At 43.6% G+C, this 115,343-nt stretch carries 106 protein-coding genes and 2 pseudogenes (2 of these 108 only partly in view); 73 read left to right on the top strand and 35 right to left on the bottom strand.

All coding sequences use genetic code 11. From position 1 onward, the window contains the following. Together AC2CGA_RS02400 and AC2CGA_RS02395 are read left to right on the top strand one after the other, a co-directional pair. Window positions 1-299, top strand: the 3' portion of a protein-coding gene (locus AC2CGA_RS02400) for a NucA/NucB deoxyribonuclease domain-containing protein (protein WP_003154085.1). The gene continues 136 nt to the left of window position 1, outside the view; 299 of the gene's 435 nt are visible here — the last part of the coding sequence; its start codon lies off the left edge, out of view; it ends in the stop codon at window positions 297-299. Between the two features lie 59 nt (window positions 300-358). Next, on the top strand, window positions 359-1,126 hold the full coding sequence (locus AC2CGA_RS02395) for a YoaK family protein (RefSeq protein WP_025851167.1): 768 nt from the start codon (window positions 359-361) through the stop codon (window positions 1,124-1,126). A 20-nt stretch (window positions 1,127-1,146) separates the two neighbouring features. Here AC2CGA_RS02395 and ymzB read toward each other — a convergent pair whose 3' ends face one another. Further along, a complete protein-coding gene (ymzB, locus tag AC2CGA_RS02390; protein ID WP_003154082.1) occupies window positions 1,147-1,509 on the bottom strand; it encodes a protein YmzB in 363 nt (120 codons plus the stop codon). Between the two features lie 191 nt (window positions 1,510-1,700). Then, complete coding sequence (aprX, locus tag AC2CGA_RS02385; protein ID WP_043867149.1) at window positions 1,701-3,029, bottom strand: serine protease AprX; 1,329 nt, start codon at window positions 3,027-3,029, stop codon at window positions 1,701-1,703. Between the two features lie 179 nt (window positions 3,030-3,208). On the opposite strand from aprX, the gene AC2CGA_RS02380 reads away from it, so the two are divergent. The 3 genes from AC2CGA_RS02380 to AC2CGA_RS02370 all read left to right on the top strand — a co-directional run bounded on the left by AC2CGA_RS02380 (window position 3,209) and on the right by AC2CGA_RS02370 (window position 4,918). Further along, the gene (locus tag AC2CGA_RS02380) at window positions 3,209-3,442 is read left to right on the top strand and encodes a hypothetical protein (protein ID WP_024085328.1); all 234 of its coding nucleotides are present in this window, start codon (window positions 3,209-3,211) and stop codon (window positions 3,440-3,442) included. Between the two features lie 255 nt (window positions 3,443-3,697). Further along, entirely contained in the window at window positions 3,698-4,405 is a 708-nt protein-coding gene (locus AC2CGA_RS02375) for a poly-gamma-glutamate hydrolase family protein (RefSeq protein ID WP_003154076.1), read from the top strand. Window positions 4,406-4,465: 60 nt separating this feature from the next. Continuing rightward, entirely contained in the window at window positions 4,466-4,918 is a 453-nt protein-coding gene (locus tag AC2CGA_RS02370) for an OsmC family protein (RefSeq protein WP_043867151.1), read from the top strand. A gap of 13 nt (window positions 4,919-4,931) precedes the next feature. Here the strand turns inward: AC2CGA_RS02370 and erbB are convergent, their stop codons facing one another. The 3 genes from erbB to AC2CGA_RS02355 all read right to left on the bottom strand — a co-directional run bounded on the left by erbB (window position 4,932) and on the right by AC2CGA_RS02355 (window position 6,048). After that, a complete protein-coding gene (erbB, locus tag AC2CGA_RS02365) occupies window positions 4,932-5,285 on the bottom strand; it encodes an SMR family multidrug efflux transporter EbrB (RefSeq protein WP_003154073.1) in 354 nt (117 codons plus the stop codon). Window positions 5,286-5,301: 16 nt separating this feature from the next. Continuing rightward, a complete protein-coding gene (gene erbA, locus AC2CGA_RS02360; protein ID WP_003154071.1) occupies window positions 5,302-5,616 on the bottom strand; it encodes an SMR family multidrug efflux transporter EbrA in 315 nt (104 codons plus the stop codon). A gap of 138 nt (window positions 5,617-5,754) precedes the next feature. Then, window positions 5,755-6,048 (bottom strand): hypothetical protein, encoded by a 294-nt coding sequence (locus AC2CGA_RS02355; RefSeq protein ID WP_003154069.1) that lies wholly within the window; start codon window positions 6,046-6,048, stop codon window positions 5,755-5,757. Window positions 6,049-6,149: 101 nt separating this feature from the next. Between AC2CGA_RS02355 and AC2CGA_RS02350 the strand changes: the two genes are divergently transcribed. From AC2CGA_RS02350 to AC2CGA_RS02310, 9 genes are all read left to right on the top strand, one after another. Further along, window positions 6,150-6,554 (top strand): YmaF family protein, encoded by a 405-nt coding sequence (locus tag AC2CGA_RS02350; protein ID WP_014305042.1) that lies wholly within the window; start codon window positions 6,150-6,152, stop codon window positions 6,552-6,554. 98 nt (window positions 6,555-6,652) lie between these two features. After that, on the top strand, window positions 6,653-7,597 hold the full coding sequence (gene miaA, locus AC2CGA_RS02345; RefSeq protein WP_015388203.1) for a tRNA (adenosine(37)-N6)-dimethylallyltransferase MiaA: 945 nt from the start codon (window positions 6,653-6,655) through the stop codon (window positions 7,595-7,597). A 39-nt stretch (window positions 7,598-7,636) separates the two neighbouring features. Further along, window positions 7,637-7,858 (top strand): RNA chaperone Hfq, encoded by a 222-nt coding sequence (gene hfq, locus AC2CGA_RS02340; RefSeq protein ID WP_003154064.1) that lies wholly within the window; start codon window positions 7,637-7,639, stop codon window positions 7,856-7,858. A gap of 96 nt (window positions 7,859-7,954) precedes the next feature. After that, window positions 7,955-8,230 carry a YmzC family protein gene (locus tag AC2CGA_RS02335; protein ID WP_003154063.1) on the top strand — a complete coding sequence of 92 codons (276 nt, stop codon included), beginning with the start codon at window positions 7,955-7,957 and terminating at the stop codon, window positions 8,228-8,230. 82 nt (window positions 8,231-8,312) lie between these two features. Beyond that, the gene (locus AC2CGA_RS02330) at window positions 8,313-8,528 is read left to right on the top strand and encodes a hypothetical protein (RefSeq protein WP_003154062.1); all 216 of its coding nucleotides are present in this window, start codon (window positions 8,313-8,315) and stop codon (window positions 8,526-8,528) included. 259 nt (window positions 8,529-8,787) lie between these two features. Continuing rightward, window positions 8,788-9,180, top strand: a complete 393-nt coding sequence (gene nrdI / locus AC2CGA_RS02325; RefSeq protein ID WP_014305044.1) for a class Ib ribonucleoside-diphosphate reductase assembly flavoprotein NrdI — start codon at window positions 8,788-8,790, stop codon at window positions 9,178-9,180. Continuing rightward, window positions 9,140-11,242 (top strand): class 1b ribonucleoside-diphosphate reductase subunit alpha, encoded by a 2,103-nt coding sequence (gene nrdE, locus AC2CGA_RS02320; RefSeq protein ID WP_003154060.1) that lies wholly within the window; start codon window positions 9,140-9,142, stop codon window positions 11,240-11,242. Before nrdI ends, nrdE begins: the two co-directional genes overlap by 41 nt. Before the next feature lie 17 nt (window positions 11,243-11,259). Continuing rightward, window positions 11,260-12,249: a class 1b ribonucleoside-diphosphate reductase subunit beta gene (gene nrdF / locus AC2CGA_RS02315; RefSeq protein WP_003154059.1), complete on the top strand. Its 990-nt coding sequence runs from the start codon at window positions 11,260-11,262 to the stop codon at window positions 12,247-12,249. A gap of 48 nt (window positions 12,250-12,297) precedes the next feature. Then, window positions 12,298-12,918 (top strand): hypothetical protein, encoded by a 621-nt coding sequence (locus AC2CGA_RS02310; RefSeq protein ID WP_015388202.1) that lies wholly within the window; start codon window positions 12,298-12,300, stop codon window positions 12,916-12,918. Window positions 12,919-12,967: 49 nt separating this feature from the next. Here AC2CGA_RS02310 and AC2CGA_RS02305 read toward each other — a convergent pair. Next, a pseudogene (locus AC2CGA_RS02305) lies at window positions 12,968-13,725 on the bottom strand (N-acetylmuramoyl-L-alanine amidase). Window positions 13,726-14,031: 306 nt separating this feature from the next. Between AC2CGA_RS02305 and spoVK the strand changes: the two are divergent. From spoVK to glnA, 5 genes are all read left to right on the top strand, one after another. After that, window positions 14,032-15,000, top strand: coding sequence for a stage V sporulation protein K (spoVK, locus tag AC2CGA_RS02300; protein ID WP_015417523.1), 969 nt, complete (start codon window positions 14,032-14,034; stop codon window positions 14,998-15,000). A 129-nt stretch (window positions 15,001-15,129) separates the two neighbouring features. After that, window positions 15,130-16,392: a GTPase HflX gene (hflX, locus tag AC2CGA_RS02295; protein ID WP_015239904.1), complete on the top strand. Its 1,263-nt coding sequence runs from the start codon at window positions 15,130-15,132 to the stop codon at window positions 16,390-16,392. A 16-nt stretch (window positions 16,393-16,408) separates the two neighbouring features. Further along, window positions 16,409-17,674 (top strand): methionine gamma-lyase family protein, encoded by a 1,266-nt coding sequence (locus AC2CGA_RS02290; RefSeq protein WP_043867152.1) that lies wholly within the window; start codon window positions 16,409-16,411, stop codon window positions 17,672-17,674. 109 nt (window positions 17,675-17,783) lie between these two features. Further along, entirely contained in the window at window positions 17,784-18,188 is a 405-nt protein-coding gene (locus AC2CGA_RS02285; RefSeq protein WP_007410366.1) for a MerR family transcriptional regulator, read from the top strand. A 57-nt stretch (window positions 18,189-18,245) separates the two neighbouring features. Further along, window positions 18,246-19,580 carry a type I glutamate--ammonia ligase gene (gene glnA, locus AC2CGA_RS02280; RefSeq protein ID WP_003154048.1) on the top strand — a complete coding sequence of 445 codons (1,335 nt, stop codon included), beginning with the start codon at window positions 18,246-18,248 and terminating at the stop codon, window positions 19,578-19,580. A 216-nt stretch (window positions 19,581-19,796) separates the two neighbouring features. On the opposite strand, the gene AC2CGA_RS02275 is transcribed toward glnA, so the two are convergent. Next, a complete protein-coding gene (locus tag AC2CGA_RS02275; RefSeq protein ID WP_043867153.1) occupies window positions 19,797-20,891 on the bottom strand; it encodes an L-dopachrome tautomerase-related protein in 1,095 nt (364 codons plus the stop codon). A 544-nt stretch (window positions 20,892-21,435) separates the two neighbouring features. Between AC2CGA_RS02275 and AC2CGA_RS02270 the strand changes: the two genes are divergently transcribed. Continuing rightward, on the top strand, window positions 21,436-22,827 hold the full coding sequence (locus AC2CGA_RS02270; protein ID WP_003154046.1) for an MFS transporter: 1,392 nt from the start codon (window positions 21,436-21,438) through the stop codon (window positions 22,825-22,827). Window positions 22,828-22,868: 41 nt separating this feature from the next. After that, window positions 22,869-24,470 carry a xylan 1,4-beta-xylosidase gene (gene xynB / locus AC2CGA_RS02265; RefSeq protein ID WP_003154045.1) on the top strand — a complete coding sequence of 534 codons (1,602 nt, stop codon included), beginning with the start codon at window positions 22,869-22,871 and terminating at the stop codon, window positions 24,468-24,470. 162 nt (window positions 24,471-24,632) lie between these two features. Here the strand turns inward: xynB and xylR are convergent, their stop codons facing one another. Then, entirely contained in the window at window positions 24,633-25,787 is a 1,155-nt protein-coding gene (gene xylR / locus AC2CGA_RS02260; RefSeq protein WP_024085336.1) for a transcriptional repressor XylR, read from the bottom strand. A 262-nt stretch (window positions 25,788-26,049) separates the two neighbouring features. On the opposite strand from xylR, the gene xylA reads away from it, so the two are divergent. The 4 genes from xylA to ppsA all read left to right on the top strand — a co-directional run bounded on the left by xylA (window position 26,050) and on the right by ppsA (window position 31,846). Further along, the gene (gene xylA, locus AC2CGA_RS02255; protein ID WP_024085337.1) at window positions 26,050-27,387 is read left to right on the top strand and encodes a xylose isomerase; all 1,338 of its coding nucleotides are present in this window, start codon (window positions 26,050-26,052) and stop codon (window positions 27,385-27,387) included. A gap of 4 nt (window positions 27,388-27,391) precedes the next feature. Beyond that, a complete protein-coding gene (locus AC2CGA_RS02250) occupies window positions 27,392-27,526 on the top strand; it encodes a hypothetical protein (RefSeq protein WP_257645406.1) in 135 nt (44 codons plus the stop codon). Continuing rightward, a complete protein-coding gene (xylB, locus tag AC2CGA_RS02245; protein WP_058906040.1) occupies window positions 27,523-29,022 on the top strand; it encodes a xylulokinase in 1,500 nt (499 codons plus the stop codon). The genes AC2CGA_RS02250 and xylB overlap by 4 nt, the downstream gene beginning before the upstream one ends. A 226-nt stretch (window positions 29,023-29,248) precedes the next feature. Then, a complete protein-coding gene (gene ppsA, locus AC2CGA_RS02240; protein ID WP_015388194.1) occupies window positions 29,249-31,846 on the top strand; it encodes a phosphoenolpyruvate synthase in 2,598 nt (865 codons plus the stop codon). 518 nt (window positions 31,847-32,364) lie between these two features. Here ppsA and AC2CGA_RS02235 read toward each other — a convergent pair. Both AC2CGA_RS02235 and AC2CGA_RS02230 read right to left on the bottom strand, forming a co-directional pair. Further along, on the bottom strand, window positions 32,365-32,463 hold the full coding sequence (locus tag AC2CGA_RS02235) for a YjcZ family sporulation protein (protein ID WP_003154037.1): 99 nt from the start codon (window positions 32,461-32,463) through the stop codon (window positions 32,365-32,367). 502 nt (window positions 32,464-32,965) lie between these two features. Next, on the bottom strand, window positions 32,966-33,388 hold the full coding sequence (locus AC2CGA_RS02230; protein WP_003154036.1) for a hypothetical protein: 423 nt from the start codon (window positions 33,386-33,388) through the stop codon (window positions 32,966-32,968). Between the two features lie 359 nt (window positions 33,389-33,747). Here AC2CGA_RS02230 and AC2CGA_RS02225 point away from each other — a divergent pair, with 359 nt between their 5' ends. From AC2CGA_RS02225 to AC2CGA_RS02215, 3 genes are all read left to right on the top strand, one after another. After that, window positions 33,748-33,933 carry a hypothetical protein gene (locus AC2CGA_RS02225; RefSeq protein WP_003154035.1) on the top strand — a complete coding sequence of 62 codons (186 nt, stop codon included), beginning with the start codon at window positions 33,748-33,750 and terminating at the stop codon, window positions 33,931-33,933. 481 nt (window positions 33,934-34,414) lie between these two features. Then, on the top strand, window positions 34,415-35,329 hold the full coding sequence (locus AC2CGA_RS02220; protein ID WP_015388193.1) for a helix-turn-helix transcriptional regulator: 915 nt from the start codon (window positions 34,415-34,417) through the stop codon (window positions 35,327-35,329). A gap of 63 nt (window positions 35,330-35,392) precedes the next feature. Then, window positions 35,393-35,893, top strand: coding sequence for a DinB family protein (locus tag AC2CGA_RS02215; protein WP_014305055.1), 501 nt, complete (start codon window positions 35,393-35,395; stop codon window positions 35,891-35,893). Window positions 35,894-36,043: 150 nt separating this feature from the next. Here the strand turns inward: AC2CGA_RS02215 and adhP are convergent, their stop codons facing one another. Further along, on the bottom strand, window positions 36,044-37,060 hold the full coding sequence (gene adhP, locus AC2CGA_RS02210) for an alcohol dehydrogenase AdhP (RefSeq protein WP_003154034.1): 1,017 nt from the start codon (window positions 37,058-37,060) through the stop codon (window positions 36,044-36,046). Between the two features lie 605 nt (window positions 37,061-37,665). On the opposite strand from adhP, the gene AC2CGA_RS02205 reads away from it, so the two are divergent. From AC2CGA_RS02205 to AC2CGA_RS02170, 8 genes are all read left to right on the top strand, one after another. Continuing rightward, complete coding sequence (locus AC2CGA_RS02205) at window positions 37,666-38,130, top strand: hypothetical protein (protein ID WP_015388192.1); 465 nt, start codon at window positions 37,666-37,668, stop codon at window positions 38,128-38,130. A gap of 32 nt (window positions 38,131-38,162) precedes the next feature. Next, complete coding sequence (locus AC2CGA_RS02200) at window positions 38,163-38,801, top strand: HIRAN domain-containing protein (RefSeq protein ID WP_015388191.1); 639 nt, start codon at window positions 38,163-38,165, stop codon at window positions 38,799-38,801. Between the two features lie 51 nt (window positions 38,802-38,852). After that, window positions 38,853-39,266, top strand: coding sequence for a UPF0715 family protein (locus tag AC2CGA_RS02195; RefSeq protein WP_021734126.1), 414 nt, complete (start codon window positions 38,853-38,855; stop codon window positions 39,264-39,266). 35 nt (window positions 39,267-39,301) lie between these two features. Then, window positions 39,302-40,063 (top strand): N-acetyltransferase, encoded by a 762-nt coding sequence (locus AC2CGA_RS02190; RefSeq protein WP_015388189.1) that lies wholly within the window; start codon window positions 39,302-39,304, stop codon window positions 40,061-40,063. 217 nt (window positions 40,064-40,280) lie between these two features. Then, entirely contained in the window at window positions 40,281-40,823 is a 543-nt protein-coding gene (locus AC2CGA_RS02185; protein WP_003154031.1) for a GNAT family N-acetyltransferase, read from the top strand. A gap of 633 nt (window positions 40,824-41,456) precedes the next feature. Then, entirely contained in the window at window positions 41,457-42,089 is a 633-nt protein-coding gene (locus AC2CGA_RS02180; RefSeq protein ID WP_063174846.1) for a DUF3885 domain-containing protein, read from the top strand. A gap of 227 nt (window positions 42,090-42,316) precedes the next feature. After that, the gene (locus AC2CGA_RS02175) at window positions 42,317-43,390 is read left to right on the top strand and encodes an LLM class flavin-dependent oxidoreductase (RefSeq protein WP_349686173.1); all 1,074 of its coding nucleotides are present in this window, start codon (window positions 42,317-42,319) and stop codon (window positions 43,388-43,390) included. A gap of 214 nt (window positions 43,391-43,604) precedes the next feature. Further along, a complete protein-coding gene (locus AC2CGA_RS02170; RefSeq protein ID WP_003154023.1) occupies window positions 43,605-44,225 on the top strand; it encodes a lytic polysaccharide monooxygenase auxiliary activity family 9 protein in 621 nt (206 codons plus the stop codon). A gap of 160 nt (window positions 44,226-44,385) precedes the next feature. On the opposite strand, the gene AC2CGA_RS02165 is transcribed toward AC2CGA_RS02170, so the two are convergent. The 4 genes from AC2CGA_RS02165 to AC2CGA_RS02150 all read right to left on the bottom strand — a co-directional run bounded on the left by AC2CGA_RS02165 (window position 44,386) and on the right by AC2CGA_RS02150 (window position 48,831). Beyond that, window positions 44,386-44,484, bottom strand: a complete 99-nt coding sequence (locus AC2CGA_RS02165) for a YjcZ family sporulation protein (RefSeq protein ID WP_003154022.1) — start codon at window positions 44,482-44,484, stop codon at window positions 44,386-44,388. 786 nt (window positions 44,485-45,270) lie between these two features. Next, entirely contained in the window at window positions 45,271-45,807 is a 537-nt protein-coding gene (locus AC2CGA_RS02160) for a stress protein (RefSeq protein WP_069448758.1), read from the bottom strand. A 285-nt stretch (window positions 45,808-46,092) separates the two neighbouring features. After that, the gene (locus tag AC2CGA_RS02155) at window positions 46,093-46,245 is read right to left on the bottom strand and encodes a hypothetical protein (RefSeq protein ID WP_015388185.1); all 153 of its coding nucleotides are present in this window, start codon (window positions 46,243-46,245) and stop codon (window positions 46,093-46,095) included. A gap of 168 nt (window positions 46,246-46,413) precedes the next feature. Further along, window positions 46,414-48,831: a peptidase G2 autoproteolytic cleavage domain-containing protein gene (locus tag AC2CGA_RS02150; protein ID WP_024085349.1), complete on the bottom strand. Its 2,418-nt coding sequence runs from the start codon at window positions 48,829-48,831 to the stop codon at window positions 46,414-46,416. A gap of 379 nt (window positions 48,832-49,210) precedes the next feature. Here AC2CGA_RS02150 and AC2CGA_RS02145 point away from each other — a divergent pair, with 379 nt between their 5' ends. From AC2CGA_RS02145 to AC2CGA_RS02130, 4 genes are all read left to right on the top strand, one after another. Next, entirely contained in the window at window positions 49,211-49,645 is a 435-nt protein-coding gene (locus AC2CGA_RS02145; RefSeq protein ID WP_349686174.1) for a dUTP diphosphatase, read from the top strand. A 275-nt stretch (window positions 49,646-49,920) separates the two neighbouring features. Further along, window positions 49,921-50,742: a poly-gamma-glutamate hydrolase family protein gene (locus AC2CGA_RS02140; RefSeq protein ID WP_349686175.1), complete on the top strand. Its 822-nt coding sequence runs from the start codon at window positions 49,921-49,923 to the stop codon at window positions 50,740-50,742. Between the two features lie 108 nt (window positions 50,743-50,850). Further along, window positions 50,851-51,000 carry a hypothetical protein gene (locus AC2CGA_RS02135; RefSeq protein ID WP_003154013.1) on the top strand — a complete coding sequence of 50 codons (150 nt, stop codon included), beginning with the start codon at window positions 50,851-50,853 and terminating at the stop codon, window positions 50,998-51,000. Then, window positions 50,987-51,817 (top strand): prohibitin family protein, encoded by an 831-nt coding sequence (locus tag AC2CGA_RS02130; RefSeq protein ID WP_003154011.1) that lies wholly within the window; start codon window positions 50,987-50,989, stop codon window positions 51,815-51,817. The genes AC2CGA_RS02135 and AC2CGA_RS02130 overlap by 14 nt, the downstream gene beginning before the upstream one ends. A gap of 27 nt (window positions 51,818-51,844) precedes the next feature. On the opposite strand, the gene AC2CGA_RS02125 is transcribed toward AC2CGA_RS02130, so the two are convergent. After that, window positions 51,845-52,294, bottom strand: a complete 450-nt coding sequence (locus AC2CGA_RS02125; protein WP_484480112.1) for a YndM family protein — start codon at window positions 52,292-52,294, stop codon at window positions 51,845-51,847. 141 nt (window positions 52,295-52,435) lie between these two features. Here AC2CGA_RS02125 and AC2CGA_RS02120 point away from each other — a divergent pair, with 141 nt between their 5' ends. After that, window positions 52,436-52,864, top strand: coding sequence for a hypothetical protein (locus AC2CGA_RS02120; protein ID WP_003154006.1), 429 nt, complete (start codon window positions 52,436-52,438; stop codon window positions 52,862-52,864). A 339-nt stretch (window positions 52,865-53,203) separates the two neighbouring features. On the opposite strand, the gene lexA is transcribed toward AC2CGA_RS02120, so the two are convergent. Beyond that, window positions 53,204-53,824, bottom strand: coding sequence for a transcriptional repressor LexA (lexA, locus tag AC2CGA_RS02115; RefSeq protein WP_003154004.1), 621 nt, complete (start codon window positions 53,822-53,824; stop codon window positions 53,204-53,206). A gap of 156 nt (window positions 53,825-53,980) precedes the next feature. Here lexA and yneA point away from each other — a divergent pair, with 156 nt between their 5' ends. From yneA to AC2CGA_RS02085, 6 genes are all read left to right on the top strand, one after another. Further along, window positions 53,981-54,292, top strand: a complete 312-nt coding sequence (yneA, locus tag AC2CGA_RS02110) for a cell division suppressor protein YneA (RefSeq protein WP_003154001.1) — start codon at window positions 53,981-53,983, stop codon at window positions 54,290-54,292. Window positions 54,293-54,307: 15 nt separating this feature from the next. After that, window positions 54,308-54,958, top strand: a complete 651-nt coding sequence (locus AC2CGA_RS02105; protein ID WP_003153998.1) for a YneB family resolvase-like protein — start codon at window positions 54,308-54,310, stop codon at window positions 54,956-54,958. A gap of 68 nt (window positions 54,959-55,026) precedes the next feature. After that, entirely contained in the window at window positions 55,027-55,260 is a 234-nt protein-coding gene (locus AC2CGA_RS02100; protein WP_003153997.1) for a DUF896 domain-containing protein, read from the top strand. A 166-nt stretch (window positions 55,261-55,426) separates the two neighbouring features. After that, window positions 55,427-57,430, top strand: a complete 2,004-nt coding sequence (tkt, locus tag AC2CGA_RS02095; protein ID WP_003153996.1) for a transketolase — start codon at window positions 55,427-55,429, stop codon at window positions 57,428-57,430. A gap of 151 nt (window positions 57,431-57,581) precedes the next feature. Then, window positions 57,582-58,028 (top strand): sporulation inhibitor of replication protein SirA, encoded by a 447-nt coding sequence (sirA, locus tag AC2CGA_RS02090; RefSeq protein ID WP_003153995.1) that lies wholly within the window; start codon window positions 57,582-57,584, stop codon window positions 58,026-58,028. 85 nt (window positions 58,029-58,113) lie between these two features. Next, window positions 58,114-58,332, top strand: a complete 219-nt coding sequence (locus tag AC2CGA_RS02085; RefSeq protein WP_003153994.1) for a YneF family protein — start codon at window positions 58,114-58,116, stop codon at window positions 58,330-58,332. 73 nt (window positions 58,333-58,405) lie between these two features. Here AC2CGA_RS02085 and AC2CGA_RS02080 read toward each other — a convergent pair whose 3' ends face one another. Next, entirely contained in the window at window positions 58,406-58,579 is a 174-nt protein-coding gene (locus AC2CGA_RS02080) for an aspartyl-phosphate phosphatase Spo0E family protein (protein ID WP_012117647.1), read from the bottom strand. 201 nt (window positions 58,580-58,780) lie between these two features. Between AC2CGA_RS02080 and AC2CGA_RS02075 the strand changes: the two genes are divergently transcribed. From AC2CGA_RS02075 to AC2CGA_RS02065, 3 genes are all read left to right on the top strand, one after another. Beyond that, on the top strand, window positions 58,781-59,488 hold the full coding sequence (locus AC2CGA_RS02075) for a cytochrome c biogenesis protein CcdA (protein WP_088037157.1): 708 nt from the start codon (window positions 58,781-58,783) through the stop codon (window positions 59,486-59,488). An 84-nt stretch (window positions 59,489-59,572) separates the two neighbouring features. Next, the gene (locus AC2CGA_RS02070) at window positions 59,573-59,935 is read left to right on the top strand and encodes a response regulator (RefSeq protein WP_007410327.1); all 363 of its coding nucleotides are present in this window, start codon (window positions 59,573-59,575) and stop codon (window positions 59,933-59,935) included. A 79-nt stretch (window positions 59,936-60,014) separates the two neighbouring features. Further along, window positions 60,015-60,506, top strand: coding sequence for a CcdC family protein (locus AC2CGA_RS02065; RefSeq protein WP_088005392.1), 492 nt, complete (start codon window positions 60,015-60,017; stop codon window positions 60,504-60,506). A 27-nt stretch (window positions 60,507-60,533) separates the two neighbouring features. On the opposite strand, the gene AC2CGA_RS02060 is transcribed toward AC2CGA_RS02065, so the two are convergent. From AC2CGA_RS02060 to sspO, 4 genes are all read right to left on the bottom strand, one after another. Continuing rightward, the gene (locus tag AC2CGA_RS02060; RefSeq protein WP_003153987.1) at window positions 60,534-60,962 is read right to left on the bottom strand and encodes a DUF2621 domain-containing protein; all 429 of its coding nucleotides are present in this window, start codon (window positions 60,960-60,962) and stop codon (window positions 60,534-60,536) included. A gap of 233 nt (window positions 60,963-61,195) precedes the next feature. After that, the gene (locus tag AC2CGA_RS02055; protein WP_003153985.1) at window positions 61,196-61,567 is read right to left on the bottom strand and encodes an Hsp20/alpha crystallin family protein; all 372 of its coding nucleotides are present in this window, start codon (window positions 61,565-61,567) and stop codon (window positions 61,196-61,198) included. Between the two features lie 94 nt (window positions 61,568-61,661). Further along, complete coding sequence (locus AC2CGA_RS02050) at window positions 61,662-61,808, bottom strand: small acid-soluble spore protein P (RefSeq protein WP_003153984.1); 147 nt, start codon at window positions 61,806-61,808, stop codon at window positions 61,662-61,664. A gap of 29 nt (window positions 61,809-61,837) precedes the next feature. After that, window positions 61,838-61,984, bottom strand: a complete 147-nt coding sequence (gene sspO / locus AC2CGA_RS02045; RefSeq protein WP_003153982.1) for an acid-soluble spore protein SspO — start codon at window positions 61,982-61,984, stop codon at window positions 61,838-61,840. Between the two features lie 230 nt (window positions 61,985-62,214). Here sspO and acnA point away from each other — a divergent pair, with 230 nt between their 5' ends. From acnA to AC2CGA_RS02010, 7 genes are all read left to right on the top strand, one after another. Further along, window positions 62,215-64,941, top strand: a complete 2,727-nt coding sequence (gene acnA, locus AC2CGA_RS02040; protein WP_014305071.1) for an aconitate hydratase AcnA — start codon at window positions 62,215-62,217, stop codon at window positions 64,939-64,941. A gap of 60 nt (window positions 64,942-65,001) precedes the next feature. Then, entirely contained in the window at window positions 65,002-65,511 is a 510-nt protein-coding gene (locus tag AC2CGA_RS02035; RefSeq protein WP_003153980.1) for a TlpA family protein disulfide reductase, read from the top strand. A 78-nt stretch (window positions 65,512-65,589) separates the two neighbouring features. Continuing rightward, window positions 65,590-65,715, top strand: a complete 126-nt coding sequence (locus tag AC2CGA_RS02030; RefSeq protein WP_012117651.1) for an FbpB family small basic protein — start codon at window positions 65,590-65,592, stop codon at window positions 65,713-65,715. A 63-nt stretch (window positions 65,716-65,778) separates the two neighbouring features. Then, window positions 65,779-65,925 carry an acid-soluble spore protein N gene (locus AC2CGA_RS02025; RefSeq protein WP_003153977.1) on the top strand — a complete coding sequence of 49 codons (147 nt, stop codon included), beginning with the start codon at window positions 65,779-65,781 and terminating at the stop codon, window positions 65,923-65,925. Window positions 65,926-65,949: 24 nt separating this feature from the next. Next, window positions 65,950-66,192, top strand: coding sequence for a small acid-soluble spore protein Tlp (gene tlp, locus AC2CGA_RS02020; RefSeq protein WP_003153975.1), 243 nt, complete (start codon window positions 65,950-65,952; stop codon window positions 66,190-66,192). Between the two features lie 86 nt (window positions 66,193-66,278). Beyond that, window positions 66,279-66,695, top strand: a complete 417-nt coding sequence (locus AC2CGA_RS02015) for a YbgC/FadM family acyl-CoA thioesterase (protein WP_003153973.1) — start codon at window positions 66,279-66,281, stop codon at window positions 66,693-66,695. Between the two features lie 15 nt (window positions 66,696-66,710). Further along, complete coding sequence (locus tag AC2CGA_RS02010) at window positions 66,711-67,010, top strand: hypothetical protein (protein ID WP_003153968.1); 300 nt, start codon at window positions 66,711-66,713, stop codon at window positions 67,008-67,010. A gap of 31 nt (window positions 67,011-67,041) precedes the next feature. On the opposite strand, the gene AC2CGA_RS02005 is transcribed toward AC2CGA_RS02010, so the two are convergent. Next, entirely contained in the window at window positions 67,042-67,329 is a 288-nt protein-coding gene (locus AC2CGA_RS02005; RefSeq protein WP_003153966.1) for a HesB/YadR/YfhF family protein, read from the bottom strand. Window positions 67,330-67,417: 88 nt separating this feature from the next. Next, entirely contained in the window at window positions 67,418-67,999 is a 582-nt protein-coding gene (gene plsY, locus AC2CGA_RS02000) for a glycerol-3-phosphate 1-O-acyltransferase PlsY (RefSeq protein WP_003153964.1), read from the bottom strand. A 151-nt stretch (window positions 68,000-68,150) separates the two neighbouring features. On the opposite strand from plsY, the gene AC2CGA_RS01995 reads away from it, so the two are divergent. The 3 genes from AC2CGA_RS01995 to parC all read left to right on the top strand — a co-directional run bounded on the left by AC2CGA_RS01995 (window position 68,151) and on the right by parC (window position 73,375). After that, entirely contained in the window at window positions 68,151-68,558 is a 408-nt protein-coding gene (locus tag AC2CGA_RS01995) for a CoA-binding protein (protein ID WP_319920966.1), read from the top strand. Between the two features lie 423 nt (window positions 68,559-68,981). Then, the gene (gene parE, locus AC2CGA_RS01990; RefSeq protein ID WP_003153960.1) at window positions 68,982-70,949 is read left to right on the top strand and encodes a DNA topoisomerase IV subunit B; all 1,968 of its coding nucleotides are present in this window, start codon (window positions 68,982-68,984) and stop codon (window positions 70,947-70,949) included. Between the two features lie 2 nt (window positions 70,950-70,951). Then, complete coding sequence (gene parC / locus AC2CGA_RS01985) at window positions 70,952-73,375, top strand: DNA topoisomerase IV subunit A (protein ID WP_003153959.1); 2,424 nt, start codon at window positions 70,952-70,954, stop codon at window positions 73,373-73,375. A 51-nt stretch (window positions 73,376-73,426) separates the two neighbouring features. Here parC and AC2CGA_RS01980 read toward each other — a convergent pair whose 3' ends face one another. Both AC2CGA_RS01980 and AC2CGA_RS01975 read right to left on the bottom strand, forming a co-directional pair. Continuing rightward, a complete protein-coding gene (locus AC2CGA_RS01980) occupies window positions 73,427-73,552 on the bottom strand; it encodes a hypothetical protein (RefSeq protein ID WP_003153957.1) in 126 nt (41 codons plus the stop codon). Window positions 73,553-73,576: 24 nt separating this feature from the next. Continuing rightward, the gene (locus AC2CGA_RS01975; RefSeq protein WP_003153956.1) at window positions 73,577-73,930 is read right to left on the bottom strand and encodes a hypothetical protein; all 354 of its coding nucleotides are present in this window, start codon (window positions 73,928-73,930) and stop codon (window positions 73,577-73,579) included. Window positions 73,931-74,306: 376 nt separating this feature from the next. On the opposite strand from AC2CGA_RS01975, the gene AC2CGA_RS01970 reads away from it, so the two are divergent. The 12 genes and pseudogenes from AC2CGA_RS01970 to AC2CGA_RS01915 all read left to right on the top strand — a co-directional run bounded on the left by AC2CGA_RS01970 (window position 74,307) and on the right by AC2CGA_RS01915 (window position 86,159). Beyond that, the gene (locus tag AC2CGA_RS01970) at window positions 74,307-75,725 is read left to right on the top strand and encodes an alanine/glycine:cation symporter family protein (protein ID WP_003153955.1); all 1,419 of its coding nucleotides are present in this window, start codon (window positions 74,307-74,309) and stop codon (window positions 75,723-75,725) included. Window positions 75,726-75,928: 203 nt separating this feature from the next. Further along, the gene (locus tag AC2CGA_RS01965; protein WP_003153954.1) at window positions 75,929-76,885 is read left to right on the top strand and encodes a sugar kinase; all 957 of its coding nucleotides are present in this window, start codon (window positions 75,929-75,931) and stop codon (window positions 76,883-76,885) included. A gap of 29 nt (window positions 76,886-76,914) precedes the next feature. Next, window positions 76,915-77,631, top strand: coding sequence for an alcohol dehydrogenase catalytic domain-containing protein (locus AC2CGA_RS01960; RefSeq protein ID WP_003153953.1), 717 nt, complete (start codon window positions 76,915-76,917; stop codon window positions 77,629-77,631). A 13-nt stretch (window positions 77,632-77,644) separates the two neighbouring features. Continuing rightward, complete coding sequence (locus AC2CGA_RS01955; RefSeq protein ID WP_003153952.1) at window positions 77,645-78,280, top strand: bifunctional 2-keto-4-hydroxyglutarate aldolase/2-keto-3-deoxy-6-phosphogluconate aldolase; 636 nt, start codon at window positions 77,645-77,647, stop codon at window positions 78,278-78,280. Between the two features lies 1 nt (window position 78,281). Beyond that, window positions 78,282-79,357 (top strand): annotated as a pseudogene (uxuA, locus tag AC2CGA_RS01950) (mannonate dehydratase). After that, a complete protein-coding gene (locus AC2CGA_RS01945; protein WP_003153951.1) occupies window positions 79,354-80,190 on the top strand; it encodes an SDR family oxidoreductase in 837 nt (278 codons plus the stop codon). Before uxuA ends, AC2CGA_RS01945 begins: the two are co-directional and overlap by 4 nt. Window positions 80,191-80,273: 83 nt before the next feature. Next, complete coding sequence (locus tag AC2CGA_RS01940) at window positions 80,274-81,275, top strand: substrate-binding domain-containing protein (RefSeq protein ID WP_052586015.1); 1,002 nt, start codon at window positions 80,274-80,276, stop codon at window positions 81,273-81,275. Between the two features lie 66 nt (window positions 81,276-81,341). Continuing rightward, window positions 81,342-82,613, top strand: coding sequence for an MFS transporter (locus tag AC2CGA_RS01935; RefSeq protein WP_044053244.1), 1,272 nt, complete (start codon window positions 81,342-81,344; stop codon window positions 82,611-82,613). A gap of 118 nt (window positions 82,614-82,731) precedes the next feature. Then, window positions 82,732-83,547 (top strand): hypothetical protein, encoded by an 816-nt coding sequence (locus AC2CGA_RS01930; RefSeq protein WP_003153945.1) that lies wholly within the window; start codon window positions 82,732-82,734, stop codon window positions 83,545-83,547. After that, window positions 83,544-84,152 carry a DUF4166 domain-containing protein gene (locus AC2CGA_RS01925; protein ID WP_032858600.1) on the top strand — a complete coding sequence of 203 codons (609 nt, stop codon included), beginning with the start codon at window positions 83,544-83,546 and terminating at the stop codon, window positions 84,150-84,152. The genes AC2CGA_RS01930 and AC2CGA_RS01925 overlap by 4 nt, the downstream gene beginning before the upstream one ends. After that, window positions 84,146-85,774 (top strand): YndJ family protein, encoded by a 1,629-nt coding sequence (locus AC2CGA_RS01920; RefSeq protein ID WP_072588492.1) that lies wholly within the window; start codon window positions 84,146-84,148, stop codon window positions 85,772-85,774. The genes AC2CGA_RS01925 and AC2CGA_RS01920 overlap by 7 nt, the downstream gene beginning before the upstream one ends. 121 nt (window positions 85,775-85,895) lie before the next feature. Then, window positions 85,896-86,159, top strand: a complete 264-nt coding sequence (locus AC2CGA_RS01915; RefSeq protein WP_060657284.1) for a hypothetical protein — start codon at window positions 85,896-85,898, stop codon at window positions 86,157-86,159. A 480-nt stretch (window positions 86,160-86,639) separates the two neighbouring features. Here the strand turns inward: AC2CGA_RS01915 and thsB are convergent, their stop codons facing one another. The 3 genes from thsB to AC2CGA_RS01900 form a co-directional block, all read right to left on the bottom strand. Next, window positions 86,640-87,212 (bottom strand): Thoeris anti-phage system ThsA activator ThsB, encoded by a 573-nt coding sequence (gene thsB / locus AC2CGA_RS01910; RefSeq protein ID WP_014418038.1) that lies wholly within the window; start codon window positions 87,210-87,212, stop codon window positions 86,640-86,642. Further along, the gene (gene thsA / locus AC2CGA_RS01905; protein WP_060657282.1) at window positions 87,202-88,095 is read right to left on the bottom strand and encodes a Thoeris anti-phage system NAD(+) hydrolase ThsA; all 894 of its coding nucleotides are present in this window, start codon (window positions 88,093-88,095) and stop codon (window positions 87,202-87,204) included. Before thsA ends, thsB begins: the two co-directional genes overlap by 11 nt. Before the next feature lie 295 nt (window positions 88,096-88,390). After that, window positions 88,391-89,890, bottom strand: coding sequence for a cellulase family glycosylhydrolase (locus AC2CGA_RS01900; protein ID WP_060657280.1), 1,500 nt, complete (start codon window positions 89,888-89,890; stop codon window positions 88,391-88,393). A 460-nt stretch (window positions 89,891-90,350) separates the two neighbouring features. Between AC2CGA_RS01900 and AC2CGA_RS01895 the strand changes: the two genes are divergently transcribed. Next, a complete protein-coding gene (locus AC2CGA_RS01895; protein WP_014305088.1) occupies window positions 90,351-90,662 on the top strand; it encodes a magnetosome magnetite crystal formation protein family in 312 nt (103 codons plus the stop codon). A gap of 51 nt (window positions 90,663-90,713) precedes the next feature. On the opposite strand, the gene AC2CGA_RS01890 is transcribed toward AC2CGA_RS01895, so the two are convergent. The 6 genes from AC2CGA_RS01890 to AC2CGA_RS01865 all read right to left on the bottom strand — a co-directional run. Further along, complete coding sequence (locus AC2CGA_RS01890) at window positions 90,714-92,114, bottom strand: sensor histidine kinase (RefSeq protein ID WP_044053247.1); 1,401 nt, start codon at window positions 92,112-92,114, stop codon at window positions 90,714-90,716. A gap of 2 nt (window positions 92,115-92,116) precedes the next feature. Further along, complete coding sequence (locus tag AC2CGA_RS01885; protein ID WP_060657278.1) at window positions 92,117-92,824, bottom strand: response regulator transcription factor; 708 nt, start codon at window positions 92,822-92,824, stop codon at window positions 92,117-92,119. A 141-nt stretch (window positions 92,825-92,965) separates the two neighbouring features. Beyond that, the gene (xynC, locus tag AC2CGA_RS01880) at window positions 92,966-94,237 is read right to left on the bottom strand and encodes a glucuronoarabinoxylan endo-1,4-beta-xylanase XynC (RefSeq protein ID WP_044053249.1); all 1,272 of its coding nucleotides are present in this window, start codon (window positions 94,235-94,237) and stop codon (window positions 92,966-92,968) included. A 51-nt stretch (window positions 94,238-94,288) separates the two neighbouring features. Further along, complete coding sequence (locus AC2CGA_RS01875) at window positions 94,289-95,827, bottom strand: glycoside hydrolase family 43 protein (protein ID WP_484480111.1); 1,539 nt, start codon at window positions 95,825-95,827, stop codon at window positions 94,289-94,291. A gap of 323 nt (window positions 95,828-96,150) precedes the next feature. Further along, the gene (locus AC2CGA_RS01870; protein ID WP_484480110.1) at window positions 96,151-104,004 is read right to left on the bottom strand and encodes an amino acid adenylation domain-containing protein; all 7,854 of its coding nucleotides are present in this window, start codon (window positions 104,002-104,004) and stop codon (window positions 96,151-96,153) included. Window positions 104,005-104,092: 88 nt separating this feature from the next. After that, window positions 104,093-115,343, bottom strand: partial view of a non-ribosomal peptide synthase/polyketide synthase gene (locus tag AC2CGA_RS01865; RefSeq protein ID WP_349686179.1) — the 3' portion only. Its footprint extends 4,838 nt past the window's final position; the window shows 11,251 of its 16,089 coding nt (coding positions 4,839-16,089); its start codon lies off the right edge, out of view; it ends in the stop codon at window positions 104,093-104,095.

Raw genomic sequence — 115,343 nt, 5'->3', positions numbered from 1 at the left:
TGTCAAAATATCCGGAGACGGGAAATCATATAAAAGACGCCATTTCGGCAGGTCATTCTGAGATTTGTACAATTGATCGGGGCGGAGCGGAGAACAGAAGGAAAGAATCATTGAAAGGAATTCCGACAAAGCCCGGGTTTGACCGTGATGAATGGCCCATGGCAGTCTGCACAGAAGGCGGGGCGGGGGCTGATATCAGATATGTAACCCCATCGGATAACCGCGGGGCCGGTTCATGGGTTGGAAATCAAATGAGCGGCTATTCCGACGGCACGAGAGTATTATTTATCGTTCAGTAACTTCTCCGGTTCGCCGGAGTTTTTTTATGCTTTGAAAAAGCGGCACGCCGGCTGGACATATGAAGTGGCAAAGAGTAAACTTATATGTTGGAATCAGCATGAGAAAGGATTGGATCACATTGACAGTGACTACATACCGAAATATTGCACTTTTACTTCTTTGTTTAACAGCGGGAATTGTGGATGTGATCGGTTATTTAAGCCTGGGACATATCTTTACCGCCAATATGACGGGGAATATCGTTCTGTTCGGCCTGGCGATCGGCAACTCATGGCACCTTGCTGTACTCAAATCGTTAACCTCGTTAATCGGATTTATTGCCGGCGTTATTGCCGCGGCCCTGCTTGTGGGCAATAAAAAGAAATCATTCTGGCCCCCTGCGGTAACTGCCGCTTTAGCTATTGAAGGAGCTGTTTTACTGCTGTTTGCTTTGTTCTCCTGCTTTTTTGCAGACGCCATTTCTGTTTATGTGCTGATTATGCTGCTCAGCTTCGCAATGGGAATGCAGACGACAGCCGCGAGAAAACTTGGTGTAGCGGGGATTTCCACGACCGTATTAACGGGAACGCTCGCTAATTTTTTTGAAGATCTCACCGCAAGGTTTTACAAAGCGGACAAGCGGAAGCAGTTTACGAGAGATGCTGTATTGCGCGCGCTTGCCTTGGTTCTGTATTGCTTTGGGGCGGTCATAGGCGCTTTTGCCGAACCGGATTATAAGTTTGCCGTGATCTGGCTCCCGATTATCATTATTTTAGGCATTATGCTTTGCGCATTCACGATGTTCCACGGATATTCTGAAGAAAAAAACAATAAAAAAACGCCCTGAATCAGCGGCGTTTTTTCTTTTTATTGCTCTTTCCGGGTCCCGATTGTATACACGGCCCGATCTGTATGTACCTTTAATCCGTCTTGCTCCTGTTGGATGGTAATGTCGCCGAGCAGAGGAATTTCATACGCATCTTGGGGAAGCGGGACATTTCCTTCCTCCGTATAGGTTGTGCCGTGCCCTTTTAAAACGAGTTCTTCATCCGCTACATAGTCATCGGGATGGTTTGTCCGGCGGACGAGAACGTCATCAAGGTGAAGCATGATCTGATCCATATCAGAAATCTCGTTTCGGCTGTCTGTCAGCTCTCCTTTTCTGATATCAAGCGTTTGTCCGATCTGTTTTTGCAGCCATTCAGACAATTCGGTGTTTGTAAGTGCCATTGTGATTCCTCCTTTTATCTACACCATACTTATTCCCTATTTTTTTAGAAATACACTGCCTTGCATTGATCTTTTTTTCTGACAGCCGGTTCTGAACTGTTCCGAGTTCCTTCATTATAAATGTTTCATCTATTCACCTGAAAAACGGAGTCATCTGCCGTGCAGACGACCCCGTTCTCATGATAAAAAGGTTACTCTTTCGGCACAGCGTTTTCAGCGTTCACTGCGCCCGCTCCGTAAATGTTCGGATCTTCATTTGTCCATTGATCCGGACTTTGTTTGATCAATGTTTTCACTTCGTCAGGCGAAAGCTGCGGGTTTTGCTGAAGGATTAAGGCAGCGATGCCCGCACAGATCGGAGTGGCCATGGACGTGCCCGACAGACTGAAATACAAGGAGCCTACACGGTTTGATTTCTGTAATTTGTCAAGATATGAACGCGGAGAACGTAGAGATACGATATCGACCCCGGGCGCAAGAATGTCAGGCTTCTCTTTTCCGTACACCGTCGGGCCGCGGCTTGAGAAAGAAGCGACCGTATCGTCCTCATTGCTGGCCGTATCATTGTCATCATAGGCGCCTACCGTGATGACCTTCTCGCTGACACCGGGGCTTGAAATCGTTTGAGCTTCCGGACCGGAGTTGCCCGCGGCGACGCAGACGACGATTCCTTCATTCCATGCCTCTTCAACGGCCTTGACGAGCGGGTCGTCCGTTTCTTTATCATATCTGAGCGCATCTCCGCCCAGTGACATGCTGATGATTCTGATCGGATTCTTTGTGTGTTCTTTATTATATTGTATGCACCATTCCACACCTTCAATGATATCAGCCAAGGTTCCTGATCCTGATTTGTTTAAAACCTTGACTCCGATCAGATCGGCTTCCGGCGCCGGCCCCTGATATTTACCCGAAGATGAAGCGCCGCTGCTTGCGATATCACCGGCGCAATGGGTGCCGTGCCCGTTGTCATCATACGGTTCTGTCTTTTGGTTGACAAAGTCCGCAAATCCGATAATCCTGCCTTCTAAATCGGGATGCTGATAGATTCCGGTATCAATAACGGCGACGGTTACGCCTTTTCCTGTTAATACGGTGCCGTTACGGGTCACTTCTTTTGCATGAGACGATTCAGCTGCTGTATCAAGGAGAGCTTTTACTTCACGGTTTAAATAGATTTTACGGATATCCCGGCATTGCGAAAGAAGCATGTGAAGGGCGGACGGCGTGACTTCGGCGCTGCAGCAATTGATTGTTTGAAACTGCTTTTTTATAGTGCAGCGTTTTTCTTTTGATAAGACCTGTCCTGTGCTGTGAAAACCGGATTCATGGCAGCCCTCTTCAAATTCAATGATGACTGACATTTTCTTTCTGTTTTTCACCTTTTTTTCGAAAAAATTGTGTAAAAAGCAAGGTGTCCATTTGAAAGGTTTATATAACTGTAATACGTTTTCTCTGAGCGGCCAGTCCAGCTTATGAGCATTTGACCGCACCATTTGTACCATTGAGTAACCAAACATATATACTTTTCCTCCCATTCTGGCGATTCTCTCTATACCATATGAACAGGCCGTAAGTTCGGTCAGTTTGTTTGTCCTTCAGGAGCGCTGGTTACTTGCGGCTTTTTCAGGAGAAGAAATCGAGTTGAAACAGAACGTTTGTTCGTTTTGTAATGAAGCCGGCGGAAGGTAGTATATACATGAACATCATATTGAGACATTCCTTGGAAAAACAGCTTCCGATTGATATTATATATATGAAAAAAGACGGCTCCGTTTCAAAACGGACCATTATGATAAAAAAAGGGGATGAGCGGGCTGTAATGGCATTTTGCTGTACAAAAAGGCAGATGAGAACTTTTTTGACGGGCTCCATTCTGTCCTGCGCATTTGCTTCGGGAGGCGGATATTCATTTCTAAAAGCGTATTCTTGATGCCGTCCGTTTCCGGCCGTGAATCTCCCGCCCCTGAAAATTCGGGCGTTCCTCCCTTTTTTTTTGCCCTCTCTCAACCTTTTTTCACTGATGCCCGGCATTTGAGCGCTTGAACCGTGACAATCCATTGATTTTTCGAAACCGGGAAGTTTTTCACTGATGATAATGTTAATAGAATGTTAAGATAAGACCTATTGACAAAAATCCATATAATGAATATTTCATTTTTCAGAAAGGAGCAAAGAAGGAGAGCTGATGAAAAGAATTTTACTTAATGTCATCATTATCGTAGCAATGGTCTTACTAATAAGATGTGCTCATTATGCGTCAGACCCTGATCCCTCGAATTCTTCTGATACATACACAGATTTTAAAGATCTGGCTGAACATGAAGACCCCGATGATTATCATATATCGTACAATAAGAGAAAGGGGAGCCCCGTATTGATCATGTCCCCGCACGGAGGGAGAATTGAGGGTGGGGTGAGCGAGATCGTCCGCTCTTTCAGGGATGATTATTCAACCTACCTGTTTGAGGGATTAAAAGCGCATGATAACCAGACTCTTCATATTACGAGCACCAAGTTCGATGAGCCTTCAGCAGTCGAAAGCATTAAGCAGCACCATTATGTTATCGCAGTTCACGGTTATAAAGGCGACGAGAAAAATACTCTTGTCGGAGGAAGCGACCGGAAGCGGGCGAAAAAATTGGTGAGAGCTCTCAAACGAAACGGATTTCCTGCAGAATTGGCAACCTCAAAAACCGGTCTGGCCGGGGTTGACACCGAAAATATCAATAACCAGGCGCAAACCGGGCTGAGTATACAGCTTGAGATCAGCAGAGAACAGCGGGAAGCGTTTTTTGATAATTTTGATTACCGCGAAAGGGAATTCACAAAAACGGAGGAATTTTACCGGTTTGTCCGTACGATAAAAAGAGTGATCAATCAAGAGTATTCGTGAGCTTAAAAAAAGACAAACCTGTGAAAGATGAGTAAACTGAAAAAAAAGGAGGTTTGTCCCTTGGCAAAACATCACTTTTATTTAAAAGCAAATTGGCCCGGAAATCGCAATGACGTCGGCGATATTAAAAGCGGCCGGCTGGAAACTGCTGTGTCCATTCCTAAGGAAATGGACGGACCCGGAGAAGGCACAAATCCTGATGAAATGCTGCTTGGAGCGGCCGCGACCTGTTATATTATAACGCTTGCGGCGATGTTGGAAAGAAGCGGCCTGGATAAAGAAGATCTACATATGGAATCTGAAGGAATTGTAGACGTCACGAACGGTGTGTTCACGTACCAGAAAATCATTCACCGCCCGTTTATATTATTAAAGCCGGATGCAGCCGAAACGGACTTTACGCTCGCCAGGAAGTTAGCGCAAAAAGCGGAGTCCTCATGTATGATTTCACGAGCGGTCCAAGGAAACGTGGAGATGGAGCTTGAGGTTGAAGTAAAAGTTGCCCGCGCTTGACGAGTTCAAACGGTCAGCTCCGGGCCGTTTGATTTTTTTTAGCTTTTTGAGACTTGGAACGGTTCAGCAGGATGACCCCCGTGATGACAAAAATAAGCCCGATCATCATTTTAGCTGTCATGGCTTCCTTAAAAACAAAAAAGCCGACAATTGCCGTTAAAGCCGTGCCGACACCTGACCATGTCGCGTATGCGGCGGATAAATCAAGGCTTTTCAAAGAGAAGCTCAAAAACATAAAAGAGGCTCCGATTCCGGCAATGACGCCGAGAGCGGGCCATAAGTGCGTAAAACCGTCCGACAGCTTCAGCATCGTGCTTCCGAACACTTCTGATACAATGGCTAATGCCAGGCAGAGTAATCCTTTCATATCATGCTTCTCCTTTCTACCAATTCATCAGAATGACACCGGCCAATAAGAATACAAGTCCGATGACGGCCTGCTTGTCCAGTTTTTCATGAAACCATTTCGCTCCGATAATGGATGCGAGCACCGTTCCCGCTCCGCTCCATGTTGCATAGGATAAGCTGAGCGGAATGAGATTCAGTGTAAGTGAAAGCATATAAAAGGCCAATGAATAGCCTGCCACTACAAGCGCGCTCGGCAAAAACCGCGTAAATCCGCGGGAGACCTTCAGCATGGCCGCGCCGATTGACTCTGATAAAATAGCAATTGTGAGGAAGATATAACCCAGAATCATATCAAATCCCCCTCTCATCATAATCCTTATGCCTTTTGTTTAAGGCAGTAAAATAAAATAATATCCGAACTTTGCCCGCCAAGTCAAGACATTAGGCCTATATAAAAAGGCCCCTGAAAGGAGCCCTTTTTGATTGTCTTAGTAGTAATACGGATAGTAAGGGTAGCCGTAACCTCCGTACAAATACGGATTGAACAAAGCGCTTCCGACAAGCCCCCCGACAAGCCCTCCGAAGAACGGTCCGCCGTAAAAACCAAACGGCCGTCCGAATCCATAACCAAACCAAGGCCGGCCAAATCCAAAACCCGGCCGCCCGAAGCCGAAGCCGAATCCGGGACGCCCGAACCCGAAGCCCGGCCGTCCAAACCCAAATCCGGGCCGTCCAAACGGTCTCATATCACTATCTGCTGCATATGTGTATTCTTCATTCATAATTTAGGTACCTCCAAGAATAAATTTGAGATGATAACAGAGTATTCAGCCCACCAATTTTTGATTGGGCATTTATCAAAAAAATAAAGGAGTGAGCTTTTGTGGGCCTGTATCAGTCCGATTGGTCAAAAAAACCTCCGCACACACACGCATACCGGGCTGTTACGGATGTAGTGCAGGGGCACTACCATATGATCGAAGGCTTTTCGCAGCCGGAGAACGGCAGCAATACAGATGAGCATACACATTTCTATACGGGCATCACCTCGTTTGAAAACGGCCATTTTCATAGGTATTACGGCATTTCCGGCCCTGCCATCCCGAGGGATGACGGAACACATTACCATGAGCTTTCAGAGACCACCTTTGCCGCCTACAATGAGCCGATTCGGATCCAGCATGGCGGCGTCGTTTACGATCCGCGGGAGGAAGGACGGAAAACGCACCGCCATACGCTCAAAGGAAAAACGAGAGAGGTTGTCGGAAACGAGCCGATCGGGTGGTAGCGGACGTTTAGCGCTCAGGAAAAAGGGCAAAATGAATAGGTGCCTGAAGAAATGAATGCTATAATTAGGGGGAGATTTATAAAAGAGAGTGATACATATTGAAAAATAAAAAACAGCCTGTCGTCATACTCGTCGGACCGACGGCAGTCGGAAAAACAAAACTAAGCATCGGACTCGCGAAAATGCTGAATGCGGAAATCATCAGCGGAGATTCCATGCAGGTATATAAAGGGATGGACATCGGAACGGCCAAAGTCACCGAAGAAGAGACAGAAGGTGTGCCGCATCACCTGATTGATATTTTGGAGCCGTCCGACACTTTTTCAACGGCGGATTATCAGAAAATGGTGAGGGGAAAAATCACCGAGATTGCCGGTAGAGGAAAGCTGCCGATGATTGTCGGGGGGACGGGTCTGTACATTCAGTCCGTGCTGTATGACTATACGTTCACGGAAAACTCCGGCGACCCTGTATTCCGGGAGCGAATGGAGAAACTGGCGGCTGAAGAAGGGGCGGAAGCGCTTCATGCCAAGCTTGCGGCAGCCGACCCGGAAGCGGCGGCAGCCATTCATCAAAACAATACGCGAAGAGTCATCCGCGCGCTCGAAATCCTGCATGTATCGGGAAAAACAATGTCAGAGCATCTTAAAACCCAAAAACGGGAGCTGCTTTACAATGCGGTTCTTATCGGTCTTACAATGGACAGAGAAGTACTGTACGGCCGGATTAACGAGCGCGTTGACCTGATGCTGGAAACCGGCCTTCTTGACGAAGTAAAGCGGCTGTATGATATGAATATCCGGGACAGCCAATCGATTCAGGCGATCGGCTATAAAGAGCTGTATGAATATCTTGATGGAAAAGTGCCGCTTCCTCAGGCCGTGGAGCAATTAAAACAAAATTCAAGGCGATATGCGAAACGCCAGCTGACCTGGTTTCGCAATAAAATGCCCGTTTCATGGACAGATATGACGCCGCCTGTTGATATTGAGCAGAAAAAAAAGGAAATTTTCGAGTGTATAGCAGGAAAACTGGAAATTTAATCGAAACAGTATTGTATTGAGAACCAAGGAGGACGAAACATGAAACCGATTAATATTCAAGATCAGTTTTTGAATCAAATCCGAAAAGACAATACGTTCGTCACGGTGTTTTTACTCAACGGCTTTCAGCTTCGCGGCCAGGTAAAAGGCTTTGACAACTTTACCGTTTTGCTCGAAACGGAGGGGAAGCAGCAGCTTATTTATAAACATGCCATCTCCACGTTCGCCCCGCAAAAAAACGTCCAGCTTGAGCTTGAATAGACTTTTTGACAAAGACCATGAACAATGGTCTTTTTCTATGCGCGTCTGTATATTGCAGGCCGTATATCGGAAAGATAAAAGGGGGTTCGGAAAATCGTGTTCGAAAGTGAAAATGAACTGAGAAGAATCAGGATTACGCTCGTTTGGATCGCTGTTTTTTTGCTGTTTGGAGCTTGCAGCAATCACGAGACGGTGGTGACGGATGATGACGGCGGCTTGGCGGATGCCGAATCGCAGACAGAAGGCATGGTGCAGCTGGAACATAATCGTTTCGGCATTGTCGAGGACGGTTACTTAAAAATATACCGCTATGATGAAAAAACGAATAAAATCGAACTGAAAAAAGAAACGGCGCTGGATGAGCTTGAATAAATTTCACAAGCGTTCGAATTTACAAAGCGGGCCGCACAAGCTACACTAAGTACTGACATTGATCATGCAGAGGGTGAGACGATTGAAACACAAGGTGATAATCAACCATTGGGAAGAAACTTGTGAAGATGATTCCTGCTATGAATATGGAACCAGCATCATCGTTGACGGCAAAGAACTGATCAGGGAGGCTTCCATCACAAGCGCTCTGAAAGCCGTACTGAAAGAAATCGGTGCTGATGTGGAGATTGAAGAAACCGTTGAAAGCGAAAAAAAATGTGATTCTTACAAAAAATAAGAATAAAAGTCTAGACTACTAAGCAGTTTTTTTTCATGTTATGATAGACATCGGCTTACACATGACACCTTGAGTAGGATGAGAGATGATTCTCGTTCTGCTCTCTTTTTTGGGCGTTAATCGGGCCGGAGCCAAAGTCCGCTCTTTCAAAAATATGAATTTTTTATAAATCGATCTCAATATGTTGTGTTTTTCTGAGAGGTTAGTATACTATATATAGTGTTAAGAGATTCATTATTTTTGATAGGTCGTGATAAGGATGGTTCAAATCATATTTGATTCAAAGACAGGGAATGTTCAGCGTTTTGTGAATAAAACAGACTTTCAGCTGATCCGCAAGGTGGACGAAATGGACCACGTGGACACTCCGTTTGTTTTGGTCACCTACACGACAAACTTCGGTCAGGTACCGGCATCAACACAATCATTTCTCGAAAAATACGCCCATCTCTTATTAGGAGTCGCTGCGAGCGGCAACAAAGTATGGGGCGATAACTTTGCAAAAAGCGCCGATACCATCTCTAGACAATATCAGGTGCCGATCTTGCACAAATTTGAACTCAGCGGCACATCTAAAGACGTTGAATTGTTTACTCAGGAGGTAGAAAGAGTTGTCACAAAATCAAGTGCCAAAATGGATCCAGTTAAATAACGAAATCATGATCCAACAAGATGGAAAATTCCAGTTTGATAAAGATAAAGAGGCTGTACATAGCTATTTTGTAGACTATATCAATCAAAACACAGTTTTCTTTCACGATTTAAAAGAGAAGCTGGATTATTTGATTGAAAACCAATACTACGAAGAGGAATTCTTAAGCCTTTATTCTTTTGAAGACATTAAAGAAGTGTTTAAGACAGCTTACGCTAAGAAGTTTCGTTTTCCTTCCTTCATGAGTGCGTTTAAATTCTATAATGACTATGCTTTGAAAACGAATGACAAGAAAAAAATCCTCGAGCGTTATGAGGACCGGATCTCAATTGTTGCGCTGTTCTTCGCAAACGGCGACACTGAGAAAGCAAAAGAATATGTGAATCTGATGATCAATCAGGAATATCAGCCGAGCACACCGACATTTTTGAATGCCGGCAGAAAACGCCGCGGAGAACTGGTGAGCTGTTTCTTGCTCGAAGTCAATGATTCCTTAAACGATATTTCACGGGCGATCGATATTTCCATGCAGCTTTCTAAACTGGGCGGCGGTGTTTCTCTTAACCTGTCCAAGCTCCGCGCGAAAGGTGAAGCGATTAAAGATGTTGAAAACGCCACAAAAGGTGTTGTAGGCGTCATGAAGCTTCTTGATAACGCGTTCCGTTACGCTGACCAAATGGGCCAAAGACAAGGCTCTGGCGCGGCGTACTTAAACATTTTCCACCGCGATATCAATGACTTTCTTGATACGAAAAAGATTTCTGCGGATGAAGATGTGCGCGTCAAAACGCTTTCTATCGGTGTCGTCATTCCGGATAAGTTCGTTGAGCTTGCACGTGAGGACAAAGCGGCTTATGTATTCTATCCGCACACGATTTATAAAGAATACGGCCAGCATATGGATGAGATGGACATGACGGCGATGTATGAGGAGCTTGTCGACAACCCGCGTGTCAAAAAAGAAAAAGTGAATGCGCGCAAATTGCTTGAAAAGCTTGCCGTTCTCCGTTCTGAGTCAGGTTATCCGTACATTATGTTCCAGGACAACGTAAACAAAGAGCATGCGAATAACCACGTATCAAAAGTGAAATTCTCGAACCTTTGCTCTGAAGTGCTTCAGGCGTCACAGGTTTCGGCTTACACAGATTATGACGAGGAAGACGAAATCGGCCTGGACATTTCCTGCAACCTTGGTTCATTAAATATTTTGAATGTCATGAAACATAAATCGATTGAGCGCACGGTGAAACTCGCGACGGATTCCCTGACTCATGTATCTGAGACGACGGATATCCGCAACGCGCCGGCAGTCAGACGCGCGAACAAAGCGATGAAGTCGATCGGTTTAGGCGCCATGAACCTTCACGGCTACCTGGCCCAAAACGGCATCGCTTATGAAAGCCCGGAAGCAAGAGATTTTGCGAATACGTTCTTTATGATGGTGAACTTTTATTCCATCCAGCGTTCAGCTGAGCTTGCGAAAGAAAAAGGCGAAACGTTTGAGCATTACGAAGGCTCCACTTATGCAACGGGAGAATATTTCAATAAATACATCGAAAAAGAGTTCTCACCGGCATACGAAAAAATCGCTGCGCTCTTTGAAGGCATGCACATCCCGACAATTGAAGACTGGAAAGAGCTGAAGGCGTTTGTCGCCGAAAACGGCATGTACCACAGTTACAGACTGTGCATCGCGCCGACAGGCTCCATTTCCTACGTCCAATCCAGCACGGCGTCCGTTATGCCGATCATGGAACGGATCGAAGAAAGAACATACGGAAATTCAAAAACGTATTACCCGATGCCGGGGTTAGCGTCTAATAACTGGTTCTTCTACAAAGAAGCTTATGATATGGACATGTTCAAAGTGGTGGATATGATCGCGACAATCCAGCAGCATATCGATCAGGGAATCAGCTTTACCCTGTTTTTGAAAGATACGATGACAACTCGTGATCTGAACCGTATTGATCTGTATGCCCACCATAGAGGCATCAAAACCATTTACTATGCAAGAACGAAAGATACCGGGCAGGACAGCTGTCTTTCTTGTGTCGTTTGATTAAAGGAGAGTTAACAGTGACAAAAATTTATGACGCAGCAAACTGGTCAAAGCATGAAGATGATTTCACCCAAATGTTCTACAACCAAAACGTAAAGCAGTTTTGGCTTCCGGAAGAGATCGCATTAAACGGCGATCTTCTTACTTGGAAGTATTTGGGTAAAAATGAGCAGGATACGTACATGAAGGTGCTCGCCGGCCTGACACTGCTTGATACAGAGCAGGGGAACACAGGCATGCCGATTGTGGCCGAGCACGTCGAAGGCCATCAGCGAAAAGCGGTTCTTAATTTCATGGCGATGATGGAAAACGCGGTGCACGCAAAATCATATTCAAATATTTTTATGACGCTTGCTCCGACTGAAACGATCAACGAAGTATTTGAATGGGTAAAGCAGAATAAATATCTGCAAAAAAAAGCGCAAATGATTGTCGGGCTTTACAAAGCCATTCAAAAAGATGATGAAATTTCACTGTTCAAAGCGATGGTTGCTTCTGTCTATCTGGAAAGCTTCCTTTTCTACAGCGGTTTCTATTATCCGTTATATTTCTACGGACAGGGAAAACTGATGCAAAGCGGTGAGATCATCAACCTGATTCTTCGTGATGAAGCGATCCACGGTGTATATGTCGGACTGCTGGCCCAGGAAATATTCAATAAACAAACAGAAGCGAAAAAAGCGGAACTTCGCGAATTTGCGGTTGAGCTTTTAGAAGAGCTTTATCACAATGAGCTTGAATATACAGAGGATCTCTACGACCAAGTCGGGCTGTCTCATGACGTAAAGAAATTCATCCGCTATAACGCCAATAAAGCTTTGATGAACTTAGGGTTCGATCCTTACTTTGAAGAAGAGGATATTAATCCGATTGTATTAAACGGATTAAACACCAAAACAAAATCACATGATTTCTTCTCCATGAAAGGGAACGGCTACAAAAAGGCGACGGTAGAACCGATTAAGGACGAAGATTTTTATTTTGGCCAAGATGAAGAGCAGATATAATATCTGCTCTTTTGGCTTGAGTGGAGAGGTAAGACAGGAGGAACGGGCATGAATAAAATGGATGAAATCATCTTGGCTGCACCGCGGAGTGACGTCTTTCAAAACGAAATGCTGACATTTCAGGGAGTCAACAGCGAGGATGAACGTATCATAAAAATTATGGCTCAAATTGAGGCGCATTTTTTTGAAATCAGAAGAGGCGACGCGGAAGAGGACCCGCGATTTAAACAGCCGATTCCGTATGTCGTCATCCGCCGCGATGATGAGGTATTTGTGTATGAACGGCTCGCGGGCGGAGGGGAATCGCGCCTCCATAATAAGCTTTCTCTCGGCTTCGGCGGACACATGAACCCTATGGAAGGGGCGGCTTCATTTTCGGAAGTGCTGAAACAGAACACCGACCGGGAGCTGGCGGAAGAACTGTACATTCGCGAGGAGGACAAACAAAATATTGTCACACTCGGCCTGATCAATGATGATGAAAACGATGTAGGGAAGGTGCATATCGGCATCCTTTCTGCGCTCCAGTTAGCGCCTGCAGCACAAGTCGAAGTGAAAGAAAAAGATCAAATCGCCGGGCGCTGGATGAAACTGAGCGAACTGAAAGAGGAAAATGTGTATCAGCGTCTTGAAGCTTGGTCTCGGTTTGTCGCCGATATACTTCAATAACAAAAAACCCCCGTTCGTCCCAAAAAGGGAGAGCAGGGGTTTTTTCCATTTAGTCTTGCACAATGAAGGCATCAAATCCGGCTTTTTCGGCCCGCGCTGCCAACGCTTCAGCATAATCTCTGGAAGAGAATGCGCCGATCTGCACTTTGAATAAGCCGCCTTTTGGAAGCACAATCGCGTCAAAACCTTTAGACACCGCATCGGCGGCAAGCGCATCAGCATTTGCTTTCACTTTGAATGCGCCGATTTGCACTTTATATAAGTCAGCTTTTTTTTTAGACCGAAAGCTTGCTCCAAGCCCTTAGCATGTCCTCTTGCAAGGCTTTCAATAAAACTGGCTGTTTTCAGTTTGTTTGCATCAGCTGACGTATCAACAAAACCATTCTCCGTCAAAATCGCCGGCATACTTGTCTCCCGCAGCACATGGAAGTTGGCTGTTTTTTTTCCGCGGTCATTAAAACCCGATGCTTGAATTACTTGCGTGTGGACGGCTGATTGGTAAGTCGAGGTCGGCGCTCCGACACCGGGGTAAATATAGCTTTCGAATCCGGTTCCGCCTCCTGAGTTAATATGAATGGATAAAAAATAATCTGCGCCCCAGCTGTTGGCGGCATCCGTTCTTTCCGTCAGGCTGACCGTCTTATCGCTTGTCCTGCTCATCGTGACAGAAACTCCTTCATACTCATTCGTCAGAATCGTGCGCAAAGCCAGCGCGATCTCCAGCGTGACCGCTTTTTCCTGAAGTCCGTTTCCGGTTGCACCTGAATCAGTTCCGCCATGACCGGGGTCTATAAAAATTTTAACCATTCTCCATCACCTCATTACAGCATATGATGATATTCAAAAGGTGCTTGTACGGCTGTCATTCATGAAAAAAATGAGAAATACACCCAACATTTCCCGGAAAATAAAAATAAATGGTTTGTCCTCCCGTTTTTGCTGAATACAATAAGAAATGAAAAATATTTCTCGGGAAAGCGCAGGATTCAACATCATTCCCGAAGAGAACGGAAAAAGTGACAGATAAAGAGGAAAACGGGCCTCATGATGATAGGCGGATGTCACAGAACCGCTTCATCATGAGTAAGATAAAGAGAGAACAGAGAGGTGAGCATGTTGGAGCGCGCTGTAACCTATAAAAATAACGGACAAATTAACATCATTCTTAATGGCCAAAAGCAAGTGCTGACAAATGCAGAAGCTGAGGCGGAATATCAGGCCGCCCTGCAAAAAAATGAAGCCAAGCACAGCATTCTGAAAGAAATTGAAAAAGAAATGAACACATTAGTGGGTATGGAAGAAATGAAACGCAACATTAAAGAAATTTACGCGTGGATATTCGTCAACCAAAAACGGGCCGAACAAGGGCTGAAAGTCGGAAAACAAGCTCTTCATATGATGTTCAAAGGGAACCCCGGCACCGGGAAAACCACCGTCGCGAGACTGATCGGCAAGCTTTTCTTCGAGATGAACGTTCTTTCCAAAGGACATCTGATCGAAGCGGAACGTGCCGATCTCGTCGGTGAATACATCGGACACACGGCGCAAAAAACGAGAGATCTGATTAAAAAATCGCTTGGGGGCATTTTATTCATTGATGAAGCATACTCACTTGCAAGAGGCGGAGAAAAGGATTTCGGTAAAGAGGCGATTGATACGCTTGTCAAACATATGGAAGACAAACAGCATGAATTTATTCTGATCCTGGCAGGGTACTCGAGAGAAATGACACATTTCCTGTCATTAAATCCCGGTCTGCAATCGCGCTTCCCTATCAGCATCGATTTTCCGGATTACTCTGTCACTCAGCTGATGGACATCGCAAAGCGCATGATAGCAGAGCGGGAGTATCAATTAAGCCAGGAAGCCGAGTGGAAGTTAAAAGATTACTTAATGACAGTGAAAAGCACGACAAGCCCCATTAAATTCAGCAACGGGCGCTTTGTCAGAAACGTGATTGAAAAATCAATCCGCGCTCAGGCCATGAGGCTTTTAATGGGAGACCAATACTTAAAAAACGATTTAATGACGATCAAGAGCCAGGATTTACTTATAAAAGATGAGGCGGCAGCTCACGAATAGACCTCTCAGCCGGTTTGAGGGGTCTCTTTTTTATTTCTCTCTTTAAAACCCGCCGGATGTGTGGTATACGCCCTGCGGGTTTGGTATGATAGTACTACTGCCCAATACGACACAGAAAGGAACATCCATTTGAACGAACAGGAAGGAAAAAAAGAAACGGTCATTTTGGTCGGCTGCCAGCTTCCGCACATGACAGATGAGCACTTTGAACATTCCATGGAAGAGCTTGCTTCATTGACAAAAACGGCTGACGGAACGGTGCTGACCCGGATTACGCAAAAACGGAACAGAGCGGATGCCGCTACATACATAGGCAAGGGGAAAGTAGACGAGCTGAAGGCGCTGTGTGAAGAGCTTGAAGCGGATCTGGTTATTTTTAATGATGAACTGTCACCGAGCCAGCTTAAATCACTCGCCACTGCAATTGAAGCGAAGATCATCGACCGCACGCAGCTTATTTTGGATATATTCGCAAAAAGGGCGAAGACGAGAGAAGGAAAGCTTCAGATCGAATTGGCCCAGCTTCAATACGCGCTGCCGCGTCTGAGCGGACAAGGAATCAATCTCTCAAGACAAGGCGGCGGAATCGGGACGAGAGGGCCCGGTGAGACAAAGCTTGAAACAGACCGGCGCCACATTAGAAACCGCATACACGAAATTAACGTGCAGCTGTCAACGGTTATCCGCCACAGAAGCCGTTATCGGGAGAGACGCAAAAAGAACGGCGTGCTTCAGGCTGCACTCGTCGGTTATACCAATGCAGGAAAATCAACGTGGTTCAATCAATTAACAAGCTCAGACAGCTATGAAGAAGATCTGCTGTTTGCAACACTTGATCCGATGACGAGAAAGATGGCGCTCCCAAGCGGCTACAGCGTCCTTTTGTCTGATACGGTCGGCTTCATTCAGGATCTGCCGACGACGCTGATTGCCGCTTTCCGTTCAACGCTTGAGGAAGTGAAGGAAGCAGACTTGATCATTCATGTCATTGATTCATCCAATGAAGATTATGCCGGGCATGAACAGACTGTCCTCGGACTGTTAAAAGAGCTTGAGGCAGATGATATTCCGGTGCTGACCGCTTATAACAAACGTGATGAGACACTTCCTGACTTCATCCCGACAGCGGGAGAAGGCCACATCATGATCAGCGCCCGAATCGCCGGGGATGAAGCGAAACTAAAAGCGGAAATCGAAGCTTATTTGCGCCGGGAGCTGATGACACCGTATGAAGTTCATGTGCCTGCCGCCGAAGGCAAATTGATGTCACGCATCAAATCAGAGACCATGATCGACAGCCTTTATTTTAATGAAGAAAATGAACGCTACGAAGTTTCAGGTTATGTACAGGAAGAACAAAGCATACTCGGAGAATTGAAGAAATTCATGTAAGGAAGGTATACACAACATGTTTGACACACTGACCCACGGCGCTCTTTTACAAAAAACCGCCGAAGAAACAGAAGCGGAAATCTCCGCCGTTCATAAAAGAATAGAAGAAATCAGTGAACGGAATGAATGGAGAGTCCTGCAAAGCTACAGAAAACATAAAGTAAGCGATACGCATTTTACGCCTTCAACCGGATACGGTTATGATGATATCGGACGGGATACACTGGAGAAGATCTATGCTGATGTGTTCGGAGGAGAGGAGGGACTTGTGCGGCCGCAAATCATTTCCGGTACGCATGCGATTTCAATCGCGCTCTTCGGCGTGCTGAGACCCGGGGACGAATTGCTTTATATCACAGGCAAGCCTTACGATACACTCGAGGAAATCGTCGGAGTAAGAGGCGGGGAGTATTCAGGCTCGCTTAAGGAATTTCAAATCGGATACAATGCAGTCGATTTAACATCAGAAGGCAGAGTGGACTTTGAAGCAGTCCGGGCTGCAATCCGGCCGAATACAAAAGTGATCGGCATCCAGCGTTCAAAAGGATATGCGAATCGTCCGTCTTTCAGAATAAATGAAATTGAAGAGATGATTCGTTTCGTAAAGGAAATCAAAGAGGATGTCATTGTTTTTGTGGACAATTGCTACGGAGAATTTGCAGAAGAGCGGGAACCCTGCCACGTCGGAGCGGATCTTATGGCCGGCTCCCTGATTAAAAACCCGGGCGGCGGCCTTGCTAAAACGGGCGGCTATCTTGTAGGGAAAGCCAAGTGGATTGAGGCCTGCTCTTACCGGATGACCTCCCCGGGAATCGGAAGTGAGGCCGGTGCTTCGCTTTATTCACTGCAGGAAATGTATCAAGGTTTCTTTCTCGCTCCGCATGTAGTGGCGCAAAGCTTGAAGGGAGCGGTATTTACCGCCCGTTTTCTTGAAAAGCTCGGCTTTACGTCAAACCCTGCATGGAATGCGCCGAGAACGGATCTGATTCAATCAGTTGAGTTTCAGGACCCTGATAAGATGATCGCTTTTTGCCAGGCGATACAATATGCATCACCGATTAATGCGCATGTGACGCCTTATCCGAGCTATATGCCGGGATATGAAGACGATGTCATTATGGCAGCGGGCACTTTCGTACAGGGAGCAAGCATTGAATTATCAGCAGATGGACCTATCAGACCGCCTTATGTCGCGTATGTCCAAGGAGGATTAACCTACGCGCACGTGAAAAATGCGATTTGCAGCGCCGTAAATGCTTTAATGGAAAAAGAGCTGATTTAGGGCGTTTGCAATTTTCAAAGAATTTGATGTTAAGATTCCTTACATTGTGTTGACACAAAATATAACATCACCTATAATGAGACTAAGATAAGAAAAGGAGGAAATTGAGATGAGTGATAACATTCGCCGCTCAATGCCTTTATTTCCAATTGGGATTGTCATGCAGTTAACAGAACTTTCTGCCCGGCAAATTCGATATTATGAGGAAAATGGATTGATATTTCCAGCGAGAAGCGAAGGAAATAGACGATTATTTTCATTCCATGATGTAGATAAACTGTTAGAAATCAAAAATCTGATTGAACAAGGCGTCAATATGGCGGGGATCAAACAAATTCTGGATAAGGCATCTGCCGAACCGGAAGAAAAATCCGAAAAAACCGCCAAACCGATGAAGCACAATCTGTCTGATGACGAACTCAGAAAGCTTCTGAAAAACGAACTGATGCAGGCAGGCCGTTTCCAGCGGGGAAATACTTTCCGCCAAGGTGACATGTCCCGATTCTTTCATTAATCCGTTAGCAACTGTTTTGCTATATACATTTACCTTTTAGAGGAGGAGTTTTACGAAATGGCAAAGTACACAAGAGAAGACATCGTAAAATTAGTAAACGAGGAAAACGTAAAGTATATCCGCCTTCAATTCACAGACATTCTCGGAACGATTAAAAACGTGGAAATTCCTGTGAGCCAGCTTGAAAAAGCACTTGATAATAAATGCATGTTCGACGGTTCTTCCATCGAAGGTTTCGTCCGTATCGAAGAGTCTGATATGTACTTATATCCTGATCTGAACACATTTGTAATCTTCCCGTGGACGGCTGAAAAAGGTAAAGTAGCACGCTTCATCTGTGACATTTACAATCCGGACGGCACGCCGTTCGAAGGTGACCCGCGTAACAACCTCAAACGGATTCTGAAAGAAATGAAAGAACTCGGTTTCAGCGATTTCAATCTTGGACCTGAGCCTGAATTCTTCCTTTTTAAATTAGATGAAAAAGGCGAACCGACGCTTGAATTGAACGATAAAGGCGGATACTTCGACCTGGCTCCGACTGACTTGGGAGAAAACTGCCGCCGCGATATCGTGCTTGAGCTTGAAGAAATGGGCTTTGAAATCGAAGCATCTCACCATGAAGTTGCTCCTGGTCAGCACGAAATCGATTTTAAATATGCCGGTGCCATCCGTTCTTGTGACGACATCCAAACTTTCAAACTGGTTGTCAAAACGATCGCCCGCAAACACGGTCTGCATGCGACATTCATGCCAAAACCGCTGTTCGGCGTAAACGGTTCCGGTATGCACTGCAACCTATCACTCTTTAAAGATAACGTTAACGCATTCTTTGATAAAGACGCTGATCTTCAGCTGAGTGAAACAGCAAAACATTTCATTGCCGGTATCGTAAAACATGCGACAAGCTTTACGGCTGTCACAAACCCGACAGTGAACTCTTACAAACGCCTTGTTCCGGGCTATGAAGCACCTTGCTACGTGGCATGGAGCGCGCAAAACAGAAGCCCGCTGATCCGTATCCCGGCTTCCCGCGGCATCAGCACGCGTGTTGAAGTCCGCAGCGTAGACCCGGCGGCAAACCCGTACCTGGCGTTAAGCGTATTGCTTGCAGCAGGCCTTGACGGAATCAAAAACAAACTTGAAGCACCGGCTCCGATTGACCGCAACATCTACGTCATGAGCAAAGAAGAGCGCATGGAAAACGGCATCGTAGATCTTCCGGCGACACTGGCGGAAGCTCTCGACGAATTCAAATCAAACGAAGTCATGGTTGCAGCGCTCGGCGAGCACCTGTTCGAACACTTCATTGAAGCAAAAGAAATCGAATGGGATATGTTCCGCACACAGGTTCATCCGTGGGAGCGCGAACAATACATGTCTCAGTATTAATCTCTCAATCCCTTGGCACTATTGGTGTCAGGGGATTTTTTAAGTTTTGGTCAAAAGGTTAAGAGGTCGATATTTTGGTCCTTGACCAAAAAAAATGAAGTTATGAATCTAACTCCATAATTGAGGACACGTATTTATTGTAATCCCTTATTCGGTTTAGGATGAAGGCTAAATGATGCCAATTATGCTCTAAAATTGAACCGGCCATTTTTATTTTCAAAAAGCAGGAGCAGGAAATTCATCAATTTTGATACGAAGTAAACTATAAGGTTTCTGTCGTAAGTCTTCTCCATAATGAAATCTAGCCTGCCGATGTAATTGGTTCACGATGACATATAAGTATTCATCCGGACCAATCGAAAAAGTATCCGGCCATAAAATTCTCGGATCATGTGCGATGGTTTCCATTGTGCCATTCGGCAGCATCTTTCGAATACTATTGTTCTCGTAATCTCCGGCATAAACGGCTCCTTTTGCATCTGTAATCATTCCATCAGACGCGCCTTTCTCTCCCCAATACGCCACATGATAAAGTAAATCCATGTCCGATATATTTCTATCTCTCAGGGCTTCTGTTGAGATAGAGAACAAATGGCGGCTGGTCAGGGGACAAAAAAATAATACCTTTCCGTCGGGAGAGATCGCAATACCGTCGGATGCCAGCCTAAATGGGGAAGTTGAACCATCCTTGTTACGATTCATCAAAATTTTGCCTTCTACTTTCGGTATAAAAGAGGAATCCGGTGAAGTTGGATTTGCTCCATTTAACCGTCTAAATGCGTTTCCGGTTTCTAAATTAACGACGATAATAGCTCCTGGTCCTTTGGAAGAAGAATCCGTTATATAGGCATAACCTGCAGTTCCGACACGAAAATCAAATCGGACATCATTCAGGTAGGTTGTTGGAAGGACAACATCTTCTGTAAAGGTATACACTCTTCTGATTGTATTGGTTTTTAAATCAACAGCGACTAATTTTGCCCCGCCTTTAATTGGTTCAGAAAAATTGGGCGCCGCTGTATCTAGTATCCAAAGCGTTCCTCTTCCATCAGCAACTACACTTTGGACACTGATGAAAGTCATTTTGATATTCTCAAAGTTAACCAAATTGGTTTGTAAATCAGGATAAGGCTGCAATTTATCCCCAATTATTTCCGCTACCGTAAATTTAACATCGTCTCCCCATTTCGGAAAACAAATGAATATACGTCCGGTTTCTGAGACAGTAACACCGGTAGGCATAGCTCCATAAAATGCATAAACCAGTTCTAAATCACCAAAATATTTTTCAAAAGGCAGCATAGGTTTCATCATATCCTCCTCAACCAATTAAACGGGATATCACTTATATATGATTCGCATTTTTTCAAGTGCATGTTTCTTAATAAGTTTTTCTAAACAAAAGATGATGGAAGTGCTTATCATTTAATAAATCAGTCAGGTGACACATAGGGTTTTTACTTAACGTCTGTCGAAGGAGCCGGCAATTACAACATGGTATGTCCTTTGAATCGGTTTTAAATTTTCTGAAAAAAGAGTTGAAAAAGCAGAAAAGATTTTATAATATGAAACCAAGTTAGTTTGTTCGATCAACAAACTAATAAACCGCTTTAATTGTCCATCATGTAAAATCTTAAATGGGAGGGGGATAAGAGGCTCAATTTAATTGGAGGTATATATAAAACGAAAGCCAAGCTTTTATCCTGTTCACTATGATGAAAATGCTCTGTGAAAGTAAACCGCTATCATTTTTTTGAAAGCGCTTTTATAAAGACCTCACTGGCCGATAAAATTGAAGAAATGTTATACCATTCATCATGTTCCTTATGTAAAGGATCGAAAAGGGGAGGAAATCATGCTCAGTGAAAATGTAAAGAAGATCAGCATGGTTGAAAAAGTTGGATATGCGTCTGGAGATTTTGCATGTAATTTAATTTATGCAACAGTGTCTACTTATCTTTTGTTCTTCTATACAGATATATTTGGTTTACCGGCAGCAACAGCCGGTACGATGTTTTTAGTGGTTAGAATCATCGACGCTCTCGCTGATCCTTTTATTGGAACGATAGTAGACAGAACAAATAGCAGGTTTGGACGCTTCAGACCGTATCTTTTATTCGGAGCTTTTCCATTTGTCATATTGGCAATACTCTGTTTTACAACCCCGGATTTTTCGGATATGGGGAAATTAATATATGCCTATATCACCTATGTCGGCTTGTCGCTTACATACACAATGATAAACGTGCCATATGGCGCGTTAACATCTGCAATGACCCGAAATAATCAAGAAGTTGTTAGTATAACGTCTGTCCGTATGTTATTTGCGAATCTTGGGGGACTTGTCGTTGCATTTTTTGTTCCCTTGCTGGCTGCTTATTTAAGCGATACTTCCGGCAGCGAATCTCTTGGCTGGCAGCTAACCATGGGTATTATGGGAGTTATAGGCGGGTGCCTTTTAATCTTTTGTTTTAAAAGCACAAAAGAGCGTGTCACGCTTCAAAAATCTGAAGAAAAAATTAAATTATCGGATATATTTGAGCAATTTCGTGTTAATCGGCCTCTAGTTGTATTAAGTATTTTCTTTATTATTATTTTTGGAGTGAATTCAATCAGTAATTCGGTTGGCATCTATTACGTAACGTATAATTTAGAAAGAGCGGATTTAGTGAAGTGGTACGGTTTGTTGGGAAGTTTGCCTGCTTTGGTCATTTTACCGTTTATTCCAAAGCTTCATCAATTATTAGGGAAGAAGAAATTACTAAACTATGCATTATTACTGAATATGATCGGCCTCTTAGCTTTACTGTTTGTTCCGCCAAGTAATGTATTCCTGATACTTTCCTTTCGATTGCTGGCCGCTGCAGGAAGTCTCACTGCCGGGGGATATATGTGGGCGCTTATTCCTGAAACAATCGAATATGGAGAGTATAAGACCGGGAAAAGAATGGGCGGTCTCATATACGCTATTATCGGATTTTTCTTTAAATTCGGCATGGCCTTGGGAGGGGTTGTACCGGGTTTGGTTCTAGATCAGTTTGGATATGTGGCAAATCAGGCGCAAACGCCGGAGGCATTGACGGGAATTTTAATTACAGCAACCATTATTCCCGTGTTCTTACTGGTTCTGGCCATGATTGATATTAATTTCTATAACTTAGATGAGAAAAAATATAAAAACATGGTTCGAGAATTAGAGAATAGAGACAAAGTTTATTTGGATCATATTGACGATTTCAAAGCTTAAAACATGATAGTCAACAGAAAATAGCTGAGGAGGCGTTCTGCATGAAGATTATCAATCCAGTACTTAAAGGATTCAACCCCGATCCGAGTATTTGCAGAGTGGGAGAGGATTATTATATCGCTGTATCTACATTTGAGTGGTTTCCGGGAGTCCAGATACACCATTCAAAAGATTTAGTCAATTGGCACTTAGTTGCACATCCATTACAGAGAGTTTCGCAATTAGACATGAAAGGAAATCCTAATTCAGGCGGGGTCTGGGCGCCATGTTTAAGTTACAGCGACGGAAAGTTTTGGCTGATCTATACGGATGTTAAGGTCGTAGATGGCGCTTGGAAAGATTGCCACAATTATTTAGTGACTTGTGACACGATTGATGGTGATTGGGGGGAGCCGATCACATTAAACAGCTCGGGGTTTGATGCTTCTTTGTTCCATGATACGGATGGAAAAAAATATTTATTAAATATGTTATGGGATCAGCGTATTGATCGGCACTCCTTTGGAGGCATTGTTATGCAGGAATATTCTGATAAAGAGCAAAAACTGATCGGTAAACCGAAAGTGATATTTAAAGGAACTGAAAGAAAGCTGACGGAAGCGCCGCACCTTTATCATATCGGGAACTATTATTATTTATTAACCGCAGAAGGAGGAACGCGGTTCGAACACGCTGCTACAATTGCCCGTTCTGCAAATATCGAGGGTCCATATGAAGTTCATCCCGATAATCCAATCTTAACGTCATGGCATGATCCGGGAAACCCATTGCAAAAATGCGGGCATGCATCCATTGTACAAACACATACAGGTGAGTGGTATTTAGCCCATTTAACGGGACGTCCCATTCATCCGGACGATGATTCAATTTTTCAGCAGAGAGGATATTGTCCTTTGGGCAGAGAAACAGCTATTCAAAAGCTCTATTGGAAAGATGGCTGGCCTTATGTAGAAGGCGGAAAAGAAGGGAGCTTGGAGGTGGATGCGCCTTCTATACCTGAAACCATATTTGAAGACACGTATCCGGAAGTTGATGAATTTGAGGATGCAACATTAAATATTAATTTTCAAACGTTAAGAATCCCTTTTACGGAGAAATTAGGTTCATTAACTCAAGCGCCAAATCATTTACGATTATACGGCCATGAATCCTTAACTTCGACATTTACTCAGGCATTTGTAGCCAGACGCTGGCAAAGTCTCCATTTTGAAGCGGAAACGGCTGTTGCGTTTTATCCGGAAAATTTTCAGCAAGCCGCTGGTTTGGTGAACTATTACAATACAGAGAACTGGACGGCTCTTCAAGTCACGCATGATGAAGAACTTGGCCGTATTCTTGAATTAACGATATGTGATAACTTTTCTTTTTCACAACCGTTAAAAAATAAAATTGTGATTCCTCGTGAAGTCAAGTACGTCTATTTAAAAGTGAATATTGAAAACGAAAAATATTATTATTTCTATTCATTTAACAAAGAAGATTGGTACAAAATCGATATTGCATTGGAATCGAAAAAATTATCAGATGATTACATCCGCGGCGGGGGATTCTTTACAGGAGCTTTTGTAGGGATGCAATGCCAAGATACGAGCGGAAATCATATTCCGGCCGACTTCAGATATTTTCGTTATAAAGAAAAATGAATGTCCGCATGAAAAAGGAGCTTTCTATTTTGGAACTCCTTTTTCATATTAGAAAATGCCTGTGTGGAAAAACACGTCAGAAATGCTCCCATTCAGGATGAAAATAACAAAACAAAAAACCCATCTTTAAAGATGAGCGTAAAACATAGAAGTTTGTACATTTCAGTTATGAACCATGTCGAGAAAATGATCAATCACAATAGAGGACATTCCCAATGCCGGTGCGTTTTTTCCTAGGATAGATGGTAATAATTCATAGCTATTGTCTAGGTGGGAATAAACCCTGGACGATACTTCGCTTTTAATTGAATGTAAAACCATAGGATGCGATTCGATGATGCTGTTTCTTAAAATGATGGCTTGCGGATTGAATGTATTTAAAATATTGGTCAGGCCTATCCCTAAATAGAATCCAAAATTCTGTAACGCATGTAAAGTTTCAATATCATTCAGATGGGCGAGGTCTATGATATCTTGAGTGGACACTTTTTTCTCTATCGTCTGAAGAGATGTTAATAAAGCCTTTTCGGAAGCATACAATTCCCAGCAGCCTCGGTTTCCGCAACTGCATTTCGGACCATTAAAGTCTATTGTCATATGTCCCATTTCTCCAGAGAATCCGCCAACCCCTCTGTATAAATCATTGTTTATAATAACGCCGATTCCTATCCCTGTACCGATACTTGCATAAATCATGTTATCGTGATTTTTTGCAGCGCCGAATACTTTTTCTCCATATGCGCCGGCATTTGCCTCATTTTCAATAAAAACAGGCACATTGAACTTCTCTTGGATGAAAGATTTTAAGTCAATATCTCTCCAGTTGGAGTTCGGAGCGAAAACAATTTTTTGATTTTTATCAATTAACCCGGGAACGCATATGCCTATACCAATAAGCCCGTACGGAGATTGCGGCATATTTGCAATAAAGTGAAGAATCATCTCAATTAAAATATCTTTCGTTATTTCAGAAGAGCTGCATTCCAAATGGTGGTGTTGATCAAGAACAATTGTCCCTTCAAGGTCGGTTAAAATGCCGTTAATATAATCCACACCTACATCTATTCCTACGGAGTATCCTGCTTTTCTATTAAAAACAAGCATGACAGGTCTTCTGCCGCCGCTTGATTGTCCCTGACCGATTTCAAATACAAGATTTTCTTTCATTAATGTGTTTACCTGTGATGAAACAGTCGATTTATTTAATCCGGTCATTTCAGATAATTTTGCTCTTGAAATAGGAGCATTCTTAAGTATTTCGTTTAGTAATAACTTTTGGTTAACTTTTTTGACAAAGGCTTGATCAGCGATATCCACTTCATCCACTCCGTTTGTATAATCTTTAAATTAAGTTGAACGTTCTGTGTTTATCGTGCGAAACGCTACATAGCGAATCCAACCTTTATTATATCTAATGTGTTCGTAAAAAACTAAAAAAAATATTGAAAATACTGATGAGGTTATATAAGATGAAAATAAGTTAGTTTGTTTAGGCAACAAACTAATATATAACATGACATAAAATCATCTGTATTCGAATCATCAAGTTTAGAATTTATTTTTAAGGGGGAAATCACACATGGCTCACTCTCATTCCGGTTCAGTTAACTATTTTGAAAGCGTAAACAAAGTGATTTACGAAGGGAAAGAATCCACGAATCCTTTAGCATTTAAATACTATAATTCTCAAGAAGTAATTGGCGGAAAAACGATGAAAGAGCATTTGCGATTTTCTATTGCCTATTGGCATACATTTACCGCTGACGGCACAGACATGTTTGGCGCAGCTACGATGCAGAGACCGTGGGATCACTATAAAGGCATGGATCTGGCGAGAGCGAGAGTAGAAGCAGCGTTTGAGCTGTTTGAAAAACTGGATGCGCCATTTTTTGCTTTCCATGACCGGGATATCGCACCGGAAGGAAGTACGTTAAAAGAGACAAATCAAAATCTGGATATAATCGTGGACATGATAAAAGACTACATGAGAACCAGCGGCGTTAAGCTATTATGGAATACTGCAAATATGTTCACGAATCCCCGTTTTGTGCATGGTGCGGCGACTTCTTGTAATGCAGATGTATTTGCGTATGCCGCAGCCCAAGTAAAAAAAGGATTAGAAACCGCAAAAGAGCTTGGCGCCGAGAACTATGTATTTTGGGGCGGACGTGAAGGGTACGAAACTTTGTTAAATACCGATTTAAAATTTGAGCTTGATAATATGGCCAGATTTATGCATATGGCAGTGGATTATGCGAAGGAAATCGGGTATACAGGGCAGTTTTTGATTGAACCAAAACCAAAAGAGCCGACCACCCATCAATATGATACGGACGCAGCAACAACCATTGCCTTTTTAAAGCAATACGGCTTAGACAATCATTTTAAATTAAATCTCGAAGCCAATCATGCCACATTAGCCGGGCATACATTCGAACATGAATTACGCATGGCGAGAGTGCATGGCCTTCTCGGCTCTGTTGACGCGAATCAGGGTGATCCGCTTTTAGGATGGGACACAGATGAATTTCCGACAGATTTATATTCTGCGACATTAGCAATGTACGAAATCCTGCAAAATGGCGGTCTTGGAAGCGGGGGATTAAACTTTGACGCAAAGGTCAGGAGATCTTCTTTTGAGCCTGATGATTTACTATATGCCCATGTTGCAGGGATGGATACATTTGCAAGAGGGTTGAAAGCCGCCCACAAATTAATCGAAGATCGTGTGTTTGAAGATGTGATTCAACACCGTTACCGCAGCTTTACTGAAGGGATTGGTCTTGAAATTGCAGAAGGAAGAGCTGATTTTAAGACACTTGAGCAATATGCGCTGAACAATCAGCCAATTAAAAACGAATCAGGGAGACAGGAACGGCTAAAAGCGATATTAAACCAATACATTTTACAGGTATAACCAAATGAAAAAAGAAGCTCCAGATCCCGCCATAAAAGATGCAGGCAGCCAAGTTCCCGGAATGGCCCGTCATGAAGTTACTGTTATGGCGGGTCATTTCAACGGAAATCTATTTAGAGAGGAAGGAGTGAAAAAATGAAGTATGTCATTGGAATAGACCTTGGAACGAGTGCTGTTAAAACCATTTTAGTCAATCAAAACGGCAAGGTTTGTGCAGAAACGTCCAAAAGTTACCCGCTCATCCAAGAGAAGGCGGGATATAGTGAGCAAAATCCTGAAGACTGGGTGCAGCAAACAATTGAAGCGTTGGCTGAATTGATTTCGATATCCAACGTTCAAGCCGGGGATATTGACGGGATTAGCTATTCAGGACAAATGCATGGATTAGTACTGCTTGACCAAGATCGGCGGGTGCTGCGTCATGCGATTCTTTGGAATGATACCAGAACGACGCCTCAATGCAGCAGGATAACCGAGACATTTGGCGATCATCTGCTTGATATCACAAAAAATCGTGTCCTTGAAGGGTTTACATTACCTAAAATGTTATGGGTGAAGGAACATGAGCCTGAACTTTTTAACAAAACCGCTGTTTTTCTGCTTCCGAAAGACTATGTGAGATTCCGCATGACTGGCGCCATTCACACCGAATACTCCGATGCGGCGGGAACGTTACTTTTACATATGACCCGCAAAGAGTGGAGCGATGAGATTTGCAATCAATTTGGTATTTCAGCGGAAATTTGTCCTCCGCTGGTTGAATCCCATGCCTGTGTAGGATCGCTGCTTCCGAGCGTTGCGGCGAAGACAGGGCTGCTCGAAAAAACAAAAGTGTACGCTGGGGGAGCAGATAATGCTTGCGGTGCTGTCGGAGCCGGTATTCTTTCTTCCGGAAAAACATTATGCAGTATCGGGACGTCAGGAGTCATACTTTCCTGTGAAGAAGACAAAGAAAGAGATTTTAAAGGGAAAGTGCACTTTTTTAATCATGGAAAAAAGGATTCTTTTTATACGATGGGGGTCACGCTCGCTGCAGGGTACAGCTTGGACTGGTTTAAAAGAACGTTTGCGCCGAACGAATCGTTTGAACAATTATTGCGGGGGGTGGAATCTGTTCCGATAGGAGCAAATGGACTGCTGTACACTCCTTACTTAGTCGGTGAAAGAACGCCGCATGCTGATTCATCTATTCGGGGAAGCTTGATCGGAATGGACGGAGCCCATAAAAGAGAGCACTTTTTGAGGGCGATAATGGAAGGCATCACATTCTCTTTATATGAATCAATTGAGCTATTCCGCGAAGCGGGAAAATCAGTTGATACGGTTGTCTCTATTGGCGGGGGAGCTAAAAATGAAACGTGGCTTCAAATGCAGGCTGATATTTTCAATACGAGGGTGGTTAAGTTAGAAAATGAACAAGGTCCGGCCATGGGAGCTGCGATGTTAGCTGCCTTCGGAAGCGGGTGGTTTGACTCTCTTGAAGAATGTGCAGAGCAGTTCATTCATGAAGCAGCTGCATTTTATCCAAAAGAACAAAATGTTCAAAAATATAAAACACTATTCGAGTTGTATAAAAACATTTACGTTCACACAAAAGATCTCAATACAGCTTTAAAGAGCTTTAGACAAACCTAATTTTCAGGAGGTCACAGGTATCACTCAACTTCAGGAGTTCCTTAGAAAATGAAGAAAGAACCTCGCCAAATTGGCCAGGTTCTTTTTATATTGCACAAAAACAGACACGGTGATATAATCAGAACACGCGCGCTTTCTGTGTGAAAAGTCATAGTTATCCATCTTATATTATGATTATATCATGCTGAAAAGCTCTTGTCAAATTTTTTTGAAGGGGAGATATAGAATGAGTTCTTTGGTTCTCGGCATTCACGAAATTGAAAAAACACAGCCTTTGCTCGTTGGAGGAAAAGGGTTACATTTAGGGGAATTATCAAAAATTCAAGGAATACAAGTACCGGAAGGATTTTGTGTCACAACCGCCGGATATCGAAAAGCCATTGAACAAAACGAAACGTTACAAGCGCTGTTGGGTCAACTGACCATGCTGAAAGCGGAGAATCGGGATCAAATTGGTGAAGTCAGCAAAAAAATCCGGCAAACCATTATGGAAGCAGAAATTCCTTCAGATGTAGTCAAAGCAGTCGCTTGCCATCTCTCCCGGTTCGGCGAAGAACATGCCTATGCCGTACGTTCTAGTGCGACAGCTGAGGATTTACCGCATGCCTCTTTTGCCGGTCAACAAGACACCTATTTAAATATTACCGGCGTCGATGCGATCTTGCAGCATATCAGTAAATGTTGGGCGTCCCTATTTACGGATCGCGCGGTCATTTACCGTATGCAAAATGGGTTTGGTCACAGCCAAGTTTATTTATCTGTTATCATCCAAAGGATGGTGTTCCCTCAGGCTTCGGGGATTTTATTTACCGCTGATCCGATGAACGGAAACCGAAAGCTGCTGTCCATCGATGCCGGTTTTGGACTTGGTGAAGCACTGGTCTCCGGCTTAGTATCTGCCGATTGTTATAAAGTACAGGACGGGAAAATCGTCGATAAGAGAATAGAAACCAAAAAAAAGGCTGTCTATGAACGAAGAGAAGGCGGAACGGAAACACGGGAGATCGATCTTGATCAGCAAAAGATTCAAACACTGACTGATGAACAAATTTTACAGCTGGCACGTATCGGGAGACAGATCGAAGCTCATTTCGGCCAGCCGCAAGATATCGAATGGTGTTTGGACCGCGATACTTTTTATATTGTCCAAAGTCGTCCGATCACAACGTTATACCCCGTTCCTGAAGCGAACGATCAAGAAAATCACGTCTATATCTCTGTCGGTCATCAGCAAATGATGACGGATCCCATAAAACCCCTTGGATTGTCTTTTTTTCTGTTGACGACTGCTGCACCCATGCGTAAAGCCGGCGGAAGGCTATTTGTCGATGTCACACATCAACTGGCATCCCCTAATGTCAGAGAAGTTTTCTTAAAAGGTATGGGGCAGCACGATCCGCTCTTAAAAGACGCACTTATGACCATAATAGAGCGAGATGATTTCATTAAACCGATACATGATAAAACGGCGCCGATTCCCGGCAAAGGCAATGCAGATATGCCGGATCAAGCTGAAAACGATCCTGCAATTGTTTCTGATTTGATTAAGAGCAGTCAGGCATCGATAGAAGAGTTAAAACAAAACATCCAGACGAAATCAGGATCTGATTTATTTCGTTTTATTTTGGAAGATATCCAGGAATTAAAGAATATTTTATTTAATCCAAAAAGTTCGGTGCTGATTCGAACTGCAATGGATGCTTCATCATGGATTAACGAAAAAATGAACGAGTGGTTAGGTGAAAAAAACGCAGCAGATACGCTTTCTCAATCTGTACCCCATAATATTACTTCAGAAATGGGGCTTGCGCTATTGGACGTCGCCGATGTGATCCGTCCTTATCCAGAAGTAATTGCCTATTTAGAGAATGTAAAAGATGATCACTTTTTGGATGGGCTGGTGAAGTTTGAAGGCGGGCGGGAAACCCATGACGCTATCTATGCTTATCTCAACAAGTACGGAATGCGATGTGCCGGAGAAATTGATATCACAAGAACTCGATGGAGCGAAAAACCAATTGCACTTGTCCCTATGATTCTTAATAATCTCAAAAACTTTGAGCCAAATGCCAGCCAGCGGAAATTTGAGCAAGGGCGGCAGGAGGCGTTGAAGAAAGAACAAGAGTTATTAGACCGATTGAAGCAATTACCGGATGGTGAACAAAAAGCCAGAGAAACTAAACGAATGATCCAAATCATCCGGAACTTCAGCGGATTCAGAGAATATCCAAAATACGGCATGATCAGCCGCTACTTCGTTTATAAGCAGGCTTTACTGAAAGAAGCCGAACAACTCGCAAAAGCGGGGGTTATTCATGAAAAAGAAGACATATACTATCTCACTTTTGAAGAACTTCAGGAAGTCGTACGCACAAATGAATTGGATTACCAAATCATCAGCACACGAAAAGGCGAGTACAAAGTATATGAAAAACTATCTCCGCCGCGTGTTATCACGTCTGACGGTGAAATCGTTACAGGCGAGTACAAACGAGAAAATCTCCCGGCCGGAGCGATTGCCGGGCTGCCCGTTTCCTCGGGAGTCATAGAGGGCAGGGCACGGGTTATTTTAAACATGGAAGATGCCGATTTGGAAGATGGGGATATATTAGTTACCCCCTATACTGATCCCAGCTGGACACCATTGTTTGTGTCCATAAAAGGCCTGGTCACTGAAGTTGGCGGACTGATGACCCATGGAGCGGTTATCGCGCGTGAATACGGCTTACCTGCAGTTGTTGGAGTTGAAAATGCAACCCAATTGATAAAAGATGGGCAGCGAATCCGCGTTCATGGAACAGAAGGCTCTATTGAAATATTATAATAGCGGGTGTGTGCAGCACGTCACCAGATATTTCCCGCATTTTAACTGACAAATACCGAACAAAAAGAAAAGCCGGAACCTTTTAGAAGAGGAATCCGGTTTTTTTATGTGAAAATGATTTAATGTGAGAACACCGCATTTTGTGGGCGAACCCTTACAAAAAAGATTCAGTGGCTAAATCTAACGATGACAATTTTATAAAGGTGAGTAATATCCTTTTTAAGTTCACAACCTCTGTAATCCTGATGAATTAAAAACGCCTTAGTTTTTTAACAACTATTTAGGGGTTTTGTTCATGAACAAGTCTTTATTCTGAATTGAATTGTTCGCCTTATTCTTCATAGCGGCAATATTGGCGCAGGCAGGGGAGAAAACTCTCCCGCTTACCAGAGTGAAAATAAAAAATGTTTATCTTAGATAGATTTTTTTAAAAAGTAAAGACGCCATAAAACTTCTTATGGCGTCTGTCCGAACTAAGGGATGCAATGTTTGGGAGACGAATATAAATCGTCAATGTGCTAGAAAAGGAATGCAGCACCTACAATGATTAACAAAATGAACAGCACAACGATCAATACGAAAGAACTTCCACCGTAATTTCCACCGTAGTTCCCCATATTATTGCCACCTCCTGTTGTTAGGATAGTACATAATATGCCGGACGATAAATTTCGACATAGATTTAAGTCTAAATAAGAAAAAATGGATATTAAGTCTAAAATGAAGAGCTTCTAAGAATATGAAATAATGGAAAGAGAGAAATGGATGGGACGGGTTGCTGTTTAAAGAGGAGGGATATGGCTCAACATGCAATAAAACTGTGTATGAAAGTGGTGAGCCATGAAGTTACTTCATCATGCAGAGCCACATACGAAGAGGTACAGGGAAATTATAGTTAACGAAAATATTCATCATTTCCCGGGCAAGCGCAGTATACGACAAATCAAAACAAATCACAAAGGGACAGAAGGTACGATACAAGGAGGCTGCTTGCGGGTTTGTGGTGCAGATAAAGTTTCCGTTTCAAAAAGGTCATATGTTTATTCGACACTTTACTTTTATTTCTGCAGAATGCTTGGAAAAGAAAGTCGGCAAAACTGCCGACTTTCCTAACGGAATTTAGATCTCAACAGATCTAAAGAAACCATCGACACTATCACCGGTGCCGCTATCATATTTCAGGATGTATTCTCCTTTTTGGTTAACGCTGAATTCTTGAATGAACGTTTTCCCCGCATTTAATGTCGTAGAGGATAAGAGTGTATTTCCATTAGGATAATTAATGGTGAATTTGAAAGATTTGCTGCCGTCATTCGCTACAAAAACTCTGATTTTTCCTGGAGAGCTGCCTTGATAGTTGAATGAAATCTTACCGGTACCGCCAGAAAAAGGCTGACACGCAATATACGGAGCGTCACATGACCAACCGGCAGGTTTCATGACTTTATCTTGATTCGGCAAAGATTTTGCAGAAACATCTGCAGCCCCCATTAGCGGAATTAACCCAAAAGCAAGAGCGCCGGCAATAATTTTCTTTTTCATTCGTATTCCTCCTCTTAATAGTGAATGTGATACAGTTATAAATTTACAATATTTATAAAATAATTCCTTCTTTTTCAAGTTGAGAGAAGAAGAAAAAATTTAAAGAGGACAAATAAATGTCACAAATTAACAATCTATACACTGCAGTAAACTGGTCAATGCATGAAGATGATTTTACGCTAATGTTTTACAAGGCGATCTTCTCACTGTGAGTTAAAGAACAAGACGATTGTTAACCCTGTGCGGGTACGTAACAACTGGAAGAAAGTAAATTCCCGGGCAAGGAGCATTTCTTTAACCTGAAACTTTTATAAAGCATTAACGTATTACTTTATAAAGGTAAATAAGGAGGCTTTTGAATGGGATTGAAAAATTTCTTTAATACTGAGTTAAAATGCTCTATCTGCGGAAAAACATTAAAATCAGGGGATGAGATAACAGCTTATCTTACACTTCCGAGTGAGAAGAAAATGCCTGTGGGGAGAATGGACAAAGTGTTAAGCAAACACTCTGATAAGGTCTGCTGTAAAAAGTGCAGTGAGTAGGTTTTTAGTGTTATGAGGAACCTCTGGGGGGGTTCCTCATAACAAATATCAACCAATTAAATTAGAAAAAAGCGAAATTGTGATGATTAAAGTAGATAAAGAACTGAGGGATACCAAAGGGATCATTTTTCGTTTACTTTGCTTTTTTGAAGGTTTGTTTAGCTCGTGGATCACTGCACCCCATAAAAGCGTGGATGCTAAAATGATAAGACTCATATGTAACAACACTCCCTTGTTTTTAAGAATTTTACCATATTTATTCAAATTACTCAGTGTAGAGAACAGGCGTTTTATTGAATATCAGATGAAGCGATAGAAGGGTTTATCAGGGTCACAAAGTATATGGTAATTCGCGTATTATGCGGTTGGGTGGAAAAATTAAGCTTTCTGCGTGGTATCTTGAAGTGACAGGAGGTGAACGGCATAAATGTGTCAGAGTAAAAAGAGCACTTTCAACCCTAATAAGGAAAGGAATTGAGAATTGAAATTAGAACGTTTGTTATCAATCATTTTCAAGCTCTTACATAATGAAATTTTATCTGCTTCCAGTTTAGCTGATGAATTTCAAGTATCAACGCGGACAATTTATAGAGACATCGAAGCGATTTGTACAGCTGGAATACCAGTCGTTTCATACCAAGGGGCTAACGGCGGTTTTGGGATAATGAGAGGATACAAATTTGATAAAAGTTTAATCGGTTCTCATGATGTATTGAATTTAATTACAGTATTAAGCAGTTTGTCGAGTGTTTTTGAAGATAAAGAAGTTGAACACACGATAGATAGATTAAAATCTCTGGATACAAGCGAAAACAGCGGGACTTTGTATGTTAACTTGGAAAGCCTTAGAACAGAACCGAATTCATTAATCCGGCTGCGAAAAGCTATACAGGAAAAAAAGGCAGTACGCTTTGATTATGTCAGTAATAAAAATGAATTTACATCACGTGAAGTAGAACCTATCCACCTTCATTATAAGTTTCGTAATTGGTATGTATATGGCTTCTGCAGAGAACGTCAAGATGATAGAGAATTTAGAGTATCACGTATGATGAATATAACGCTTACTCAAGAAGAGTTTTTGCGCAGTCACAAAGTGAAAGATGAACCATCTTATTCAGAATCCGACCTAGGAGGGTTTGCGGATGTAGTCATTTGGGTTAATCCTAATTCCATAGCTAAAGTATTAGATCAATTTCAGAACGCTTCAAAAGTCATGAACAGAGATGGAAGTATGACGTTTACAATCTCTGTGTATCGGCCTCAGCATGCCGGATGGCTTAAATCAATTCTTTTGAGCTTTGGCAGTGGCGCTAAAATTATAAAACCGCTGGAACTGCAATCAATTTTAATGGATGAAGCCGAAAAAATAATGAAAATTTATAAAGATGTATGACAATCTGCTGTCATATATCTTTTTTTATAATCACAAGTATCAACTTTAAAGGAGAGATGTTAAATGAACCATGCGAAAAATATGTATCAGTATCATGTGTGGGCGAATAAAGCGTTATTAGAAAGAATAAAGGAATTACCAAGTAATGTCCTTTATGAAGAGGTTCACAGTTCATATCCTACAATTGCTCAAACGTTCAGTCACATCTGCGCGGTGGATGTTATGTGGCTGCAAGTGCTTAAAGGAATAGACATGCAGGAAGCATTGGAAGGTTCTGTGGCTTATGCGGAAAGAGCTCATTTATATTCTGCAGATGAATTTGCGGCGTCTTATGAAGAACTGGCTTCACAGTTTGAAGAATGGATGAATAGCCAAACAGATTTAGAACAAAAAATGAACTTAAATAATCCTTGGTTAGGTTACAGAGAAACTGCTTACTCAGAAATTTTATTCCATGTTGCCAATCACGGAACTTATCATCGGGGCAGCATAACAACTATGTTAAGACAGCAGGGCTACGCTTCGGCAATGAATGACCTTGCATTATATTGGTATCAGGGTTAGTTCAGAGAGTACTTGCAAAATGAATAACCGCTGAATGGTCTGTAGAGCTTCTTTTCTGAACTAAATGACAAAGTCTCATTCAGTCTGGGTGGGGCGCAGAGCAAGAATAGAGATCAAAGGCTGCCGTATCATTCCCGGCAGCCTTAATGATTAGGAAGTAAAATCGATAACCATGCGGCCGGTCACTTTGCCTTGCTCCATTTCTTCAAAAATATCATTCACATCTTCAATCGGGCGTTTTGTCACTTTAGGTACAACTTTACCGTCTGCAGCAAATTGAAAAGCTTCCTTCAGGTCTTCTCTGGTACCCACTAATGAACCTACTACCTGAATTCCATCTAACACGAGACGGGGAATATCTAAATCCATTTTGTCCACCGGTAAACCGACGGCGACTACGCGAGCTCCTGCTTTTACAACATCAATCGCTTGATTGAAAGGGGTTTTAGAGACAGCCGTGATGACCACTGCATCAAGCCCTAAATCGTTAGTCACTTCTTTTGCTTTAGCGACGGGGTCTTCGTTTAAACTGTTTACAACCGCATCAGCGCCTAAGCTCTTAGCAAAATTCAATTTTTCATCGCTAATGTCGAAAGCAATTACTTTAGCGTTAAAGACATTTTTTGCATATTGAACAGCCAAGTTGCCTAAACCGCCGACTCCAAATACACCGATCCATTGACCTGGCTTAATTTCACTGACTTTAACGGCTTTATAAGTTGTTACACCTGCACAAGTAATGCTGCTTGCTGCTGCAGGGTCTAAGTTTTCCGGCACCTTTATTGCATAATCAACTGCTACGATTGCTTCTTCAGCCATTGCGCCGTCAACTGTATAGCCGGCATTTTTTACATCCCGGCACAAGGTTTCACGGCCTGTTAAGCAATATTCGCAGCGGCCGCAGCTTTCAAACATCCAGGCAATAGAGACGCGGTCTCCCTTTTTCAAACTTGTTACGCCTTCACCAATCTCAGTTACAATGCCTATTCCCTCATGACCTAAAGTGATGCCTGTAACATCCCCGAAATCAGCATTTTTAACATGCAAGTCAGTATGACATACACCGCAGTATTCCATCTTAACTTTGGCTTCACCATGCCGCAAAGGACGTAATTCTTTTTGTACGATCTCTATACTTTTGTCTTTCGTTGCTACTACTGCTTTCAAATCATACACCCCTTTCAAATATTCGCAGAAAATTTTTACTTATCTTACAATTTAGCACACGACTCTTCTTTTGAAAACCCTTACATTTTTGCGGACAAGTGTCTCTACAAAAATTGAGGGAGCTATGCAGGGAGGATTCTATGGATGATTTGTCATCCGAAGGGTGTTTTAAATGGGGGGTTGTCATCTCCAAATGCACTGAATGCTTTGAATTTGTGGTCATAATCTTTCTATAGATATTTGACTTGCACTGCAGAGAATTACACCGGCAGGATATGATTTTACCCTTAGTGAAAAGAATTTCACGGGTAATCATTTGAACTTGAGCTCGGCTGATAAGGTGAATGGTGATGCAAACATAAATCATTACTTATTGATCACAAAAGGAGCAGGCTGCGGAGATGTGTGGATTTCACGGATTCGAACACGATGAGCCGGATGCAGATTGGTGAGCGATACACAGTCAAGGTATTTCCTTGACCTTTTTTATGGGTATACTGATAATATAAAAGTAATCATAGTATACTAAAGTTACAATAAAAGTAACGAAATACAAATTTTAAGGAGTTGCATAAAATCATTCTTTTAAAGAGAAGGGGATCAGGTTGGATCAGTTAATAAATCCTACGAAACATTCTTTTTATTTTAGGCTAAGTAAACATGACTGTTATAAAGTTAGAACAGGAAAGTGCTCCTTAGATTTAACTGATAAGGAATTTAATGCTTTAGAAGGCGAAGAGCATGAATATGCATTAAAATGCAGAAGATTGGCTGCGCACTACATAAAACCGGACATGCATAAAAAACATTCAGGAATATATGCAAGCGTAAATGCTTGCGGTCATATTTCGTTTAGTGATGGTCAGCACAGGATGTGTATCTGCAAAAGGTCAGGTGTCGATAAATTACTTATTCATTTATCAAACAACGGAGATTATATATGTCATATATGCCAGGACAAAAACAAAAAATTAACAGTTAAAGAAAAATTGAAGCAAAGGTTTTTTAAAAAGGATTCGAATAAACTTGCAAGAGAAAATGATTTTATTGATGATGAGTTTTTTGATTAAACCAATCTTTTATTTCAAATGGAGGGGTACATTTGGGTATACTCAACTTTTTCAAGAACAAAGTTAAAAATGAACAAAATGAGAATAAAAATAATAATATGAACACTGTTGGCGTTAATAACGAAACAGAGATGGTATCGAAAAAAGAAAATTTCCCAATCTTGATTCAAGAGACAGGCTTCTCAAGGAAATATGAAGAAAAGTCTGCATTTTTCGAGTATATAGACTTTAAGGTTGCAGGAACATCACACTATCAAAAAGATATTAAGAAAGCCATCAAGACTGAGGATGAAGACAGCTTTTTCTTCGATGAAAAATATGATGGTATGACAAATAAAGAGATTCTAGAATCAACTTTTGATGAGCCGATATTTATTTATCATAATTCCCTTTTCTCAAATTGTGAATTGCGGTTAGAAGAGAACAACAAGTACGATCCGGAAGCTATAGCTGTCTATGTAAATGATTGCAAAGTAGGACATGTTCCTCGAAAGAATTTTCAAGAAGGCAAGAAATACATTTACGATCAGTTAAAGAGTGGTATAAGGCACCCGATATCAGCAAGTTTGTATGGAGGGAAATATAAAGTTAACCGCGATGATACAAAGATTGAAACAGGAGAAACAGATTATAAAATTGAATGTCAAATAGTGATTAAAACAGACAAATAGACAATAAAACTACGATATTGTAAGTGCGAAGTAAATGAACGGGGCGGTGACTTGAAGCTGAATTCAACAAGATTAAAGAGCTATACCTACACATTGGCTTTTTCAAGTTTGTCGTATGGTTTGATTTTCGGACTATATATGTTTGTATACTCGGGTTTTGTGCCAATTGCATTGGTTACTGTAGTAATCATTGCTTTTTACGCATTGATTACTTACTTTTTGTTTGCTGTTCCTGTGCAACTATGGCTAAGAAAGAAGCCTAAAAACTTTAGTTTGGTTCATCTTTTCATTTATACAACAGTCGCTTTTTTTGCTGTGTTCTTGTTCTGGCACATAGATAATCCGCCAATTGATTTCGCAGTTTTCAGAAGTTTTATTTATTACATAATGAGCATTGCTGCTGCGTTCATATATTGGTTCTGGGACTCTATATTTCTGAGAAATTACAATGTTCACCGGAAGTAAAGCTGATGTTTCCAAAAGAAAGCGGGTGAGGAAAAATGGAATACATTGAGTTGACCAGGGACAATATTGATGACAATCATATTTGCTGTGCATTAGGTACGAAGCAATATGAGGATGCGGTAAATGAAAAGAAGAGCTGGCTCAAAGATCGGATGAGTGATGGCTTGGTGTTCTACCGCCTAAACGAACGGGCCAAAGTTTTTATTGAATATTTACCTGCAGAAGAAGCGTGGGTCCCGGTAAGCGCACCTCATTTTATGTTTATTAATTGTCTTTGGGTCTCAGGTAAATATAAGAATAACGGACATGCGAAACACTTGTTAGAAAAATGTGTGTCAGATGCAAAATCCCGCGGTATGGATGGGATAGTTCATATAGTGGGGAAGAAAAAACTCCCTTATTTAAGTGATAAGCATTTCTTCGAGCATATGGGATTTGCTGTACAAGATGAGGCAGAACCCTATTTTCAGTTGATGTCACTGACGTGGAATGAACATGCACATCCTCCTGTATTTAAAAAACAGGTGAAAAGTAATTCCGTTAATGATGAGGGAATCACAATATTTTATACAGCTCAATGCCCATTTGCAGTCGGAGTGTTAAAGGATTTAAAGAAACTGACTGAAAAGAAAGGACTTCATTTTCAGGCCCGGCGAATATCGTCAAAAGATATGGCGCAAAAATCCCCGGCAGTTTGGACGACTTTCAGCGTGTTTTATAATGGGACATTTCTCACTCATGAGATGATGAGCGTAAATAAGTTTGAAAAAAAACTCAATAAGCTTTTAATGGCTTAACTTTGTTTTATTACTATTGCTCGTTTTTATATTCGATACTGAGGGTTTTTCACGAAAATTGTTCAGTACTTTACATTGCGGGCGGCAAATGAATGATTATTGTTTTTGACAAAGATGATAACACCCATCATTATAGTAAAAATAGATTGTGATAAGTTCTTCAACAAACGAAGAAGTTCTTTTCAAAGGTCGATAACAATGAAACAGGAGACTGCAAATGCAAAAAATTGAAACCCATCGCTTAATTTTAAGAAATTTTACCGAAAGAGATGCACAAGGTCTGTTGGAATATTCGGCACATCCGAGAGTGAATTGTTTTCTTGATGACAGAATATCTACGTTAGAAGAAGCTGCCGTAAACGTTCAAAAAAGAAGCCGAGATGACTCTTATATTGCAGTTTGTTTAAAAGACAGTAATGATCTAGTCGGAGAACTATTTTATTTAAAAGAAGAGCCAGATACCTATTCCGTTTGTTGGAATTTCAATGCCCGTTTTGAAGGGGCGGGATACGCAAGTGAAAGTGCGAAGGCTTTCTTTGAGTATCTCTTTATGCAAAAAGAAGCAAGAAGGCTTTATGCATATGTTGAAGATGATAACTGCAGGTCACAAAAACTATGTGAGAGATTAGGAATGCGTAAAGAAGGTTATTTTCTTGAATTTATTTCATTTACTGCCCACGAGGATGGAACACCTAAATATGAAAACACTTACCAATACGCATTGCTAAAGAAAGAATGGTTAAAACAAAAACATAGTTAATAGAATTTGTGGGGAAATAATCTCCCCTTTACCGAAAAAACCCTGCTGAAAGCAGGTTTTTTTAAGTTAAATACTTCATTAGGTTACCTAGTAACGATCAAAAAGATTCAGCTTGAAGGTTGGGAAAAACATGAAAATCATTATAGCAATGTTGTAAAATTAGAGAGAGGATGATTGTGACGGACATTTTGCAGTTTAGCGACAGAAGGTGCAGGAAGTAATTTGAATCAGCAATGTTCAATTCATTTTGATGAATTTAAAGAAGCGCTTGATAATCAAAATGTGAAAAGCAGTTCAGAGTCAAGACCCATTTTGCGGTGAGACCGGAAATATGCTCTTCATCTTCTGATGTTGTTCAAAGCTGACACCTCTTGATGCTTATGTATAAGAAAATAATACCATTGAAATATATGTATAAGGTTGGAAACGGAGGGGATCAAAGTTGGTGCGATCTTGTGTAAAAGAAAGGATCAGGATGAATGTGACCAGCATCCACCCTGATCAATGGGGTTCACAGTGTTCTATTTCATTGTATTCCAATCGGAATAATATTACAAGGGTGAAAAAGAAATAAGCGGAATGTTTTCGGCTTCTTCTGTCTCTGGAGCGGGAAACGGAAAGTGAGATGTTTGAATGAAAATAAATGATTATCTGAAGGAAAGGTTTCCGACTTTAAAATTAGTGCCCGGCATTTATCATCAATGGGACGTGGGACTTCATTTTTCTCTCGGCGGCAATATGTATCAATTTAATGAAAGCGGTGCTTTGAATCTTGAGTATTTTCAGCTTGTTCATCATCAAACCGCCGCACTTTTCAATGAACTGTTTGAACATAGCGATGACATGTTCCTTGTTGCCAACGTATATAAGCACAAAACTCAAGGTAATCACCCGAGAAAATTAAAGGTTTATCAGCCGTTTCTGAAGTGTAAGGATGATTTATATCGGATCCAGGTGAAGACCTGCCCCTGTCCGTTTGAAGAAGATGATGCAGAAGAATATGAAATGCAGCAGTTTTCTTTATTATGTAAACGGAAAGATCTGCGTATTCCCCAATTACTTAAGGCAGCCGTCCACGAAGATTTTCCGCTGAAGCCAAGGTTCGGGGGCTGTTCCGTTGGGTATCCCGATGTTTTCTTTGTGAATATGACAAAAGATATTATTTTCTTTCTATATGATGACAGAGGGTGTGAAGTCATCGCTCTTGATGCCGGAAGAATAGGAAAGCTTTATGATCAATATCACGATTGGATTGAATTGGACTGAAAAAACGAACACATGAATTCGAAGCCGCTTGTGCCGGCTTTGTTCTTGCCTAGTCCGGCTGCATGAGTATAATGGGCAGAATTGAAGGGCGCCGGAAACTTTTTTTCCTCTCATACCGGCCTTCTGCATGTTAAGCTTCTGTATTTATTTTGAATAAATTCCTATTTATAAAACGGCTGAATAGAATAACATAAAAGCTTTTTTACACAGTGCAGGAGGAGAGAAATGTGAGGGCTGAACACCGTGATTGTATGGAAATTGGAATTTATTCATTTGCAGAATTATATCCCGATCCTCTGACAGGGAAAACAGTCAGCGCAAAGCAGCGGATAGATGAATTGATGAAGCTGGCGAAACTGGCTGACGACGCAGGGCTTGATGTATTCGGGGTAGGCGAGCATCATCGTCTTGATTATGCGGTATCTTCGCCGCCGGCCATCTTATCAGCGATTTCACAGATTACTGAAAATATTAAGCTGACCAGTGCCACGACTGTATTATCCACCGCAGATCCCGTCCGTTTATTTGAGGATTTTGCAACGCTTGATCTGATTTCAGACGGCCGGGCGGAAATCATTGCGGGACGGGGCGCATTTTTAGACTCGTTTCCTCTTTTCGGTTATGACGTAGGCCATTATAAAGAACTGTTTGAAGAACACATTGACCTTTTTTTAAAATTAAATTCCGGGGAAGAATCGGTTACCTGGAAAGGACGTTACCGGCCGCCGCTGCGCGAGGCAGAAATTTCTCCTCGGCCTTTTTGCGGAAGCATTCCGCTATGGTTAGGTGTTTCGGGGACTCCGGAAAGCGCAGAACGAGCCGGGCGTGCAGGTGCGGGTTTGGCATTGGCTGTACTGAGCGGTGATCCGATGTCATCTAAGCCGCTTGTTGACAAATACCGGGAAACGGCTTCTAAAGCCGATCATCCTCCGGAAAATGTGAAGGTTGCCGTGACCGGACATATGTTCATTTCAAAAACGAATGAACAGGCAATACAAGAATTTTACCCGTATCATTCAAATTACTGGTCTCACGTTCATTCATATCACGGGATCGATGAGCCTTTAACGAAGGAAGATTTTGAGCGGGCGTCCGGAAAAGAAACAGCTTTATTTGTGGGAAGTTCACAGCAGATCATTGAAAAAATCATGCATCAATATGAGTTGTTCGGGCATCAGCGATTTCTCGCGCAAATCGATATAGGAGGTATGCCGTTTAAAAAAGCCGCGGAAAACATCGAACGATTAGCAGCGGAAGTAGCACCGGTTATCCGAAAAGAAACCCGCAAATCCAGCGAATGAAGTTCTGAGCATAAGGGGCGGGCCGGTTTTTGGCAATCGCGGATTCGAAAACAGAATCGGCCCGGCTTTTTCTTTATGATTATAAAAAACAAAGGGGAAAGCGCGAACCTCATTGCTTTTTCCTATCAAGAAAAGGAAGGTCATTTCATCCTCTATCGTGAAGTGTATATACCGAAAGGGATTTTATTAACAAAAAAGGGAGGATGATGCAGTAATGAAGGGTTTGGTCAAAGCTGCAGTTTTAACTGTTACTCTTGGGATTGGAGGCGCTTTCTATTCAAGTGATGCATCTGCGCACGGGTATATAAAAGAGCCCGTCAGCAGAGCGTACATGGGAGCTTTAGAGAAACAAACATTGGGCTGGACGGCCGCTGCGCAGAAATATGGCTCCGTCATTGATAATCCTCAGTCTGTAGAAGGGCCGAAAGGATTTCCGGCTGCAGGTCCGCCGGATGGAAGAATTGCGTCTGCAAATGGGGGATCGGGACAAATTGACTTCGGTTTAGACAAGCAGACTGCAGATTATTGGGTAAAACAAAACATCCGCGGCGGTTTTAACACCTTTACTTGGTACTACACGGCTCCTCATGCGACATCAAAGTGGCACTATTATATCACCAAGAAAAACTGGAATCCGAATAAACCTTTGTCAAGAGATGAATTCGAATTAATCGGAACGGTAAACCACGACGGTTCCAAGGCAGATACGAATCTGACTCATAAGATTTTTGTGCCGACTGATCGAAGCGGGTATCATGTCATTTTGGGGGTATGGGACGTTGCGGATACTTCCAATGCCTTCTATAACGTCATCGATGTAAACCTTACACAATAATCTATGAATTACTGATCGGCTGCATGTTCATCGGCCGATCTTTTTAGTTTTAATGTGTGAATGAAAAGGGGAAAAACAGCAGAGCGCCATAAACATTTCATTTATGGCGCCGTACGATCATGGAGGTGCTGCTGACATGGATGCGGAGGTAAGAGGATTCTTAATAACCGCCGAGGAAAGAAGCCCCAACGATGATTAATAAAATGAATAGCACCACGATTAACGCAAAGGAGCTACCATAACCACCTGAGAATCCCATATAATCTCACCTCCTAAAGAGGATTAATACATACTATGCCGAAATGAAAAGTTTGATAGGGATGCTAGTTTACTTTTTGAAAAAAGGTTTTTTAGTCTATATTTCCTTTACATGGCCATCCGTTAAAATGAGTAAAAGGAGGAATCGTACTGCTTCCTGTAATAGAAACGGATAGGCTCATACATTGAGAAGTTGCGAAGAGGGTGCGCAGTTGGCTTGTTTTTTTAAAAATGAAAATGTAACACGCTATTAGGATTGGAACCTTTTGATTCAACGGAACAGGCTGAAGAAATGATTGGTTGGTTTCAAGAGCAGCAGCATGAAAAAAGTGGATGTGATGAGGAATAGAGAAAAAAGATGCGAAAGGCATAATCGGAACCATGTATCAAAACGGACTGCCTGGTGATATACGCGTATACTCCATTCCGAATGGGAACGTAACGATCTAAACAGAAGAACTTCAAGTGTTCTGCGGTAAATAAAAAAAGCCGATGAAGGCTTAAAATTGATTAGACGCTGTAAAGCATTCTTTTTGCTGCGCTTTCTGCAGACGGAGTTTGATTGTAAGAAACGATTCCGATCATCACTAACAAGATAATGAAAACCAATATGCTCCACAACACTATTTTTAAAGACTTTGACATGGCATACCCTCACTTTGAAAGACTTTACCGGGGCTGCGATCGGAGCCCGCACTTCAAGTATAGTCGTTATAACGGTGAAAAATGTACAGTATCTCGTTATCAAAATAAAAACTTGCGGGCGCTGCCGCAAGTTTTCTCTGAATTAAGGTCTGTGGAATTCAATATGCTGATTATCACGATCGAACCATCCTCTGAATGCCCAATTGATCCAGCCCCCGTCTCCTTTGTTATCAAAGGAACCGTCTTCGAAGACCCAGATTCCGTAAGTAATGCCGTCATAAACGGCTGATCCGTAAAATTGAACGCCGTTAAAGCGGTCTTCATATTCTTGATTTAAATTGAACACCATGACGTTGTACTTCTGTCCTGATGCGTAAAATGTTGTTTCCATGACATTTTTTACCCAGCCGGTTCGGTTTTGATCTGACTTAACCGCTTCAGCAATGCGATCTGAAATTCCGAGAACATCTACGTTTACGTTCAGCCCGGCATCAACACCTGCTGCTTTTACGTTTTGGCCTGCTGTTTGGGATAATTTACTTTCTAACGGATTTGCAACGGGTGAAACGTGAGGCGCATTCGGGTGTTCAGACTGACTGGCTGCTGAGGCACTGGCTGTGAAAGGAATTGTTAGAGATAAAGCTAAGCATGATCCGACTATTGTTCTGGCGATTTTCATGTCTATGACCTCCTGAGGAAATTTTTAAAAATTGTTGCAAATTCATGGTATCGCAGAAAAATTGACCAAGCAAAGAGCAGATTTTCTCAAAAGTCATGTCATTCTATTTATGTTGTTTTCTGTAAATGAAATACTTTTAATCAGGCGAAAAGGGAAGAAAATAATAGAGTCTTTTTATGTATTGTGATAGGATGACCGGATTTTGGGTGAAAATAGCCCGGAGAAACGTCATAATAAGAAAAACACCCGGGATTTACCGGGTGTAAAAAGTGTTGATATGTCAAGTCAGCAGCATTTTTTGCATTTTCTTTTATAAACAACGATGTAATCATAATCAAGATGCTTTTTATCTTGTTTCTTCTTTTTCTTCTTTTGTTTAGGCTGCTTTGGCTGGTGATCATAATGTCCGTTCATATCCATACCCATATCCATACTCATACTCATATTCCTCCTTTTTTCATCTGACGGTAGTATTCTATGACAGAAAGCATGGATGGCTTGGACAAATGAAACGGTATGCTGAAAAAGAGGCATCTCATTCGGTATAAAAAACAGAATCATACCCGCCCGATAGAAAAGAGAGAAGATGATCCTGATATTGAGATCCTATTTGATAACCGCAATTGCAATGCCGTACCCTTTTTCAGCGCTGTATAAGGCCGTCAGTTTCAATACCTTCCAGCCTTCCGCGGCTTTAGTCCCGATTCCGTTATGAGCCGTGATATAATCTCCCGGGCTGACCGTACTGTCGACCCGTACGTAATGCCGGCCGTTGAGTCCGACAATATGCCATTCGTCTCTGGCCGCGCGTGCTTCATAGTCAGCTTCAAGAGCCGGACTGCAGTCCGGGTTTTGTTTCGGTACGCGTACCGTTTCTCCTGTTTCTTCGTCAGTCACATTTTCGTATATGAAACCGCCGAACTCATTTGTCAAAAAGCGGCTTTGCCATCCGAAGCTTGCGGCTCCTGAGATAAAAGCGGCTGTTTCTGAAATGACGCCGAGCATGTAATCTCCGACGTGAGCCGGTTCAATTTTTTCGCCTTTCACTGTGACGATCGTCCCGGCGGGAATCGTCTGGCCGGTTACACTTTCAAAATATTCTCCGTACCCTGACAGGGAAGAGGTGACAGCTCCGGCGAACGTACCGTGGCCGCCCGCTGAATCCAGTTTCCATTTGATGGACTGATGCCCTCCGGCAACCGTGTATGGTTCTTCCAATGTAATGCTTTCTGATGACAGAATCGTTCTGGAGACTTTGCCGCCCGTAATATGGACATTGTTTGAAGCGGCGATAAATGCCCTTGAACCTTCGGAACTTGAACCTCCGGAAGAGCTGATGATCGCATTTCTGTCACCTCTGGCCGTAATATCGCCTGTTCCCGCAATAACGGCGCTTGTCGGGTTGAATGCAAAACCGGAGCTGGTCGCGAGCTGTGCGCCTCCCTTTAAATTGACGGGGATCTGCTCATAAGTCTGTCCTTTTATAGATGCGGCCGCGCTGTAACCTTCAGCTTGCACCCCGAGAATGACAGCCTGACTGTTAGGGGACGTAATTCCGACGGAACCGCCGTCTCCGATCATCGTACCGTTCATAATATTTACGTTATATTGGCCTCCGCCGATTGAGATGCCTTTAGGAGAAGACTTGTATATATCAAAATTTAAAATTTTAACATGATCGGTTTTATTAGATCCGCCGGATATATTGATGTCAACCCCGGCTTGTGTAAAGCCGCGTATTTTAATGCCGTTGATCGTAATATTTTGACTGCGGTATTGAAGAGCCACGACTGGGTTCCCGCCATAGTCGTATGATGGATCACCAATAGCTGTGAATCCGTTTACATTGACGTTTTTATAGGCAGAGATGACCAGCGCCCTCGGGGTCACACCGTCATAGAGGGCATTGAATACCGGTTCAATCGCGGTGCAATCGGTTAAAGTAACATCATAAGCCGTCGTGCTTTCGGGGTCTGAGGCCTGATGATGGCCGATATGACGAATATCAAATGAACGTACATCACGATACGAAACATGACCGATAATATGAACATTTTGAGAAGCCGGCCACAGGCTGTGCGCCTTTACCTCAATCCCGCGGATATTTCCGCTCGTATAGTTATTTAAAAGCCACACATGTTTAGAGCCGTCGTCAATTTCAATGCCGTTCGAGTTTGCGCTGCCCTCAGCATGCTCTGTGCCGCGGGGGTTTCCGGAATGGCAGTTGGAAATGAAAATATATTCGCTGTAATGGGTGGTAATGCCGTCGTCTCCGGCGCCGTATGCCACACAGTTATCAATCCATATATAACGGCAGCCGTCTTTCGTCCATTCTGTTTCAGGCAAATGATCGTAAGTCGGAGATGTAATATCTATACCATGCAGACCCGCGTTAACCGTTTCAACATTCTTAATCCAGCCGTATTGCACATTAGCAAACGTTAAACAGCTGGAACACTGTCCTCCGGGGTTCCTGACTCCGCATTGACGGTCAGGATTCCAGTCTAAAGTCATGTTCTGGACAAAAATATTACGGTTTCCATTTTCGTAATCATCGTTAGTAATGACCCATTCGTATGCGGGAGTGTCCTCATGAAGCTTAAGCACGGTAATCCCTTGTCCCTCACCGGAAATAGTAGTCCATGAGGGGAGTTTTATCCCTTGAACCAAAAATTCTCCTGCGGGAACATTTACTTTGACCCGGCCGTTCCCGATCGCTTTCCGAAAGGCTTCTGTATTGTCCCGGCCGTCAGGGACCGCTCCGTAATCCTCCACATTCACTTCCCGGGTGATTTTATTCATAAGCATTTCGTATTCTGTATCAAGCCGTTCTTTTAAAAGTGAGGTGACCATTCCTTCCGCCGTCACCCGGGCATCTGCGATCTCAAGATTATCATCCGTTGCGGAATGCTTAATAAAATTCTGCATCCTTGCTTTGAGATGCTCCAATTCAGAGGGCTGTGCAGGGCGAGACTGCAATGGGGCGTTTAAAGACGGATCAGGAAAGTTTTTAAATTGAACCATTCTAAAGACACCTCTTTCTTTTGATATAAGCGCCTGAGGCAGGTGACAGAAAAGAATCGCGCGCCCTTTAAGCGCTTATTCTTCAAATTCTTTATTCAGAACGAAATTCCTTTTGAAACCGAGGCGAAATTTTAAAAAAGCTCTGTTGAAAGAACGGACATATAGCTTTGCATTATTGTAATTGAAACTGTCATGTGAAAATGGAGGGAAAAACTGATAGGAGGGGTCCTCATTTTAGGTTTATTCTCATTGTCTTCGCCGTGCTTCCTCTTCGGCTGCATATACACCAAAATCAGCATTCTTATCAGTTAAATGGTATAATGGGGCACGGATTGGTCATCAATACGACTGAAATAGGGAAGCAAAAGGAGCAGCGAACATGACTTTACAAATCAGAATTAAATATTCAGATGATACGCAAACGAGAATCAGTAAAATTGAACAGGGCGATTGGATTGACCTGCGGGCAGCTGAACATATAACAATCAAAAAAGATGAATTCAAACTTATCCCGCTTGGAGTTGCGATGGAACTGCCGGAAGGATACGAGGCCCATGTCGTTCCGCGTTCAAGTACATATAAGCATTTCGGGATCATTCAGACAAATTCAATGGGAGTCATTGATGAATCTTATAAAGGCGACAATGACTTCTGGTTTTTTCCTGCATTCGCGCTTCGGGATACCGACATTTCCAAGGGGGAGCGGATCTGCCAATTCAGAATCATGAAGAAAATGCCTGAAGTGGAGCTGATCGAAGTAGACAAGCTCGGGAACAATGACCGCGGCGGACTGGGATCAACAGGCACGAAATAAAACGAAAAAAAGACTGCTTAACAGCAGTCTTTTTTTATGGATACAGCAGTTACATTCAAATTTTTTCGGGGATTCTTGAATTGGGAAATCAAACAAAACTAAGGAGAAGGGTTTCATTTTTATCATTTAAGCTTTCCGTCTCTTTGAACAGAAAGACTTTTTTAGGTTAAAGGATAGAGGTTGTTTTGATGTTTTTATTCTTCAAGATGAACGGAGGTTTTGTCCAACGTATATAATATTGTGACAAAAGTGTAAACAAAAGAAAGGATGATGTTATGGAAAAAAGGGTTAGAAGAGTAGACCGTAAAGCAGCCGGCAAAGAGGCAGAGCAGAAGAAACCGTCCAAAGTCACCCTGTTCTGCCGTTCGCTTCAAAGGCTGAAGCATTTGTATTGTAACATAAACATACAAATGCCATCAATAACCAAAAAAGGAATTTCAATTTTAATTTTACCGTTTTTGCTTCTGCCGTTCTTTCGGGCTGATGCCGCTTCAGATCTTTACGGCAGTTTCGAGGAATTAAAGCTGAATGAAGATCCTTCCGATTTTTCCATTTCAACGCGGGAGCATGACCCTTCTGTCCTCATATTAGCTATACACGGCGGAGGCATAGAGCCGGGGACCAGTGAGTTAGCCAGAGAAATTGCCGAAAACCGGAGTTTATATTTATTTGAAGGGTTAAAATCAGCCGGTAATGCAGCTCTGCATTTGACAAGTTCGCATTTCGATGAAACCAAGGCCGTGCAAATGGTGAAAGGGCACTCTAATGTCATTTCATTGCACGGTTACGGCAGTGATGATAAAAAGATAAAAATCGGCGGTACAGACAGAGAACGGGCCGAACTCTTGACCGATGTGCTGAAACGGCACGGGTATCCTGCCGTTCTTCTTGGCACAAATGATAAATACGCAGGCGTCAGTCCGAACAACCTTGCCAATCAATCTTCATCCGGATTGAGTATTCAAATCGAAATGAGCACCGGCTTCAGAAAATCACTATTTGACACCTTTACGCTGAAAAGCAGAGCATCCGCACAAAACGGGACCTTTTACCAATTTACAAAAACGATTTCTGATTTTATCAGTGACAATTATTAATAAGCACGCTTATTTTGTCGGCGGGGCTTTTTCTTTTGAAATTTATGAAACTTTAAGTTCTTAAGATCGTATACATAATTGACAGGATGAAAGAAAAGAGGTGGGCAAATGAAAGTGATGATCGGGTCTATCATTCTTCTTGTCATCATCGGATTCGGTTTATGGCTGATGCTTAGTCCAATCTTTAAACAAGTGGGAAGCGGAGCCAAAAAATTAAAAAAGTCATGGGAGGAAGAAGATCAGCATGAGCGAAAATAAGCGCGGAAACACAAAAAAAATTCTCGGCGGTGTGATTATAGGTGCAGCCCTTTTAATTGCGGGCGTCACAGCGTCACTATTCATTGAAAAAATACCGAACGGTTATGTCGGGGTTGTATACTCACCGAATGGCGGGGTAAAATCCGACACATTGGACCAAGGCTGGCACTTAGTCGGATTATTTAATAAAGTAACGGAATATCCGGTGCGTATGCAGACAGTGAATAATGAAAATATAAAAGTGGCAACCTCTGACGGTAAAAATATAGAAATGGATATCGCTTACAACTATGTCGTGCAGCCTGATAAAGTAGTCGATCTGTTTAACAAATTCGGGGCGGTAGACGTTGAAACGATTGAAAATACATATTTAAAAACAAGGCTGTGGGATGCGGCGCGAAAATCAATCAGCAAATACTCGGTTATTGACACATACGGGCAAAAATCTGCTGAAGCCGCTGCCGATGTTCAAAAGAGATTTGCTGATGATATGAAGAGTCTCGGATTTTTAATTGATGATCTGACGCTTGGCGTACCGAAGCCGGATAAAGCCACACAGGAAGCCATCGATGCAAGGGTGAAGTCTTCACAGGAACTTGAACGGACACAAACTGAAATTAAAATAGCCGAAGCCGAAGCGAAAAAGAAAAAAATTGAAGCGGAAGGGATCGCTGACTATAACGAAATCATTAAGAAATCAATGTCCGATGAAATGATCAAATATAAATGGATTGAAAAATGGGACGGAAAAACGCCGAAAGCGACAGGCACAGACTCACTGCTGCAGCTGCCGCTTGACGATCAGAAGCAAAAGTAAAAAGAGGAGGAGGCGATTGCCTCCTTTTTATGTTTTTTCCTGAGGGTCTTTTTCCGACACTAATTCTTCAGACGCCTCGGTTTGATAGCTCCATAGCGTGCTATCCGTCTCTGTTGTGTCCTTATAATCTTCGGGAAGTACATATTGCTGCAAATACCGGTGAAAAAATGCCTCAAAAACAGAAATGCAAAGTGCAGAGATAACCGCTGCCGCGGCAGGAGAGACATTAAACCCGCCAATGTTCATCAGGAATATCCATAATATAATGAATGAAATTCCGAAATCAGCTGCAACGGCTGTGAAATTGCTTGTTCTCGGCAGAATCATGCAATCACCCGCAAAATAAGTGATTAAACTTAAGATCACTGTAATAAACAGAACGTTTAAAAAGGTTACTTGGTACATAAGATCCAGAACAATGTACAGTAAAGCAAGTGTGAGCGCCGTTTTAGAAGCGAAAGCAATTACGTGTTTCATTTGAACCACCTTCGTTATTTCGTTTAGTCTTCATTGTAAGCAATCCGCAAATTTTTAAACTGGTATATAGTGGTTATAAAGTAAAATGTGAATAGACATCACAGGATTCACAAGTTAAAATATGTAAAAAGGGGGATGCAAATGAAAAAATACTGGATATGTATTGCTGTTTTTTTATTATGTTTTAGCGGAATACACTCAGCTAAAGCGGCTACCACTGAATTCGGATCAAAAACAAGCTTCACTTTGGAGGGAAACGCAAAAGAGTTTCATATTGAAAATCCGGGTGCTGTAGCTGCCGACGATTACTTTTTAGGCTATAAGTTCACCATAATGAACAACTCTTCGTGCGGTTTAAGCATGAAACTCCAGCGGATGGCGCTGAACGGAAATTTTTATACATTAAGTTCTAAAAACTACAGCGGCAGCTGGTTAAACCTCAGTGCCCAGGATAAAAAATCAATTGATCCGTATCACAAATACAGGATTCTGGTTGAAAGTTCTTCAAACGTCTGTGGTCCCGTCTATATTAAAGGGTTCTACGGTGTAGAATATTATCATTTTGATTGAAAATAGATACTCGCTAAAGGCAGCGGGTTTTTTTATATTTATATTTAACTTATTACACTATGTACTAAATATTCATACATAAATTTTTGACGTGCCCGCCCAAAGAAAAGATAAAAAAGCAAATTCATCACGCACAAATATATAAAAAGTTGAAAAATGGATGAAAAGTTTCTTGAGGGAAACATTATTAGTTGACTTCAAAAGTGTGATGTCGGATAATAAGAATGTAAGTTTTTCCTCCTTAGCAGGTTCGTTTCTTAAGCCAGGGCGAATCTGCTTTTTTTATGCAAAAAAACCCCTTACAGAGGGGTTTTTTACGATAAATGAAGTTTAATAGAATTAATGGACGGCTCTGAATACGCCGATCACTTTCCCCAAAATGCTTACGTTTTGCAGGATAATCGGCTCCATCGTCGGATTTTCCGGCTGCAGCCGCACATAATTGTCTTCTTTATAGAAGCGCTTGACCGTCGCTTCATCATCTTCGGTCATAGCTACGACGATTTCTCCGTTATTGGCCGTGTTCTGCTGTTTGACAATGACGTAATCTTTGTCAAAAATGCCGGCGTCAATCATACTTTCTCCCATGATTTCTAACATAAAGACATGTTCGCCCGGAGGAACCATCCGGTCAGGAAGCGGAAAATACTCGTCGATATTTTCAACAGCCGTAATCGGAATACCCGCCGTCACTTTCCCGATGACCGGAACGTTTACGACCTGGCTTTTCGGAATATGGACTTCTTCTTCATCCAATACCTCAATCGCCCTCGGTTTCGTAGGGTCCCGTCTGATCAGGCCTTTTGTCTCCAGCCGCGCCAAATGGCCGTGCACGGTTGAACTGGAAGCCAGTCCTACTGCTTCTCCTATCTCTCTTACAGAAGGCGGATATCCTTTCGTTTTTACCTCTTCTTTAATAAAACGCAGGATATCAAGCTGCCTTTTTGATAGCTTCGTCATATTTCGCACCTCAAAACGTCGATTTTAAGTAGATTATAGCATGATTTTCCTGACAGTACAAACATAGGTTCGAAAAAAACGATTGACAGAAACATTTGTTCGTATATACTGAAAGATATAAAAAGCGAACAAACATTCTTATCGGAGGTTGTTTACATGGCGAAAGAATCTATCATATTTGTCGGGCTGTTTACTGCGATTTTAAGTGCCGCTATTTTACTTGTTTCATGTGCGGGAAATGATCAGTCCCTCAGCCAATATGTTAAAATAAAGGTTCAGGACGGCGATACACTCTGGTCACTTGCGGATCATGTAGCAGAAAAGAAACACATTAATAAAGAAGATTTCATTGAGTGGGTGACGGAGAATAATCATCTCCAGACTGCTGATATAAAGCCCGGAGACGAACTTATTCTACCGGTTAAGAAGAAGCATCCGGCCGTATATCAGCTGGCCATTGTCAATTAGAGAGGAAAGAGAGAAATGAAGGCGCTCATTTATGCCCGCGTAAGCACAAACAAAGAACAGCAGCAAACGTCATTAAAAAGACAGGAAGAGGAGCTCAGTGAGATCGCTGCTGCAAACGGCATGGAAGTCGTGAAAGTCATTTCTGAGAAAGCCAGCGGTTACGAAATGGACCGCGACGGAGTATTTGAAATGCTTGATGAAATTAAAAAATCACATATTGACGCGATATTGGTGCAGGACGAAACGAGATTGGGAAGAGGAAACGCCAAGATTGCGCTTTTGCATTGTATTTACAGGGAGAACGTTAAAATATATACGACGGCTCATAAAGGTGAACTGGAGCTTTCCGAAGCTGATTCGATGGTACTTGAAATCGTCAGTATTGTTGAGGAATATCAAAGGAAAATTCACAATATGAAAATCCGGCGGGGAATGAAAAGAGCCGTGAAAAACGGCTACAAGCCTGAACGGAATCTGAAAAACAGACATGAAAACAGCGGAAAAGAAAAAAAAGAGGTTCCGGTTTCGGAAATTATCAGGCTGAGAGCCAACAAGCTTACCTTTGCAGAAATCGCAGCGACCTTAAGAGGATTCGGGTATGACGTGTCCAAAGCCACGGTTCACCGGCGGTTTCAGGAATATACCGCAGACACAGAAGGCAGCTGACGCGCATCAGTTGTAAAAAAGACTGCGTTTTAGTAGTATATAATCAACACGCACCAAAGGAGCTTATTATGATTTCTAAAGAAAAAATCGCAAGAATTAACGAATTGGCTCAAAAAGCTAAATCAAACACAATAACGGATGAGGAAAAAGCTGAACAGCAAAAGCTTCGCCAGGAGTATTTGAAAGGATTCCGCTCCTCAATGAAAAATACGTTAAAGAGCGTAAAAGTGATTGATCCGGAAGGCAACGATGTCACCCCTGAAAAATTAAAAAGAGAACAACAGAAAAATAATCTTCACTAAACAGAAAGAATACGGCAATACGTATTCTTTTTTCGTATATACTAATATCAGGATGTGCTTTACGACAATTTTCAACAAGTTTATCTCAAATTTAAGCTGAAAGAGTTGAGAAAAAGTCAGCATCGCTTTATGATGAAAAGGTACAACAATAAGGAAGGGGATTATAATGGATACAATTGAAAAGAAATCAGTTGCCACCATTCGTACACTATCTATAGACGCAATTGAAAAAGCGAATTCCGGACACCCGGGCATGCCGATGGGAGCCGCTCCGATGGCATACACGCTGTGGACGAAATTTATGAATGTAAATCCGCAGAATCCGGGCTGGTTTAACCGCGACCGCTTTGTTTTATCAGCAGGCCACGGTTCAATGCTTTTATACAGCATGCTGCATTTAAGCGGATATGACCTCAGCATTGAAGACTTGAAACAGTTCCGTCAATGGGGAAGCAAAACACCGGGACATCCGGAGTTCGGGCATACAGCCGGAGTAGACGCAACGACCGGGCCGCTTGGACAGGGGATTGCAATGGCAGTGGGAATGGCAATTGCAGAACGCCATCTGGCTGAGACATATAACCGTGATTCATTCAATGTAGTTGATCATTATACATACAGTATTTGCGGAGACGGCGATTTAATGGAAGGCATTTCTTCCGAAGCCGCTTCTCTTGCAGGCCATCTTGAATTAGGCCGCCTGATCGTATTATACGATTCTAATGACATTTCCTTAGACGGCGATTTAGACCGTTCTTTCTCTGAAAATGTAAAGCAGCGTTTTGAAGCAATGAACTGGGAAGTTCTTTATGTTGAGGACGGAAACAACATCGCTGAATTGACGGCTGCAATTGAAAAAGCGCGCCAGAATGATAAAAAACCGACTTTGATTGAAGTGAAAACCACGATCGGTTTCGGTTCTCCAAACCGTGCGGGCACATCCGGCGTTCACGGCGCTCCGTTAGGACTAGAAGAGAGCAAGCTGACAAAAGAAGCGTATGCTTGGACGTTTGAAGAAGATTTTTATGTTCCGGAAGAAGTATACGGGCATTTCAATCAAGCTGTAAAAGAAGCCGGCTCGAAAAAAGAACAGGAATGGAATGAACTGTTCGCGGCTTATAAAGAAAAATATCCTGAGCTTGCTGAACAGCTGTCACTCGGCATGAAAGGCGAGCTTCCTAAAGACTGGGATCAGGAAGTTCCCGTTTATGAAAAAGGCAGCAGCCTTGCTTCCCGCGCATCTTCAGGTGAGGTACTGAACGGGATCGCCAAGAAAATTCCTTTCTTTGTCGGGGGATCTGCTGACCTTGCGGGTTCAAATAAAACGACAATCAAAAATGGAGGAGACTTCACGGCCAAAGACTACGCCGGGAAAAACTTCTGGTTCGGTGTCCGTGAATTTGCGATGGGCGCTGCATTAAACGGAATGGCGCTTCACGGCGGCCTCCGCGTATTCGGCGGCACATTCTTTGTATTCTCTGATTATTTAAGACCTGCCATTCGTCTGGCATCATTGATGGGACTCCCTGTCACTTATGTATTCACGCATGACAGTATTGCCGTAGGAGAAGACGGGCCGACTCACGAACCGATTGAGCAGCTTGCTTCTTTACGCGCACTTCCTAACCTTTCTGTGATCAGACCTGCTGACGGAAATGAAACCGCAGCTGCATGGAAGGTTGCCGTTCAAAGCCAAGATCATCCGACAGCTCTTGTATTGACACGCCAAAACCTGCCGACGATTGATCAGCAGGCTGAAGAAGCGTATGCGGGCGTGGAAAAAGGGGCTTATACCGTTTCCAAAGCAAAAACCGATTCACCGGACGCCCTTCTTTTAGCGACAGGCTCTGAAGTCGGACTTGCGATCGAAGCTCAAGCGAAACTGGCTGAAGAAAACATTCACGTATCTGTAGTCAGCATGCCGAGCTGGGACCGCTTTGAAAAACAATCGGCTGAGTACAAAAACAGCGTGCTTCCTCCGAATGTGACGAAACGTCTTGCGATCGAAATGGGTTCAAGCTTCGGATGGGGCAAATTTACCGGTCTTGAAGGAGACGTTCTCGCAATTGACCGTTTCGGTGCTTCAGCTCCGGGAGAAACAATTATGAAAGAATACGGGTTTACTGCAGAAAACGTAGTTGACCGCGTGAAAAAACTTCTAAACAAATAACGAGACAAAAGAGGATGAGTCAAATCATCCTCTTTTTCCTGTTTATGCGACAAAAATAGAAGGGGCGGCGTAACAGTAATAGACAATTCTTTCTTTTCTCCTTTTGTATAATAGAAAGCAATAACGAAGCGCTGTAAAAGGGGATGAGGAAATGGAACGTCATTACTATACGCACCTGATAAAGGATGAGTTTGCGAACCACTACTTCGGGCGGGAAACGGCTATGTTTGAGTTGTTTCGAGACTATCATTGGACAGATCTGACACCCCAGGAATATCAAATGACAGAAAAGCAAGTTCAATATATAACGGAACCGATTCCGGTGATACATATGCATCAGCGGCTCCAGCTGCATTTAAACCGAATGAGTTACAGCCGTTTGGATTCCATTTACCGGCTTACACTGCCCGGAGAAAAGGGCCGCGCCACCTTCATGATGAAAGACAGTTTAATTGAGATTGCGGCTTCGGGAGATTATGAGGCGGAAACGATTTTCTTTGAGATTCTGCGTAAAATCAGCCCCTGTTTTCTTGCAATGGATTTCAAGACACGGCGCTACGGGTGGTTAAATCCGGTCAGGGAAAGAAATTTTGTCTAAAAACGAGGAAAAAGAGATGTAAATGTTGTATAATAGCCTTTGGTTTAGTACACTTTAAACTAGACAACATGAAGGAGGAAATAAAATGACTTTATGGGTTGGCATCCTAGTGGGCGTTGTCGCATTGCTCATAGGTGTTGCACTCGGGTTTTTTATTGCTCGTAAATATATGATGAGCTATTTGAAAAAGAATCCGCCTATTAATGAACAAATGTTACGCATGATGATGATGCAAATGGGAATGAAACCTTCTCAAAAGAAAATTAATCAAATGATGAAAGCCATGAATAATCAAGCGAAATAATACGTACAGATTATGATATAGAGATACATGGTTATAAAAATAAAAAACCCGGAGAGGGTTTTTTATTTTGGCGTCATGTTTCACCCCAACTGCCGGTGTGCAGTTCTTTTTGGTATTGTATGAGAAGGTGGTCAAGCTCCTGGCTGAGTTCTATCGTAATGTTTGATGTCATTCCGTTTGTCATGACGATTTTAAGCAGCTCTGCCCGTTTTTTTTCAATTTCATTTAATAGATGCTCTCTAATCACAGGGATATATCCTTTCATACATAAATCTTTCACCTGAGTCGCTATTATTATATCCACATTTATACTGTTTTTCAAATAAGAAGGAGTATAATATCTCGATGTCAAATTAAATTATATAAGCTTTTTCTATAAAAAGTAATCCTTCTCGGGAAAGTGTTAAAAAAATGAAATGATTTTGTCATAACTCGAAGGGAGTGTGTCATCGTGAGTTTTAATTACTTTCTGACGTTTGGGGCCGGATTTCTGTCTTTCATTTCTCCATGCTGTCTGCCGTTGTACCCCGCCTTTTTATCTTACATAACTGGTGTCAGTATGGACGAGGTGAAAACAGAAAAGGTGATGCTGCAAAAGCGTGGCCTCGTGCATACACTTTGTTTTTTGCTTGGCTTCTCCGTGATTTTTATCGCATTGGGATATGGAACTTCGTTTATCGGCAGTTTTTTTACCCAATATCATGAAGCGATCCGCCAGTTTGGCGCTATCATGCTGATCCTTTTCGGGCTGATTACTGCCGGTGTGTTTCAGCCGAAATTCATGATGAAAGAGCGGCGCATTCACTTTAAGCGCCGTCCGGAGGGGTTTATCGGTTCGGTTCTGATCGGTCTTGCGTTTGCAGCCGGCTGGTCGCCGTGCAGCGGGCCTATTTTAGGAGCTGTGTTTTCGCTGGCAAATACAAATCCTTCTTCAGCAGTGCCGTATATGTTTTTATATGTTCTCGGTTTTGCGATTCCTTTTCTTATTCTTTCATTTTTTATTACCAGAATGAATTGGATTCGCAAGCATCAGCTGCTTATCATGAAAATCGGCGGCATTCTTATGATTCTGATCGGAGTTATGCTGTTTTTTAACTGGATGAGCTACATTCTGATCGTTCTGTCAAATCTTTTCGGAGGATTTACGGGTCTGTAACGGATTAATAACTTTTGAACTATTATATACCCTTTCGTTTTTGGTACAATAAGACTAGTTAATGTTAAATATGTGGAGGGGAATATGACACGAGTTTTAGTTGTAGATGACGCCAAGTTCATGAGGGTGAAAATCAGAGAGATTCTGGAATCGGCGAATTACACAGTGGCCGGGGAAGCGGCTGACGGGGAGGAAGCCCTGGCAGTATATCAAAAAATCCGTCCCGACCTGGTGACAATGGATATTACCATGCCGGTCAAAAACGGTATACAGGCGCTGCAGGATATTTTAGCTTTTGACCCGAAAGCCCGGATCATCATGTGCACCGCCATGCGGCAGCAGCGGATCGTTCTGGAAGCGATTGAATTAGGCGCTAAAGACTTTATCGTTAAACCGTTTGAAGCATCTAAAGTGCTGGAGGCCGTAGGCCGGGTAACGGGAACGTAAACGTGTTCTCTTTTCAAATTGGTTTTTTTTATGTTTTTGGAGTATAGTATATAGTATCAAACTCCGTGCAAGCAAAGGAATGATAAAGATGATGATTATAATTTCATCCGTTATTGCAGCGGCCATGGCCATTTCCGTGATGATCGTCAGGATTAAAGCCTCCGACAAGCCCGCTTCACCTAAAAAAATAATTCTCCCGCCGATTTTCATGAGTACGGGAGCGCTTATGTTCCTTTTTCCGATTTTCAGAGTGACGGGCGAAGAATTTTTGGAGGCCATTACGCTGGGCGTGATCTTCTCTATTTTTCTGATTAAAACATCTAAATTTGAGATTAAAAATAATGAAATCTATTTAAAACGGTCAAAAGCGTTTGTGTTTATCCTGATTGGTTTGCTGGTTATCAGAATCGCTATGAAATCCATTTTGAGCACGACGATTGATTACGGAGCTTTAAGCGGAATGTTTTGGATTCTGGCTTTCGGAATGATTGTCCCGTGGCGCATCGCGATGTTTATGTCTTACCGCAAACTTTCGAATGAACTGAAGACCGCTGATATTCAGATGAATTAAAACCTTTCCGTCCGCCGGAAAGGTTTTTTATTTGAGCAGGGCCTGATAAGGAGTAAGATCAATCTGTTTTTCGCGGAGATGCTTTTTTAAAAATTGATGATCACGCTTAGGAGTGGCCAGTATGTAACCCCTGATGATTAAATCACGGTTTATTTGTTCAGCTTCCTCCGCTAAGGAAAGTTCACCGATTTTTCCGGCGATTTTCGCTTTGGCTACATCCCGAAAGAGCTCCGGCACGGGAGCGACCAATTCATCCAAAAACGCCTTGTCACCCGCATTCCATAAGTGCCTGCTTTTTTCAATATAATAGTCCTGCCAATCCAGTTCTGACCGGCCGTCTTCTTTCGGTAAGCGTTTTAAAAATTTTCGAAACATAAAAAATCCGCCGATAGACAGCAATCCGATCATCACGATGACCCAAAATAAAATAAACCACATAAACCAGCCTTCTAGCATTGTTCTATCTCCTCCTTACTTTAACCATATTGTAAACGAAGACAGAATAGAAGAACACATGAAAAAAAGAATAGAAAAAATGATAGATGTCCAGTCAATTCGGTTGCTAGAACATATTCTATCGTATAGTGATTCTGCTATTTGGCCATGGGAGATTCACTTTGAGGGTATATGACTGATATGACCGGACAAAAAAGCCGCTTCCATTGAGGGATGAAAGCGGCTTTTTTATGTTATAGAGGAAATTGAAAGGAAAATGAGGCAGGAGTCTCATTAGGCTCCTTGTTCATGGAGACGGTCAGAATATGGTTGGTGAAATCAGTGAAAATATGTTTGTCATTCAGATAAAAAGGAAGCACCATTTGTTTGTTTAATGTCCGTTCAAGCGTTTTAACAGAGAGCATAAACTCATTTCCCGAAAGAGTGACGGTGATCGCCTGCACCTGCTTCAGGGCCGTCAGGTCGGCTTCAATGATATATTGACGGCTTGTTTCATATAGATCGATCGGCAGCGTCTCGTCATACCAAGCATACGGGTCCTCGTAAAACTGCCGCAGCCATTCTTCCGTATCATCAAATTCTTCAGCGTTTTTTGAGTGATTCATGGAAGCATTCCTCCATATTAAAAAGCCTTGCTATAACGTATGCAGAAGCTTTAAATGGGTGAATGGCACAAAAAAACAGACACCGGGGTCTGTTTTACATATCGTGGCTTGTATTATGTTTTTGTCTTGTATGGTTGCGGTTTTTCACTTTTTTGCTTCCGCTCAGCGGTTCCGGCTGGCCGGGGTTATGGCCCTTCGGAGCATTTTTATGCATATCTTTACTCGTATTTTTATTTGTCATGTTAAAGCCTCCTTTTTAAGGTGTTCCGGCTATTGGTTTGTTTTTCTTTTTTTATTGTTCTGCCGTTCTTCTTCCGTCAGGACGAGCTGGTCATTTTCTATATAACCCGCGCCTTTGCCTTGGCTTTTCGCATCATTCATGCCGTTAATTACATGATTGGCTTTCCGTTTTACCATGATCATCACCTCAACATTAATATGGCTCTTTACAGCCCGTTGTATGAGGCGGAAAATCGGACAAAATTTACCGAAAATATTCTCATAAGACGATCTTATTGTATTTAATAAAAACATTGATATTTACTTATGTATGATTTTATACTAAGATGAAATTGTGAGAAAATTGTGATGGAATGTGAACATTCATCTAAAGAACGATCTTGATCATTGAAGGGGGATTTTGGAGAATGACAAATCAGCAAAAAGTCGCAACACAAGACGTTTTCCAAGCAAGAAAAACATTTTCTTCAAATGGGAAAACATACAACTACTATTCATTAAAAGCATTGGAAGACGCAGGGGTCGGCAATGTTTCAAAACTTCCTTATTCTATTAAGGTTCTTTTGGAATCCGTTTTGCGTCAGGTAGACGGACGCGTCATTACAAAAGAACATGTTGAAAATTTAGCAAGATGGGGTACTGCTGAATTAAAAGATATCGATGTGCCGTTTAAACCGTCACGGGTTATTCTGCAGGACTTTACCGGCGTTCCGGCCGTAGTTGACCTGGCATCTTTAAGAAAAGCCATGGCCTCTGTCGGCGGAGACCCTGATAAAATCAATCCTGAAATTCCGGTTGACCTGGTCATTGACCACTCCGTACAAGTTGACAAAGCCGGTACGGAAGATGCGTTAGCCATTAATATGGACTTAGAATTCGAAAGAAATGCAGAACGTTATAAATTTTTAAGCTGGGCAAAGAAAGCGTTTAACAATTATCAGGCCGTTCCGCCTGCAACAGGTATCGTTCACCAGGTAAACCTTGAGTTTTTGGCAAGTGTTGTTCATACGAAAGAGGAAGACGGAGAACTTGTGACCTATCCCGATACTTTGGTGGGAACAGATTCCCATACAACAATGATTAACGGAATCGGCGTCCTCGGCTGGGGTGTCGGCGGTATTGAGGCGGAAGCGGGAATGCTCGGCCAGCCTTCATATTTCCCTGTTCCTGAGGTCATCGGCGCGAAACTTGTCGGAAAATTGCCTAATGGAACGACGGCGACTGACTTGGCGCTGAAAGTCACTCAAGTGCTGCGTGAAAAAGGCGTAGTCAATAAATTTGTTGAATTCTTCGGTCCTGGTGTTGCTGAGCTTCCGCTTGCGGATCGGGCGACTATTGCCAATATGGCGCCGGAATACGGAGCGACTTGCGGATTCTTCCCGGTTGACGAGGAAGCACTTTCTTACCTGCGTCTGACCGGCCGTGAAGAAGAGCAGATCGATATTGTGGAAGCATACTGCCGCAGCAACGGTTTATTCTATACGCCTGACGCGGAAGAGCCGATTTTTACAGACGTTGTGGAAATTGATCTGTCAAAAATCGAAGCGAACCTTTCAGGCCCGAAACGTCCGCAGGATTTAATCCCGCTTTCCGTTATGCAGGAAACGTTTAAAAAACATCTTGTCAGCCCGGCCGGCAACCAAGGATTCGGAGCGGATGCTGCTGAAGAGAACAAAGAAATTTCATTTAAACTTAACAGCGGTGAAGATGCGGTTATGAAAACAGGGGCGATTGCAATCGCCGCTATTACAAGCTGTACGAATACATCAAACCCTTATGTATTAATCGGTGCCGGATTGGTAGCCAAAAAAGCGGTAGAATTAGGCTTGAAAGTGCCGAATTATGTGAAGACTTCACTTGCACCGGGGTCTAAGGTTGTTACTGGATACTTAGTCAACTCAGGTCTGCTTCCTTACATGAAGGAGCTCGGCTTTAACCTTGTGGGGTATGGCTGTACGACATGTATCGGGAACTCCGGCCCGCTTTCTCCAGAGATTGAAGAAGCGGTTGCTAAAAATGATCTCTTGATCACTTCTGTCCTGTCGGGTAACAGAAACTTTGAAGGCCGGATCCATCCGCTTGTTAAAGGAAACTACCTTGCGTCACCGCCGCTTGTTGTCGCATACGCATTGGCGGGCACTGTAAACATCAACCTGAAAACGGACCCGATCGGTGTCGGAAATAACGGACAAAATGTTTATTTCGATGACATCTGGCCGTCCATGGATGAAATCAATTCTCTCGTCAAACAGACTGTTACGCCGGAATTATTCCGCAAAGAGTATGAAACGGTATTTGACGACAACCAGCGCTGGAACGAAATCGAAACGACGGATGAAGCGCTGTATAAGTGGGACCAGGATTCCACTTACATTCAAAACCCGCCGTTCTTTGAGGAAATGTCTGTAGAGCCGGGAAAAGTTGAGCCTTTAAGAGGACTTCGCGTTGTCGGCAAATTCGGCGATTCCGTGACGACTGACCACATTTCTCCGGCTGGAGCGATCGGAAAAGACACACCGGCGGGCAAATACCTGCAGGAAAAAGGCGTTTCTCCTCGTGACTTTAACTCTTACGGCTCACGCCGCGGAAACCATGAAGTCATGATGAGAGGAACATTCGCCAATATCCGCATTAAAAACCAAATCGCACCGGGTACAGAAGGCGGCTACACAACACATTGGCCTACCGGGGAAGTGACATCTATTTATGATGCCTGCATGCGGTATAAAGAAGATAAAACGGGTCTTGTCGTCCTGGCCGGAAAAGATTACGGAATGGGCTCTTCACGTGACTGGGCTGCAAAAGGAACAAACCTGCTCGGCATCAGAACAGTTATTGCCGAAAGCTTTGAAAGAATTCACAGAAGCAACCTCGTCTTCATGGGTGTGCTGCCGCTTCAGTTCAAACAGGGTGAAAACGCGGATACACTCGGCTTAACCGGTAAGGAAGTCATCGAGGTGGATGTTGATGAATCTGTACGTCCGCGCGACTTGCTGACTGTCAGAGCAATCAGTGAAGACGGTACGGTAAAAACGTTTGAAGTCGTTGTCCGTTTTGACAGTGAAGTGGAAATTGATTACTATCGCCACGGCGGCATTTTACAAATGGTGCTTCGCGATAAAATGAAACAGTAGCAGAATGAACAAAAGAGAGAAAGCAGTCTGCTTTCTCTCTTTTTATGCGGGAGGCTTAAGATGCTTGCAAAATGGCTGGGCGGAATGTTACTTATCGGGTTGTTAGTATATGCGGGCTGGAACATTTATTCCGTGCAAAAAAGTCCGAAAGAAGGGACAGAAGAAGGGATGAAAGCCCCTGACTTTACACTTGATACATTGTCAGGAAAAAGTATCTCCCTATCTGATTATAAAGGAAAAAAAGTGCTCCTCAATTTCTGGGCGACGTGGTGCAAGCCGTGCCGAATGGAAATGCCGGATATGCAGGAGCTGCAGAAAGAATATCCTGATATTGCGGTAGCAGCCGTTAATTTTACGTCTTCTGAAAAAAATATACAGGCTGTGAAATCATTTGCTGATCATTATCAGCTGACCTTTCCTATTCTGATTGACAAAAGCGGAATTAACGGGGATTTCAACGTGCTTTCTTATCCGACAACATACATATTAGACGAAAAAGGAACCATTCAGCACATTCGCGTAGGCACGATGACAAAAAAAGAAATGAAAGAAAAACTGGATCTCAAATAGAGGTTCAGTTTTTTTATTGTGAAGGGCTTAGGTTTTGAAAAATTGGAAAAAATGAATGAAAACACGGAGGTGAGAAGATTGAAAAAAATGCGAAAACGTTCTTTTCATGAATTGGTTATGGAAAATAAACGTGAGCTGATGACCAATACGGAATATTTGAATCAGCTTGAAGAAAAGCTGGAGCAGCGGTTCAAACAAAAATAACCTTTAATTTGCAGTCATGTTTACACCTCCTTTTGCAAAATATACTCTTAAGGAGGGATGAACATGGGCATAAACAAGAAAGACGGCCAGCCGCAATACGCTCCGAGCCACTTAGGGACAAAACCCGTTAAATATAAACGCAACAAAGGGGAAAAGTTTCATGACAAGTCAAACGGACATCCGATTGTCATGCAGACGAAAGGCGAATAACATCATCAAAGGAGAGCAGACATTATGACAAACAATGATCAAAAACCGAATCCGGATGACCGTTCCGATAACGTTGAAAAGCTGCAGGATATGGTGCAGAATACAATTGAAAATATAGAAGAAGCGAAAGAATCAATGGAATTTGCGACAGATGAGGAAAAACAGCGCATTCAAGAAAAGAATGCCAGACGCAATGAAAGCATTGAATCGTTCCGCAGTGAAATTCAGGATGAATCGGCTGCAAGAGAAAACGGCTATCAATCATAATAAAAACCAGGGAAACCTGGTTTTTTTCTCTTTCCGGCTCGTTGTGATAAAATGGGGCTAATCTGATAAAAAGGGAGCAGAGAACGTTGCATGTGTCAAAAAAAGAAATAGAAGTGCGTTATGCGGAAACAGATCAAATGGGCATCGTCTATCATGCCAATTACTTAGTCTGGATGGAGGTCGGCAGAACGGCGCTGATTAAGGAACTCGGATTCCTTTACAAGGATATGGAAGATAGAGGAGTGCTGTCCCCTGTATTGGATATCAGCATTTCTTATAAAAAGCCGCTCCGCTACGGTGAAACGGCTGTCGTACATACTTGGATTGAAGAATATAACGGATTTAAAACCGTTTACGGCTACCACATCTATAATCCGGATCAAGAACTTGCCATCAAAGCGACATCCTCTCATATATGCGTTGATAAAGAGAGCTTCAAACCGATTCAGTTTCGCAAGGCTTTTCCTGATTGGCATGCCGCTTACGAAAAGGCAAAAAAATAAGGAGCGGCTGCACTTATGGCATTTGGAATTACGCGTAAGGAACTGGAAAGATGGAAGCGGGATGTATCGGAAGGGAAAATCGCTTTTTTAACGCATTACTGGCTGGACGACCGCTTTCCGGAGGCTAAGACCGTGACGAAGGCTGGTTCAAGCGATCTCAATAAACTGATCAGATGGGGAGCGGAGTACGGGCTGAAGCCGGAGTGGATTCACCATAAAAATGAATTTCCCCACTTTGACCTGCTCGGAGAAACGCAAAGAAGCATATTAGAAAAAGAACGTCTGACTGATCACCTAAAAAGGTTCAGGCTGTAAAAAAAAGAACGCATCCGCTGCGTTCTTTTTTTTACACGTAATCAAATACCGGCTCTTCTGCCTGATCTGAATATGTGACTGACAAATCGTGATTATCAAAGTACCATAAGTCGCTTTCTTCAATAAAAAAGGTAATGCCTTCAACTTCCGTGCTGGTGCCGATGTTCATCGGCAGGTCTTTTAAAATGCCGAGAGAAAAGCCTTTCTGAACGTTGCTGCATCCCCCGTAACGGACAAAGAAACGGACGTGGTCGCCTGTTTCCAGATCGAGCTCTTCTTTGTACCAATCCAGCGCGCCTTTCGTTACTTTCATGTTCATCCGGAACACTCCCTTTTTGTTTCTCATATAAAGAAATTATCTCTATTATAAACGCATATGGCATTTTGATGTCAAAATTGAAGTTTCATCAAAACCATTTGATCTTCGGTTCTGTTTTGTTTATAATCCGTTTGATGTTTGCCCTGTGTCTGTAGATAACAAACGCGGTCAAGAGCGTCACTACGATTAATAAATAAGGGTCTTTTACAAACAGACAGTAAATAATCGTATAAATCCCTGTTAACATTGAAGACAGAGAAACAAATTTCGTAAGGAATAAAAATACGAAAAATACTGCAACCATCGTAACGAATAACAGCGGAGCATAAAACAGCAGGACGCCCCCTGATGTGGCTACGGCTTTGCCTCCTTTAAACTTTGCGAACACGGGGAATACATGGCCGATCACTGCTGCCACCCCTGCGAGAAGAGGATGAATGGGGACGTGCAGTAAATATGGGAGCGCCGCGGCCAGGGTGCCTTTTAAAATATCGGCTGCGACGACGACAGATCCCGCTTTAACGCCAAGCGTGCGAAAAGCATTTGTAGCGCCCAAATTGCCGCTTCCGTGTTCTCTAATATCGATCCCTTTCGCAAGTTTGCCTACGACTAAACCTGACGGGATGCTGCCTATTGCATAGGCCAAAATAATCAATAAAGCAATCAACATCTACATTTCTCCTTTTCAATGTCCCTTCACTCTATTTTAACACGAGTTGTTACCGTCTGATGACAAGTTTTTTGAGAATTAAGCTGACAAATCGCTTTTTTTGATTCCGGCGAAGCGGTCATGTACAATATATCAAAAGGAGATGGTAAAGATGCAAAATCCTTCAAAATCAGAGATTAAAGAAATTCTGGACCGGAGCAAACGGATCGCAGTCGTCGGGCTGTCAGACCGTCCCGACCGGACTTCTTACATGGTTTCCAAAGCGATGCAGGATGAAGGGTATGAAATTATTCCCGTCAACCCAACGATTGATGAGGCGCTTGGCGTTAAAGCCGTTGCTTCATTAAAAGACGTGGAGGGACCGATTGATATCGTGAATGTGTTCAGACGCTCTGAGCAGCTTCCCGGCGTTGCTGAAGAATTTTTACAGACGGACGCTCCCGTTTTTTGGGCGCAGCAGGGCCTTGCAAATGATGAAGCGTATCGCATGATTACAGACAAAGGACGGACGGCTGTAATGGATTTATGTATAAAAGTCGCCCGCGCTGTTATAAAATAGGAACAAAAAAGGCAAAAATCCTTGGTAAATCAGGGGTTTTTGCTTTTTTATTGAAAGAATACTCTTTGCGTATGATGATGAAACAGATACAATAAAGCATGAACAGCTTTTTTAGAAACCCCTTTATACAGGGGTTTGCAGTCTGTTTGCGATGGCCGGCATAAAGCTATATAATAGAAAGCGAACTCATGTTCTTATCTGCCGAAAAGGGCACCAAAAAGATGAAAAGCCGTTCGAATGTATGTCTTGCGGCCTAAAAAACGAGCCATTCGCTTAAATATGTTGCGAAATCAAGCATATTGGTTATAATTGTGAGTCCGAGGAGAATTGGACCGAAGCTTGCGCATACTGAAAAACAAAGACATGAAAACATTTAAAAAAGAGAATGATTAAGAGCAGGTTTTTTGAAAGGGGTTTGTACGTTTGGCTAGAAAACAGCAATTTGATTACAACGAAGATGCCATACAGGTGCTTGAAGGCCTGGAAGCCGTCAGAAAACGACCGGGAATGTACATCGGTTCGACGGACGCACGCGGCCTGCACCATCTGGTATATGAGATCGTCGACAATTCCGTCGATGAAGTTCTTGCCGGCTACGGAGATCATATTATCGTAACGATACATAAGGACAACAGCATCTCCGTTCAGGATAGAGGACGCGGAATGCCGACCGGGATGCATAAGCTCGGAAAGCCGACGCCGGAAGTTATTTTCACCGTGCTGCATGCCGGGGGGAAATTCGGACAGGGCGGCTATAAAACAAGCGGCGGTCTGCATGGTGTCGGCGCATCTGTCGTAAACGCATTATCGGAGTGGCTGACAGTTACTATTGAGCGTGACGGATATGTCTATAAACAGCGGTTTGAAAACGGCGGCAAGCCCGTGACTTCACTTGAAAAAATCGGAACGACCAAAAAAACGGGAACGCTTACCCATTTTAAACCTGATCCGTCAATGTTCAGCGCAACGGTTTATAATTTTGACACGCTGTCAGAACGTCTGCGCGAATCGGCTTTCTTGTTAAAAGGTTTGAAAATAGAATTAATTGATGAACGGAAAGGCGTAAAAGAAGTATTTTATTATGAGAACGGAATTGAAGCATTTGTCGCTTATTTAAACGAGGAAAAAGACGCTTTATGCGAAGTGGTGTCCTTTGAAGGCGAGCATCATGACATTGAAGTCGATTTCGCGTTTCAGTTTAATGACGGGTATTCAGAAAATATGCTGTCATTCGTTAATAACGTCAGAACAAAGGACGGCGGCACCCACGAATCAGGAGCCAAAACGGCAATGACAAGAGCGTTTAACGAGTATGCGCGAAAGGTCGCCCTTTTAAAAGAGAAAGACAAGAACCTTGAAGGCGCCGATATCAGGGAAGGTTTGTCCGCAATCATTTCCGTCCGTATCCCGGAGGAACTGCTGCAATTTGAAGGCCAGACGAAAGGGAAGCTCGGCACAAGTGAGGCGAGATCCGCCGCGGATGCCGTCATTTCTGAGAATCTTGCTTATTTCTTGGAAGAAAACCGCGATACGGCAACCCTGCTTGTCAAAAAAGCGATTAAAGCAAGCCAGGCCCGTGAAGCGGCCCGTAAAGCGAGAGAAGAAGCGAGAAGCGGCAAAAAGCGCAAAAAATCAGAAGCGACGCTGAGCGGAAAACTCACACCGGCCGGTTCCAGAAATCCGGCGAAGAATGAATTGTATCTGGTGGAGGGAGACTCTGCTGGAGGTTCTGCAAAACAGGGAAGAGACCGGAAATTCCAAGCCGTGCTGCCCCTTCGCGGAAAGGTCATCAACACAGAGAAAGCAAAGCTAGCAGACATCTTCAAAAATGAAGAAATCAATACGATTATTCATGCGATCGGCGGAGGAGTCGGCGCAGATTTTGATATAGAGGACATCAACTATGACAAGATCATCATCATGACGGACGCGGATACCGACGGCGCGCACATTCAAGTCTTGCTGTTAACGTTTTTCTACCGCTATATGAAACCTTTAATCGAGCACGGAAAAGTTTTCATCGCCCTTCCGCCTCTTTACAAAGTGAGCAAAGGAAGCGGCAAGAAAGAGATTATTGAATATGCTTGGTCCGACGAAGAAATGGACGGCGTTTTAAAGAAAGTCGGCAAAGGATATACCATCCAGCGCTATAAAGGTCTGGGAGAAATGAACGCAGACCAGCTCTGGGAAACGACGATGAATCCCGAATCGCGAACGCTCGTCAGAGTCAAGATCGACGATGCGGCACGGGTAGAGCGCCGTGTAACGACATTAATGGGAGACAAAGTAGAACCGAGAAGAAAATGGATTGAAAAGAATGTTGCCTTCGGATTAGATGAGGAAAGCAATATTTTGGAAAATGAAAACTTGTCGGTCGCTGAGGAGGTTTAATAGTGGCACAGCCAGAATTATTTCATGATTTACCGTTAGAAGAAGTAATCGGCGACCGTTTCGGACGCTACAGTAAATACATTATTCAAGACAGGGCGCTGCCCGACGCTCGTGACGGTTTAAAGCCGGTGCAGCGGAGAATTTTATACGCCATGCACGCAGACGGAAATACATTCGATAAAAATTTCCGTAAAGCGGCAAAAACGGTCGGAAACGTTATCGGTAATTATCATCCGCACGGTGACAGCTCCGTTTATGAAGCGATGGTGCGGATGAGCCAGGATTGGAAAGTGCGGAATGTGCTGATTGAGATGCACGGCAATAACGGAAGCATTGACGGTGATCCGCCGGCTGCCATGCGTTATACGGAAGCGAGATTATCTTCTATCGCGTCAGAGCTTTTGCGTGATATTGATAAAAATACGGTTGAATTCGTTCCGAACTTTGATGACACCAGTAAAGAGCCGGTTGTTTTGCCCGCCATGTTCCCTAACTTGCTTGTTAACGGATCAACCGGGATTTCAGCGGGCTATGCGACTGATATTCCCCCTCATCATCTGGGTGAGGTCATTGATGCCGTCATTAAACGGATTGAATCTCCGGATTGCACCGTCGATGACTTGATGCAGGTGATTAAAGGGCCTGACTTTCCGACAGGAGGCATTATTCAAGGAGTCGACGGCATTCGGAAGGCTTATGAAACCGGTAAAGGCAAAATTATTATCCGCGGCAAGGCTGAAGTGGAATCCGTAAGAGGCGGACGGGAGCAGATCGTCATTACAGAAATTCCGTTTGAAGTAAACAAAGCCAATCTCGTTAAGAAAATGGACGAATACCGCATAGACAAAAAAGTCGAAGGCATTTCTGAAGTCAGGGATGAAACTGACCGCACGGGGCTTCGGGTGGTCGTTGAGTTAAAGAAAGAAGCCGATGCAAAAGGCATCCTGAATTTCTTATATAAAAACACTGATCTGCAGACAACATATAACTTTAATATGGTCGCCATACATAACCGCCGGCCGATGCTGATGAGTCTTACGGCCATCCTGGATGCGTATATTTCCCATCAGAAGGAAGTGGTGACAAACCGCTCCGTCTTTGAATTACAAAAAGCAAAAGAGCGGCATCACATCGTTGAAGGACTGATGAAGGCACTGTCCGTGTTAGATGAGGTCATAGCGGTCATCCGGGCAAGCAGCGACAAGAAAGATGCGAAACAAAACTTAATTTCTAAATTCGCATTTACGGAGCCGCAGGCCGAAGCGATCGTATCCTTGCAGCTGTATCGTCTGACAAACACGGATATTACGGCGCTAAAAGAGGAAGCGGAAGAGCTCAGCAAGAAAATTCAGGAGCTCGAAGCCATTTTAAGTCATGATAAAAAGCTGTTAAAAGTCATTACAAGCAGCCTGAAAAAATTGAAAAAGACCTATGCTGACAGCAGACGGTCTGTCATTGAAGAAAAGATTGAGGAAATTAAAATCAATCTTGAAGTCATGGTTGCCTCTGAGGACGTATATGTGACAGTCACAAAAGACGGCTATGTAAAACGAACAAGCCAGCGGTCATTTGCCGCTTCTAACGGCCAGGATTTCGGTATGAAGGATACTGACAGGCTGATTCACCAATTTGAAATGAATACAACGGATGTTCTTCTGCTCTTTACCAATAAGGGAAGCTATGTTTATTGTCCGGTTCACCAGCTTCCCGATATCAGGTGGAAAGACATGGGACAGCACGTAACGAACATCATCACGATTGACCGTGATGAAACCATCGTGAAAGCTATACCGGTAAAAGAATTTGATCCCTCTTCATATTTATTGTTCATGACGAAAAACGGTATGGTGAAGAGAACTGAAATGACGCATTACAAAGCGCAGCGTTACTCGAAAGCGCTTGTTGCCCTTAACCTTAAAGGGGATGATGAGCTGATTGATGTTCATGTCACAGACGGCGTCAGCCAGCTGTTTATCGCCACCCGCCTTGGGTACGGTTTATGGTTCGGTGAAGATGAAGTAAATGTAGTCGGTGCCCGTGCGGCCGGCGTAAAGGGCATAAATTTAAAAGACGGTGATACCGTCGTATCAGGGCAAATCCTGCATGAAACAGATTCGCTTGTCCTCGTCACACAGCGGGGAGCAATCAAACGGATGAACCTATCTGAATTCGAAAAAACATCCAGGGCGAAACGCGGTGTCGTCATGCTGCGTGAGCTTAAAAAGAACCCGCATCGGGCAGTCGGCGTATTTGCGTGCGCTTTGGCCGACATGATCGCTGCGGAAACAGAAAAAGGCGAGAGAATCGAAATCGCCGTGAAGTCCTTGCGGGCGAATGACCGATACAGCAACGGCTCCTTCTTTACCGATGAAGATGAGACAGGGCCGGTAACAGATGTATGGCGTATCCCTGCATACGATGTTTAAGAGTAAAAATAAAATAAAAAACCTCCGCTCATTGAGCGGAGGTTTTACTATTTAGCTTTCATGGCTGCCGAATAAGTCAGTGATAGCGTGAATGACTTCGATTCCCTGCCATACAAATAAATTCAATGCAGTGAATGAAAACAACCCTAAAATCACCATTCGTAAGATAAACAACATGTTTAACAACCTCCTCATTTTATGTTACATAGATAGGCGATGTTGAACATGAAGCTCATCGAAATACGAGGACTGATAAAATTTAGCGATTAAAAAGCTTTTCTTTCGCTGTCTTCTCCGGGAAGCGGGGCGTCTCCTGTCTGATATCACGATCAGTGAGACAGAAGCGGCAAAAAGCGCCGTCAAGATATATGAGCCCGTCAGCGATTTTTTCTCATCATCAGCATTTTGGCCGGCCTTCATTTCGTGCATTTCCTGCTGGTCGGCTACCGCTTTAAAATGATGAGCGGTATCAAACGCATGGGGAATGGAGAGCAAATGAAAGCTTGCAATCGCTAAAAATAAAATAGAAGCTTTTAAAAACAAGATTTTTTTCAAATGTTCTCCTCCCTTCATAAGTCTGAATATTTTTATTATAATACCCTAATTTAAATGTAAAGTAAACACATTTATTAAATTTAAAAAATTATTATCCTGGTTAAGTATATACCATTCCATCCATCTTTTCATCTCTTTTTTCTTAAAGACCTATTTGTTATGATATGCACGCATTCCTTATGACGTGACAACATTTTTCGGGCTGTAAGATAAAAAACGGGGCATGACAGCAAAAGATGTGATGAAGAAACCGAAACATTTTCTTAAAAAAACTTCTCAACCACTGTTGTTGTGATATAATAATACCCGTTGTGTTAAAAGATCTAACATATACAGCAAAAATGACAGTAAAAGATATGTAAAAGGGAGGTTAAACATGGAGGCTTTCATCAGTGAAATCATAAATGTTCCAAATGATTTTATTTGGAAGTATCTTGTTTATATTTTAGTCGGGATCGGATTGTACTTTACGTTCCGTTTTCGCTTTATTCAATTCCAGTACTTTTTTGAAATGTTCAGAATCGTCGGGGAGAAGCCGCAAGGAAATAAAGGAGTGTCTTCAATGCAGGCATTCTTTATCTCAGCAGCTTCTCGTGTCGGAACCGGAAACTTGACCGGCGTCGCGCTGGCGATTGCAACAGGCGGTCCCGGCGCAGTATTTTGGATGTGGATCGTAGCGATTGTCGGTATGGCTTCCAGCTTTGTGGAAAGCACCTTGGCGCAGCTGTATAAAGTGCGTTCCGGTGACGAATTCCGCGGCGGTCCGGCATATTACATGGCAAAGGGACTGGGCGCCCGCTGGCTCGGTATTTTATTCGCCGTATTGATTACCGTTTCTTTCGGACTTATCTTTAACGCGGTGCAGTCAAATACGATTTCTGTGGCGTTTGACGAAGCATTCCATGTGAATAAAACAGTTATCGCAATCATTTTAGCTGTATTAACGGCTTTCATTATATTCGGCGGTCTGAAGCGTGTTGTTTCTGTCTCGCAATTAATCGTTCCGGTTATGGCGGGAATGTATATTCTGATCGCGCTGTATGTCGTGATTGTAAATATTTCGGCGGTACCTGAGCTTCTTGTTACGATTGTGAAAAATGCGTTCGGTCTTGAGCAGATCGTCGGCGGAAGCTTAGGAAGCATCATTATTATCGGAGCGCAGCGCGGCCTGTTTTCAAACGAAGCGGGTATGGGAAGCGCGCCGAATGCCGCAGCAGCTGCACATGTGTCGCATCCGGCTAAGCAGGGATTAATTCAGACCCTCGGCGTGTTCTTTGATACGTTTATCGTTTGTACATCGACTGCTTTTATCATTTTATTGTACAGCGTTACGCCTAAAGGCGACGGCATCCAAGTGACGCAAGCCGCACTGCAGCACCATCTCGGCGGATGGGCGCCGACATTTATTGCGATTGCGATGTTTTTATTCGCATTCAGCTCAGTCGTCGGCAACTATTACTATGGTGAAACGAATATTGAATTTATTAAAACAAGCAAAACATGGCTTAATATTTACCGCGTATTCGTCGTAGTGATGGTGGTATACGGATGTTTGGCTGACTTCCAGATCGTCTGGGACATGGCAAACTTGTTTATGGGACTCTTGGCTCTCATTAACTTAGTGGCAATCTTACTGCTGAGTAATGTAGCCTACAAGATCTATAAGGATTATGCCGCTCAGCGCAAAAAAGGTCTTGATCCCGTATTCAAAGCCGAGAATACTCCGGAGCTCAAGCATATTGAAACATGGGCGGAAGAAGAAGGTACAAGCCCTGAACGTAAGACTGCTAACTGAGGAAACATGCATACAATTTTCAAAAAACCCCCTTACATTTTGTTGTGAAGGGGTTTTTATGTGAAAAACCGGGTTATTTTTACTGAAAACAGATTTTTTTGAATTTATTGTATTTTTCTCTTGTATATGTAAGTGCTTTCATATAAAGTTTAACTAAACCGGTTTACCAAACCGATTTAGTCTTAAAGGAAAGGAGTATTGATGTGGCTTCTGATTATGGCATTTTTACGATCGGTGATGCGATGATCACCTTAAATCCCGCAAGCACAGGACCTTTGCGTTTTGTTACCCATTTTGAACGAAAAGCAGGAGGAGCTGAACTGAATTTTGCGATTGCATGCGCCAGATTGAACCTGCACTCAAAGTGGGTCAGCAGACTGGGGAAGGATGAGTTCGGCAGAGTGATTTATCAGTTTGCCAAAGGAGAAGGAATTGATGTGACTGACGTCTCCTTTGTTGAAGGCTTTCCTACATCTTTAAATGTCAAAGAGATCAGAAATGACGGTTCAGGCAAGACGTTTTATTATCGTTTCAATTCACCAATTCTGACTCTTGCACCGGAAGATATAACTGAGAATATGTTTGACGGCATTCACATCGTTCATCTTACCGGTGTGTTCCTCGCGCTTGATAAGAAAAATCTTGAAATTGCTGAAAGGGTGCTTTCTATCGCCAAAGCAAGAAAGATTCCCGTATCTTTTGATCCGAATATCAGGCTGAAGCTGTGGACGATTGAGGAGGCACGTGCGGCATTTCATCAAATCTTTCCGCATACTGATATTCTTCTGGCGGGCCGGGACGAAATGAAACAGCTGACAGGTATAGGAGAAAATGAAGCATTAGCCCGGTTTGCAGAGAGCTATTCAATCAGTCAGCTAGTCATAAAAGACGGTGAAGCGGGTTCTGCGCTGTATCATGATCATAAGTGGGTTCACAAAGAGGCTTTCCCGGTTGCGCCTGTCGACACGGTAGGAGCGGGTGACGGCTTTAATGCCGGCTACCTGTACAGTTATTTGCATGATTTTGAACCGGAAAAACGTCTGGAGTTTGCAAATGCAGTCGGTGCGCTCGTCACCACAGTTTCCGGTGACAATGAAGGGCTTCCCTGCCTAGAAGAGGTTCTGTCATTTGTAAACAAAGAGACTGTGATTGAACGGTAGCAAGCACAACTTAAAAAGCGGGTGAAAAAATGAAAGCGGTTCAAGTACGGAAAGCATTTGATCTGATGGTGACGGAATGTGAGAAACCGTCTGTTGTCCACGCGGATGATGTTCTTGTCAAGGTGAAGCGGGTCGGAATTTGCGGATCAGATTTGCATATTTATCATGGGACAAATCCGTTAGCGTCCCTGCCGAGAGTAATCGGACATGAAGTCACAGGGGAAGTCGCAAAGACCGGTTCTCATGTCCGGCGTTTCAAGCCGGGTGACCGGGTAGTGATTGAACCGATATCTTATTGCGGAACATGCTATGCCTGCCGGAAAGGACGTCCGAACGTCTGCAAAGCGCTTTCGGTGTTCGGCGTTCATGAAGATCCCGTTTTGCGGGTGAACGAATGGACAAAAAATGAAGGCGCTAATGTCGTCATTGATGCCGTCTGTCTCCCCTCAACGTTTGAAACGTCAATTGACGCAGTGTCTCCGGCCGGTCATGTGGTTGTGCTTGGTTTTGATGAGAGGACTGCCGGCATTTCTCAGCTTCCGATCACAAAAAAGGAAGTCACGATCACCGGTTCAAGATTGCAGACGAATCAGTTTCCGTACATTACAGACTTACTGAATAAAGGCCTGTTAACGCACGGCGGTCTTATTACACATACATTTTCAGCAGATGACGTCCATCGAGCATTTCAGTTGATCGAACAGCACCCGGGCAAGGTGGGAAAAGCAATCATTACGTTTGATTAAAGGAGGAGCGAGAATGCTGCCTAAGTACGCCATTTACGAAAAACTTCTGCATGCACAAGTGGTGGCTGTCATAAGGGGACAAAACAGCCAAGAGGCGCTTGAAGTTTCAAAAGCGGCCATTTCAGGAGGTATCAGCGCCATTGAGCTTACATACACAACTCCTGAAGTGGAAGATGTCTTTAAGGAACTCCGGCATCAAGATATTCTTCTTGGAGCCGGTTCTGTAATGGATACCGAAACAGCGAGACACGCCATTTTATCAGGCGCCTCATTTATCGTCAGCTCTCATTTTGTAAAAGAGATAGCATCTCTATGCAACCAGTACAGCGTACCGTATCTGCCGGGATGCATGAGCGTGTCTGATATGGCTTTGGCGCTCGAAGCCGGATGTGATGTGGTAAAGCTGTTCCCCGCTAATTCGTTTAATCCCTCATTTATCAAGTCGGTCAACGGCCCTCTGCCGAATGTCCGCATTATGCCGACCGGGGGTATCTCATTAAACAGCATGAATGACTGGCTTTCTGCCGGAGCGGTCGCGGTCGGAGTGGGAAGCGACTTGACAAAAGCATATCAAAAGGGCGGCTATGAAGCTGCCGTATCCCTCAGCAAAGAATACGTCTGCCGAAAAAACGAATATACGGGGGTGTAACATGAATATCACGTTTCGCTGGTACGGCCAAGGTAATGATACGGTGACGCTTGAACATGTCAGACAAATTCCCGGGGTCAAAGGCATCGTCTGGGCTCTTCACCAGAAGCCCGCGGGCGAAGTATGGGAAAAGGAGGACATTGAAGCCGAAGTCAGATTCATTCAATCCTATGGGTTTCATGCAGAGGTCGTGGAAAGCGTGAATGTTCATGAAGCCATTAAACTCGGCCATGAAGAACGCGGACAATATATTGAGCACTATAAACAGACCATTCGCAATCTGTCCGAATTCGGCGTGAAAGTCATCTGTTACAATTTCATCCGATTTTTGACTGGACGCGTACTGATATGTTCCGCGCACTGGAGGATGGGTCAACTGCTTTGTTTTTTGAAAAAGCGAAAGTGGAAAGTCTCCCTCCGGAAGAACTGATCCGCACGGTTGAAGAATCTTCTGATTTGACGCTTCCCGGGTGGGAGCCGGAGAAAATGGCCCGGATCAAGGAACTGTTTGAAGCCTATCAAACGGTCGGTGAAAAACAGCTTTGGGCCAATCTAGAATTCTTTTTACATGAAATCCTTCCTGTAGCGGAGGAACATGGCATTCAAATGGCCATTCATCCGGATGATCCGCCCTGGTCAATTTTTGGCCTGCCCCGTATTATCACCGGTGAGAAAAGTTATGAAAAGCTGCGAGAGATTTCAGATTCACCCGCCAACGGTATTACGTTGTGCACGGGTTCGATGGGAGCGGATCCCGCCAATGATATGGTGAAGATCGCCAAACACTATGCGGGAGCTGCGCCGTTTGCCCATATACGAAATGTGAAAATCTGCGATAACGGTGATTTTACGGAAACTTCGCATCTTACCAGTGATGGGTCCATTGATATTACCGGTGTGGTAAAAGAATTGCACGGCCAAGGCTACAAAGGATATGTACGGCCTGATCACGGCCGTCATATCTGGGGCGAACAATGCCGGCCGGGCTATGGTTTATATGATCGTGCCTTAGGAATTATGTACTTGAGCGGACTGTGGGATGCGTTCTCGTCTCATGAGAAAGAGGTGAAGAGATGAGACCGATTCATGAACGTTTATCAGGAAGAACCGCTGTCATAACAGGCGGGAGCGGTGTTCTCTGTTCAGCAATGGCAAAGGAGCTTTCACGGCAGGGGATGAAAATTGCGATCGTCAGCCGGAATGCTGATAAAGCAGAGCGTGCGGCGGGCGAGATTGCTGACGCTGGAGGAACCGCGGTTTCTGTACCGGCTGATGTTTCAGCCCGTGATTCGCTCGAAAAGGCAAAAGACGAGATTATCAGCCGGTTCGGTTCTGTCAATCTTTTAATTAACGGAGCCGGGGGAAACCACGCTGATGCGATCACTGCCAATGAGACGTATGAAGAGGATGAGCAGAGCCCATCATTTTTTGATATGGACGAAACGGGATTTTCCAGCGTATTTTCAAGCAACTTTACCGGTGCATTTCTGGCATCGCAAGTGTTTGGAAAAGACCTTTTGAAGGCGGAATGTCCCGCGATTATTAATATTTCTTCTATGAGCGCGTATACACCGATGACAAAGGTGCCTGCCTACAGTGCGGCTAAGGCGGCGGTTCAGAATTTTACGATGTGGATGGCTGTTCATTTCGCGAAAAAAGGGCTGCGGGTGAATGCCATCGCTCCGGGTTTCTTTTTGACTGCGCAAAACCGTGAGTTGTTATTACAGGAAGATGGAAGTCTGACAGACCGATCCAATAAGATTATGGCACATACACCGATGAAACGTTTCGGGAAACCGGAAGACCTTCTGGGAACGCTCCTGTGGCTTTCGGATGATTCATACTCAGGCTTTATCACCGGGGTCACCGTTCCCGTCGACGGAGGTTTTATGGCTTATTCGGGAGTGTGACAGAATCCAGTTCCCTGTCAGATTGTAAACTATTTACTTCTGACTTATACTAGTGAAAAATGAAGACAGACGGGGATGAGTCTATGAAAACCATTACAATTTCTGATGTGGCGAAATATGCAAACGTATCTAAAAGCACCGTATCTCAATTTTTAAATCAGCGCTATGACTATATGAGCGAGAAAACGAAACAAAAAATAGAAGCGGCCATTCAAGAGCTGAACTATCAGCCGAATTTCGTCGCCCGCAGCTTAAAACAGAAATCAACATTTACGGTAGGTGTGGTGGTGGCTAATATTCTTCACACCTTTTCCACTCAGGTCATCAGGGCGGTGGAAGACTATTTTCATGAACAAGGATTTCATATTATTGTCTGCAATGCGGATGATGAACCGGAAAAAGAAAAGAAATATATTGAAATGCTCAGGGCCAAGCAGGTGGACGGAATTATTATTTTTCCGACGGGCGAAAATCTCTCTTTATATGAAAAGATGAAACGCGATACGTTTCCGGTTGTGTTTATGGACAGAACCATTGAAAAACTCGGGATTCCGACAGTGATGCTTGATAACCATCATGCAGCCGGTCTTGCCGTTGACCGGTTTATCGAGAGCGGCATTAAGAGAATCGCGATTATTACGACGTCCATTATTCGGGAAATCAGTCCGAGGGTAGAGCGGATTGAAGGGTATAAAAAGGCGCTTGACCGCCACGGGATGATGGTGCGGAACGAATATATCAAAACAGCCGATGCGGCTGATATTTCCAATGTTTTGTCAGAGCTGTTCTCACTTCAGGAGCCTCCGAAAGCGATATTGGCGGCAAACGATATCGTTCTTGTTGAGGTGCTGAAGTATATGAAGGAGCATGATATGACAATCCCGGATAAGGCAGCCGTCATCGGAATTGATGAAGTTCCTTTTGCAGGTTTTTTTACTCCTCCGATTACGACGATCGTCCAGCCTGCGGCAGAAATGGCGCGAAAAGCGGGAAGCCTTCTTCTTTGCCAGATACAAGAAAAAGATAGCGGTGAAAAACGGATTCACCGCTATAAACCGGCGCTTCTGGCAAGGCAATCCGGATAACCGGTTTCATTACATAAACCGGTTTACTCCGGCAATTTAAATTATGAAATAAGAGGGAGGGATTTTATGTTCTCAAAGGATAGATTCCCTATTATTCTTCTTTTATTTTCAGCCGGGGTGATTAACTATTTAGACCGTTCAGCGCTGTCTATTGCGGCGCCGTTCATACAGCAGGATCTCACATTGTCTGCAACCCAAATGGGGCTGATTTTCAGCAGTTTTTCTGTCGGATACGCTGTGTGTAACTTCCTTGGCGGTGTTGCATCTGACCGGTACGGGGCTAAATTGACATTGTGTACGGCGATGATCGTTTGGTCTCTTTTCAGCGGGGCGGTTGCGCTTGCTTTCGGATTTGTAAGTCTTTTGATTATCCGTGTTTTATTCGGTATGGGCGAGGGGCCGCTGTCGGCTGCCATAAGCAAAATGGTCAACAATTGGTTTCCTCCGTCTCAGCGCGCCACGGTCATCGGCCTGACAAACAGCGGCACGCCGCTCGGCGGAGCGATTTCCGGCCCGATTGTCGGGATGATTGCTGTGGCATTCAGCTGGAAGGTTTCCTTTGTCCTGATCATGATCGTCGGTTTAGTCTGGGCGTTTATCTGGTTTAAATTTGTCAAAGAACGGCCGGCACAGACGGAAGACACCCCGGCAATGAAAGCGGCGGTTCAATCGCATGAGCAGCATATCCCGATGACCTTTTATTTAAAACAAAAAACGGTTCTCTTCACGGCTTTTGCCTTTTTCGCCTACAATTACATCTTATTTTTCTTCTTAACATGGTTTCCGAGCTATCTGGTGAAAGAACGCGGTTTAAGTGTTGAATTTATGAGCGTGGTGACTGTTATTCCCTGGATTCTTGGATTTATCGGTTTGGCGGCAGGCGGAATGATTTCTGATTATGTATACAAAAAAACCGCCGGAAAAGGGGTTCTGTTCTCACGGAAAGTCATTCTTGTCACTTGCCTGTTCGCTTCCGCTGTACTGATCGGACTTGCCGGACTTGTTACCACTACCGTAAGTGCCGTTATTCTCGTTGCTTTATCAGTCTTCTTTTTATATATAACGGGCTCTATCTATTGGGCGGTGATTCATGATGTGGTTGATCAAAGGAATGTCGGGTCAGTCGGCGGCTTTATGCATTTTCTTGCAAACACGGCCGGTATTATCGGGCCTGCTTTAACCGGCTTTATCGCGGATAAAAGCGGATCATTCTCGGGGGCGTTTTTGCTTGCAGGCGGATTAGCCGTTTTGGCCTCGGCTGCGGTAATCCGTTTCGTGCGCCCGATTATCATTCAAACCGCTTCTGAAGATAAAAAAGATACGATACCTTATTCGTAAGTCATCAAAGCCACTGAGGCTGTCCTGCCGATAACGGGATGGCCTTTTCGTTCTGCCGCTTGATCTGTTCCTATGATAATATAGGAATTGTTTACAAAAGAAGGGAAGAGGAGGGGGCATGAAACAGAAGCCGATATATGTCGAAATCAATATTGCATCTGATATAGAAACGCTTTGGGAATATACGCAAAACCCGCATCTTCATAAGGAATGGGATCTGCGTTTTTCTGACATTACATATCTTCATAGGCTGCCAGATGAACCGCAGAGATTTCTATATGAAACACGAATCGGTTTTGGGCTGAAGGTATCCGGCACGGGCGAATCAATAGGTGACATAAGGCCTCGCTTGTCAGAAAGAGTGTCTTCGCTCGCTTTTGCCTCTGATCATCCGCTGTCACTTATAAAAGAAGGCAGGGGCTACTGGAAGTATATAGAGCGGGATAACGGACAAACCTCATTTTTGACTCAATATCAATATGAAACGGCCCGCGGTCTGCCGGGAAGTTGGATAGACCGGTTTTTATTTCGTCCTCTGCTAAGCTGGGCTACCGCATGGAGCTTTGATGCGTTGCGGCTTTGGATAGAACAAAACAGACATCCGAAGATATCGGTCCGTTTCGGATTTGTCTATGTCTGTATGTGCCTCGTATTCAGTCTGTATTGGTTTTTTCAAGGCTTTCATGATGGCTGTGCCGATGCAGAGATCGTGAGGGGAACGCTGGAGACAGGGTTAGGGGTATTATGGCTGCTTCCCATGCGGAGAAAGTGGCTGATTCACGCCGGGCAGTCAGTCTTCTTTTGTGTAACGGCACTGTTATATTCCGGCGGCGGATTCTTGATTTCATTAGGAGTCCTTACGATAGCCGGCATGATTCTTAAGCTCAAGCTGCCGAGCGCCTGGCATACAAAACGAAAGAGAGAAGTGAAATGACGGATTCAATGTATGAAAAAACGATTACTCATTATCAATCACTGCACCCGATGCTGCAGAAACGGTACAGATTTGACGGATCACGCACGTTTTGCGGAGAAGGCGTTATGTCAGAAATAAAGGGAGGTTCTTTTCTTGTCAGAATGCTTTTAAAGAGCGGTGTTTTTTTCAGATGTTTTTTCTCAGAGAGGGGAAACGATATCCCTTTCACTATCGAAAACAAAAACAGGCAAAATGGCGTGGAATGGAATCGTACCTTTTTCTTTAAAGGCAAAACGCGTTTTTTTGATGCGGTCATGGAATATGATGAGCGGGAAAACAGAATTCTTGATTACTTCGGCAAACCTCACATCCTACTGTCTGAACTGCATTTAGAAGCGTCTTCAGACGGAGGGCTTATTATTACATCCGGAAGGCAGTGGCTCCTGATAGGCGGAAAGAAAATCCCGATTCCGGCATGGCTGTGCGGGAATTCAACCGTTTATGAGGCTTATGATGAGGAAATGAATTGCTTCAGCATAAAGGTTCATGTGAAAAACCGGATACTCGGCACGCTTTTCTCTTACCGGGGGACTTTCCGGGAAACAGAGGGAGAAACATGCTGAAGCGTCATCTCATGGTAAGCGTTGTTTGCTTTTTGGGATTTGCGGCGGCTGAAGCTCCGCATATATCAGCGGCTGAGACGTTTGTTTTATTTTCCGTGCTTTTTTTCGTTCACGCTGTATTCTGCTTTGCTTTTCGGCCGTCAAAGACCTTAGAGAATGTGTGGTTACGGAGTTATCCTGTTGCCGCTATATGTGCGGCGCTTGCGCTTGTCACAGGCTTCAGCTTTTTTGCCTTTGTGTGGTTCATTTATACGCTTGGACTGGCACTGTATGCTGTCCGCCGGCTGATGAAAACAAATATTCACAGAACAGAAGAGATGTCAGTTATGGCGGGTTTCATTTATTTGGCCGGGGGCGGATTCTGGTTCTTCGCATATGTCCTTGAGATTCCCGTCCTGAATTTCGGCCCGCTTATCGTTCTGCTGACGGCGGTGCACTTTCACTATTCCGCTTTTCTCATTCCGATCTTTAACGGATTGCTCGGCAGGATCATACGGGAGAAACGCGGACTTTACCGGTGGAGCACGGTCATTATTTTGATTTCGCCGGTCCTAATTGCCTTGGGGATTACATTTTCAAAGACACTTGATGTGATTGCTGTCGCTCTGTATCTTGCGGGTCTGTATGTAAATGCATATCTCGTCTTTAAGGCGCCGTTTGTTACGAAAACAGGCAGGATCTTGATCAGGAGTTCTTCGGCTGTGTTAATGATCACAATTGCTTTTTCTTTGATATATTCGTACGGTGTCTACCGCGCGGAGGCAACGCTCACGATCAGCCAGATGATTTGGATTCATGGGGCCGTCAATGCATTCGGCGTTATCCTGCCGGCTTTGGCGGGGTGGAGAATAGAAAATCCTAGACCGTTCGATGAGAACAGTGAAAGAACGTTCAGCAGAATTTACGGGAAGGGAACGATAGGCAAAGATTTTTTGACTGACATTCATGCAGCAAATGACATCCATTATACCGGCCTTCAGGATCAGCTGAGAGAACTGCATTCTGAAGACTTTTCAACTGAAAAGCTGGCGCCGGCCGTTATTTCCTTTTATGAAAAGACAATTGATTATGACATCATGGCGAAAGTGACGTGGAGCGGTTGGTTTCGTCCGTTCGCGCGCGTGTACGAGCCGTTCAGCAGAAGAGCGGGGCAGATTCATCTGTCCATGAATCCGGATTGGTATATCATGCACAGTGATATTATAGGAGTTGACTCTGATAAAGACGGCAGAAAAAATGTCCGTGCGTGGATCAGAACAAATGAAAAGCAGGAAACCGTTTTTACTGCGCTGTATTCAGCGTACAGGGCAAAAGGGGAAGGATACATGAATATCTCTCTTCCGCTGCCGTACGGCCAAATGACGGGCATTTTAAAACCTTATGCGCGTAAGCAGAATCTTGTTTTGACAAGCAGACGGCGAAAAAGCGGAGCGGGTGATGAAGGGATTTATCTCCAGACGAAATGGGGGACGTGTCATCTTCCGCTGGCAGAGACATTTCTTATTTCAGCCCAGAGCGAAACAAGCCTGAAGGCCGTTCATCATATGTGGCTGTTCGGACTGAAATTTTTAACTGTGCATTATCGGATCACTCATGCTTCCGCAGGTAACCGAAGCAAATAACAAGCTGCAGAGCCGTCTGTTCATCAGGCGGCTTTTTCTCATTATATGAATAGATAGGAAGAAGATAATGCACCCGGAAGTCAATTCATATTAGAGGATGTGATGCGTTACGAAAGACAAGGTGCTTTTTCTCATTGTCACGTTTATCTTATGGAGAAAGTTTTTTGTCGTTTTGGACCGGGAGCGGCCTCGGTCTTGCGGTCTTTGCCTGTCTCTCACGATTCGTGAAATGAAAACGGCTGCAAAGATTCCTACATTGAGCGGTATGATGAAGGCAGCCGGGCAGATGGCCCTGCTGAAAATCTTGTTTTTGTCCATTTTAGCCCATGGCATGATTTTTACGACAATGTTTGGCTTCACGACGGCATATTGGAATGTCGATTGAGTCTGTTCCGGCGGGCATGAGAGCAACATCGATGGGGCATACCAGGCGCTTTATGCACTCGGTATTTTCGGGGGACCTTGGTTGCGGGAATTTTTAATGATTGGCTGGGCTCAGAGCCGGATTTTATTTCGCGGCAGTACTCTGGCTGGCGGCTGTTCAAGCTTGCTTTTGCGTTAGGTTTTTCAGCTGAATCAAAACTAACGCTGTAAACATTTTTATACGTGTAACTGCAATAACACAATGTGCGATTATTGCAGTTATAAATTTCTCTTATTTGTCTCAATAACTAAAGTATACTTGGTTTATGAGACTCATAATTCATCCCTCTTCATAACTTCCTAGAATATATATTATGTAAACTAGATAAAATGAAATTCATATCCAATAATCTATCTTCATCATTTTAATATCAAAACCTCTACCTCCTCAATAAATTAAATTGGGCATAGAGGTTTTTGAATTAATGAGCTACCATTAGGATTAACATGGATAAAAATAAACCGAACCTGCAGAAATCTTTGAATTAATCATAAAATCTTTGTTCTCTAAAGCTTTTTTAATTTGGTCTTTTTTATAAGGAATATGAATAGTTGGTACCTTTAGCATAGAGTCTTTAAAAACAGGGACTCTACTCCATAAATTCACCACTTCTGATCTGAAAACCTTTGTAGTGCAGTCGATGATGTCACTCTTTTCGGAAAGTTCAGGGTATACAACGATAACTGGTAGCCCCTTCACATTAATACCGTAATCAATTTCTTCTCGCAAAGCTTTGCTGTTTTCAGTATGCTTACTTAAAAAAAAGATTATATTTTTTGATTGATCTAATCTTTTTCTTAATCTTGGCTTTAATGTTTTCTCCCAATCACTACCGTCCCGTACATTGTATGTTTTATCGTGGGAGTCATTAAATGGGTAGTTATTATCTTTTCCTTTCCATGCTCTTAACATGTTATACGACACAAAATCCTTGGTTGCATTAGCCCCTAAACTACTTTCACTAAACGGTTCACTGACATAGAAAGCAGCATAATTTCCATTCCTATAACCCATTCTTCTCAAACTCCTTTAACTTATAAAAATTGATCTTCTTGTGATCATTTTTGTACAAAAGAATTGTAATTTTGGCTGGTTCTCTAAACTTTACTTTACTGATCTGAAATGTCCACAACATTATATGTAATAGTTCATTGACTCCAACATCAGAATCCACATGTCTTGTTATTCCAGAACCTAATAAGGGGATAAACACTTCTTTGCTTGCATGTAATGTATTGATTTCATTCCATACATTAAGCATGCAGCTTGCATATTCATTTAGTTTTAATTGGGCACGATTTTCTCTATCAAACTTCGAAAAAGCCACTAGAAAAAAATCCATATCTTTAAAGACTGATCCCAAGCTGTAACGTGTTGTTTTTCCTCCAAAAGGTCTTTCAACATTTTTTTCTTCAATTTTAAGTTTTACGTCATCTTTAATTTTCTGATCCAACTCAGTGATATCTTGATGTGAATAATAACGCTTTATATATTGACCATTTAATGTTTCGCGGGCGATTATTACGTCATCTACTTGAGTGTCAAAATACTCATTAAATGCAATGACTTTATAATTATTTCTTGGCACTTCAAAAATATCACCTTTTTTAATTTCAACTTCGGAACCATTGAGATTAAGAGTGATATTATTCATAAAAAGTAGTCTAATGAATTGAACAATTATTATGACTAGCGACAACCCTACTAATATAAGTAAAATAATTAATCTACAACGAGCATCCAAGTCTAGAAATGAAATGAATGTACTCACACTAGTTGGAATAGTCAGAATTATACTCAGAGCCCACCTTCTAAATGTCTTATCTCTTATTAATTCTTTAAACTTCCACATAAAACCTCCAATGTTAGTATTGCGATCACTACCTATTATATTCATATTTTCAATTTATTACAATGAAAATATGAATATAGAACCACGACATAAATCTTGTGTAATGATTATGTCTTATCTACTAATGAAGAGGGCCTAGTCAAAGGCCCTCTTCATTAGTAGATTTAAATTGAACATATGTTCAGTGAATCATATCTACTCCTTGGCTTTCTTGAGATTGCTAACAACATTTGTACAGGCTCATATACTGTTTAAGTTTCTTCCGCCACGTAAACCTCCATGTATTGCTGTTTAAGATAATAAAAGCGGACATCGTTGCTGATGTCCGCCTAAAGCTTAACTAATGGGGTTCTGTTCCCCAAATCTGTTTTCCTTGATGATATAATGTAATTTTTTTCGTTGTTTTAAACGTATTTGATTGAAAAAAGGAATAATCGCCGCTTTGTGCATAATTACTCCAGTCATCATTGTGAAGACGAAGCTGAATATTCCCTGTGCTTGCTCCCGGTGACAGCGTTCCTGTTTTAAAACCCAGTTCCAGATAGGTATCTGCACCTTGCTTAGGTTTATGCAGCGTCACAAATTTGTGGGTCAGATTGCCGCATCCAATCTGCGCGTAGTCACAGTCAAAGTTTTGGCCTTTGTTTTTCGCGTTATACCAGTAACGGGCAGTGACATCTTTTAAATCAACCGTCGCATTGCCGTTATTTTTTATGTGAAGCTGCGGGCGGATTTGGTTGCTGTTCACACCCCCATCCCCTGCTTTGTATTGTACAGAAATGCCGTTTTCCTGTGCGGGGTTATCTTGTGCTGGCGTTTCAGGGCGTTCTTTCGTTGAATCTTTGCTGCCGTGAATGTTTTCTCTTACGAATGTTCCTGAAGCAGTTAAATTTGTAAGCGGCCAGCCGCCTGTTTTAGATGCTCCCGGCTTTAACGCTGAGGATGATTCCTGCTTATCAGAAAGATTCCAGTTCACCCAGCTGATGTTCTTGCTGTCGAGATAATTCAGCCATTCCCGCGACTGGTCAAGGAATACACCGCCATTTCCAGACGCGTCGCTTGTTCCCCATTCCGTCACGAAAATAGGCGCTCCTTTACTGAGTGCATAGTTTGCTTTATCCCGTAAAGATTGGCCGTGTGTGCCGGCATAAAAATGAAGCGCGTACATGACGTTTGCATCTTTTAGCTGATCATCGGCTGCATCATTCACATCTTGGCTCCATGTACCGGTTCCGACAATGATGATGTTGTCTGGATCATTTTTGCGGATAACGGAAATCACTTCTTCCGCATACGGTTTAATATCACGCTTCCAGTTCACATCACCGTTTGGTTCGTTTGCAATTTCATAAATGACGTTTGGCGTGTTTCCGTAAAGACTTGACATTTCCTTAAAAAAATCTTTTGCCTTCTCTTTATTTTGGTTTGGGTTGCCGTCATTTAAGATATGCCAGTCAATGATGACATATATCCCAAGTTCTTTTGCCGCTTCAACCGCTTCTTTTACTTTATTTTTCACGGACGGATTATCAATATAACCGCCGTCTGCCGTATACATCGCCGCGCGGAAAACGGTTATGCCCCAATCGTCTCTCAGCCATTTTAAGCTGTCTTTATTGACAAAATCGCCATACCATTGCAATCCATGTGAACTGATCCCTTTCAATTGTACCGCTTTGCCGTCCCGGTTTACGAGCTGTGTTCCTTTTATGCTAAGCTGCCCATTCTTGGCTGCTGGCGTTTTTGTCCCTGCTGCAGATGCCGGCGAAGCCTGCAAGCCGCCCATTGTCAATACTGTAATCAATAAACACGTAATAAAAATAGAAATTGACCGTTTCATATCTGATCTTTTCCTCCTTCTCATCATTTTGGCTCTCCACTTCTTATGAGCACGAACTCATTGTAAAAATCTTTCTCATGATTGTCTATCAACCTAATTTCTTGTTTTTAGAAGGTGTAAAAGCCTGTGAATGTGCTCTTTCTCTATTGAATTAGTTGCACCTGACACATATAGAACAAAGAAAACTGGACTGAACCGGGACTTTACACGTCATTTTTCAATCGAGTCGAAAAATTAAATGTATTTCTGACGTAGACGCGCTAAATGTGATGAGTCTCAATATGGCATTGAATCTTATGATTGTAATAAGACGAGCCCTTGCCCGTCCTTGTTAATTTAAGGTTGATGTAAGGTTCGGATTAATACGGGTTAAGGTTGGAGTTGTACAATAAGATTGTACTTCAGTGTGGGATTCAGCCAGAAGAATTCCCCCTTCAATAAATCATAGAGGTGAAAAGGTTTGAGAGAAAATAAAATTTTGTCTTCATTATGTTACTTCAGTATATTTTTTGCGCCGTTTCTGTTTCCGATTATCGTCTATTTCTTAAGCCGGGACGATGTGAAAGAACATGCGAAAAAATCTTTGTGGACGCATCTGATTCCTTATTTGATTTTTGGAATTGGCATCATCGCTTCAGGTTTACTTGGTATGAATGATATCAGACATGCCGGGCCTTTCCTGCTTGCGACTTATGCTGTTACATTCCTTGTGGCGATCTATTTTTTCATTTGGAACATTGTCAAAGGAATCAAAGTGTTTTCGGAACAATAGGAAAAAACGGTTCTGTTATTAATCAGCAGAACCGTTTTTTTTGTATAGCCATTATGATAATTGTATATCTATCGTTGTCCCTTCTCCCGCGGTGCTGTGAATGGTGATGTCCCCTCCGTGCTTTTGGATAATATCCTTTGCTATGGCCATTCCGAGACCAGAGCCTGCATGCGTCGTTCCTGTATTTGTCCCCCTGTAATAGCGGTCAAACACTTTTTCCAGCTCCTCTTCTTCTATCCCTTTGCCGTTGTCCTTAATTGTCACATGAGTTCGTTCTTTTTGTTCAAGCTGTACAACGATCTTCACATCGGGATCATTGTGAACGAGGGCATTTAAAATGAGATTCGTGACCGCTCTCCGAATCAATATCGCATCAAGGTTCAGCATCAGCTTTTCCAGGTTCGTTTGAAGCTCAATGGACTTATCCGCATATCTCGAATCGTTTAAAATATCAATTAACGTTTCCCGCAGCAGCGATACAAGGTTTACCCGTTCTCTATTTAACATCACATCGTTGTTTTTCAGCCTTGTCGTTAAATTTAAATCTTCCATCACATCTTTCATATAGAGCGATTTACTCTCAATGATCCGGGCGTAATCTCTGATCTGTTCGACTGTGAGATGATAATTCGGATCTTTGATGATTTCTGCATAGCCTTGAATAGATGCTAATGGTGTTTTAATGTCATGAGAAATATGACTGATCCACTCTTCACGCATTTGCTCTAATTTATCTTTTTCTTTTTTGCTTAAAGATAGTTGTTCCGATAAGTGATTGACATTATAGAAGACATCTTTATAAATGCCTTTGGATTTCATTTTGATCGTATAATCTCCATTAGCTAACCGCTGGATTCCTTGGATGACACGGCCGAGCGGTTTTGTGAGCTGCCGGCTGAATAGATAGCCAATGAGTAACGCGATCAATGCATCTATTGATAATAATATGATGGTTCCTGTATTGAACTTCGTCACAAATTCCTTGGTATCATATGAGAGGACAAATTTTCCGAGAGAGGGATTTTTAAACCCAATAAAGTAACTGTACTCCTTGCCGTTTACTTTTTTTCCGCCGGCGTAAATGGTTGATAATAATTGTTCATCCTTATATTTATGTAAATTTACAATTTCAATAGGCGTATATTTTTTCTTCAGTCCTTTAGGTTCTCTATCATGATAAACATCCTGTCCGTTTTCATCTAATATTTGAATCCATGCATTCTGCTCTTTTAAAGCTTTTTGTCCCTCTTTGTTTACTGTGATACCATTGTTCGATAACGTGACATATTGTCCGAATGATCTTGTGAAAGTTTCCGGTGTACTTTCTTCGTCATGTTGGGTGTTCGCCTGGAAAACGAGCCAAAACATAAAAATAAATAAATTAATGAAGACTGTAATGATGGTCACTATGATGACAGATACCATGTATCTGCCTGTTAATCGCCAATTCATCCTTACGCATCCTTTACAACAAATTTGTAGCCTAACCCTTTCACAGTGACGAGAAAGTCTGGTTTTGATGGGACAGTTTCTATTTTCTCACGGAGCCTGCGTATATGAACCATCACCGTGTTGTCAGAACCGAAAAAGTCTTCTCCCCATACAGCTTGATAGAGTGTTTCTTTACTGATCACCCGATTGGGATGCTGCAGAAAATAGGCCATAAGCATAAGTTCTTTAGGTGTTAACTCAATAGCCGCTCCATTTTTGGTGAGCTCGGCTTGTTGTTGGTTTAATTCAAATGTCCCTTTTTTTATCACGGTTCCGGTTTGAGAAGGCTGTAAGTAAGAGACCCGTCTCAGCTGCGCTTTGACCCGGTATGCGACTTCTTTAGGGCTGAAAGGTTTTGTAATGTAGTCGTCCCCGCCGATGGCAAGTCCTACAATTTTATCCGTTTCCTCCCCCTTTGCAGACAAAAAGATAATAGGAATGTGTGAAATGTCCCTTATTTGCTTGCAGATATCATAGCCTTCACCGTCTGGCAGCATGATATCCAATATCACAAGATCGGGATTTTCTTGATGAAATTGAGCCAATCCGTCACGGGCAGTTGAAGCGGTCACTACGCGATCAATGCCTTCTCTTATTAATACGGTTTTGATCAGTTCCAAAATTTCTTTTTCATCGTCTATGATTAATACTTTGCTGTGAAGCCGTGACATATATTGATCACTCCTTGAAGTCATTGTCATTATTATACCCAATGTCCGTGTATCGTTAAAAAATCAACATTCTCTCCCACAGAAAATAAGCCAATTTTCTTTTCCAAGTAAGAAAATTGGCTTAATGCAATGCTGATGCCTTTAACGCTTTACAACAAATGTTGTCACGCTTTGAGCCGGCAGATGGGCCCAAAAATGATTATCCGTTACTTTGAGATCCGTTCCAGGTTGAAGATTGCTGCTGCTGCTCGTGATCCATCTGGATACTTGCGAAGCAGACCCATTCTGCAACACGAAGTTTTGGTTGATCCCTGTGTTATTTTTATTAATGGCAACAATCACAACTTTATTGTCTCCTTTATAGGCTGACACATAAACATTCGGCTCAGGATTTTTCGTTGCATCAATCCTTACATAGCCAGGGCGCACAAATTTTGAGAAATGAGCCATATTGTATCCGCGTTTGCTGATCGTCCCATCTTCTTTCATCGGGCCGTATGATCTGCGGATGTACCACCACACATAAGCTTGAAAATCTCCCTCTACCATTGAATGATGAATATGCTCTGAAACACCTAAAGCCTCAGGCCATCGATCCGCCGAGTTGTTATCACTGTTCGGATAGTATACTTCCGTCATCCAAAGGTCCTTCCCCGCTCCTTTTTGTTTGAAAAGAGGATAAGGAAACTGACTGACCTGAGTGCCGTACAGGTGGGTTCCGAGGATATCCATATTCCTAAGCGCCTGCGGATCGTTCAAAATGGGGTCCGATATATTTTTCAGGTATTGAAATGATTCCGGCGCAATCACACGGGCATTAATGGAACCGGCATTCTCTCTCATGAAACGCAGGATTTCTTGAGGCGTCCACCATGTCCATTCGTGAGCGTAATCAGGCTCGTTCTGCATAGAAATCGCATACAGATTCACACCATTACTCTTCATGAAATTAACGAAATCGTTAAGATGCTGTGCGTATGCGGCGTACTTATCGTATCTCAGCCGCTTAGCTGATGTGTCACCATTATGATTGAAAGTCTCAACCATATCGTTTGGCGGATTCCAAGGGGAAGCAAAAACGATTGCTCCGTGTTTGATCGCACTCTTTGCAGTCTCCACTTCCTTGTACCAATTATTTCTATTCTCATCTACATGAATTCTTAAGACCGAAAAACCTAACTGATTCTGTCCATTGCCAAAAGCGGTCTCCCGTTGAGCCGCAGTCAAGTCTCCAATCCAAGCCGGGTGGTTCATTCCTCCAAAACCGCGAATCACTTGTCTATCTGCAGATATATTAACTGTTGCATCACTCGCTGCTGAAACTTCAGTAACTCCCGGTCCTAAGAGCATGACGGACAGCATTGTGAAACATACCAATAATACACAAATTGGTTTTTTTACGCTCGACATCATTTTTTCCTCTCCTTCATTTGTCTTTTATAGACTTAGAAAACGTACCTTTGCTTATCTTTGTGTAAACTGCCAGTAATCAACATTAAACAAGTTTCCTGTACCAGTTCCGGTAAATACAAAGAATACGTTGTGAACACCGGATGCGCCGCTTACCGCAGTTTCTATTTCTCTCCAGGATTGCGTTCCGCCTGTGGAAGGGACATTCAAGGTTCCGACAAGCTTACCGTTTGCACTGTCTAGTCGCACTTCTATTTTTCCGCCGAGAGCGGACGCTACATTTGCTTTAAACGTCCTGGCACCGCCTGACCCGAAATCTGCATTTCCTACAGCAATCCAGTCTCCGTTATGAATGTTTGTGACATGTTGATTATTGACCGGCCCGCCGGGTGCTGAGGATGCCTCTGTCAAAATCCGTCCGTTCCAGGCAAACGTTTCCGCTTCTACCCGGTTATATGGATTCAAGTTGGATAGCTGTTTGACACCTGCAAAATTTGCCGCTACCTCTTGCAGGGATCCATCTGGATTATGCACAAGCTTATTTATATGGGGAGAACGGTATCCTTTGCCGGCCCCGTAAAGAGCGGAGCTGACAGTTTGAGTATGATACACCACATACCACTCGTTTTTAAAATTGAAAACAGCATGGTGATTGTTCCCGCCGCCCCCGAAAAATGCTCCCGGATTTTTCAGAAAGTGCCCTCTATACGAAAAAGAATTCATAGGACTTGAGCTGGTCATATAACCGATCTCACCTGGAGGTTTATCGGCCGGGTGCGCGCCCCCGAAATTGATACAATAGGAATAGTAATATTTTCCGTTATACTTATGCATTCCCGAATCTTCAAACATAAAAGGCGCATCAATCGTAGATGCACTTCCGGCAACACTGGTCATATCAGGCCCTAATTTCATGACTCTTGCTGTTTTAGGATTGGCCCATTGTCCCTGCGTTGGATTTGAACCGCCCGGAACGCCTCCGCCGGCATATAGGTAACCGGTACCGTCATCATCTACGAATACTGCCGGATCAAAAAGCCATACAACACCGGACATTCCTGGTGTACTTGGCGTCACCAGCGGTTTTCCGATCGGATCTGTCCACGGACCGGTCGGGCTGTCTGCGGTGAGAACCCCGATACCTCCGCCGCCGTTTGCGAAATAAAGGAAAAATTTATCCTTACCGTTGATCTTTTTCACCGCGGTTGACGGGGCCCATGATGCTCCTGCCCATTTAGCAATCCCCCGGCCGCCATTCACCCCATTGGCACCCGCTGCGGGAATCGCTCCGTGATCTGTCCAGTTCACCATATCCGCTGAAGATATGACGGATATTTTATTCAAATTGGCAAATGAATTATCCTTAATCGTGCCGTCGCTATTATATTCATAGTCATCGCTTGACATATAGATGTAGACTCTTCCGTTATAGGTCAGCGCAAACGGATCCGCGCCCAGATGATGGTCGATAAGCGGATTTGAATTCCCAACATGTTTTGCAATTGGAGTGCTGGCAGCATACGCAGACTTCCCAGTGAAGCAACTCAATAATAAAGCAAGGACCCATAGGCATACGCAACATTTTTTACACATAACTTAACGCTCCTCCTTTTTCTTTAAATTCGGGGAACTTTTACCATTTGAGAACAAATTGCAGTACCGGCAGTAAAAAGCAGACTCCGCAGTGAAGCAACTCAATAATAGAGCTAGTACCCATAAACATACGCTACACTTTTTTCTAATAACTTGACATCCTTCTTTTTCCTTAAAATGTATGATGATTTTTTTACCATTTGATGACAACCGGTCATGGAGAACGGCTCTGGAGTAACTTGCGAACACAGGAGTATGACTCTCGCCTTTTTAATAAAAAACGCCGCTGAGTGCCAGGCCAGCGGCGTTTTACACTTGATCACTTACATTTTGTCAAACTTCGTGTCGCCAGCAAACGATCCTATTGACAGTTGTTCTTCAAGAACAAGTCCGTGATGATGCCGTTCTTCAATCCTTTTGATAATAGATCGAATTGCATCCGTATTTTCTTCGATATTGTGAGGTTCAAAGATCGTCACGTGATCTCCTTTTAATTTGTACTCAAGATAATGCTGTGCTGTTGATTGTGTCCAGCCCCTATCATCGGTTACATCGCCGCATAGCAAATGATGGATGTTGGCGTTAACGGCGCCGGAATTGATCAGTTCATTGTGATACGCAAGATAGCCTCTGATTTTATCCTTAATCGAAGGAATGGTTAATATTTCTCTGTAGTAGTCCGGAATAATGTCCATATTCAGATGGACGATCTCTTGGATTTCCTCTTCCGATAAATGAGTTACCGAATCGGTGATTTTAGAATCCAGCATAATCACATCAGATACGGTGCGCCCCCGCTTTTCTAAGGCTTTGGCAACCTCAAAAGCCAAATTCGATCCGGAAGAGTAACCAAGCAGAACAAAAGGCCCTTGTTCTTGAATGCTTATCATGCTCTCTGCATACCGGTCAACGATCTCTTTCCCATGAGACGGATCTTCTAAGAAATCAGCGGCATAGATGGTGCTGACGCCGTCAAGTCTTTTCGCCATTTCATTATAAACGAGTCCATACCCGATTAAAGGCGGGAAACAGAACACAGGGATTGAATCTTCCTGATTCAGCTTGACGAATACGTTATCCGTCTCGGATTCGAAAACGGCCGCTTGAATGGCGCGTGCCATTGTTTCGATGGTAGGAAAATCGTATACGGCTTGATAATGCATGTTGATTCCCATACTGGCGTTAATTTGATGAATGAGCTGCAATACTTTAAGTGAATGGCCGCCAACGTCAAAGAAGTGATCTTTAATCCCGGGGTCAGGCAGAGCTAAAATATCCTTCCATATATCGGCCAGCTGCTTTTCAATTAACGTTCCTGGCGCTGCGTATTCGGTTCCGGTAAGCCTATTTCCCTCAGGAGCCGGCAACGCTTTTCGATCGATTTTTCCATTAGCAGTTATCGGCATCTTCTCTACTTGTACAAAATAAGCCGGAATCATATACGTGGGCAGATTGTTCAGCAAATGACGCTTCAGCTGCGCCGTATTTAATGACTCGTCTCCTGACAAGTAAGCGCACAGCTGTTTTGAGCCCTCTTTTTCAATCGCGATGACGACCGCTTCTTTGACAGCATCGAGTTGTAGTAAAGATGCTTCGATCTCGCCGAGTTCTATCCGGTAGCCTCGGATTTTCACTTGATGATCAATTCTTCCCAAATACTCGATATTGCCGTCAGGCAGCCATCTTGCCAAGTCGCCTGTACGGTACATCAGCTTCCCTGCTTCATATGGGTGAGCTGCAAACTTCTCAGCCGTCAGCTCCGGGCGGTTCAAATAGCCCCGTGCGAGCCCGTCTCCGGCGATACACAGCTCTCCTGCCACACCGAGCGGTTGAAAATATTCCGATTCGGGGTGTACGATATACAATTGAATGTTGGAAATCGGTTTACCTATCGGAACTGAGTTAAGCGTTTCTCCCGCTTCGCATTCAAAATACGATACATCGATCGTCGCTTCGGTCGGCCCGTATAAATTGATGATTTGAGCCTCACCCGCCGGTGTGATCAAGCGATGAAACCCGGCAACGTGCGCAGGCGTCAAAGCCTCGCCGCTTGCAAATACATATTTTAATGACGCCAGCTTTCTCTTTAATTCCTCTTCGGATTTCTGCTCCATGGACTCAAGAAAAGCATGCAGCATCGCAGGCACAAAATGCATAACGGTGACATTTTTCTGCGCAATCGTATCTAAGATGACGTCAGGGTTCTTTTCTCCTCCGTTTGGAAGCAATACTGCTTTAGAACCAGTCATCGACCACCAGAACAATTCCCACACCGATACATCAAAGGTGATTGGGGTTTTTTGCAGAATGACATCCTGCTTATCCAGCGGGTAATGTTTCTGCATCCAAACGAGACGGTTGATTACGGATCGGTGTTCCACCATAACCCCTTTCGGTCGGCCTGTTGATCCCGAAGTATAGATAACATAAGCTAAGTGATTCGGTCCGGCCGTCTGTTTCAAGTTTGAACCATCTTCCCAAGAGAATCGCGGATCTTCCAGGTCAAGCACTTTTCCCGTAAAAGGCACGCTTTTCCTCAAGTGACTCTGTACTAACAACAGCTTCGTATCCGAATCCTCCAATATATAGTGAATCCGTTCTTCCGGATAGCTCGGATCGATCGGCACATACGCGCCGCCGGCTTTTAAGATTCCGAAGAGTCCTACGATCATTTCCAAGGAACGTTCGGCCATAATCCCGACCGGCTGATCCGGCTGCACGCCTTCTGATTGCAATGTCCGGGCAAGTTGATTGGCTCTTTCATTCAGTTCCCGGTATGTCAGCTGGCTTTCCCCGTATACGACAGCCGTTTGATCAGGCGTACGCTGTGCTTGTTCCTCAAACAATTTATGAAGCGTCTTTTCCTTTGGATAATCTGCTTCCGTATCATTAAATGCCTCTATAAGGAGCGAACGTTCATCCCCCGTAAGTATATCCAAGTCTTGGACGCGAATCGCCTGACTGTTCACCATCTGCTTAATGATTTGCATAAAATGCTCTTCCATCCGCTTGACACTTGCATGATCATAGACGTTGCTATTGTATACAAAATGAATGTCGATTTCTCCCGCGGGCATGACAATGAAATTGAAATCGTAATGGGTATGCTCTTCCATATGGAAATTGATAATGTCCAGCGCGTCACGATTCGGTTTCATATGCTCCATTTGTTTCTCGACCGGATAATTTTCAAATACCATGATATGACTGATCAGCTGCTGCTTTTGTTCGGTTTGAGCCTGAATTTCATATAACGGAAATGTATCATACCCTTGAGAAGCCAATGCCTGCTCCTGGCTCATTTTCAACACTTGTTCCACAGTCATTCCAGGCTGAGCGGTAATACGGACGGGAATGGTGTTGATAAATAAGCCGACCATGGACTCGATACCCGGAATTTCTGCCGGGCGGCCGGATACAACCGACCCGAAAACGACATCCTGACTGTTGTTGTACCTTTGCAGCAATAGTCCCCACGCACTTTGAATGAACGTATTCACGGTGACGTGATGCTTGCTTGCAGTCTGTCTGATTTCTTCTGACAGCTGTTTTCCGAGCCGGCATGCAAGCCTTTGTTTTTGATATCCCTTGGCTTGGTTTGAGACAGGTTCTTTCAGTAAAACAGTTTGTCCTTCATAACCGTCCAAATATTTTTGCCAATAGGCTGAAGCGTGCTTATGATCCTGGTCTTCCAGCCATTCGATATATCGGCTGTACGGGGTGACGACTTCCCGCTCCGCTTTTCTTCTATCAAGAATCGCATAATAGGTTTCAAAAACTTCATTCGTAATAAGAGGCAGACACCAGCCATCCATTAAAATATGATGGAAGCTCCATATCAATCGGACTTGGTCATCCTCTGTACGAAGGATTGATACGCGCATTAATGCATCTTGGGTAAGGTCGAATCCTCTTGCCTTATCTTTTTGTACAAAGCCGGCAATGAACTCGTTTCGTTGTTTATTCTTCATGCTTCGAATATCTTCAACAGTTATTTCGATCGGTTTTTTTCGGAATACGATCTGCAAAGGCTGATCTTTCCATTCTGTATAAAAATGAGTCCGGAGAATCTCATGTCTTTCCGTCAGCTGCGACAAACTCATTGTAAATGCCTCGATATCCAAGTCGCCTTTGAGATCAAAAACGGCTTGTTCAAAGTAAGCTCTGGAAGCCGAATCGATTAAACTATGGAACAGCATACCTTTCTGCATGGGAGTTAAAGGATATATATTTTCAATCTCGCCGATATGCTGTGTTTGCTGAACAAATTGATCTAATTCCTCGATTGTTATGTCCTTCAGTGAGATATCGCTTGGCGTCAGGCGAATGTCTTCTTGAGCTGCGCAATGTTCGATGACTTCTTTTAGGCTGTTCTTTAAGAGAGCTGCACATGTTTCCATCGTTTCTCTTCGATATTGTTTACCGCTGTAACTGATGGCCAATGACAGCCGGCCGTCTGAGATCATGCCGTTAATGTCAAGCGTATAGGCAATGGGATGTCTGTCGCTTGCAATTTTCCCTCCGGAGTAAGGAGATACTTCGATTCCTCCATTTTCGAAATCTTGATCAAATTGTCCGAGGTAATTGAAGCTGATTTCCGGATGTCCGGTCCATTCTGATGCCTTCGGATGATCGGACGAATATTTCATCAGGCCATATCCTATTCCTTTTTGGGGAATCTGACGCAGCTGTTCTTTCACCGTCCTAATCCGCTGGGAGATGTCCCGGTCTGCCTGGATTTGAAGAGAAACCGGGTATTGGGTTGTGAACCAGCCCACTGTACGTGAAATATCAACGTCTTGAAAAATAGATTCCCTGCCGTGTCCTTCCAGATGAACATGAATTTCTTCATGCCCCGTCCAGCGATGAACAGCCATTCCGAGTCCGGTCAGCAATAAATCATTAATGTCAGTCGTATAGGCCCTGTTCGATTTTTTTAATAAATGCTCGGTTTCTTCCTCTGTCCATTGGACGATGATCGTTTCCCGGTCTTCGGCCAGACCGGTCTCCTGCTCATTATCCTTTGGCAATTTGTGTTGCGAGATATGTTTCTGCTCAAGCCAATAATGATTTTCTGCTTCAAATTCCGGACTTTCTGCATAACGTTTCAATCGTTCAGCCCATAACAGATAGGAATCCGTCTTCTTAGGGAGCGTGAGCGCTTCTCCGTTTTGGAGCTGCTCATAAGCTGACGTTATATCCTCAAGTAAAATCCTCCACGATACGCCATCTACAACCAGATGATGAATCGCAATCAGCAAATGATCGCCATCCTGACATTGAAACAATCCCAGTTTCATGAGCGGTCCATCGGCTAAATGGATGGATTGCTGAATGTCATTTGCTATCGTTTCTATCGTTTCGGCAGGGTTGTTTTCTTCGAGTAAAGAGAACACGTCGAGGCTGAATAATTCTCCTTCACTGATCCCGCGGGTTCTGGCTTCGTATTCATGATCTCCCTGAACATAGACCATGCGCAAAGCATCGTGATGCTCGGCAATCTTCTTCATGACTTTCTGAAGCTTCGATTCGTCCAAACCCCCTTTAAAATAAAGCATGACAGATTGATTATAATGATGCGGATCAGGGTATTGCCGGGCGAAAAACCAATGCTGAATCGGCGTCAATAAGGTACGGCCTTTGATCTCCCCTTGTTCTGCGATTCGGGTAATGGGCTCAATAAAAGGAGCAAGCCCGGAGATCGTCGGGTGTTTGAACAAGTGTTTGATGTCAAGCTTATACCCGGCTTGATATAAGCTTGAGGTCACCTGAATCGACTTAATCGAATCTCCTCCCAGCTCAAAGAAATGATCATCGATTCCGACCTGTTCTGCGCCTAATACGGATTCCCACACCCCGGCCAGTATTTTTTCCAGTTTTGTCCGCGGAGCTGTATAAGGATTTCCAGTGAGATTTCCCGTTGGAGCAGGCAGAGCCTGACGATCTATTTTTCCGTTGGAAGTAAGCGGCATCGCTGCCAGCTGTACAAAATAAGCAGGGATCATATAGGACGGAAGTTGCCGGGACAGGCGCTCCCGAATTTCGCCTGCGGTTAAAGAATGCTGTGCGGTATAATAGGCGCACAAGGATGTTTCCCCGTTGGTTTCTTGTGCCGTAACGAGAGCTTCTTGAATCGGCGGTATTTGGAAAAATGCGGATTCGACTTCCCCGATTTCAATGCGGTAACCGCGGATTTTCACCTGGTGGTCGATCCGGCCTAAATATTCAATATTTCCATCCGGGAGCCGCCTTGCTAAATCTCCCGTCCGGTACATTTTCACCTCTGGCACAAAGGGGTGCTGCAAAAATCTTTCTGCTGTTAATTCCGCTCTGTTCAAGTATCCTCTGGCGATGCCGTCCCCGCTGATATAGATTTCTCCCGGAACGCCGGCCGGCACCGGCTTCATGCTCTTATCCAGCACGAAAATGTTCATGTTGTCCGCGGCGGTTCCGATCGGCACTGATTCCCGTCTGTCGTTTTGCGGATCAAAGGAATAAATCATACAGCCGACGACTGTCTCTGTAGGCCCGTATTCGTTAAAAATTTCGATTTTTCCGCCGAATTTCCCGCTGATGCTACGGGCGAGCCGCGTGCTTAAATTGTCACCGCCGACAATCAATTTCCGAATGGTGCACTCAGCAGGGATATTCATCTCTTTCAATAACTGCAAGTGCGCCGGGGTCAGCTTGATAATATCCGTCCTTGAATCCTGAATAATGCAATCAAGCAAGGCAGCACTGTTTTCTCCTCCGTAGACAATAATGGAATTTCCTGTAATTAGCGGAGTGAAAACAGACGTTATCGTCAGATCAAAAGCGATGGACGAATATAGGGGAAAGTTGGTTTTTTCCCCTTTGACATAGACCCGGCGGGCCCACCAAATATAATTGGTTAAGCCCTGATGCTCAATTGCCACTCCTTTAGGCTTGCCTGTGGAGCCTGACGTATAAATGACATAAGCCAAATCCTTCGTATTGCTGATCGGTTCCAGGTCAGAGCCGTCTTCGTGGTAAGAGCTTTCCTGATCGAGGAAAACCATTGTGCCCGCAAGTTCCAACTGTTTTTGAAGATGGCTCTGCGTCAGGATGATATCAGCTTGGGAGTCTTCTACTATATACTGTATGCGATGCTTCGGATAATCCGGATCAATTGGCACATAGGCCCCTCCCGCTTTTAAAACGGCCAGTATTCCCACGACCAGTTCGATCTCATGCTCGCAAATAATTGCAGTGAGCCGGTCCGTCTTTACCCCCTTTTTCCTTAACGTTCGGGCTAATTGATTGGCACGTTCATTGAGCTGACGATATGTGAATTGCTTTTCTCCGTAAATAACGGCTGCTTGATCCGGTGTTCGTTTCATCTGTTCTTCGAATAACTGATAAACCGTCTTATCCCGCGGATATTCAGTTTTCGCAGTTTGAATGTCAACGAGAAGTGTATGTGTCTCCGATTCTGGCAAAATATCCACTTGGCCGAGGGGGAGGTCAGGCTGAAATAATATGACAGAAAATAGCCGGTTTAAATGTCCGAGCACCTGCATCATATACTGACGGTCATAGACTTGTTCATTAAAACATAATTTTAGGTCAATCAAGTCTTCACCCATAGCAAACTGAAATAAAGCATCTGCAGCAGCCGTTTCTATGAAACCATCAGAATGAATTTGCTCTAGTGAAACAACTGTATGGATGATCGGCAAATGATTTGCATTGTAGTTCAGCCTCAGCTGTCCGGCCATTTTATCAAAGGGAACGTCCTGATATAAGATCGCTTCGTCCAGCGTATGTTTCAATTCATGGAAAATTGATTTAAACGTACTGCCGGAATTGATATGCTGTTTGATTAACATGAGCTGGTCTGAACGAAGATCTTCATCAGTTTCGTCTTCAAAGGTTGGAACCCCTGTAATCACTCCCTCATCCCCCGTGTATTTGTATAAAAGGGATTCAATTCCGACCAGGAGAACCAGATAGACGGCCATTGGCGTTTGGTTCGTCATGGTCAGGATGCGCCGTGATACCTCCGCACTCAATGAACTGTGAATACAGTCAGATCCGCTTGTTATATCACGCTTTACTGTTGAGTCGGACACTTGAAACGAAGGGAATGCACCGGGACGGTCTTCCGTGTGAAACATTCGGCCCCAGAACAACTCCTGTTGTTTGAATTCTGACATTCATATCCCTCCAGTTGGTTTCATTCCTGTTTTCAGGCAGCTGGCGGCAGCCGCGGCATTCATGCCGGGACAGCCGCTGCCCCCGTGATTAGAAATCCAATTCGATTGTGCTTGCGAGATGTTTACTTTTGTTTACTTTTTCGCTTAATTGAATGTCTTTTAAAGGAATGGATGGGTTTCTCATAATCGCCGAAAGGATCATGACGTAATCCTTGGCCAATACAGCAATGGTTTTCTTTTTAAACAGTTTTGTACAGTAATCAAAACTGCCCTGAATCTCATCTTGATCTATTAAGAAGTTCAGCTGTAAATCAAACTTGGCTGCCGTCTCTGTTTGTTCATAAGGCCTGACTGCGAGAGAGTCCACTTCAATATCCGTTTGTTCCGTATTTTGGAGGACAAACATCGTATCAAACAATGGATTGCGGCTTAAGTCCCGTTTTACACCCAGTTTTTCAACTAATTCTTCAAAAGGATACTCTTGATGTTCAAAAGCCTTCAGCATGGTTTCTTTCGTTTCCGTTATATAATCCAAAAATGTCTTTTCCGCCATCGGAGCGGTGCGGATGGCTAATGTATTGACAAACATTCCGATAATGGGTTCCAAATCCGCATGCGGTCTCCCCGCAATAGGTGTGCCGACGACGATATCACCCTGACCGCTGTATTTAGCCAGCAGTATGGAATAGGCCGAGAACAAAATCATGTAAGCGGTCGTCCCGGTCAATTCTTCCAGCTGCTTTATCCCTTGGGTGACAGTCTTATCGAGCGTAAAATTGTGCCTTTTCCCATCAAAGCTTCTAACCGGCGGTCTCGCAAAATCTTTCGGCAGCTCAAATGAAGGCAGCTCTTCATGAAATACACCAAGCCAATACCCTTCCTGCTTCTTGATTCGTTCTCTTTGCTCTTTTTGATGTTTCCATTCCGTAAAGTCTTTGTACTGAATACGGAGCGGAGCTAACTCTTTGCCGTCATACAATTGAATCAGTTCTTCGACAAAAATATTCATGGAGGCGCCGTCCGTGATGATGTGGTGCATGTCAAACATGAAAATATGCAGGTCTTGTTCTAACTCGATGAGTCCCGCCCTGAGTAATGGAGCCTGGCTGAGATCGAACGGCCGCACGAAGGTGCGGAAACATTCCTCAACCTCGTCAGCTGTTGCCTTGTATCTTTCCATCGAAAACTCCGCTTGCGGTTTGATCACCTGCACCGGTTCTCCGCGGACCAGCTCAAAACCGGTACGCAGTGATTCATGACGCTGGATCAGTCTTTGGAAAGCGGTTTGCAAGCGATTTATGTCGAGTTTTCCTTCTAATGTAAGGATTCCCGGCATATTGTAGCTCAGTTCTCCGCCTTCTATTTGTGTTGACAGGTAAACCATCTTCTGCACGGAAGATACAGGATAGACATCTTTTGCTTTGGCTTTCGGAATGTAATCCGGCCCGTTGGTTTCAGCTCCTGCAATTGCCTTTGCCATTTCCTCAACTGTCGGACATTGAAAGACCTCTCTTAATGAAATGTTTTTGCTGAATTGCTTATGAATTTTGGCGATGAGCGTCATCCCCCGCAACGAGTGGCCGCCCAAATCGAAAAAGTTATCTTTTACACCTATTTCTTTTACCTTCAAAACGTCTTGCCAGATGCATATCAGCTGCTCTTCCATATTCGTCCGCGGAGCAACGTAGTCGGTTCCCGTTTGTAAACCTGCTTCAGGCATCGGTAATGCTCTTCGATTTACTTTTCCATTGCCGGTTAGCGGCAGTTTCTCAAGCTGGATGAAGTATGAAGGGATCATGTATCCCGGTATTTGGCCAGCAAGTTTTTCTTTCAGCTGACTGATCGAGAGTGATTGCTCCGCTGTAAAATAGGCATATAAATCGATTTGGCCATCGGTATTTTCTTTTGATAGGACAACTGCTTCCTGTACGTGCTTGAGAAGAGCGGCCTCCACCTCACCGAGTTCAATCCGGTAACCGCGGATTTTGACCTGGTGGTCTCTCCTTCCCGCATATTCAATGTTTCCGTCAGGAAGGTAACGGGCCAGATCGCCTGTTTTATACATCCGCTGATTCGAGTCATATGGGTGCGGAACAAAAGTTTCGAGTGTCAAAGGCTCCCTGTTATGATAGCCTCTGGCAAGGCTCGCTCCTGAAATACAAAGTTCACCGACGATTCCGACAGGCTGAAGCGTTCCGGCTTCATTCAAAATGAAAATCTCCGTATTTGAAATCGGTTTGCCGATCGGCTGAAGCTCCTGATCTGTATCAGGATCGACGGTATACATGGTCACAACATGCGTCTCCGACGGGCCATAATGATTATGCAATGTGACTTGATGGCGTGCCAGCATGTCACGCAGCATACTTGTTACGATGAGCTGTTCTCCCGCAGTGATGATGTGATCCACGCACGCGGCAAACGGTTCGAAATATTGTTTCTCTGAGGCAAGGAGCTTAAGGAACGCTGTCGGGAGGAATGCTGTTTGTATCCCGTGCGTTCTGACAAAATCATTGAGCTGACGTATGTCACGTTTTGCCTCATTGCCGATGATAAAGAGTGTTCCTCCGCTTGAAAGCGCGGAGAACATTTCTTGATAGCAGACATCAAAGCTCATCGCGGCAAATTGCAGCACTCTGTCAAAGCGAAGCTGCGTATGATCCTGCTCATAAGCGAGCAGATTCGTCATCGTCTTGTGCTCCAGCTGAACTCCTTTCGGCTGCCCCGTTGTGCCTGACGTGTAAATAACATACATTAAATCATTTTCCGAACAGGAAAGATTAAGATTGTCTGCTCTGCCTTGATATATCATCGGATCATCAAGCTGAAGCGCTTCTCCTTCAAAGCGCGGCGGAATAGCGTGGCCTGCACAAATCAAAAGCACACCGGCGCCGCTGTCTTTCAGCATAAAAGCCCGCCGTTTTTCGGGAAGCTCCGGATCAATAGGAAGAAATGCTGCGCCGGCCTTTAATATGGCTAAAATGCCGATGATCATATGTGGTGAGCGATCCGTGAGAACGGCAACAACCTGATCAGTGCAGGCCCCCTTATCTTGAAGGATGCGCGCCAGCTGATTGGAACGCTCATTCAGCTGACGATAAGTCAGTGTCTGAATTCCAAACATGACGGCTTCATGATCCGGGTTAAGCTCAGCCTGCTGCTCAAAAAGCTGATGAATCGTTGTCGGAATTCGTTTTTCCGCAACTGCAGTATCGTTAAAGAGTTGCTGAATGTCTCCTTCCTCTTCCTTGGTCATCATATTCAGACGAGCCAGCTCGGCATCAGGCTGTTTAATAATCGAATCAATCAGCTGCACAAAATGCCCCATCATGCGTTCGATCGTTTCCGGTTTAAACAGAGCCGTCAAGTATTCCATTGTGAACTGAATACCCGACTCTTCTTCCACAGCCGTTAAGGTTAAATCAAATTTAGCCATCGTATGTTCGCTTGGATATGGTTTGAAAGTGACGTCATTTATCTCTAACTGTTCCTGCTCCGTGTTTTGAAGCACAAACATGGTGTCAAACAATGGATTACGGCTCAAGTCTCTGGCGATATTCAGTTGATCGATCAGCGCTTCGAACGGATAATCTTGATGCTCATAAGCTTTTAATGCATTCTCCTTCACCTCGGACAGATACTGAGAGAACGTCTTCCCTTTTTCAGGGTAATTTCTCATGGCCAATGTATTCACAAACATTCCGATAATCGGTTCCAAATCGGCGTGCGGTCTTCCCGCTATAGGACTGCCGACAATTATGTCTTCCTGGCCGCTGTATTTTGAAAGCAATAATGTATAAGACGCAAGGAGCACCATATATAAAGTCGATTCAGTTTGGGATGCCAGCTGCTTTAACCCGGCGCTTTTTTGCTTATCAAGCGTAAACTGCATTGTGGCTCCCGCAAAATCCCGTGCCGACGGCCGGATATAATCGGTCGGCAGATGAAGGACAGGAACGTCGCCGCTGTACAGCTCTAACCAATAGGCTTCTTGATTTTGGATCTGTTTTAACCGCGCTTCGCCGGTCTGCCATACTGCGTAGTCCTTGTACTGGATGCGCAAAGGCGGTAATGTTTCTCCTTCATAAATGCGGATAAATTCTTTAATCAATACACTCATGGATGTTCCGTCAGAAATAATATGGTGCATATCAAACATCAGAATTCTGCGGTCAGGTTGAAGTTCAATCAGCCCCACGCGAAGCAGCGGCGGCTCATCCAGATGAAATGGACGAATAAATTTGCGGATATAAAGGTCCGCATCATTTTCTTCTGCCTGATACCACTCTACTTCGAACTTTGCGTGATCTAAGACGTACTGAACGGGTTCTCCGTCAGCCATTTTAAAACCGGTGCGCAAAGATTCATGGCGCAAAATCAGCGTGCGGAAGGCTTGCTGCAGCTTGTCACGGTCAAGCTTGCCTTCGACAGCCATCAGTCCCAGCATGTTGTAACTGAGTTCTCCGCCTTCCAAGTGATTCAGGATGTACAACCGTTTTTGTGCTGAGGATACCGGATAATAAGGTCTTTTTTCAATTGCAGGAATCGCAGCATATCCGGCCAGCTCCGTCTTCGTGATCGTCTGTGCGAGCTGTTCAATGGTTGGGAGACGGAAGACGTCCCGCAAAGGAATTTGGACATGCAATTGCTTTTGTATTTTTGCAATCAGCGCCGTTGCCCGCAGGGAGTGTCCGCCGATCTCAAAAAAGTGATCTCTGATCCCCACCTGCTCTAATCCGAGGACATCTTCCCAAATTGCTGTCAGCTGGATTTCTGCCGAAGTTTGCGGCGGGACGTACTCTATGCCGCCGTCACGCTTTTTGACCGGAGCCGGCAATAACTGGCGATTCAACTTCCCGTTTGGCGTCAGCGGCATCTTATCCAGCTGCACAAATTGAGCCGGGATCATATATCCCGGTAAATGCCGGGCCATTCTTTCGCGAAGTTCACTGATCTGTATTGTCTTATCCGCAGCAAAGTATCCGCACAAGTAATATTCATCATCTGCATCTTTAAGGGCAGCTGCGGCGGCTTCTTGAATATCAGGAACGTTAAGCATCACCGATTCGATTTCACCGAGTTCAATCCGAAAACCTTGAATTTTCACCTGATGATCAATCCGGCCGATATATTCAATATTTCCATCCGGCAGAAGGCGGGCCAGATCACCGGTTCTGTACATTCGGTCCTCCGGTACAAACGGATCGGCAACAAATTTTTCGTCCGTCAGTTCCGGCAGGTTTAAGTAACCCCGCCCGACGCCGTCCCCTGCAATATACAGCTCGCCTTGGACGCCCGCCGGCTGCAGCCGTTTTTTTGAATCAAGAATGTACATGCGGTTTCTGCCTAACGGCTTGCCTATAGGGACATAGTTTTGGCTGCGTGCCCACGCATTGGAAGAACATTCAATGTTGAACAGAGACGCGTCTACGCAAGTCTCCGTAGGCCCATATACATTGGTAATCCCAGGTGAAGCGCCATGATCGCCGAATAATTGCATGAGCTTATTTACCGTCGTTTTGGAAAGAGCCTCTCCTCCGATTAAAAGATGCTGAAGCGGAACTCCCTGCAAATCACCTGCAGCTATCAAAAGCTTTAAGTGGGCAGGTGTTCCGTCGGTGATGTCAATCGAATGCTGCCGATAATAACGGCATAAGGCAGCACCGTCTGACACAATCTCTTTCGGAACAATAAACAAGGTATGTCCTGACAGCAAGGAAGCATACATTTGCTGAACAGAAGCATCGAAATAATATGGAGCGAGCATGGCTACATTCAGCTCCGCATCGTAGGCAGAGTAAATTTGGCGTCGAAGTCCTTCAATCAGGTGAATGACCTGGCGATGTTCAATTAACGTGCCTTTAGGCTTGCCTGTCGTACCGGAAGTATAAATGGCATAGGCCAGTTGACTGGACTGATAAGAGAGTGCAAGACTGCTGTCTTTTTCGTGATAGAAATGTTCCTCCATGAGATCGATACATGTTCCTGAGAAGCCGATGTCATCCTGCAGCTTCCCGCGGTAAAGCAATACGCTGATGCTTGAATCATTTAAAATATAACTGATGCGTTCAGACGGAGAATCAGGATTTATCGGCAAATATGCGCCGCCCGCTTTTAAAACTCCCAAGATGCCTACAATCATCTCAAGCGAGCGTTCAGTCATAATACCGACAAGCTTATCGTTCCGCACACCTTTTGCCTGCAAGGTTCGCGCAAGCTGATTGGCACGCCGGTTCAGTTCTCCGTAGGTGAGTTGTTTACCCTCGAATACAACCGCTGTATTGTCCGGAGTACGATGCGCCTGTTCCTCAAACAGCTCATGTATCGTTTGTTCAAGCGGGTAATGCATGTCATTAGACTGAAAGCGGCTGAGCAAATGTTCTTTTTCTTGCCTAGAGAGAAGCTCCAATTCTTCTATTTTGACAGACGGCTGCTGTAATACTTGCTGCATGAGCTGTTCAAAATGTCCGCAGATCCGCTCCACTTCTGATTTTTCATATTCGTTTTCATTAAAACCGAAATGAACGGCCAGCTGTTTGCCAGGTATGACAACCACATTCAAATCATAGTGGGAGTGTTCCAGCATATGAAAATTCGTAATGTTCAGCTCCGTACTATGATGTCCCGTCTCTTCGACCTGCTGACCGATCGGATAGTTTTCAAAAATCATGATATGGTCAATCAGGTTCTGCTTTTGTTCCGTTTGGGCCTGAATTTCGTATAAAGGATAGGTATCGTATGATTGGGAAGCCAGAGCGTTTTGTTGAACCATTTGCACCGTATCAGCAAAAGTGCTGTCCTCATCGCAGCGGATGCGAACCGGAATGGTATTGATGAACAGGCCGATCATCTGTTCCACATCAGGAATTTCCGCCGGTCTTCCCGACACGACACTGCCGAAGACAACGTCTGCGGACCCGCTGTATTTCTGTAATAAAACTCCCCATAACGTTTGGATCAACGTATTTAATGTAACCTGATGCTGATTTGCGATCTGCTGTAATTGTTTTGTCTGTTCGTGATCAAATCGGCAGATCACATTGGCATAGGCGTATTCTTTTTGTTCATGCTGCTCTATTTTATGAAGAAGCGTGGTTTCACCTTTATATCCTTCGAGATACCCGCTCCAGTACCGCTTTGCCGCTCCCTGATCTTGGCGGTCAAGCCACTCGATATAGTTGCTGTAAGGAGCTGCCGATGACGGTTCTGGTTCCCTGTCTTCTTGTAAGGCGCGATAATGATCAAACACTTCCTTCGTGATAAGAGACAGGCACCAGCCATCCATCACAATATGATGGAAGCTCCAAATCAAATGATATTTGCGGTCTTCCATACGGAAAATCGCTATGCGCATCAGCGGATCCCGAGCCAAGTCAAATCCTTTTGCCTTATCTTCTCTTTGATAGGCTGCGATTGCATCCTCTCGCAGGTGCTCCTCTATGTCACGCAAATCTGCAAAATGAATTTGAGGTGTTTGCGTTTTATAGACAATTTGTAAAGGAGTATCGTTCCAGCCGCTGTAAAAACGGGTTCTGAGCACGGCGTATGTTTCAAATAATCGTTCAAGGCTTGCTTTAAACCAATCAATCTTTAATTCTCCCTGCAAATCGAACGATGCTTGTTCAAAATAAGAACTTGTGGCCTCGTCCAGCAGGCTGTGGAAGAGCATTCCTTTCTGCATCGGAGTGAGCGGATACACGTTTTCAACCTCACCTGCATGCGGCAGTTGAATGAGGAGCTGATCCAATTCGTCAATCGACATGCCTTTTAACAAAATATCGCTTGGCGTCAGTTCCGATTGTTCTCTATGGACGCAATGCGTAATGATTGTCCGCAGGCGGCTTTGAATCGTTTCCGATAACCGCATGATCGTTTCTTTTGCGTACTGTTTGCTGCTGTAGCTGATCGTAAGCTTCAGCCGGCCGTCGGTGATCATTCCGTTTATATTCAATACATACGGTCTTTCTTGATTTCCGCTAGAGTCTGAACCGCAAGAATAAGAAGATAATTGAACCCCATGCTGCTGTAAATCTTGGTCAAACTGTCCAAGGTAGTTAAAGCTGATCTCAGGATTGAGTTTCGATGGCATTCCGCCGCTTAAGTACCTTGCTATTCCATATCCGATCCCTTTATGCGGAATTTGGCGCAATCCTTCTTTGGTCGTCTTGATATAATCAGAGATCTCTTTGCCCGGATGCGCGTGCAGCACAACCGGATACAGACTTGTAAACCACCCGACCGTGCGGGAGATATCTATATCTTGTATAATCTGTTCTCGGCCGTGTCCCTCTAAATGAATCGGAATTTGTTCCAGTCCTGACCAATGCGATATGGAAAGACCGAGAGAAGTTAAAAGCAAATCGTTTATCTCCGTGTTATAAGCGCGATTCGCTTGTTTTAATAGCAGCTCCGTTTCCTCTTTCGTCCATTCCACAGTTGCTGTTTCACTGTCTTTTGCAGTTGTATGGGTTTCATGAAAATCTTTAGGCAGCTGTTTGACTTCGGTTTGTTCGATCTTTGTCCAATATTCCTGTTCCTGTTTTATGGTTTCACTTTTCGCATATTCTGAAAGTCTCTTAGCCCATAATTGGAAGGAATCTGTTTTTTGCGGCAGTTGAATCACTCGCCCATTCTCGGCTTGCTTGTAGCCGCTAACGATATCTTCCAGTAAAATGCGCCATGAAATCCCGTCTATAATCAAATGATGGATGGCGATGAGGAGATGATCTCCATTTGCGCATTGAAACAACCCGGCTTTCATTAACGGCCCATCACTTAAACGCATACTGCTTTGTATCTCATCAGCTTTGGCTTCGATTGTCCGTCCCGGATCGGAATCTTCTTTCAGATTCAGGACTTCTAAGCGGTACAGTCCGCTTTGGGCGATTTCTTCATTCTGTGCCTCGCAGCCATTTTCCGTAGTCCGGAACGTCATGCGGAGCGCATCGTGATGTTCAGCAAGTTTTTGCAGGGTTTGACGAAGCTGCGTTTCCTGAAAACCTTCCGGCGCATACAGCATGACGGCTTGATTATAATAATGCTGATCTGTCGTTATTTGTTCGAAAAACCAATGCTGAATAGGAGTCAGGCTGACTTTTCCTTTGACCTCACCTTGATCGGCTATACGCAGATTCTGCTTGATATGCGGACTCAATTCTGCAATTGTTGCATATTGAAACAAGTCTTTGATTTCCATTTTGTATCCTTGCTGATTTAATCTGGAGGATACTTGAATGGATTTAATGGAATCTCCGCCAAGGTCAAAGAAATTATCAAGAATACTGACGTTTTCAGCGCCTAATACCGATTCCCAGGCAGAAACTAATATTTCTTCCGCTTTTGTTCGGGGAGCTTTATACTCTGCTCTGTCCTGCAGCTCGAAATCCGGAGCCGGCAGCCCTTTTTTGTTTATTTTTCCGTTAGAAGTTAAAGGCATTTCATCAAGCTCGATAAAATAAGCCGGAACCATATAACTTGCAAGGGTATGAGACAATTGTTTCCGGAGCCGGGCAGCCGTTGTTTGCCCGCCGCTTACGTAATATGCACACAATTGTTTAAACCCGTGGACATCCTCTCTGGCTGTAACGACAGCTTCCTTGATCGCTTCTTCTTGAAGCAGTGCCGCCTCGATCTCGCCTAATTCGATACGATAGCCTCTGATTTTCACTTGTTCATCTATTCTGCCCGCATATTCAATGTTTCCGTCCGCCAGCCACTTCGCCAAATCTCCGGTCTTATACATCTTCGCTCCGGGTTCAAACGGGTCATCGACAAATTTCTCTGCCGTTAATTCGGGACGGTTCAAATATCCTCTTGCCACACCGGCGCCGCTGATATAGATTTCTCCCGGCACTCCGATCGGCGCGGGTTTCATATTCTCATCAAGAACGTAAATGCTCGTGTTTGCCGCAGCGGTTCCGATCGGTACCGATTCCCGTCTGTCCTTTACGGCATCATAACGGTAAATCATGCAGCCGACAACGGTTTCCGTCGGTCCGTACTCATTGCATATTTCAACCCGGCCTTCGAACTGTTCATGAATGCTGCGGGCTAACCGGGTGCTTAAGTTTTCCCCGCCCACAATCATTCTTCGGACAGCCGTTTGATCGGCAATGTTCATTTCTTTCAAAACCTGCAAATGGGCCGGAGTCAATTTAATGATATCCACCCTCGGGTCTCGCACAATCGATTCAAGCAGAGCTGTTTTATCTTCTCCGTCATAGACGATGATTGCATTTCCTGTGACAAGCGGCGTGAAAATAGAAGTCACCGTCAGATCAAAAGAAATTGACGAATACAATGGGAAGTTGGCTTTCTCGCCTTTTACATAAACCTCTTTCGCCCACCAAATATAATTGGTCAAGCCTTGGTGCTCGATTAGTACGCCTTTCGGCCGGCCTGTGGAACCTGACGTATAAATGACATATGCCAAATGGCTCACATCATTTATCTGAGCAAGGTCAGAGCCATCTTGGTGATAAGAACTTTCATCATCAAGTAAAACCGTGACGCCTTCATAGGCAAGCTGTTTCCTGACGTCCCGCTGCATTAAAACGATTCCGGCTTGGGAGTCATCCAGCATATACCGTATGCGGTCTTGCGGATATTCCGGATCTATAGGGACATAGGCTCCCCCTGATTTTAAAACGGCAAGGATTCCGACCACCGATTCGATGCTGTTTCTCGTGATGATGGCTACAGGCTGATCCGTCTGGACTCCTTTCGCTCTTAACGTTCGCGCGAGTCGGTTGGCCCGCTTATTGAGCTCTCCGTACGTGAGCTGCCTGTCCTTATCAATGACGGCTGCTTGATCGGGCGTACGCTGCGATTGCTCTTCAAATAATTGATGAACCGGCGTCTGCGGAAACGGCGCGGCCGTGTCGTTAAGCGTCTGCAGAAGGGTTCTTCTTTCGCCTTCCGTTAACAATTCCGCTTGATCCACCCGGATATCCGCATTTGTCACGACTTGTTGCAGGATTTGCATGAAATGTTCCCGAACCCGCTCTATGCTTGCCCGATCATACACATTTGCATTGTATTCAAAAGAGATGGTCATCTCGTCGCCCGGTATAACGGTCAAATTAAAATCGTAGTTGGTCTGTTCTTCCATTTGCACGTTGGAGATCGTGATGGATGTTCCGTTCTGGCGGCCTATACTTTCCATATACTGATCAACCGGATAATTTTCGAATATCATTAAATGTGTAATTAAATCTTGTTTTTGCGTTGTGCGCGCTTGAATATCGTACAGCGGGTGCGTCTCAAATTGTTGAGACGCTACAGCCCTTTCCTGCGCCTCTTTCATAAGCTCGGCAAACGTTGTCCCGGCTTCGCACCGG

Source organism: Bacillus sp. SYZHCR11 (assembly GCF_057196865.1).
Note: the sequence above shows the minus strand (reverse complement) of the source record. Positions and strands in the feature narration are given on the sequence as shown.

Coding starts and splice junctions, on each gene's coding strand:
- AC2CGA_RS02375 (WP_003154076.1), top strand. CDS start 3,698: ATGAAAAGAATTTTACTTAATGTCATCATTATCGTAGCAATGGTCTTA.
- AC2CGA_RS02165 (WP_003154022.1), bottom strand. CDS start 44,484: ATGGGATTCTCAGGTGGTTATGGTAGCTCCTTTGCGTTAATCGTGGTG.
- AC2CGA_RS01920 (WP_072588492.1), top strand. CDS start 84,146: ATGCTGAAGCGTCATCTCATGGTAAGCGTTGTTTGCTTTTTGGGATTT.
- AC2CGA_RS02140 (WP_349686175.1), top strand. CDS start 49,921: ATGGAAAAAAGGGTTAGAAGAGTAGACCGTAAAGCAGCCGGCAAAGAG.
- AC2CGA_RS02250 (WP_257645406.1), top strand. CDS start 27,392: ATGAAAAAAGAAGCTCCAGATCCCGCCATAAAAGATGCAGGCAGCCAA.
- AC2CGA_RS01930 (WP_003153945.1), top strand. CDS start 82,732: ATGAAACAGAAGCCGATATATGTCGAAATCAATATTGCATCTGATATA.
- AC2CGA_RS01900 (WP_060657280.1), bottom strand. CDS start 89,890: ATGAAACGGTCAATTTCTATTTTTATTACGTGTTTATTGATTACAGTA.
- hfq (WP_003154064.1), top strand. CDS start 7,637: ATGAAACCGATTAATATTCAAGATCAGTTTTTGAATCAAATCCGAAAA.
- xylA (WP_024085337.1), top strand. CDS start 26,050: ATGGCTCACTCTCATTCCGGTTCAGTTAACTATTTTGAAAGCGTAAAC.
- AC2CGA_RS02135 (WP_003154013.1), top strand. CDS start 50,851: ATGAAAGTGATGATCGGGTCTATCATTCTTCTTGTCATCATCGGATTC.
- AC2CGA_RS01935 (WP_044053244.1), top strand. CDS start 81,342: ATGTTCTCAAAGGATAGATTCCCTATTATTCTTCTTTTATTTTCAGCC.
- AC2CGA_RS02310 (WP_015388202.1), top strand. CDS start 12,298: ATGAATAAAATGGATGAAATCATCTTGGCTGCACCGCGGAGTGACGTC.
- AC2CGA_RS02065 (WP_088005392.1), top strand. CDS start 60,015: ATGATAAAGATGATGATTATAATTTCATCCGTTATTGCAGCGGCCATG.
- thsA (WP_060657282.1), bottom strand. CDS start 88,095: ATGAATATAATAGGTAGTGATCGCAATACTAACATTGGAGGTTTTATG.
- tkt (WP_003153996.1), top strand. CDS start 55,427: ATGGATACAATTGAAAAGAAATCAGTTGCCACCATTCGTACACTATCT.
- AC2CGA_RS02355 (WP_003154069.1), bottom strand. CDS start 6,048: ATGAATGAAGAATACACATATGCAGCAGATAGTGATATGAGACCGTTT.
- AC2CGA_RS02285 (WP_007410366.1), top strand. CDS start 17,784: ATGAGTGATAACATTCGCCGCTCAATGCCTTTATTTCCAATTGGGATT.
- AC2CGA_RS02025 (WP_003153977.1), top strand. CDS start 65,779: ATGGGCATAAACAAGAAAGACGGCCAGCCGCAATACGCTCCGAGCCAC.
- AC2CGA_RS01995 (WP_319920966.1), top strand. CDS start 68,151: ATGCAAAATCCTTCAAAATCAGAGATTAAAGAAATTCTGGACCGGAGC.
- AC2CGA_RS01875 (WP_484480111.1), bottom strand. CDS start 95,827: ATGTGTAAAAAATGTTGCGTATGCCTATGGGTCCTTGCTTTATTATTG.
- nrdI (WP_014305044.1), top strand. CDS start 8,788: ATGGTTCAAATCATATTTGATTCAAAGACAGGGAATGTTCAGCGTTTT.
- AC2CGA_RS02270 (WP_003154046.1), top strand. CDS start 21,436: ATGCTCAGTGAAAATGTAAAGAAGATCAGCATGGTTGAAAAAGTTGGA.
- xynC (WP_044053249.1), bottom strand. CDS start 94,237: ATGATGTCGAGCGTAAAAAAACCAATTTGTGTATTATTGGTATGTTTC.
- erbA (WP_003154071.1), bottom strand. CDS start 5,616: ATGATTCTGGGTTATATCTTCCTCACAATTGCTATTTTATCAGAGTCA.
- AC2CGA_RS01970 (WP_003153955.1), top strand. CDS start 74,307: ATGGAGGCTTTCATCAGTGAAATCATAAATGTTCCAAATGATTTTATT.
- ymzB (WP_003154082.1), bottom strand. CDS start 1,509: ATGGCACTTACAAACACCGAATTGTCTGAATGGCTGCAAAAACAGATC.
- erbB (WP_003154073.1), bottom strand. CDS start 5,285: ATGAAAGGATTACTCTGCCTGGCATTAGCCATTGTATCAGAAGTGTTC.
- acnA (WP_014305071.1), top strand. CDS start 62,215: ATGACAAATCAGCAAAAAGTCGCAACACAAGACGTTTTCCAAGCAAGA.
- plsY (WP_003153964.1), bottom strand. CDS start 67,999: ATGTTGATTGCTTTATTGATTATTTTGGCCTATGCAATAGGCAGCATC.
- AC2CGA_RS02035 (WP_003153980.1), top strand. CDS start 65,002: ATGCTTGCAAAATGGCTGGGCGGAATGTTACTTATCGGGTTGTTAGTA.
- AC2CGA_RS02055 (WP_003153985.1), bottom strand. CDS start 61,567: ATGAATCACTCAAAAAACGCTGAAGAATTTGATGATACGGAAGAATGG.
- AC2CGA_RS02380 (WP_024085328.1), top strand. CDS start 3,209: ATGAACATCATATTGAGACATTCCTTGGAAAAACAGCTTCCGATTGAT.
- AC2CGA_RS02155 (WP_015388185.1), bottom strand. CDS start 46,245: ATGAGTATGGATATGGGTATGGATATGAACGGACATTATGATCACCAG.
- AC2CGA_RS01925 (WP_032858600.1), top strand. CDS start 83,544: ATGACGGATTCAATGTATGAAAAAACGATTACTCATTATCAATCACTG.
- AC2CGA_RS01955 (WP_003153952.1), top strand. CDS start 77,645: ATGCTGCCTAAGTACGCCATTTACGAAAAACTTCTGCATGCACAAGTG.
- AC2CGA_RS02120 (WP_003154006.1), top strand. CDS start 52,436: ATGAAAAAATACTGGATATGTATTGCTGTTTTTTTATTATGTTTTAGC.
- AC2CGA_RS02185 (WP_003154031.1), top strand. CDS start 40,281: ATGCAAAAAATTGAAACCCATCGCTTAATTTTAAGAAATTTTACCGAA.
- AC2CGA_RS02130 (WP_003154011.1), top strand. CDS start 50,987: ATGAGCGAAAATAAGCGCGGAAACACAAAAAAAATTCTCGGCGGTGTG.
- yneA (WP_003154001.1), top strand. CDS start 53,981: ATGGCGAAAGAATCTATCATATTTGTCGGGCTGTTTACTGCGATTTTA.
- AC2CGA_RS02070 (WP_007410327.1), top strand. CDS start 59,573: ATGACACGAGTTTTAGTTGTAGATGACGCCAAGTTCATGAGGGTGAAA.
- AC2CGA_RS01960 (WP_003153953.1), top strand. CDS start 76,915: ATGAAAGCGGTTCAAGTACGGAAAGCATTTGATCTGATGGTGACGGAA.
- AC2CGA_RS02190 (WP_015388189.1), top strand. CDS start 39,302: ATGGAATACATTGAGTTGACCAGGGACAATATTGATGACAATCATATT.
- AC2CGA_RS02275 (WP_043867153.1), bottom strand. CDS start 20,891: ATGAAACCTATGCTGCCTTTTGAAAAATATTTTGGTGATTTAGAACTG.
- lexA (WP_003154004.1), bottom strand. CDS start 53,824: ATGACGAAGCTATCAAAAAGGCAGCTTGATATCCTGCGTTTTATTAAA.
- AC2CGA_RS02145 (WP_349686174.1), top strand. CDS start 49,211: ATGACTTTACAAATCAGAATTAAATATTCAGATGATACGCAAACGAGA.
- AC2CGA_RS02150 (WP_024085349.1), bottom strand. CDS start 48,831: ATGGTTCAATTTAAAAACTTTCCTGATCCGTCTTTAAACGCCCCATTG.
- AC2CGA_RS01945 (WP_003153951.1), top strand. CDS start 79,354: ATGAGACCGATTCATGAACGTTTATCAGGAAGAACCGCTGTCATAACA.
- AC2CGA_RS02010 (WP_003153968.1), top strand. CDS start 66,711: ATGGCATTTGGAATTACGCGTAAGGAACTGGAAAGATGGAAGCGGGAT.
- spoVK (WP_015417523.1), top strand. CDS start 14,032: ATGTTGGAGCGCGCTGTAACCTATAAAAATAACGGACAAATTAACATC.
- thsB (WP_014418038.1), bottom strand. CDS start 87,212: ATGGGTTATAGGAATGGAAATTATGCTGCTTTCTATGTCAGTGAACCG.
- tlp (WP_003153975.1), top strand. CDS start 65,950: ATGACAAACAATGATCAAAAACCGAATCCGGATGACCGTTCCGATAAC.
- AC2CGA_RS02170 (WP_003154023.1), top strand. CDS start 43,605: ATGAAGGGTTTGGTCAAAGCTGCAGTTTTAACTGTTACTCTTGGGATT.
- AC2CGA_RS02105 (WP_003153998.1), top strand. CDS start 54,308: ATGAAGGCGCTCATTTATGCCCGCGTAAGCACAAACAAAGAACAGCAG.
- AC2CGA_RS02160 (WP_069448758.1), bottom strand. CDS start 45,807: ATGAAAATCGCCAGAACAATAGTCGGATCATGCTTAGCTTTATCTCTA.
- AC2CGA_RS02180 (WP_063174846.1), top strand. CDS start 41,457: ATGAAAATAAATGATTATCTGAAGGAAAGGTTTCCGACTTTAAAATTA.
- xynB (WP_003154045.1), top strand. CDS start 22,869: ATGAAGATTATCAATCCAGTACTTAAAGGATTCAACCCCGATCCGAGT.
- AC2CGA_RS02060 (WP_003153987.1), bottom strand. CDS start 60,962: ATGCTAGAAGGCTGGTTTATGTGGTTTATTTTATTTTGGGTCATCGTG.
- ppsA (WP_015388194.1), top strand. CDS start 29,249: ATGAGTTCTTTGGTTCTCGGCATTCACGAAATTGAAAAAACACAGCCT.
- AC2CGA_RS02290 (WP_043867152.1), top strand. CDS start 16,409: ATGTTTGACACACTGACCCACGGCGCTCTTTTACAAAAAACCGCCGAA.
- glnA (WP_003154048.1), top strand. CDS start 18,246: ATGGCAAAGTACACAAGAGAAGACATCGTAAAATTAGTAAACGAGGAA.
- AC2CGA_RS01870 (WP_484480110.1), bottom strand. CDS start 104,004: ATGTCAGAATTCAAACAACAGGAGTTGTTCTGGGGCCGAATGTTTCAC.
- AC2CGA_RS02125 (WP_484480112.1), bottom strand. CDS start 52,294: ATGAAACACGTAATTGCTTTCGCTTCTAAAACGGCGCTCACACTTGCT.
- AC2CGA_RS02225 (WP_003154035.1), top strand. CDS start 33,748: ATGGGATTGAAAAATTTCTTTAATACTGAGTTAAAATGCTCTATCTGC.
- AC2CGA_RS02100 (WP_003153997.1), top strand. CDS start 55,027: ATGATTTCTAAAGAAAAAATCGCAAGAATTAACGAATTGGCTCAAAAA.
- sspO (WP_003153982.1), bottom strand. CDS start 61,984: ATGGTAAAACGGAAAGCCAATCATGTAATTAACGGCATGAATGATGCG.
- AC2CGA_RS01885 (WP_060657278.1), bottom strand. CDS start 92,824: ATGTCACGGCTTCACAGCAAAGTATTAATCATAGACGATGAAAAAGAA.
- AC2CGA_RS02215 (WP_014305055.1), top strand. CDS start 35,393: ATGAACCATGCGAAAAATATGTATCAGTATCATGTGTGGGCGAATAAA.
- sirA (WP_003153995.1), top strand. CDS start 57,582: ATGGAACGTCATTACTATACGCACCTGATAAAGGATGAGTTTGCGAAC.
- AC2CGA_RS02050 (WP_003153984.1), bottom strand. CDS start 61,808: ATGACAAATAAAAATACGAGTAAAGATATGCATAAAAATGCTCCGAAG.
- xylB (WP_058906040.1), top strand. CDS start 27,523: ATGAAGTATGTCATTGGAATAGACCTTGGAACGAGTGCTGTTAAAACC.
- AC2CGA_RS02085 (WP_003153994.1), top strand. CDS start 58,114: ATGACTTTATGGGTTGGCATCCTAGTGGGCGTTGTCGCATTGCTCATA.
- AC2CGA_RS01940 (WP_052586015.1), top strand. CDS start 80,274: ATGAAAACCATTACAATTTCTGATGTGGCGAAATATGCAAACGTATCT.
- aprX (WP_043867149.1), bottom strand. CDS start 3,029: ATGTTTGGTTACTCAATGGTACAAATGGTGCGGTCAAATGCTCATAAG.
- AC2CGA_RS01980 (WP_003153957.1), bottom strand. CDS start 73,552: ATGTTGTTTATCTTACGAATGGTGATTTTAGGGTTGTTTTCATTCACT.
- AC2CGA_RS02235 (WP_003154037.1), bottom strand. CDS start 32,463: ATGGGGAACTACGGTGGAAATTACGGTGGAAGTTCTTTCGTATTGATC.
- AC2CGA_RS02395 (WP_025851167.1), top strand. CDS start 359: ATGAAGTGGCAAAGAGTAAACTTATATGTTGGAATCAGCATGAGAAAG.
- AC2CGA_RS01890 (WP_044053247.1), bottom strand. CDS start 92,114: ATGAATTGGCGATTAACAGGCAGATACATGGTATCTGTCATCATAGTG.
- AC2CGA_RS02230 (WP_003154036.1), bottom strand. CDS start 33,388: ATGAAAAAGAAAATTATTGCCGGCGCTCTTGCTTTTGGGTTAATTCCG.
- AC2CGA_RS02005 (WP_003153966.1), bottom strand. CDS start 67,329: ATGAACATGAAAGTAACGAAAGGCGCGCTGGATTGGTACAAAGAAGAG.